The sequence below is a fragment of the Candidatus Paceibacterota bacterium genome (assembly GCA_028714635.1).
Taxonomy (GTDB): domain Bacteria; phylum Patescibacteriota; class Minisyncoccia; order Phycocordibacterales; family JAQTLZ01; genus JAQTLZ01.
The window spans coordinates 1-115,343 of record JAQTLZ010000003.1 but is presented as its reverse complement, the minus strand read 5'-3'; the positions used below and the strand labels follow the sequence as shown (position 1 = coordinate 115,343).

At 43.5% G+C, this 115,343-nt stretch carries 102 protein-coding genes, 1 tRNA gene, 1 other RNA gene, 1 pseudogene and 1 riboswitch (1 of these 106 running past the window's edge); of the genes and pseudogenes, 80 read left to right on the top strand and 25 right to left on the bottom strand.

Features of this window, described 5'->3' with window-relative positions; translation table 11 throughout:
• From PHS53_02905 to PHS53_02890, 4 genes are all read left to right on the top strand, one after another.
• On the top strand, positions 1–365 hold the 3' portion of the coding sequence (locus PHS53_02905; GenBank protein ID MDD5357074.1) for a PIG-L family deacetylase. It extends 334 nt beyond the left edge of the window; only the last 365 of its 699 coding nucleotides appear in the window; the start codon falls outside the window, past its left edge; it ends in the stop codon at positions 363–365.
• Positions 310–1,542 (top strand): N-acetyl-alpha-D-glucosaminyl L-malate synthase BshA, encoded by a 1,233-nt coding sequence (bshA, locus tag PHS53_02900; GenBank protein MDD5357073.1) that lies wholly within the window; start codon positions 310–312, stop codon positions 1,540–1,542. The genes PHS53_02905 and bshA overlap by 56 nt, the downstream gene beginning before the upstream one ends.
• A gap of 146 nt (positions 1,543–1,688) precedes the next feature.
• Entirely contained in the window at positions 1,689–2,741 is a 1,053-nt protein-coding gene (locus PHS53_02895) for a hypothetical protein (GenBank protein ID MDD5357072.1), read from the top strand.
• A gap of 1 nt (position 2,742) precedes the next feature.
• Positions 2,743–3,420 (top strand): cohesin domain-containing protein, encoded by a 678-nt coding sequence (locus PHS53_02890; GenBank protein ID MDD5357071.1) that lies wholly within the window; start codon positions 2,743–2,745, stop codon positions 3,418–3,420.
• Positions 3,421–3,496: 76 nt separating this feature from the next.
• Here the strand turns inward: PHS53_02890 and PHS53_02885 are convergent, their stop codons facing one another.
• Positions 3,497–4,189 carry a hypothetical protein gene (locus PHS53_02885; GenBank protein MDD5357070.1) on the bottom strand — a complete coding sequence of 231 codons (693 nt, stop codon included), beginning with the start codon at positions 4,187–4,189 and terminating at the stop codon, positions 3,497–3,499.
• A 167-nt stretch (positions 4,190–4,356) separates the two neighbouring features.
• On the opposite strand from PHS53_02885, the gene PHS53_02880 reads away from it, so the two are divergent.
• The 6 genes from PHS53_02880 to PHS53_02855 all read left to right on the top strand — a co-directional run bounded on the left by PHS53_02880 (position 4,357) and on the right by PHS53_02855 (position 11,234).
• On the top strand, positions 4,357–4,938 hold the full coding sequence (locus PHS53_02880) for a hypothetical protein (protein MDD5357069.1): 582 nt from the start codon (positions 4,357–4,359) through the stop codon (positions 4,936–4,938).
• Between the two features lie 63 nt (positions 4,939–5,001).
• On the top strand, positions 5,002–7,269 hold the full coding sequence (locus tag PHS53_02875; GenBank protein MDD5357068.1) for a peptidoglycan-binding protein: 2,268 nt from the start codon (positions 5,002–5,004) through the stop codon (positions 7,267–7,269).
• A 101-nt stretch (positions 7,270–7,370) separates the two neighbouring features.
• Positions 7,371–10,217, top strand: coding sequence for a 6-bladed beta-propeller (locus PHS53_02870; protein MDD5357067.1), 2,847 nt, complete (start codon positions 7,371–7,373; stop codon positions 10,215–10,217).
• Positions 10,218–10,312: 95 nt separating this feature from the next.
• Positions 10,313–10,528: a DUF1059 domain-containing protein gene (locus PHS53_02865; GenBank protein ID MDD5357066.1), complete on the top strand. Its 216-nt coding sequence runs from the start codon at positions 10,313–10,315 to the stop codon at positions 10,526–10,528.
• Between the two features lie 52 nt (positions 10,529–10,580).
• Positions 10,581–11,054: a DoxX family protein gene (locus tag PHS53_02860; GenBank protein MDD5357065.1), complete on the top strand. Its 474-nt coding sequence runs from the start codon at positions 10,581–10,583 to the stop codon at positions 11,052–11,054.
• 3 nt (positions 11,055–11,057) lie between these two features.
• Positions 11,058–11,234, top strand: a complete 177-nt coding sequence (locus PHS53_02855) for a hypothetical protein (protein ID MDD5357064.1) — start codon at positions 11,058–11,060, stop codon at positions 11,232–11,234.
• 56 nt (positions 11,235–11,290) lie between these two features.
• On the opposite strand, the gene PHS53_02850 is transcribed toward PHS53_02855, so the two are convergent.
• Positions 11,291–11,731 carry a hypothetical protein gene (locus PHS53_02850; GenBank protein ID MDD5357063.1) on the bottom strand — a complete coding sequence of 147 codons (441 nt, stop codon included), beginning with the start codon at positions 11,729–11,731 and terminating at the stop codon, positions 11,291–11,293.
• Positions 11,732–12,212: 481 nt separating this feature from the next.
• Between PHS53_02850 and PHS53_02845 the strand changes: the two genes are divergently transcribed.
• The 14 genes from PHS53_02845 to PHS53_02780 all read left to right on the top strand — a co-directional run bounded on the left by PHS53_02845 (position 12,213) and on the right by PHS53_02780 (position 23,377).
• Positions 12,213–12,461 (top strand): DUF5652 family protein, encoded by a 249-nt coding sequence (locus PHS53_02845; protein MDD5357062.1) that lies wholly within the window; start codon positions 12,213–12,215, stop codon positions 12,459–12,461.
• Between the two features lie 8 nt (positions 12,462–12,469).
• Positions 12,470–13,459, top strand: coding sequence for a hypothetical protein (locus PHS53_02840; protein MDD5357061.1), 990 nt, complete (start codon positions 12,470–12,472; stop codon positions 13,457–13,459).
• 154 nt (positions 13,460–13,613) lie between these two features.
• On the top strand, positions 13,614–13,916 hold the full coding sequence (locus PHS53_02835) for a hypothetical protein (protein MDD5357060.1): 303 nt from the start codon (positions 13,614–13,616) through the stop codon (positions 13,914–13,916).
• A 208-nt stretch (positions 13,917–14,124) separates the two neighbouring features.
• Positions 14,125–14,316 carry a DUF1059 domain-containing protein gene (locus PHS53_02830; GenBank protein ID MDD5357059.1) on the top strand — a complete coding sequence of 64 codons (192 nt, stop codon included), beginning with the start codon at positions 14,125–14,127 and terminating at the stop codon, positions 14,314–14,316.
• 116 nt (positions 14,317–14,432) lie between these two features.
• Positions 14,433–15,749, top strand: coding sequence for an FAD-binding oxidoreductase (locus tag PHS53_02825; protein ID MDD5357058.1), 1,317 nt, complete (start codon positions 14,433–14,435; stop codon positions 15,747–15,749).
• 140 nt (positions 15,750–15,889) lie between these two features.
• The gene (locus PHS53_02820; GenBank protein ID MDD5357057.1) at positions 15,890–16,174 is read left to right on the top strand and encodes a hypothetical protein; all 285 of its coding nucleotides are present in this window, start codon (positions 15,890–15,892) and stop codon (positions 16,172–16,174) included.
• Between the two features lie 23 nt (positions 16,175–16,197).
• Positions 16,198–16,857 (top strand): glycosyltransferase family 2 protein, encoded by a 660-nt coding sequence (locus PHS53_02815; protein ID MDD5357056.1) that lies wholly within the window; start codon positions 16,198–16,200, stop codon positions 16,855–16,857.
• Positions 16,854–17,618, top strand: a complete 765-nt coding sequence (locus tag PHS53_02810; protein ID MDD5357055.1) for an FAD:protein FMN transferase — start codon at positions 16,854–16,856, stop codon at positions 17,616–17,618. The genes PHS53_02815 and PHS53_02810 overlap by 4 nt, the downstream gene beginning before the upstream one ends.
• Positions 17,619–17,656: 38 nt before the next feature.
• Complete coding sequence (locus PHS53_02805; protein ID MDD5357054.1) at positions 17,657–18,532, top strand: rhodanese-like domain-containing protein; 876 nt, start codon at positions 17,657–17,659, stop codon at positions 18,530–18,532.
• 122 nt (positions 18,533–18,654) lie between these two features.
• On the top strand, positions 18,655–19,755 hold the full coding sequence (locus PHS53_02800; GenBank protein ID MDD5357053.1) for a hypothetical protein: 1,101 nt from the start codon (positions 18,655–18,657) through the stop codon (positions 19,753–19,755).
• A 27-nt stretch (positions 19,756–19,782) separates the two neighbouring features.
• Complete coding sequence (locus tag PHS53_02795) at positions 19,783–20,691, top strand: phosphotransferase (protein ID MDD5357052.1); 909 nt, start codon at positions 19,783–19,785, stop codon at positions 20,689–20,691.
• Between the two features lie 5 nt (positions 20,692–20,696).
• A complete protein-coding gene (locus tag PHS53_02790; GenBank protein MDD5357051.1) occupies positions 20,697–21,131 on the top strand; it encodes an NUDIX domain-containing protein in 435 nt (144 codons plus the stop codon).
• A 60-nt stretch (positions 21,132–21,191) separates the two neighbouring features.
• Positions 21,192–22,283 (top strand): glycosyltransferase, encoded by a 1,092-nt coding sequence (locus PHS53_02785; protein ID MDD5357050.1) that lies wholly within the window; start codon positions 21,192–21,194, stop codon positions 22,281–22,283.
• A gap of 11 nt (positions 22,284–22,294) precedes the next feature.
• The gene (locus PHS53_02780) at positions 22,295–23,377 is read left to right on the top strand and encodes a glycosyltransferase (protein ID MDD5357049.1); all 1,083 of its coding nucleotides are present in this window, start codon (positions 22,295–22,297) and stop codon (positions 23,375–23,377) included.
• Here PHS53_02780 and PHS53_02775 read toward each other — a convergent pair.
• Together PHS53_02775 and PHS53_02770 are read right to left on the bottom strand one after the other, a co-directional pair.
• Positions 23,374–25,707 (bottom strand): glycosyltransferase, encoded by a 2,334-nt coding sequence (locus PHS53_02775; GenBank protein ID MDD5357048.1) that lies wholly within the window; start codon positions 25,705–25,707, stop codon positions 23,374–23,376. The genes PHS53_02780 and PHS53_02775 overlap by 4 nt on opposite strands.
• Before the next feature lie 36 nt (positions 25,708–25,743).
• Positions 25,744–26,436, bottom strand: coding sequence for a glycosyltransferase family A protein (locus PHS53_02770; protein ID MDD5357047.1), 693 nt, complete (start codon positions 26,434–26,436; stop codon positions 25,744–25,746).
• Between the two features lie 54 nt (positions 26,437–26,490).
• Between PHS53_02770 and PHS53_02765 the strand changes: the two genes are divergently transcribed.
• Positions 26,491–26,982: a hypothetical protein gene (locus tag PHS53_02765; protein MDD5357046.1), complete on the top strand. Its 492-nt coding sequence runs from the start codon at positions 26,491–26,493 to the stop codon at positions 26,980–26,982.
• Between the two features lie 5 nt (positions 26,983–26,987).
• Here the strand turns inward: PHS53_02765 and PHS53_02760 are convergent, their stop codons facing one another.
• A complete protein-coding gene (locus PHS53_02760) occupies positions 26,988–27,374 on the bottom strand; it encodes a PqqD family protein (protein ID MDD5357045.1) in 387 nt (128 codons plus the stop codon).
• Between the two features lie 80 nt (positions 27,375–27,454).
• On the opposite strand from PHS53_02760, the gene PHS53_02755 reads away from it, so the two are divergent.
• From PHS53_02755 to PHS53_02735, 5 genes are read left to right on the top strand one after another with little or no spacing between them, the layout of a single operon-like run.
• Positions 27,455–28,636: a glycosyltransferase gene (locus PHS53_02755; GenBank protein ID MDD5357044.1), complete on the top strand. Its 1,182-nt coding sequence runs from the start codon at positions 27,455–27,457 to the stop codon at positions 28,634–28,636.
• A 13-nt stretch (positions 28,637–28,649) separates the two neighbouring features.
• A complete protein-coding gene (locus tag PHS53_02750) occupies positions 28,650–29,684 on the top strand; it encodes a hypothetical protein (protein MDD5357043.1) in 1,035 nt (344 codons plus the stop codon).
• Positions 29,685–29,692: 8 nt separating this feature from the next.
• Complete coding sequence (locus PHS53_02745; protein ID MDD5357042.1) at positions 29,693–30,847, top strand: nucleotidyltransferase family protein; 1,155 nt, start codon at positions 29,693–29,695, stop codon at positions 30,845–30,847.
• Positions 30,848–30,907: 60 nt separating this feature from the next.
• On the top strand, positions 30,908–31,699 hold the full coding sequence (locus PHS53_02740; protein MDD5357041.1) for an SDR family NAD(P)-dependent oxidoreductase: 792 nt from the start codon (positions 30,908–30,910) through the stop codon (positions 31,697–31,699).
• Positions 31,700–31,717: 18 nt separating this feature from the next.
• Complete coding sequence (locus tag PHS53_02735; GenBank protein ID MDD5357040.1) at positions 31,718–32,698, top strand: glycosyltransferase; 981 nt, start codon at positions 31,718–31,720, stop codon at positions 32,696–32,698.
• Positions 32,699–32,701: 3 nt separating this feature from the next.
• Here the strand turns inward: PHS53_02735 and PHS53_02730 are convergent, their stop codons facing one another.
• The 5 genes from PHS53_02730 to PHS53_02710 are packed head-to-tail and all read right to left on the bottom strand — an operon-like array spanning position 32,702 to position 37,521.
• Positions 32,702–33,568 carry a glycosyltransferase family 2 protein gene (locus PHS53_02730; protein MDD5357039.1) on the bottom strand — a complete coding sequence of 289 codons (867 nt, stop codon included), beginning with the start codon at positions 33,566–33,568 and terminating at the stop codon, positions 32,702–32,704.
• 22 nt (positions 33,569–33,590) lie between these two features.
• Positions 33,591–34,319 (bottom strand): ABC transporter ATP-binding protein, encoded by a 729-nt coding sequence (locus tag PHS53_02725; GenBank protein ID MDD5357038.1) that lies wholly within the window; start codon positions 34,317–34,319, stop codon positions 33,591–33,593.
• The gene (locus tag PHS53_02720; GenBank protein MDD5357037.1) at positions 34,316–35,101 is read right to left on the bottom strand and encodes an ABC transporter permease; all 786 of its coding nucleotides are present in this window, start codon (positions 35,099–35,101) and stop codon (positions 34,316–34,318) included. The genes PHS53_02725 and PHS53_02720 overlap by 4 nt, the downstream gene beginning before the upstream one ends.
• Positions 35,098–36,342, bottom strand: coding sequence for a hypothetical protein (locus tag PHS53_02715; GenBank protein ID MDD5357036.1), 1,245 nt, complete (start codon positions 36,340–36,342; stop codon positions 35,098–35,100). Before PHS53_02715 ends, PHS53_02720 begins: the two co-directional genes overlap by 4 nt.
• Before the next feature lie 12 nt (positions 36,343–36,354).
• On the bottom strand, positions 36,355–37,521 hold the full coding sequence (locus tag PHS53_02710; GenBank protein MDD5357035.1) for a glycosyltransferase family 2 protein: 1,167 nt from the start codon (positions 37,519–37,521) through the stop codon (positions 36,355–36,357).
• A 14-nt stretch (positions 37,522–37,535) separates the two neighbouring features.
• Here PHS53_02710 and PHS53_02705 point away from each other — a divergent pair, with 14 nt between their 5' ends.
• From PHS53_02705 to PHS53_02655, 11 genes are all read left to right on the top strand, one after another.
• Positions 37,536–39,320 (top strand): hypothetical protein, encoded by a 1,785-nt coding sequence (locus PHS53_02705; GenBank protein MDD5357034.1) that lies wholly within the window; start codon positions 37,536–37,538, stop codon positions 39,318–39,320.
• Between the two features lie 72 nt (positions 39,321–39,392).
• On the top strand, positions 39,393–39,989 hold the full coding sequence (locus PHS53_02700) for a hypothetical protein (GenBank protein MDD5357033.1): 597 nt from the start codon (positions 39,393–39,395) through the stop codon (positions 39,987–39,989).
• A 145-nt stretch (positions 39,990–40,134) separates the two neighbouring features.
• Positions 40,135–40,641 (top strand): dihydrofolate reductase family protein, encoded by a 507-nt coding sequence (locus tag PHS53_02695; protein MDD5357032.1) that lies wholly within the window; start codon positions 40,135–40,137, stop codon positions 40,639–40,641.
• A 10-nt stretch (positions 40,642–40,651) separates the two neighbouring features.
• Positions 40,652–41,149 (top strand): VIT1/CCC1 transporter family protein, encoded by a 498-nt coding sequence (locus PHS53_02690; GenBank protein MDD5357031.1) that lies wholly within the window; start codon positions 40,652–40,654, stop codon positions 41,147–41,149.
• A gap of 31 nt (positions 41,150–41,180) precedes the next feature.
• Positions 41,181–41,810 (top strand): LysE family transporter, encoded by a 630-nt coding sequence (locus PHS53_02685; protein MDD5357030.1) that lies wholly within the window; start codon positions 41,181–41,183, stop codon positions 41,808–41,810.
• 54 nt (positions 41,811–41,864) lie between these two features.
• Positions 41,865–42,272, top strand: coding sequence for a cytochrome b5-like heme/steroid binding domain-containing protein (locus PHS53_02680; protein MDD5357029.1), 408 nt, complete (start codon positions 41,865–41,867; stop codon positions 42,270–42,272).
• Between the two features lie 12 nt (positions 42,273–42,284).
• Positions 42,285–42,683 (top strand): DoxX family protein, encoded by a 399-nt coding sequence (locus PHS53_02675; protein ID MDD5357028.1) that lies wholly within the window; start codon positions 42,285–42,287, stop codon positions 42,681–42,683.
• 36 nt (positions 42,684–42,719) lie between these two features.
• Entirely contained in the window at positions 42,720–43,175 is a 456-nt protein-coding gene (locus tag PHS53_02670; GenBank protein MDD5357027.1) for a hypothetical protein, read from the top strand.
• Positions 43,176–43,219: 44 nt separating this feature from the next.
• Entirely contained in the window at positions 43,220–44,722 is a 1,503-nt protein-coding gene (locus tag PHS53_02665; GenBank protein MDD5357026.1) for a glycogen/starch synthase, read from the top strand.
• Between the two features lie 8 nt (positions 44,723–44,730).
• Positions 44,731–45,882: a polysaccharide deacetylase family protein gene (locus tag PHS53_02660; protein ID MDD5357025.1), complete on the top strand. Its 1,152-nt coding sequence runs from the start codon at positions 44,731–44,733 to the stop codon at positions 45,880–45,882.
• A gap of 33 nt (positions 45,883–45,915) precedes the next feature.
• Positions 45,916–47,541, top strand: coding sequence for an alpha-amylase family glycosyl hydrolase (locus PHS53_02655; GenBank protein ID MDD5357024.1), 1,626 nt, complete (start codon positions 45,916–45,918; stop codon positions 47,539–47,541).
• Between the two features lie 5 nt (positions 47,542–47,546).
• Here PHS53_02655 and PHS53_02650 read toward each other — a convergent pair whose 3' ends face one another.
• From PHS53_02650 to PHS53_02635, 4 genes are read right to left on the bottom strand one after another with little or no spacing between them, the layout of a single operon-like run.
• Positions 47,547–48,758 (bottom strand): ABC transporter permease, encoded by a 1,212-nt coding sequence (locus PHS53_02650; protein ID MDD5357023.1) that lies wholly within the window; start codon positions 48,756–48,758, stop codon positions 47,547–47,549.
• Entirely contained in the window at positions 48,755–49,471 is a 717-nt protein-coding gene (locus PHS53_02645; protein ID MDD5357022.1) for an ABC transporter ATP-binding protein, read from the bottom strand. The genes PHS53_02650 and PHS53_02645 overlap by 4 nt, the downstream gene beginning before the upstream one ends.
• 14 nt (positions 49,472–49,485) lie before the next feature.
• Positions 49,486–51,162 (bottom strand): HlyD family efflux transporter periplasmic adaptor subunit, encoded by a 1,677-nt coding sequence (locus PHS53_02640; protein MDD5357021.1) that lies wholly within the window; start codon positions 51,160–51,162, stop codon positions 49,486–49,488.
• Positions 51,163–51,174: 12 nt separating this feature from the next.
• On the bottom strand, positions 51,175–51,621 hold the full coding sequence (locus PHS53_02635; protein ID MDD5357020.1) for a MarR family winged helix-turn-helix transcriptional regulator: 447 nt from the start codon (positions 51,619–51,621) through the stop codon (positions 51,175–51,177).
• Positions 51,622–51,711: 90 nt separating this feature from the next.
• On the opposite strand from PHS53_02635, the gene PHS53_02630 reads away from it, so the two are divergent.
• The 8 genes from PHS53_02630 to PHS53_02595 all read left to right on the top strand — a co-directional run bounded on the left by PHS53_02630 (position 51,712) and on the right by PHS53_02595 (position 59,736).
• The gene (locus PHS53_02630) at positions 51,712–52,338 is read left to right on the top strand and encodes an HD domain-containing protein (GenBank protein MDD5357019.1); all 627 of its coding nucleotides are present in this window, start codon (positions 51,712–51,714) and stop codon (positions 52,336–52,338) included.
• Between the two features lie 5 nt (positions 52,339–52,343).
• Positions 52,344–52,889, top strand: a complete 546-nt coding sequence (locus PHS53_02625; protein MDD5357018.1) for a CYTH domain-containing protein — start codon at positions 52,344–52,346, stop codon at positions 52,887–52,889.
• Positions 52,890–52,902: 13 nt separating this feature from the next.
• Entirely contained in the window at positions 52,903–53,331 is a 429-nt protein-coding gene (locus PHS53_02620) for an NUDIX domain-containing protein (protein MDD5357017.1), read from the top strand.
• Positions 53,328–54,212 (top strand): hypothetical protein, encoded by an 885-nt coding sequence (locus PHS53_02615; GenBank protein ID MDD5357016.1) that lies wholly within the window; start codon positions 53,328–53,330, stop codon positions 54,210–54,212. Before PHS53_02620 ends, PHS53_02615 begins: the two co-directional genes overlap by 4 nt.
• Positions 54,213–54,360: 148 nt before the next feature.
• Positions 54,361–54,502, top strand: a riboswitch (adenosylcobalamin (AdoCbl) riboswitch).
• A gap of 52 nt (positions 54,503–54,554) precedes the next feature.
• Positions 54,555–56,456, top strand: a complete 1,902-nt coding sequence (locus PHS53_02610; GenBank protein ID MDD5357015.1) for a hypothetical protein — start codon at positions 54,555–54,557, stop codon at positions 56,454–56,456.
• An 11-nt stretch (positions 56,457–56,467) separates the two neighbouring features.
• Complete coding sequence (locus PHS53_02605) at positions 56,468–58,132, top strand: AAA family ATPase (GenBank protein MDD5357014.1); 1,665 nt, start codon at positions 56,468–56,470, stop codon at positions 58,130–58,132.
• Between the two features lies 1 nt (position 58,133).
• On the top strand, positions 58,134–58,451 hold the full coding sequence (locus PHS53_02600) for a hypothetical protein (protein ID MDD5357013.1): 318 nt from the start codon (positions 58,134–58,136) through the stop codon (positions 58,449–58,451).
• A gap of 1 nt (position 58,452) precedes the next feature.
• On the top strand, positions 58,453–59,736 hold the full coding sequence (locus PHS53_02595) for a type IV secretion system DNA-binding domain-containing protein (GenBank protein ID MDD5357012.1): 1,284 nt from the start codon (positions 58,453–58,455) through the stop codon (positions 59,734–59,736).
• Between the two features lie 73 nt (positions 59,737–59,809).
• Here PHS53_02595 and PHS53_02590 read toward each other — a convergent pair whose 3' ends face one another.
• Complete coding sequence (locus tag PHS53_02590; GenBank protein ID MDD5357011.1) at positions 59,810–61,117, bottom strand: TIM barrel protein; 1,308 nt, start codon at positions 61,115–61,117, stop codon at positions 59,810–59,812.
• Between the two features lie 348 nt (positions 61,118–61,465).
• Here PHS53_02590 and PHS53_02585 point away from each other — a divergent pair, with 348 nt between their 5' ends.
• The 11 genes from PHS53_02585 to PHS53_02535 all read left to right on the top strand — a co-directional run bounded on the left by PHS53_02585 (position 61,466) and on the right by PHS53_02535 (position 70,924).
• Positions 61,466–62,638 (top strand): glycoside hydrolase family 1 protein, encoded by a 1,173-nt coding sequence (locus PHS53_02585; protein MDD5357010.1) that lies wholly within the window; start codon positions 61,466–61,468, stop codon positions 62,636–62,638.
• Positions 62,639–62,642: 4 nt separating this feature from the next.
• The gene (locus tag PHS53_02580; protein ID MDD5357009.1) at positions 62,643–63,536 is read left to right on the top strand and encodes an EamA family transporter; all 894 of its coding nucleotides are present in this window, start codon (positions 62,643–62,645) and stop codon (positions 63,534–63,536) included.
• 138 nt (positions 63,537–63,674) lie between these two features.
• Positions 63,675–64,664, top strand: a complete 990-nt coding sequence (locus PHS53_02575) for an endo-1,4-beta-xylanase (protein MDD5357008.1) — start codon at positions 63,675–63,677, stop codon at positions 64,662–64,664.
• Position 64,665: 1 nt separating this feature from the next.
• Complete coding sequence (locus PHS53_02570) at positions 64,666–65,241, top strand: hypothetical protein (GenBank protein MDD5357007.1); 576 nt, start codon at positions 64,666–64,668, stop codon at positions 65,239–65,241.
• 7 nt (positions 65,242–65,248) lie between these two features.
• Complete coding sequence (gene gnd, locus PHS53_02565) at positions 65,249–66,190, top strand: decarboxylating 6-phosphogluconate dehydrogenase (protein ID MDD5357006.1); 942 nt, start codon at positions 65,249–65,251, stop codon at positions 66,188–66,190.
• 4 nt (positions 66,191–66,194) lie between these two features.
• Positions 66,195–67,160, top strand: a complete 966-nt coding sequence (locus PHS53_02560; protein ID MDD5357005.1) for a bifunctional phosphoglucose/phosphomannose isomerase — start codon at positions 66,195–66,197, stop codon at positions 67,158–67,160.
• A gap of 2 nt (positions 67,161–67,162) precedes the next feature.
• On the top strand, positions 67,163–67,990 hold the full coding sequence (locus tag PHS53_02555) for an ROK family protein (protein MDD5357004.1): 828 nt from the start codon (positions 67,163–67,165) through the stop codon (positions 67,988–67,990).
• On the top strand, positions 67,987–68,628 hold the full coding sequence (locus PHS53_02550; GenBank protein ID MDD5357003.1) for a histidine phosphatase family protein: 642 nt from the start codon (positions 67,987–67,989) through the stop codon (positions 68,626–68,628). The genes PHS53_02555 and PHS53_02550 overlap by 4 nt, the downstream gene beginning before the upstream one ends.
• Positions 68,625–69,191: an L-threonylcarbamoyladenylate synthase gene (locus PHS53_02545; GenBank protein MDD5357002.1), complete on the top strand. Its 567-nt coding sequence runs from the start codon at positions 68,625–68,627 to the stop codon at positions 69,189–69,191. The genes PHS53_02550 and PHS53_02545 overlap by 4 nt, the downstream gene beginning before the upstream one ends.
• Positions 69,192–69,224: 33 nt before the next feature.
• On the top strand, positions 69,225–69,914 hold the full coding sequence (pyrH, locus tag PHS53_02540; GenBank protein MDD5357001.1) for a UMP kinase: 690 nt from the start codon (positions 69,225–69,227) through the stop codon (positions 69,912–69,914).
• 53 nt (positions 69,915–69,967) lie between these two features.
• The gene (locus tag PHS53_02535) at positions 69,968–70,924 is read left to right on the top strand and encodes a CAP domain-containing protein (protein ID MDD5357000.1); all 957 of its coding nucleotides are present in this window, start codon (positions 69,968–69,970) and stop codon (positions 70,922–70,924) included.
• Positions 70,925–70,928: 4 nt separating this feature from the next.
• Here PHS53_02535 and PHS53_02530 read toward each other — a convergent pair whose 3' ends face one another.
• The 5 genes from PHS53_02530 to secG form a co-directional block, all read right to left on the bottom strand.
• Positions 70,929–72,101 (bottom strand): MFS transporter, encoded by a 1,173-nt coding sequence (locus PHS53_02530; GenBank protein ID MDD5356999.1) that lies wholly within the window; start codon positions 72,099–72,101, stop codon positions 70,929–70,931.
• 227 nt (positions 72,102–72,328) lie between these two features.
• Positions 72,329–72,871, bottom strand: a complete 543-nt coding sequence (locus PHS53_02525) for a hypothetical protein (protein MDD5356998.1) — start codon at positions 72,869–72,871, stop codon at positions 72,329–72,331.
• A gap of 37 nt (positions 72,872–72,908) precedes the next feature.
• Entirely contained in the window at positions 72,909–74,837 is a 1,929-nt protein-coding gene (locus PHS53_02520; protein MDD5356997.1) for a ribonuclease J, read from the bottom strand.
• Between the two features lie 72 nt (positions 74,838–74,909).
• Complete coding sequence (locus PHS53_02515; protein MDD5356996.1) at positions 74,910–76,664, bottom strand: peptide ABC transporter substrate-binding protein; 1,755 nt, start codon at positions 76,662–76,664, stop codon at positions 74,910–74,912.
• A gap of 91 nt (positions 76,665–76,755) precedes the next feature.
• Positions 76,756–76,989, bottom strand: coding sequence for a preprotein translocase subunit SecG (gene secG / locus PHS53_02510; GenBank protein ID MDD5356995.1), 234 nt, complete (start codon positions 76,987–76,989; stop codon positions 76,756–76,758).
• A 139-nt stretch (positions 76,990–77,128) separates the two neighbouring features.
• Here secG and PHS53_02505 point away from each other — a divergent pair, with 139 nt between their 5' ends.
• The 11 genes and pseudogenes from PHS53_02505 to PHS53_02455 all read left to right on the top strand — a co-directional run bounded on the left by PHS53_02505 (position 77,129) and on the right by PHS53_02455 (position 101,980).
• The gene (locus PHS53_02505) at positions 77,129–91,699 is read left to right on the top strand and encodes a hypothetical protein (protein MDD5356994.1); all 14,571 of its coding nucleotides are present in this window, start codon (positions 77,129–77,131) and stop codon (positions 91,697–91,699) included.
• Positions 91,700–91,738: 39 nt separating this feature from the next.
• Positions 91,739–92,560, top strand: coding sequence for a glycosyltransferase (locus PHS53_02500; GenBank protein MDD5356993.1), 822 nt, complete (start codon positions 91,739–91,741; stop codon positions 92,558–92,560).
• A 26-nt stretch (positions 92,561–92,586) separates the two neighbouring features.
• Positions 92,587–93,492: a glycosyltransferase gene (locus tag PHS53_02495; GenBank protein ID MDD5356992.1), complete on the top strand. Its 906-nt coding sequence runs from the start codon at positions 92,587–92,589 to the stop codon at positions 93,490–93,492.
• A 193-nt stretch (positions 93,493–93,685) separates the two neighbouring features.
• A pseudogene (locus PHS53_02490) lies at positions 93,686–93,952 on the top strand (RNA-binding protein).
• Between the two features lie 100 nt (positions 93,953–94,052).
• Positions 94,053–96,944: a hypothetical protein gene (locus PHS53_02485; protein MDD5356991.1), complete on the top strand. Its 2,892-nt coding sequence runs from the start codon at positions 94,053–94,055 to the stop codon at positions 96,942–96,944.
• A gap of 114 nt (positions 96,945–97,058) precedes the next feature.
• Positions 97,059–97,391 (top strand): co-chaperone GroES, encoded by a 333-nt coding sequence (locus PHS53_02480; protein ID MDD5356990.1) that lies wholly within the window; start codon positions 97,059–97,061, stop codon positions 97,389–97,391.
• A gap of 4 nt (positions 97,392–97,395) precedes the next feature.
• The gene (groL, locus tag PHS53_02475) at positions 97,396–99,102 is read left to right on the top strand and encodes a chaperonin GroEL (GenBank protein ID MDD5356989.1); all 1,707 of its coding nucleotides are present in this window, start codon (positions 97,396–97,398) and stop codon (positions 99,100–99,102) included.
• A 112-nt stretch (positions 99,103–99,214) separates the two neighbouring features.
• Entirely contained in the window at positions 99,215–99,574 is a 360-nt protein-coding gene (locus PHS53_02470; GenBank protein MDD5356988.1) for a hypothetical protein, read from the top strand.
• Between the two features lie 8 nt (positions 99,575–99,582).
• On the top strand, positions 99,583–100,728 hold the full coding sequence (locus tag PHS53_02465; GenBank protein MDD5356987.1) for a hypothetical protein: 1,146 nt from the start codon (positions 99,583–99,585) through the stop codon (positions 100,726–100,728).
• 75 nt (positions 100,729–100,803) lie between these two features.
• Positions 100,804–101,070 (top strand): hypothetical protein, encoded by a 267-nt coding sequence (locus PHS53_02460; GenBank protein MDD5356986.1) that lies wholly within the window; start codon positions 100,804–100,806, stop codon positions 101,068–101,070.
• 94 nt (positions 101,071–101,164) lie between these two features.
• Entirely contained in the window at positions 101,165–101,980 is an 816-nt protein-coding gene (locus tag PHS53_02455; protein ID MDD5356985.1) for a hypothetical protein, read from the top strand.
• 43 nt (positions 101,981–102,023) lie between these two features.
• On the opposite strand, the gene PHS53_02450 is transcribed toward PHS53_02455, so the two are convergent.
• The 3 genes from PHS53_02450 to PHS53_02440 are packed head-to-tail and all read right to left on the bottom strand — an operon-like array spanning position 102,024 to position 104,293.
• Entirely contained in the window at positions 102,024–102,905 is an 882-nt protein-coding gene (locus PHS53_02450; protein MDD5356984.1) for a glycosyltransferase family A protein, read from the bottom strand.
• On the bottom strand, positions 102,902–103,855 hold the full coding sequence (locus tag PHS53_02445; GenBank protein ID MDD5356983.1) for a hypothetical protein: 954 nt from the start codon (positions 103,853–103,855) through the stop codon (positions 102,902–102,904). The genes PHS53_02450 and PHS53_02445 overlap by 4 nt, the downstream gene beginning before the upstream one ends.
• A gap of 3 nt (positions 103,856–103,858) precedes the next feature.
• Complete coding sequence (locus PHS53_02440) at positions 103,859–104,293, bottom strand: S26 family signal peptidase (GenBank protein MDD5356982.1); 435 nt, start codon at positions 104,291–104,293, stop codon at positions 103,859–103,861.
• 106 nt (positions 104,294–104,399) lie between these two features.
• On the opposite strand from PHS53_02440, the gene PHS53_02435 reads away from it, so the two are divergent.
• The 4 genes from PHS53_02435 (at position 104,400) to PHS53_02420 (ending at position 106,585) form a co-directional block, all read left to right on the top strand.
• The gene (locus PHS53_02435; GenBank protein ID MDD5356981.1) at positions 104,400–104,954 is read left to right on the top strand and encodes a LemA family protein; all 555 of its coding nucleotides are present in this window, start codon (positions 104,400–104,402) and stop codon (positions 104,952–104,954) included.
• A gap of 8 nt (positions 104,955–104,962) precedes the next feature.
• Positions 104,963–105,868 (top strand): TPM domain-containing protein, encoded by a 906-nt coding sequence (locus PHS53_02430; GenBank protein MDD5356980.1) that lies wholly within the window; start codon positions 104,963–104,965, stop codon positions 105,866–105,868.
• Positions 105,869–106,064: 196 nt separating this feature from the next.
• A tRNA-Ser gene (locus PHS53_02425) sits at positions 106,065–106,151 on the top strand.
• A 44-nt stretch (positions 106,152–106,195) separates the two neighbouring features.
• A complete protein-coding gene (locus tag PHS53_02420; protein MDD5356979.1) occupies positions 106,196–106,585 on the top strand; it encodes a hypothetical protein in 390 nt (129 codons plus the stop codon).
• A 12-nt stretch (positions 106,586–106,597) separates the two neighbouring features.
• Here the strand turns inward: PHS53_02420 and PHS53_02415 are convergent, their stop codons facing one another.
• Positions 106,598–107,344 carry a fatty acid desaturase CarF family protein gene (locus PHS53_02415; protein ID MDD5356978.1) on the bottom strand — a complete coding sequence of 249 codons (747 nt, stop codon included), beginning with the start codon at positions 107,342–107,344 and terminating at the stop codon, positions 106,598–106,600.
• A 51-nt stretch (positions 107,345–107,395) separates the two neighbouring features.
• Between PHS53_02415 and idi the strand changes: the two genes are divergently transcribed.
• The 5 genes from idi to lepA all read left to right on the top strand — a co-directional run bounded on the left by idi (position 107,396) and on the right by lepA (position 114,307).
• Positions 107,396–107,905, top strand: a complete 510-nt coding sequence (gene idi, locus PHS53_02410; protein ID MDD5356977.1) for an isopentenyl-diphosphate Delta-isomerase — start codon at positions 107,396–107,398, stop codon at positions 107,903–107,905.
• 24 nt (positions 107,906–107,929) lie between these two features.
• An RNA gene (gene rnpB, locus PHS53_02405) (RNase P RNA component class A) lies at positions 107,930–108,269 on the top strand.
• A 109-nt stretch (positions 108,270–108,378) separates the two neighbouring features.
• Complete coding sequence (locus tag PHS53_02400; protein MDD5356976.1) at positions 108,379–110,766, top strand: tetratricopeptide repeat protein; 2,388 nt, start codon at positions 108,379–108,381, stop codon at positions 110,764–110,766.
• Positions 110,767–110,802: 36 nt separating this feature from the next.
• Positions 110,803–112,479 carry a lipid II flippase MurJ gene (locus tag PHS53_02395; GenBank protein ID MDD5356975.1) on the top strand — a complete coding sequence of 559 codons (1,677 nt, stop codon included), beginning with the start codon at positions 110,803–110,805 and terminating at the stop codon, positions 112,477–112,479.
• A gap of 40 nt (positions 112,480–112,519) precedes the next feature.
• Positions 112,520–114,307, top strand: a complete 1,788-nt coding sequence (lepA, locus tag PHS53_02390; GenBank protein MDD5356974.1) for a translation elongation factor 4 — start codon at positions 112,520–112,522, stop codon at positions 114,305–114,307.
• Between the two features lie 235 nt (positions 114,308–114,542).
• Here the strand turns inward: lepA and PHS53_02385 are convergent, their stop codons facing one another.
• A complete protein-coding gene (locus PHS53_02385) occupies positions 114,543–114,935 on the bottom strand; it encodes a hypothetical protein (GenBank protein MDD5356973.1) in 393 nt (130 codons plus the stop codon).
• Positions 114,936–115,343 lie beyond the last annotated feature (408 nt).

Genomic DNA, 115,343 nt, shown 5'->3' with positions numbered 1-115,343 from the left:
ATCATTATGCTCTTTCTCAAATGGCTCGCTCCGCTTCTCGTCTTGCTCGTTACGGCGGATTAGAGGAATTAAAAAAACTTCCTTCTCATACTATCGAGAGCCTTTATTTTTATCCATCAAGCCATGGATTCGAGAAAAAACCCGATATCATTATCGATGTTTCGGCGCAGTATGATACATGGATGAAGGCTGTCGCGCTCCATGAAAGTCAGATGAAAACAAAAAATTATATGAATATGATCGAAAGCCGTGCAAAAGCCTACGGCGCCTCGATTGATGTCAAATATGCAACAATACTTTGGGTGAACGATGCGATTCGAACCAATACTCTGTCTCAACTGGGTTCTTCCGCGAGAAATTATTAAAATGGGATTTTTTACTACTTCAAAGAAGGAGACTTCAAAGTCTCTTAAAATAGGAATCGTCTGCTATCCATCCGTCGGCGGGAGCGGGATTGTGGCGACTGGGCTTGGAAGCGAACTCGCAAAGAGGGGACACGAAGTTCATTTTTTAAGCTATGATCCGCCCTTCGCGCTCGATAGGAAATTACCGAATATCTTTTTTCATAAAGTTGATTTCAACGGCCACGAGCTTTTTAAATACCCAGATTATACGCTCCCACTTGCAGTGAGGATTGTGGATGTATGTAAAGAATTCAAGCTCGATATTTTACACGTGCATTATGCCGTGCCACATGCCACTGCGGCACTTCTGGCGAAAGATATTGCAGACGAGGAAAAGATTCCTTTTCCAAACATAATCACGACCCTTCACGGCACTGACATTACCCTTCTCGCGCTGGACAAAACAGTGATGCCAGTTATCAAGTATTCTATTGAAAGTTCGTGCGGAGTTACGGCAGTTTCAGAAAGTTTGAAAAAAGATACGATAAAAAATCTTGATACCAAAAAACACATCGAGGTTATTCATAATTTCTATACTCCAAAGAAAATAACAAAAAGCACCGAGGAAGTGAGGAAAGAGATCGGGGTGGCCAGTACAGATTTCCTAGCAATTCATCTTTCTAATCTGCGAAAAGTAAAAAGAATTCCTGATCTTTTGGCGATTCTCGGCAAAGTCAAAGAAAATAAGAAAATTAAACTCTTTATTCTTGCAGGAGCTGATTTTGCTTCCTTTCAATCTCTTGTCGAGGAATTAGGCATAGGCGACCAGATAATTATAAAACGAAATGTCCTCGACATCGAAAATTATATTAATGCCGCTGATATTGGTATCTACACGTCAGAGACTGAAAGTTTTGGAATGGGGATTCTTGAGACGATGTCGTATGGCAAGCCGGTGCTTGCAACAGATGCTGGTGGAATTGGAGAAGTTATGAAAGACAGCGAAACAGGATATTTATTTGGAGTGGGGAAGGTGGATGATTTTGCACAAAAGCTTCTGGAACTTTCCCATGATGAAACTTTGGTGAAAAAACTTGGCGAAAATGCAAAAGAACGGGCCCGATCAAGCTTTTGCTCTGAAAAAATCGTCGCGCAGTATGAAGAGTACTACAGAAAAATAATTTTCTCGTGCGGGTAGTGTTCAAAACAGCCTGGTTCCCCATTCGGAGAATTAGTTGACTTTTTATATTTGTTAGTGTATAGTAGTACTGTTAGACACGAATCTGTTTTTATGGCTCTTTAGAGCCTTTTTTTAATGCCTTTTATCAATATTTAAACGAAATTATGAAAAGTTACAAATTGATTTCAGTAGGTCTTCTTGCTATTGCTATATTTGCTTTTGCCCATACAGTATCAGCAACTACTATCTTGCCCAGAGTATTCATTACTTCAAGCACTGCCGGCACCGACCCTGTTGCTATATCCGTTTCAGGATTTTTGACAGCATCTGCTGATATTAGTACGTACAGAGTTCGCATCGTCCTCCACACAAGTGAATCAGATGTTATTATTAATCCAAACTTTCTACCGCTTTCTTCTGGGGCAAATGATTTTAGATTTCTCTCTACCACTCCGGACAAGTATATTGTTGGTTGCGTAGCAACAGCGATTCTTGAACATAGTTCGGGGGATTCATACGTAACCGATTACTCTAGCAATTCCGCTCCTTGCAGTGGGAAGCTTCATGTTGTTACTCATGTTATTAATGACAATTCCGGTACGCTTACTGCTCCTAGCTTTCAGACCAGATCAAAGGATTCTGTAACCAGTGGCAACGCAGCAGGGAAAGAGGATCCTGGACAACTTTTTCAAATTCATCCCGGAAGCTATACGATCGATGTCGTAGACACCCATGACTATACAAAAAGTTTTTCGGAAGATTGTACAGGAACTTTCATCAAAGATGAGACAAAAACTTGTACCATTACTTTAAACGATCCCGCTCCAGCTTCAACGCCAACTCCTGAAGTGACACCAAGCCCCACGCCGTCCGTGACGCCAGAACCCACCCCATCTCCAACACCGGAAGTTACTCCCACACCCACTCCTGAGGTAACACCAAGTCCAACCCCAGAAATTACCCCGACGCCGACACCTTCGCCTACTCCTGAAGCGACACCAACTCCATCTCCTACACCAGCTCGTCACACATCCGGTGGCGGTTCTTCCGGAGGATCAGGAAAAGTTTTGGGTGCTCATACCTTCAGCATCCTCGACTTCAATCTTCTTATCGTAAATTGGGGGAAGAAGGGAACAAATAATTCTGCAGACTTCAACAGCGATGGCGTCGTAGATATTTTGGATTTTAATCAATTACTCATTAACTGGGCAAAATAATATGAAAAAAATTATCTTTTCTTTTATCGTTCTTGCGGTGGCTGTTCCAGCTTTTGCTTCTGCAGCTGCTAATGTTTCTCTTACTCCTTCAACGTTCAATGTGAAAGCTGGTCAGACAGTTGCCGTACAGGTTTCAGTAAATCCTGCAGGGGAGAATGTGTATACTTCGAAGGTTGTTCTTTCTTATTCGAAAGATCTTTTGAAGGCTACGGCGTTTAATTTTGCTCCCGTATGGCTCCCGCTTTCGCAACCAGGCTACGACAGTATGGATTCAGGCTTAGTTATAAAGACTGCTGGATATCCCGGAGGAGTATCGACTAGCAAGGTTTTCGGTACAGTAACATTTACTGCGCTCAAATCAGGTACAGCTTCTATTGGAGTTATGAGCGATACACAGATCTATAACGCTCAAAACAAAAATGTATTTTCTGGCAATGGAGGCGCGCCAGTTCAGGTTACAATTTCAAATGCGACAGTTTCTGGAAATAATTCTGTTGCTGGGGGAACGAACAGCACAGTTCAGGGAGCTTCGACAACAGCAACACCTGTAGTGGTGAAAGATGTGGCTGCGGAGGGAGGAAGTGCTACGAAAAATTATACTTCGTATATTCTTGGAGCACTCGTTCTTCTTGCTCTTGGTGCAGCAGCACGGCTTATCTTCGGCAAGACGACAAAGTAAATTTAAAAATAGGATGAAGAAAAAAACACCCCGTTGAATCAGGGTGTTTTTTTCTTCATCTAAAACTGACAAGAAATTATTCCTGAAATAGCTTCACGAACCACCCAAAGACGCTGAAAGTGTCTTCGTGAGCTGTTACAAACGCATCCAGTTTTACTTGTTCATCTTGTAGTACTTGGATCTGTGCGTTCAGCTCTGCCCGAGCTTCTACGCTTGTTGTTCTGTCGAGAAGTTTCTTGAGCCGATCAATGTTATTGCTTGTTACTGCGATTTGGCTTCGGATGACGCCGAGATTTTTGTAGTCGCTTCCAAAGAGGAATGTTCGCACTGCTCCTCTTTCTTCTACCTTCGCCATTGCAGACGCTGTAGTTGTTGCAGAATCATTCTGTGCTTGAGCCACTGCCCGCACTTCCGCTCCGATACCGCCCTCTCTATCGGCGACAGCGAGAAGCGTCTTAACGAAAGTTGCTACCGTACTTCGGTGTGCTTCTGCTGTGACACTTCCTCCCGCATTGCTTGTGCTTGAGGCGTTTTCGTTGTTTTCCTTCGCTTCACTGCTTGTAGCATTGCCCCGATCTTCATTCTTTGCAGCACTGCTCGTTGCGTTACCGTGAACCTCGGTTTCTGTTGAAGCACTCACGCCACTACCCTGTGCTTCGACTCCAACATTTGTATCCACTTTAACGCCAAGTCCTTGGGCTCCCACAACCGAGAAAAGTGCTCCCGAAAGAAGGAGGGCACTTCCAATAAATACTATTTTTGTCTTCATACTTATGTAATTAAATTATTAATTAAGCTAATACTAGGCACATCTCTATTGTACCACTTGCTTCGTCTGCAAATATATGACGTTCTCTATTAGAAATTGTTACATTTTGCCCATTGCTCCTTTGGGCGTTTTGGGACTATAATTACTCCTAATAACAACACATTTTTATGTCTCTCGAACAAGGAAATTTCGATATCAAAACAGCAGATGATTTGGAAGATGAAATTGTTCCTGAAAAAATAGATGTTGCTCCAGTTTTTGACGAAAAAACTTTACGAGAGGAGAGGCGAAAAGCCTCTTACAACCCAAACGAAGATCCTAACTTTATTAGATTTGCTAACAAACGTTGGGAAAATGGCCCGTCGCGCGAAAAAGAGTTTGGCGTGCCAGAGAAAGAGAAAATCTATCCTGATCCGTTTGACGACCCTGCTTTTAAAGAAGTAGCGCGCATTGTCATAGGCGAAGGAGGAAAACAATCCGAAGAACAAGTTATCGAACAGGCTATCAGAGGTTTTATAAAAACATACCCGAAAAAAGCAAAATTCTATAGCTTCAATCCTGAAAGTGCAGAAGTGGGAAGGCTTTTAGAACTTGAATTCACGCGCAAGAAACTGGAAGGAATTTCTTACGATGGAAAGAAGATTGAACCTCTGAAACCAGTTCTGCCAATGGGATATGTTCCTCCAAATGAAAAGCCAAAAACATTCTGGGGCAAAACAAAAAGTTTTTTCGGCAGTATTTTCAGCTAATTTCCCTGGGTGATTGTTGTTCACACCCCCTTCTTTCCTTTTTTGCTGTATACTTTTAAGGACATGAAATTTGCTCAAAAGGGATTTTTATTTTTATTCCTAATCGTCTTTGTTTTTGGATCCCCGCAGTTCGCAAAAGCTATCCCAAACACTGCCCCAGTTCTCGATGCTGTGGCGAGTCCTACAATGGTTGCAATCTATCAGCCGGGGGCGCCGGGGGACATTCAAGGTACTCTCGTGTCAGATCTTGTGGATTTTCCGGATTCACCCGGGCTTGATAACGTCAACGATCTTGATGACGGAGCGCTTCTGGGGATTGCCGTCACAGCTGTTAATAGTGCTGACCTTATTTGTCACTATTCGCTTGATGACGGTACGACTTGGCATGGATTCGGTACGCCTTCCGCGACAACGACGCGCCTTCTTGCCGCCGATTCAGATAATCGTGTCTACTGCCAGAAAACTGTGTCGGACGGTACATTTCCGGATGCTCTGACATTCCGCGCATGGGACCAAACCAGCGGTACTGATGGAGGCACTGCCGACACCACCACCAACGGTGGTTCGACGGCATTCTCGTCAGTGACTGATAACGTGAGTTTTACCATTAATGCTGTAAACGGCGCCCCGAGCGCATCGAACCTTAGCGCACCCGAAACGTACACCGAGGACACTCCGCTCAATCTTACCGACATTGTTATAACTGATGACAGTTTGAGCCTCCAAGCGTATTTAACACTTTCTGACCCGGAAGCAGGAAGTTTGAGTACTTCTACGTCCGGTTTGGTCACATCAACCTATAATCCCGAGACCGGGCAATGGCACGCGAACGGCGCAAGGATTTCCCTCAATAGACTTCTTGCCGGTGTCATTTTCACTCCGGCGCCCAATTACAATAGTACTTTCACTATCGCAACGGCTGTGAATGATGGCATTTCTGCTGTCACCGGTTCAAAAACAATGAACGGTATTGCGGCCGACACCGTACCGGGAGTACCGACATCTCTTACTGTAACCGCCCTTCCTCAATCGCATGTTCATCTTTCGTGGACAGCTCCGGAGGATGATGGGGGCGATGAAATTACCGGTTATAGAATCGACCGTGAATCACCAGTTGATAGCGTGTGGGGTACAATCGTTGATGATACAGAATCGGACGCAACTACCTATAACGATCAATACGTGCTTCCGGGTGTAGAGTACAACTACCGTGTGGCGGCAATTAATAGCGTTGACGTTGGAGAGTTTGGAGATTCTGCAAGTGTCACAACTCCCGGAGCCACATCTGGTGCCTCTTGTGTTGCCGATGCTTACTGGAATTTTGATGAGGGCGAAGGTACGACAGCAATTGAAAGTGTTGAAGGATACGACGGCACGCTCGTAAATGGTCCAACCTATTCAACTGATGTGCCACCTGTTGATTTTACTGATTCTCATAGTCTTCTTTTTGATGAAGATTCGGATCAGAAAGTAATATTCTCGAGAAGCGCGACGACAACCTATTCAGTTTCGATGTGGATAAAGCCTTTAGGACAGACTAATGAGTATGGTTCGCTCATCTCTCAAAATACTGATATCGGGCTCTATTATTTAGGAGATGATATAGGAAACGTTGCATGGCCAAATAAAATTTCGAATTACAATGGTGATGGTGATCATGTAAATGACACAGCACTTTCGCTCGACACTTGGCATCATATTGCATTAGTAAATGATGACGGCCATGCCACCTTCTATCTCGATGGAGTAGCTGATGGAAGTTCGGATGGTAGTCCTGCTGTCAATTTCAATACACTCGGTAGTGATGGAGGTCATGAAGCATTCAATGGTTATATTGATGACGTCCGCATCTACGATTCTCTCCTTACGGCAAGTCAGGTAGAGTCACTTGCAGACGGGAATGAGAACTGTGATGGTTCTACTGCAACGCCGACACCAGTTGCGAGACATCACTCAAGCGGAGGTGGCTCTTTAGCTTCGCGTGTAACGAATCTTGTTGCGATGAATAAGACGCAGGAGGCGAAGGATTTGGTTGAGAAATATCAAAACAATCCGCAAAATATCATAAAGACACTTCCACCTATTATTCGTGATTTGGAATTCGGACTGTCAGGCGACGATGTAAAACAGCTTCAGATATTTTTGAATAGTCATGGGTTTCTAGTGGCAACGACTGGTCCCGGTTCATCAGGGAATGAAACTAACTTTTTCGGAGCATTAACTCGTTCCGCTCTCGCGGAATTTCAGAAAGCAAATGGGATTACTCCTACGGCAGGCTACTTTGGGCCAAAGACGAGAGCTTTTCTTGCGGGAATGAAAACAACTCTGTAAAGGAATACGGACTAGCAAGGACAGTCCTTGCTAAGATTGCTAAGAGTGAGTTTGTTTTTGTGCTTAACAGTTATTTTGATATAATAAAAGCATATTTCTAAATGTCGAAATATAAAATAATCTATTTGAGCGTAACAGCAAGTTTCCTCTTTTTGCTTGCTTTTTCCTTTTGCCTGCCGAAAGCTTGGGCAGACGAACCAACCCCGGCGTTTCTTTTTAAGATTCCCTCTGCTCCGGCCCTCGGCGCCTTAGCTTCCCCGACATACGTGGCTATTTCTACGAGCACAGGAAATATGTACGTGGTGGACAGCGCTAACGATAGGATTCAGAAGTTTGATTCGTCGGGTACTCCGTTGGCTCAATTTGGAAGCAATGGCACTGGTGATGGTCAATTTTATACTCCTCGGGGCATCGCGCTTGATCCCGGAGGAAATATTTTTGTCTCTGACAGCCTCAACCACCGCATCGAAAAATTCAACTCCTCCGGAACCTTCGTCTCGGCTTTTGGCTGGGGCGTTTCAGACGGAAGCAGCGCATTTCAGACGTGTACTTCAAGCTGTCAGGCTGGTATTTCGGGTGCTGGCAATGGAGAGTTTTATAGACCTTGGGGTATTGCAATCTCCACAACCACGGGAAATATCTATGTGGCTGATCAATTTAATCATCGCGTTCAGATATTTGATTCTGGTTTCAGCTACATCGGCCAATTTGGAAGCGGCGGTTCAGGCGATGGACAATTTTATTATCCGCGAGGCATTGCACTCGATTCTTCTGATAATGTGTATATCGTGGATCTCTATGGTGCGCGTGTAGAAAAATTCGACTCTTCTGGCAATTATCTGAGTAAGTTTGGAAGCAGTGGTTCTGGGGATGGAAATTTCGGTGCTTCTTATCCTGGAGGCATTGCTGTATCGACTGTAACGGGAGATATTTATGTTGTCGATAGCGCCAATGATCGAGTCGAAAAATTCGACTCTGCTGGAACCTTTCTCGCAACATTCGGCTGGGGCATTTCAGACGGAAGCCACGCCTTGCAGACGTGTACTTCAAGTTGTCGAGCTGGTATTTCGGGTGCTGGTAGGGGGCAGTTTGATGGTAATACGCAGTCTGATGAATCTCTTGGTATAGCTCTCGACGCTTCCGACAATGTGTATGTTGTCGATACCGTAAACGGGCGAATTGCAAAATTCGATTCCTCTGACTTATCATTCGTGAGCCAATTCGGCACCACTGAAGGTGAATTTTCTCATCCCCGGAGCTTAACGATTGCAACGACCACAGGAGATATTTATGTTGCCGATACTGACGGCAATCGCATCGAAAAATTCAACTCCTCCGGAACCTTCGTCTCGGCTTTTGGCTGGGGCGTTTCAGACGGAAGCAGTGCATTTCAGACGTGTACTTCGGGGTGTTTGAAGGGAATTGCTGGTTCCGGTGATGGACAGTTGAATGGCCCCTATGGTATCGCTCTCGATTCATCGGGGAATATCTACGTCACTGATGCAGAGAATAACCGCGTCCAAAAATTCGACTCATCTGGCAATTATGTAAGCAAATTTGGCCTTTACGGTTCACTGGGAGGAAACTTTACAGTTCCGGGCGGGATCGTTCTTGATCCAGCCGGAAATATCTATATCGCTGATCGTGACCAATATCGCGTTCAGAAATTAGATTCTTCCGGAGATTTTCTTTATGCTTTCGGCTGGGGAGTTTTGACGGGGGCTAACGCATTTGAGGTCTGCACAGTAAGCTTAAGCTGTCACGCCGGAATTCAGGGTTCGGGAGAAGGACAGCTTTCTAATTTTCCGGAAGACATCGCTCTTGATCCAGAAGGCAACATATTTATAACTGATCCAGGAAACAGCCGTGTTCAAGAATTTAGTCCCGCACCGGCTTTTATTGGCCAATTTGGGGTCTCCGGTTCCGGCAATGGTCAGTTCAACTACCCATTTGGTATTGCTGTCTCGACAACAACAGGAAATATTTATGTGGTTGATGCAAATAATAATCGCATCCAGAAGTTTGACTCTTCCGGCAATTACCTAAGCAAGTTCGGTAGCGGTGGAAGTGGTGAGGGTGCCTTCTCTTCTCCCACCGATGTTGGTCTCGATTCGTCCGAAAATATCTACGTGATGGATACTTTTAACAACCGCATCCAAAAATTTGCGCAACAGCCAGCGATAGATATTGCCCCAACTGCCCTCACCGTAGAGAAAGGAAGCTCGGCCACCTATAATGTCATGGTGGTCAATAAGGAGCCTACCGATGATGTTGTGGTCACCATATCTCCAGACAGTTACGAGACAGTTTCTTCTTCGACGCTTACTTTCACGTCAGCCAATTATCTCACTCCTCAAACAGTGACGGTAACAGCTATTCAAGATAATCTCGCCAGTGATATTCTGACCGGTACGATCACACACGCTGCTTCATCCATTGATCCCGATTTTGACACCTATTCTGTTTCCAATGTCACGGTCACTATTCCTGCATACACCCCGCCACCTCCTACGCCTACGCCCACCCCTTCACCAACTCACCACCACTCTGGTGGCGGAGGAGCTTCAGTTGCCCGAATCCAACAATTCGCTCCTGCAATTTCTCTAACGCCGCCTCCAGCCTCATCCGATTCTGCTGTTGGGCCAGCTTCTGCCCCTTCTGTTCCCGCTAGAGCTTCTTTCTTCACCCGCCCTCTCCGTGTGGGCTTCTCTGGTCCAGATGTGAAAGCTCTCCAAGTTTTTCTTAACACCCACGGCTTTCCTCTTGCTTTGACCGGTCTCGGCTCTCTAGGTCACGAGACGAACTTTTTTGGGGCAAAAACAAAAGAGGCACTCAAGAAGTTCCAAGAGGCGCACGCACCTGACATTCTTATCCCGCAAGGACTTTCCCACGGCACAGGATTCTTTGGTGCATCAACACGGAAATTCGTGAATGGTCTGGTTCAGTGAATTGGCCTTCCCCTACTCATTTCTTTCTCAAACCCTCCCTTCTTATCAAAAAGAGACGTGCTAAAATGTAGCAATAGAAGCTAATAATAAAAACCATGAAAACAATAACATGCAGAGCGATGGGAGGTGAGTGTGATGAACCCATAACAGGCTCAACTCCGGAGGAGATGATGGTAAATGGGATGAAGCACCTGGAAAAAGTTCACCCTAAAATGGCGGCAAATGTTAAAAAGATGCCGAAGGACGACCCAATGATGGTGAAGTGGAGCAGTGACTTTATGAAAACCTGGGCCGAGACTCCGGATATGTAATCTGGTCCCTCCTGTGCATAAGTTTGTAGCGTGCGAGTGGTATAATAAACTTATGACACACTTTCATAAACTCTCCCTTTTTCTTCTCCGCGTGACGATGGGATGGATGTTTTTGTACGCGGGAATTACTCATCTCCTTGACCCGAATTTTTCAGCCGGTGGATATCTTGCCGGAGCGAAGACTTTTGTCGGGTTTTATCATTGGCTCGCCACTCCGGGAATTTTACCGATTGTAAATTTTGTAAACGTGTGGGGATTGACGCTTCTCGGCGTTTCTCTCATTCTTGGAATTGGGATACGCCTCTCGGGGAAATTAGGAGCGCTTCTTATGATTCTCTATTGGCTTCCGCTTGGCATCATTCACCCGGACGCACATTCACTCATTGTTGATGACCATATCATTTATGCTACGGGACTTCTTGTGCTTGCGTATCACAACGCTGGACGAGCATTTGGCCTCCAACATTGGTTCTCCGGTCTCTCAATTTGTTCCAAGTATCCACGTCTTCGAGACTTGCTCGGATAATGTATGCTTAAAAATCTTAGAAACCTGGCGCTTCTCGGAAATGCTCTCTTTTTCCTTTGGATTCTGTGGAACGGCATCGATGAGGGTTCTCGCCAGACTGGTCGCCTCGAGCTTTTTGCACTCGGCTCGCTCCTCATTCTCCTTGTTTTGAATTTTTTCCTTCTTTGGAGACAGAAATGAAGATAAATAAAAAACGGAATCTCTCGATCCCGTTTCTTCTTCTGAAAACCCAAACCTCAAGGTCTTTTTGTCACATCTTTGACCCGATCCTTCTTGGGTCCAACCATCAAGATTTTCTTGCCCCATTGTCCTACCTCGTCCATTCCCTCTAGAATGGCGTCGAGGATGTCATGCGCAAATTCTTCCGTGATGTAGGTGTTTACCCCACATCGCACACGGATTTCAGGCCAACTGCATTTACCCGGAGGGACTTCCGGCCACCGTATCGATTTACCATCGGGGGAGTAGCGGAAGAATCTTTTTCTTTTCCCACCTGTCGGGGCTTTATTTTTCCGCACCAACAGGACGAAGCGTTTTACAAGGTCGGTGGGTGTCGGCGTGAAATCGTGCCCATGTACTTCGCGCATGATGTGGGTGGCGAGCGCAAGGACATCGCCCAACCTGCACCAGTTCCTCGTGTTGAGCGGGGCGCGCGGTATAAAATAGACTACCGGCATGACTGCAACCGGTTTTCGTTGTTTCGGCAAACGGGACATGAGTATTCTCCGCTGTAACGTTGTTGAACTGAATCGAATGGGACACCACAATGGGCCCAACCGTTTTCAATCCTATTCCGTCTGAAAAGGGAAGTCAAACTTGCATTAAACTTTTCCAAAGACTAGGATAACTTTGGTGCTCATTGCTCGCTCCGGCGGCGATGGTGTTGCTTCGAGTATACGAGGATACCATTTCCACTGTGGCTTGCATGCAAGCCACTTTCGGGTTCTCGCCCTACCAGCTAGTTGGCGGAGTAAAAGCCCACCAAGGCTAAGACGGGTAGTTGGCGCGCATTACGTTTCAAGCGCTGTCAGCCGAAGTAGCGTGTTCTTTATGCACCAATCCTCTGCCGGTTCACATCTTCGGCAGAGGATTCATTGTTTATACACAGTAGATTTTTGTAAGCTTCTCCCTGTCTGTACGGCATATTAGAATAAGAATATGTATAACTTCAACTATGGAATGGGTTTGGGAGGTTTGAATTGGATTCGTCCATTTGGACCAGCATTGATCCTTCTTGCCCTCTGGAGCATATTTTGGAAAGGACTTGCGCTTTGGCATTCGGGACGACGCGAACAGGAATGGTGGTTTGTGATACTTCTTCTCGTGAATACAGCGGGTATTCTCGATATCATTTACCTTTTCTTGGTGATTAAAATGAAAGCTTCGGAACTTTTTACTAAAAAATAGTTTGTCTTATGAAAAGCCCTCTTACAATCACGATACTTATCTTTCTCATCATTATTGGAGCAGTTTTTCTTTTCTGGCCGAAGATAAGCGGGATTCCGAATCCTACACCAAGTCCGACATCAACTGAAACCGGCGTTTTCTGCACGCAGGACGCTAAGCTTTGTCCTGACGGAAGTTATGTGGGAAGAATCGCGCCGAGTTGTGAATTTGCAAAATGTCCGGGCACTCCGGTACCTCCGCCAGTAACTGGCAACTTAACACTTGCCCTAGGACAAAAAGGAACCCTTGGGGAGCTAACCATCACTCCGAACTCAATTATTGAGGATAGCCGATGTCCGGTTGATGTCCAGTGTATCCAGGCTGGCAGAATTCGAGTCAATGTGACGATTGGAGATAGCTTGAATTCAACAACAGTAACAATGACTTTGGCTGATATCCCGACTCTTTTTGCTCTCTATAAAGTATCAATTACTTCTGTTACACCAGACAAAAATAGCAAAATACAAATCCTGCCGAGCCAGTATAGAATCGTTTTTCACGTTGATACGTTGAAGATCGCAGATCTCGGAGAGCACTGCGGAGGAAATACATCGAATCCTCCTGTGTGCGCGGAGACTCTTTACTGCGCTCCGGAACCCGGCTCACACTTACCTTTTGGTGATGTCGGCGGAGTATGTATGGAGAAAAGAGAAGGGATAGTGAGCGGTACTGTTACACTTTCTCCCGTTTGTCCTGTCGAGAGGATTCCGCCGGATCCAGCTTGTGCTCCAAAACCTTACCAAACTACAGTAGAGGTCAAAAATTCGGCTGGAACAGATACCTTGACGATTGTGCGAACCGGCACCGATGGACGTTTCAATCTTTCACTTCCGTACGGCGATTTTACACTTCAAGCGGTCGGCGGGAATCCTTATCCAAGATGCCCCGCTGTTAAGGTTTCAGTGAATGCACCAGTCAAGAGTGGGGTGGATATTTCCTGCGACACTGGAATTCGGTGAGAAAAAGTTTGGATTTAAAATGATTTTCTTCTTGAGAGAGTTGCGACTCTTTTATTTTTGTGTCGATTTTTTTGAAAAATGTCACGAAAGATAAGAACCGGCGTCTGTATAACAAAGGTCGGGATTATCCGCGAATTTAATTTATTTTAAAAATATGAAAACAAAAAAACTCCTCACTACTCTTGGCACAGCTGTTGGTTTCTCTATTGCTGGATCTCTCATCGCGGTGACGTTAGTGTTAGCAGCTCCAAATCCATCCGGTACGGGACAACCTGGGGCTGAATGTGGAGAAGAAAATGCCACAATGGCACCGAAAGGATTTAGCAGTGGCGGTTTTGCGCACGCAGAGACTGTGTATGCAGGAAGTGATGGTTCAGCATCGGCAGAACATTCTCACAGCACCCATGCGGTGTCGCAGTATGATGTTGCTTGTTATCAGCAAACACAAAATCATTAATTCTTTACCGAAGAGTTTTGTGGTCGTCTATTACGACGAGCGAGAGACGCGTGAATGAGTAATCTCATTCACGGCGTCCGAGTCGAAGTCGGAAAATAGTTCAATACTCCGCGGCGTGCCGCGGAGAAAAGAGCGAATGGAATGAGCTCCCCAAATACCTCGGGGCTTGCCCCGAGGAACTTTATCAGCCTTTAAGCTAAAAACTACCATGATGAAACTTGCGTGCAAGGATCTTGATCCCGAGACGGACTGTCATTTTGAAGCAACGGGAAATTCTACGAAAGAAGTGGCTGGAAAAATGATGAAACACATGAGAGAAGCTCATGCTGAAAAGATGAGGGAAATGGGGATGTCAGATGAAGAGGCGATGAAAATGTTTGAATCGAAAGTGCACGGATAAACAAAAATACAGATGAAAAAAGAGAAAAGCATCTGGCACTATAGTGCCAGATGCTTTTTAGTGTTGTAATTTTGTTCTTTTGTAATGAACAGCTTTCTCGTACGTTTTTTTAAAGTATGAAGAGAGAATATAAAAATGTGAGCGATGTCGTCACTTGGGATGAGGATCATACGCTCAAAGCGTATCCCACGCTTAAAGAAGACACTCAAGCTGACGTCGTAGTCATCGGCGGAGGAATTTCTGGCGTTTTATCTGCCTATCTTCTGGCAAAGGAAGGCAAAAAGGTGGTGCTTCTTGAGAAAGATCGGATAGGATTCGGCGCTACCGGAGTTACAACCGCTTTTATCACTGAATCTTTAGATACAAGACCCTCAGAGCTTGTAAAGGGTCTGGGGACGATTCCTGCAAGCATTATTCTCAATTCTCACGAGGAAGCTATTCTCCTTATCGAATCCATCATTCGTGATGAAAAGATTGATTGCGATTTTACCCGCTGTGAAAATCGCATGTATGCCACCACAGCAAAAGAAAGGAATCTGCTCAAGGAAGAATTGCGAGTGCTGAAGACTCTCGGAAGAGAAGCCTCTTTTGTTGGGAAAGAAGAGAATGAACTTGGATTTAAAAATGAAGGATACCTCTTACTGGAAGGCCAGGCAAAATTTCATCCCCTGAAATTTATCGGCGCGCTACTGGAGCGTGCGAAAAAACTTGGCGTGGAGATATATGAGAATACTGAAGCTCTCGCTATTCTGCATACCTCTCATGGAAAAGTGCATTCTGTTAAGACAGCTTCTGGAAATATCAGAGCAGATTGGGTGCTTGCTTCTACCTATGAACCATTTAAACACCCATCTTCTCTGTATTTCAAAAAAGCGCTCTATACGTCGTATGTGTTTGAACTTGAAATAGAACGCGGCGCTCTCTCGGAAGGCATATATGAAGATGTGAAAAGCCCCTATCATTATTGGAGAGTTGACGCGGGCGAGAAATTTGATCGGATGATTGTCGGGGGCGAAGATCATCGTGCTGACATTCATATAAACGAAGAGAAATGTTTCAAAGCTCTCGAGGATTTTGTGGCCACGACTTTTCCAAAACTTTCCTATAAAATAGTACGACGATGGAGCGGGCCGATCCTCGAATCTATTGATGGATTGGCATATATCGGAGAACTCCATCCGGGCGAGCGTGTTATGTACGCATTCGGATTTTCAGGTAATGGAATGACCTATGGAGCTATCACTGCGCAGATAGTTGTCGATAAAGTTTTTGGCAGGCATAATGTTTGGGCGTCATTGTATGATGTAGGAAGAAGCCCAGGATTTATCATGCTCTTCGAAAAAGGAATTGATTATTCAAAAGAATTTTTTGGTGGGGCGGTGAAGAACGCTTTTAAGTATTCTTCAAGTGTGGATATAGGGCACAAAAAATAAGGTATTATAAAGATAGGAGGAACAAAGTTTTTTATTATTAACTAATTACAGGAGGCGTCGCGTTTCAAGTCACGTTTCAATGGACGGTTACGTGACACGATTTCGACAAAATCGTACGCGACGTGATTCTGCAGAATCACATGATAATCATTAGAGAAATTTTTATTGCGAGACCTGGCAAAGCTTCAACCTTAGCAAAGATGTTTAAGGACATGAAGATGAAAGGGACTTTCAGGGTTTTGACTGATTTTGTGAGCGATTTCAACCAGGTGATTTTAGAGTCTGAATACAAAGACCTGGGAGAATTTGAAGCAAGAATGAAAAGCTATACCGCGGATGAAGAAAAACAATGGAAAGAGAAGATGAAAGGATATCACGATCTCTATTTGACCGGTCGCCGAGAGGTCTTAAGGGTCTTTGAGTAAAATTTATCAAGCCTCTAAGAATTATGAGTGATCCCGCCCCCCTGGTTTCGGTAGTTATTCCTGTCTATAATCGGGAAGATTTGCTGCCTCGCGCGCTTCTTTCACTTTTCTCGCAAACCTACACAAATTGGGAAGCTGTCGTTGTTGATGACAAAAGTAAAGATAGAACAGTAGAAGTGGCGAACAAATTTGCCGAAAAAGATTCTCGGATTCGAGTTATTCAAAATATTCACTCTGGTCCAGCAGAAACTGCTAATAAAGGGCTCCGAGATACGAAAGGAGAATTCATCACCTTTTTAGATTCAGATGATGAATATCTGCCGGAGCACCTTGCTTTTCGGGTAAAGAGGATGCAAGCAAAAGATCATCCTGATATTATCCATGGCGGATTTAAAGTGATTGGAGACGAAATGGTGGTTGATAAGCGCGACACTTCTCGGATGGTAAGTTTGTATGATGAAGTGGTCGTTGTGGGTCCGACTTTTTTTGGCAAAAGAGAGGTTTTCAAAGCGTTGAAAGGTTTCCGAAACATCCCTTATTTCCATGATTCTGAATTTTTAGACCGGGCGAAGAAAATATATAAAGTGGTCCGAATAGAGTCACCCACTTATATCTACCATCGAGAGCACACGAAATCAGTTACAAAAGAAATGCTAGATTTTTTCGAAGTAAAACAGAAATGAGACAGAAGCGGATAATTATGGGAATGCCAGTTGGCGTGGAGATACGGGATCAGGAGGTGATTCCGGGAATTTTTGACGAGGTTTTTTCTTATTTTACGTATGTTGACCAAAAATTCAGCACCTATAAAACCACAAGTGAGATAAGCGCTATTAATCGGGGTGAAATTCCAAAAGAGAAGTGGAGCGCCGATATGAAAGAAGTCATCTCCCTGTCTGAAAAAACAAGGAAGGAAACAGGGGGATATTTTGATATCGTAACACCCAAAGGATTTATCGATCCATCAGGGATGGTAAAGGGATGGGCGATATGGAAAGCATCCGAAATAATAAAAAGTAAAGATATAAAAAATTTCTATGTTGAGATCGGCGGAGATATCCAAGTAAGCGGAAGAAATGCGCAGGGCGGAGTCTGGAGTGTGGGAATAGAGAATCCTTTGTGGACAAAAGAGGAAGTAGGGATGGGAGTCGTAAAGATCATCTATCTTGACGATAAAGGAGTCGCAACATCAGGCACGTACAAAAGGGGAACGCATATTTATGACCCTGTAAAAAAAGCCAGCCCCTCGGACGGTATTTTAAGTCTTACCGTGATAGGACCAAATGTGTACGAGGCTGATCGTTTTGCAACGGCTGCGTTTGCAATGGGGACGAGAGGAATTGAGTTTTTGGAAAAACTTCCCGGGTTTGAGGCATATCAGATAGACAAAGACGGACAGGTTGTTATGACGAGTGGATTTGAGAATTATATGAAAGAGAAATAAGTGTGGTCGTTTCGCTGAAATTTTGCTAGAGTACGGGTATGAAAGAATACGTCGTTATCCTTTTCTATAAATTCGGTTCTCTCTCAAATCTGGAGATAGTAGCGAAGGTACACAGGGAAAAATGTACCGAGCTCGCACTTTCTGGGCGCATGCTTCTCGCGGAAGAAGGAGTCAACGCAACGTTTGAAGGGACTCGGGAAGCTATAGATGCTTACAAAGTGTTTCTTCGGAGTGAACCATTTTTTTCTGATATTTTGGTAAAGGAGAGCGCGGGAGATGGAAAGGCTTTTCCTAAATTGAAGATAAAAATTCGAGAGGAGGTTATCATGCTCGGTGCGGGGACATTTGACGTGAAAAATGAAACAGCGCCAGCGCTTCCTTCGGCAGAATTAGAGAAATGGTACGAGAGAGGAGAAGATTTCGTCGTGCTTGATCTGCGTAATGATTATGAAATTGCAAGTGGGAAATTTGATAAGACGATTGACCCGGGATTGTCGAATTTCCGCGATTTGCCGAAAAAACTCGAAAAGCTTGCGAATCTTAAAGATAAGAAAGTGGTGACAGTATGTACGGGAGGCATTCGGTGCGAGAAAGCGACATGCCTTTTAAAACGAGAGGGGTTCAAGGATGTGTATCAGCTAAAAGACGGCATTCATACTTATATACAAGAATATCCAGGAAAACATTTTAAAGGAACGCTTTTCGTATTTGATAACAGAATGACGACTGATGTGGTGCCAACCGAGAAGAAAATTACCATAGGAGAATGTTTTTCTTGCGGAGCCCAGACTGAAAATTATTGTTCCGATACGAGGATTCGTCCTTCGCCGAAACTTCTTTGTTGTGAAGAGTGTTTTGAGGAATGTAAAGAGTATCTGCGAAGGGGAGTGATAGATAGAGATATGGTACACTAAGCAAAGCATTTACAAATATTTTTTCATTTATTATTTCTACTGAAAAGAAAAAGAAGAATAAGGCAAGAAAAATTTTGCTCCCTATTCTTATAGTGGTATTTTGTTTCGCGGTAGGCATTTTTATGCTGTATTTGGTTGGATATACTGATTTCTTTTTTGACCAAAGCAACTATGTAGTTGCAGATTATCGGGCAAAGCCGACTGTAACGCCGATTCCAACACCCACGCCAATTGTCTTAGATTTTGTTGACTATGATAAAAGAATGGCGATACTCGCGAATAACGGTTCATATGTCGTATCTACATCATCCGCGTCGTCCACCAAAGCAACTCCTACAAGTAGCGCAACTTCTACCAAAAACAATAATGGGAGCCCCACCCCCAAAGTGGTCCCAAAATTATGGCCGGTGAAAACGGCTCCCTATCCAAAAGGCGGAGCAATTTTACCATTCAAGCGCATTGTCGCTTACTACGGAAATTTCTACGCGAAGGGAATGGGAGTCCTAGGAGAATATCCTCCGCTTGTCATGCTTCAAAAACTCAATGATGAAATAAAGAAATGGGAAATCGCAGATCCGTATACTCCCGTAATGCCCGCCATAGATTACATTGCAGTGACTGCACAAGGAAGCGCTGGAGCAGATGGGAAATATCGGGCACGAATGCCCTCAAGTCAGATGGATTATGCACTTGGACTCGCAAAGAAAATAAATGGTATCGTGATTCTTGAGATACAGGTTGGGCTTTCTACGATACAGGCAGAAGTCCCTCTTCTTGAAAAATATTTGAAGATGCCCGAGTTTCATCTGGCGATTGATCCAGAATTCGCAATGGCGCCGAGCGGGAAGAGGCCGGGGACTGTGGTGGGGACAGTAGATGCGACAGACATCAATTGGGCAGCGAATTATCTGGCAAAACTTGTCAAAGAGAATAATCTTCCGCCAAAAGTGCTTATTGTACATCGCTACACGCAGGCAATGGTCACAAATTATAAAAATATAAAACCCCTTCCTGAAGTCCAGATTCTTGTGGATATGGACGGCTGGGGCTCTCCGACCCGCAAACTCGGGACCTATCAAGCTTACGAATACTTAAATCCAGTTCAGTTTACCGGTTTTAAACTTTTCTACAAAAATGACTTGTGGGCACCGAGTCCCCGGATGATGACTCCTGCAGAAATCCTCAAATTGCAGCCACGGCCAAGCTTCATACAGTATCAGTAATTTCCGGGAATGTGATATTGTGTTCCAATGGAAAAATCTGAAATTATAGTTGAGGGGAAGACATATATCCATGTACGGACAAGACATCAAGTCCCAGTTTCTATCTATAAAGGAAACGCTACCTTTCTTCGCATTGGTCCGAAAGAATTGATTGAGAAGGAAGTGCAATTTCATAAAAAGTTAGTGCATTTTGGCTATCCTTTGGCGCAAATCGTTGGGGAAGGGCAATATGAGGACAAAAGCTATTTTATTGAAAGCTCTCTTGGTGAATTTCATTTCGGACAAATATGCGCGCAAGATTTTGCCAAAAATGGATTCGTTTCAGACTCTACCTTTCAGAGCCTCCTGGCAGTGACAAAAAAGTATGCCGAAGCGCAATTGAAAACTGCCTCGAAAGATATTTTTAACAAAGAAGAGTTTCAGAAACTTATTCAATTCGAGACAATTCTCGAAGAAGCAAAGCACCTCAAAGAGAAATCAAAAGCGTGCATGAAAAAAGTGGAGAGTCATATTAAAGAACTTCCAACCGTCATTACTCACGGCGATTTCAATCCCCACAACATTTTTGAAAAAGGCGTTATAGATTGGGAGCGCACCGCGTATGCTCCAGCTGGTTATGACTTGGTAACAAACATAACCCAGATTTTTTTCTTTCCGCGCTGGGGGAAGTATGAATATATGGGGAAATATGTTTTTTCAAAAGAGCAGGTTGATCGTTACTGGACAGAAATTGATGCACTCTACGAGTCAAAAGGACTTCCGAAACTGTCGGATTATGCGGATGATTTTATTTTCTGCCGAAGTGTCTGGTCTGTGGTGCGAATGGAAAAGTGGCCGGACATACAAAAATGGAGGTATACTTTACATGAGAAGATCATGGATGCGTATCTTAAAGGAGAAAATCTCACGGAGCTTTTACTAGAGAATTCAAATTGATTTTTATGCAAGAACGTCCAACTTTTCCCGTCGGAGTAAATGTTTTCGTTATAAAGGACGGAAAGCTTTTGCTTGGCCAGCGCAAGAATACTGCCGGCGACGGACTCTGGGGACTTCCCGGAGGACATCTTGAAACAGGAGAAAATATGATTGACTGTGCTCGGAGAGAACTCAAAGAAGAGACTTCGCTTGAAGCGGAAAAATTTATATTCGCCAATCTCGCAAATGACAATGGACCAACGAACAATCGCCATTATGTTCAAGTTGGAATGATCGCGGAAGGAATAAAGGGGGAAGTGAAACTCACCGAACCTGAGCTTTGTTACGAATGGAAATGGTTTGATCTCCACAATCTTCCCAAAGAAATCTTCTTCGGCCACAAAAATCAGATCGAACTGTTCTTAAGAGGTCTTTCTTTCGGGGATGGCATAACGGGATAATATTAATTCAATACTTCGGCTATATTTCAGCGTGTTAAAATTCTGTTATAATCACAGACTATGAAAATAGCAGTATTTCATAATTTTATGGACAATATCGGGGGAGCGGAAATGGTCACTCTTACATTAGCGAGGGGGCTTGACGCTGATGTCTACACCACAAACTTAGATGAAGAAAAAATCAGAAAAATGGGATTTGGAGATGTAATACCCAGAATAATATCCCTTGGTAAAGTGCCTAAAAACGCACCATTTCGGCACCAACTCTCGTTTTGGAAGTTCAGGCGCCTCAATCTTGGCAAAAAGTATGATTTTTATATTATCGCAGGGGATTGGGCAATGTCTGGGGCGGTTCATAACAAGCCAAATCTTTGGTATGCGCATTCTCCCTTAAATGAAATTTGGCAATTTAAGGATTATATTCGGAGTGAAATTTTGAGTTGGTGGAAGAGGCCCTTTTTCGATACCTGGGTTTGGTGGAACCGCAAGCTTACTTTGCGATATGCCAAGCATATTGGCGAATGGATTTGTAATTCAGAGAACACGAAGGCTAGGATAAAAAAGTATTATCATCATGACGCTCGGGTAATTAACCCGCCCGTCGATCTTTCCCAAAGCGAATATAAACCACATAGAAATTATTGTCTTTCAGTCAATCGCCTTTCACCGCCTAAAAGAATTGATCTTCAAATGAAGGCATTTTCTAACATGCCTGGAGAAAAGCTCATCATAGTCGGAAGTTTTGAAAAAGGAGCAAGACAGCCTGAAGCTCAGAAAAAATACATAGAAAGTATAAAACCCCAAAATGTTAAGATACTTCACTGGGTTGATCAGGGAGCGTTAAGAAAACTTTATTCTGAATGTAAATGCTTCATTACTACTGCTCTAGACGAAGACTTTGGTATGACTCCCGTTGAAGCTATGGGATTCGGTAAGCCAGTGATAGCTCCAAATGAAGGGGGATACAAAGAAACGATAGTGAATGGTAAAACGGGAATTTTGATAGACGATATCAATACAGATAAAATTGTTGAAGCGGTGAAGGAAATTAGTAAAAATCCCGAGAAATATAAGAATGCATCTATGGAAAGAGCCAGAGAATTTGATGTGGAAATCTTTATAAGAAAAATAATCTCTTTAATGAAAAATTAGTTTTAAAATCAATGCGAATTGCGATATTTCATGACCAGTATAATGAGATTGGTGGCGCCGAGCTTACCGTTTTAATGATGGCTCGGGCGCTTCAAGCTACCATTATCACTACCAACATAGACTATAAAAAAATTGGAGAACTCGGCTACGGAGATATTGCCTTTATATCAATTGGCCGTGTGCCATTGTCTAGCAAGGGTTGGAAGCAAATTGCAATGCAATACAGGTTCTGGAACTGTGATTTTTCATCACAATTTGATTTTTTTATTTTTGGTGGTTGTGCGAGCATCTATGCCGCTAAAAAACACAAAAGAAATCTGTGGTTTTGTTTTAGTCCGTATAGGGGTATTTATGATTTGAGATATTTTTATACTTCTCGCTTTCACCTTCCACTCCAGGCGGCAATAGAGTTGTTGATACTGTTTGATAAATATTTTGCAAAATATGCTAGGGTAATAATTACCTCAAGCATGAATGTGGCCAGAAGAATACATAAATATTACCATCGGGATTCTCTGGTGTATTATATACCAGTTCAAGTTAGTAATTTCTATTCTAGGCCGCACAAAAATTACTGGCTTTGCGTAACAAGGTTAACGCCTTACAAGAGAGTTGAACTGCAGTTAAAAGCATTCGCCAAACTTCCTAGAGAAAAATTGATCATCGTGGGCGGAGCTTCAGAAGCACACAGGGCGTACTTTACGGAGTTAAAGAAAAAAGCACCAACGAATGTTGCTTTCGTCGGGGCTGTATATGATCTCTCAAAAATAGCCGAGTTCTATGCATATTGCAAGGGGTTTATCATTACCGCTCGTGATGAGGATTTCGGCACGACACCCATTGAAGCTATGGCTTCCGGGAAACCGGTTATTGCTCCTAATGATGGAGGAAACAGCGAATCTATCGTTCACGGGAAGACAGGAATTTTGATAGACGACATCAATGAAGATAAGATCGTTGAAGCAGTAAAAGAGATCGGAAAAGATCCCGAGAAATACAAAGAAGCCTGCTTGGAGCAAGCGAAGAGGTTTGGTATAGGAATATTTATAGAGAAAATAAGGAAAGAGATTTATGAGCAAGTAACCAAAGCCTAATTTCTCTCCTTCTGTCTCGAATGAGGAAACATCTTTCCGGCTGCTTCCAATATTTGCTTTTGTTCTTTGGTATGAAAATTTTCGTCTCTCGTGGTCAAGAGCCGAACCGGCACCTCCTGCTTCTCCAGATCTTTGAGATGCTGTTTCATTGCCTTGAAGGAATTCGCCCATTGAAAATAGAGCTTTACCTTACGAGCTCCTCTCAATCCTTTCTTTGTCAGATCTTTTACAGGCAAGGAAACAATTTTTTTCATATAATCAGATAAGGTCTCTTTTGAAATTTCACACAGGTGTACTTCTTCAATGGTCTCTGTGTCGCCTTTATTATTGATAACAAAATCTTGTCCAACGGGCACTCGGATTTCTTTGACGGGCATGAGAAATGAGTTTGCATCATTGCAAAAATCCAGGCAAGCTCCGAATCGCGGGACAATTACAGGAACGCCGCAGGCTAGAGATTCGACAATGGGTAGCGCAAATCCTTCCGCCCGATAGGGGAAGACTCCCACATTACAGGCGCGATAGAGATCGGCCAGCTTGGATGTCGGAAGAAATTCATCGATGTAGATTATCTCGGGGCACCTCTTATCTTTCACCATGTTTAAAATCTTCTTTTTGAGAGTGATGTTTTTATAGAGCGGATCATTTGAAGCGTTATCTTTAATAACCAAAGACACATTGTCTTCAGGACTGAAGGCTTCCTTGTAGGCCTTCAGAAGAATATCGATTCCTTTTCGTTTTACTGCTCCACCGACAAAAATAAACTTAAATTTTTTCTTGGTTGCAAGTGGGTATTGAGGGCCATTCGGATGAAAGATTTTTCCATCCACTCCAAGCGGAACAATTTTCACCCGTTCCTCGATAATGCCACTTTCGATGGCTTTTTTCTGAATCCATTTCGTGTGGACCCAGAGCTGATCACACTCGGCATTTATTTTCTTGACCAACGCCGGCGGAAACTTTCCAAAGTCCCACGATCGCACAAAAATAAACTTTCCCTCTTCCGGCAGAGTTATTTTTTTGAAATCATTGGAATAATCATGATGAATGTGGTAATCAATAGGTACCGGTAGGAAATCATGGAAATTCTTTACTCCAAATATCGTATACTCTCTGTCTTTCTTTGCGCACTCATCCCAGGCACTATTGATGACAGAATATGCCGATTTTTTATTATCGTGTCCAAGGAGCGCCACGTTCTTTTTCAAGTCCGGTTTTTTCTTATTTTTTGCTAGAGTACGGAGGATCTTCTCTAACTGCATAGATGACTCGTTGCCAAGGAATTTTTTTGAAAGTGTCAGCCCTTCGCTTCTATTCAAGAGATAGCTTTTTTCTTCAAAAAGAAGCTTCTTTATTTTTTTTGCCCATTCATCTACAGTTTGAAATTTTCGCACCGCAAGAGAAGAATCTCCGGTAATTTCTTTTAAGCCCCCGGTATAACTTGCGAGTGTTGGTATACCATTTGCCATGGCTTCAACTGCTACTCTGCCGAACGGCTCAGGCCACTGTGAGGGAACAAGAACGATTTTGCTCATTTTCAAGTATCTTTTCATAGAATCAAAAGGGACTGTAAAAAGATTCCGGAGCTTTCGAGCCTTTCGAAAATTTCTTTCCCACTTTCCTTGCATGACCATTTTCCTTTTATCCTCGAGCTCACGATGCTTCAGGTGATCTATATCAGCGAGCGGTATTAAGAATTTCTCATTTGGAAAAATACGGCAAAGCTCCAGGAAAATGTCCGCGCCTTTATGCGGCCAGAGACAATTGGTTCCCATGATAAAGCTTAAGTTTTCCTTCTGGATCGGTGGCTTTTCAAGCAGAAAACTATTTGGTTCAAAGGGGCAATAGAGGACTGGGGTATGAATTTTGTATTCTTTCCAGAACCTTTTTTGCAGTGCATACGAAACACAGCACACCATATCGGCTTCTTGCATTACAAATTCTCGCCCTTCTTTCGTCGTGTTTGGCCCTCCTATTTGCCAGCTTTCCTGTTCTCGGGGCGTAACGGAACAATAAGAATAATCTTGCATATATATCAAAGAAGGCACTCCAAGCTTTTTCGCAAGTTTTACGGCGTAATGGCTTATGTGTGATGAAGCAATGATAACATCAGGATGGAAGACGCCCGTCATCGCTCTCAACTCTTCGAGATCTCTAAATGTTTCCAATTTCACTTTTCCATATCGATGTTTTATTTTTTTATCAAAATTTGTGAAGATCGAACACTCGTGATCAAATCTTTTTGATAATGTTTTAAGATATGCGATATTGGCAAGCTGTGCTCCGCCGATAATTGGATATCCGTTACTGATTATACTTAGTATTTTCATTCGGGAGTTTTTAGAAGATCCTTTTGTCTTGCCAATTCACTTACCATTTGCACGATGAAGATGTCTTTTCAGCGCCAACGCGACATGGCCGAACAAATCATCCTCACTCTTTTCCGCGGTAATACTGCCGGAACGCTTCCGATTTATGAGTGTTATATCTCTAATTACCGTGGTAGGAATGTTCTTCTCTTTTATCCTAAAAAAAAGATCAACGCTCTCCGCAAAACGCATCTTACGAAACACGCCAATAGATGTAAAGACATGACGTGTAAAAATCGCTGCGCCGACAAAAGAAAAAATTTTTGGTTTCTCTGAACTTTTGATTTCTTTTCGGTACTTTCCAGATTTTTCAAACAAGGATAATTTTGTAGTTCCAATGACCATTTGAGGAGCGTCAAGAGAGGCGATCTTAGAAACCATGCGTTCAAGCCTGTGTTTTGGCCAGAGATCGTCAGCATCTAGAAAAGCAAGTACTTCTCCTGTAGCCATCCGAATTCCTTTGTTTCGTGCCGCCGCTACTCCCCGGTTTTTTTGAAAAAAATAGGTTACATTTGGAAACGATTGAGCAATCGCGGCAGTACCGTCTGTCGAGCCGTCATCAATGACGAGTATCTCAAGATGGGCGTATGACTGGGCCAGTATACTTTCGAGAGCGCCTTTCAGAAAACGTTCACCATTGTAAACGGGGACAATAACGCTCACAAGAGGATGTTTTTCTCGATTCTTCATAAATGGTATACTAAAAGAACGATTCATGTTGGTCGGATACACGGACAAAAGAAAATGGCAAAAACATCTCTGGAAACAATGAAGTCCCATCATTCAGAAATGCCCATCAACTTTACTATTATGGGCATTTCTATGCAACCGTTCTTGAAAACAGGAGACGAGCTCGTGGTAATATCTTCTCCCGTAGAATCCATGAATCTGGGTAGCATTGTCATGTATAAGACGGGTGATACATTCTCGGCGCGTCGATTAATAAAAAGGAGGAATGATCTTGTTTGCATCACTGCCGATGCCGCCCTGAAGGAGATATGGGTTTCCAAAGAGACAATACGCGGCCGGGCGATCGAACGGAAAAGATTAGGGTTCTCTCTTCCATCAAAGAGCGCTCGTTGGGTTTGTTGTTCTTATTTCGTCCTTTTTAAGTACAAAATAAGAAATATTATTCCTACCCTTGAGCGCAGTACAATCGCGCTTCTGAAGAGGAATTTGGGAGCGTCCTATACTCCTTTTGTAGGAACAGTAAGAAAAATTATAGGAAATTTCTAATGGCTTTAGACAGCGGCCACAATCATATTGTTTAAGGCTTCGAATTTTGTCAAAAGCGGGGGGTTGTATTTTTCTGTCTTTTTGTGACGAGAAACCTTACTTTGTGACGTGGCTCCAGATGCTACGTTCCCGCTTTTTATCAAGCGCCCTTTTACGAGGCTTGCTAAAAATTTTTTTACATCCGGAGTGATTGTTTTCTCTTGTTGATCATACTGCTCTGCCAAATTTTTTACTACTATTTCGAGAGGCATTGCATTTGCGGTCAATAATTCCCAGACCAGTGTTCCTGTTTTGTTTAGACCGTAAAAATAACTGGTTTCTTTCTGAATAATAATTGCTTCTCCATCTAAAATGCGGGAAAGGGTCTTCTCTTTGTTCACGATGTATTTCATGGTAGTGTATTTCTAACAAAATTTTTCACCCCAGTCAAGAATAAGAAGTTTTCAATCCGAGCCTTACTCGATCAAAGAAAATGAAAGTAGCAATATTACACGATGATTTTACTGTGTGCGGGGGAGCCGAAAAACTGGTGGCGCTTCTTTCGAGCGGATTAAACAAAAAGGGAATAGAAACAGAAATCATTACGTTTGATTTCAGAGATCAGCTGAAAAAAATCATACCCAAAAACCTTGTCATTAAAACTTTGAACCATGAAAAGCTTCCCAATCTGCCCATTATGCGGCAAGCCGCATTCGCTGAGTTAAATGTAAGGGATGAGTACGATTTCTTCATCTTTAGCGGCCATCTTTCCCTCTATGCCGCGAAAATCCACACACCAAACCTTTTTTACTGCCACTATGTTTCGAGTATTGGTTTCAAAGAACCAAAAATTATCGATGGGATACAAAACCCCATCTTTCGACATGAAACAATGTCAAAGAATTTCGACGCTCTTGTGAAGGCATTGTTCGAAAAAGGTGGTGATCGCTATCTCAAGTATATTGTAGAGCAACGAGAAACCTTTTCCCTTCATGGACCGGAGTTGAGTTATGGAGAAAATCTGAAATATATTCAAACCATAGCGACCAACAGTGCTCATACGTCGCAAAAATTGAAAAAAGCATGCAAAAGAAGGTCGCTTGTTATATATCCCCCCGTCGAGACAAGCAATTACGGATATAAAAAACAAAAAGGTTACTGGATTTCTGTGAACAGAATTGTTCCAATGAAAAGAATCAGACTTCAGCTCGTGGCCTTCTCACAACTGCCAGATGAAAAGTTGTATATAATAGGACAGATAGAAAACGATTTCTATTACCAAGCTTTAAAAAAAATAAAGCCTCCCAATGTTCATTTTCTCGGCGTTATTGGAGGGAGGGATTTGATACAAAGATTAAGCGAATGTAGGGGCTTTATTTTTACGGCAAAGGACGAGGACTTTGGAATGTCAGTGATCGAAGCAATGGCTTCTGGCAAAGCGGTTATTGCCCCGTTTGAAGGAGGCTTGAAGGAAAGTGTTCAAGATGGCAAAGTGGGGAAACTGATACGAAACATAAACGCAAAGAAACTTGCCAAAGCGATCCAAAACATCGGAAAAGAGCTTGAGAAAAATCCGGAAAAGTACAGAAAGGCTTGCACAGAACGAGCACGGAAATTTGATGTCAGTATTTTCATAGAAAAAATCAAAACACAGATCGAGAAACACGTATCGTAGTATCAATAAAAACATGTCTTCACTTAATTTAGATTTTGAAGCTCTTGAACGAGAAGTTAAGAAGCAAAAGATGAAGCGGAGCACTTTTACTCGTTTAGGAAAGGACTGGGCAATTGAGCTTCACGCAACTCATAAGAACTATATTCAATACTTTGAAACTTCTATTATGCAAAAGATTATGCATCTGCCCCACCATAAGGCAGCCAAAAATACCATACAAATTTATATGGTTGATATTGCTAAGGATTCAGAAATTTTTTCTGATAACCATACTATTTCCTACGGCACAATGCCAATGTCCACTAATGCAAACAAAAGTCATCTCGTGCTTAAGTCGCCGTGGTTTCGCATCTTTGTGAAAAGAAGGAGGGGGGAGACCACTGTTCTTGCCTTGATCCGAGAAGGAAAAATATCTCGGGCTACCTTTGGGAAATACTTTCAGTTGCTTAGTCGTAAAATACTTTTTGCCCTTGGCATACACATCTTTCATGCCGCAGCGCTTCGGCTTGGAAACAAAACTATTCTTTTTGATGGGGAAAGCGGAGCGGGAAAATCAACAACTACGCTTAGTCTCGCGAAATCTGGCGCACAGATTATTTCAGAAGATCATACCCTTATACGAAGAGAGAAAGGGATATTTTTCGCTAGCGGCTACGAAGAGTTGTCGCGAGTGACCTCAAAAACCGAAAAACACATTTTTGGAGAGGCGCTTCCATACCCTCGAAAAAAAATTGGCAAGTACTTCAAGAAAGAATTTCCTCTTCGGAGAGCCTTTGATTGCGTTTTCTTCAAAGAATTTCGGATTGATTTTATTTTTTTTCTCCAAGAAGCGAAGCAGTTTCAGATTCGAGAGTTATCGAAAAAGGAGGCAACATTGCATCTGGTAAAAATGACAAAGCCTTTCTTTACGTTCTCAGAGCCGAATTTGTACGATGACTATATGAATTATATGTGCGCATTAACAAAACAAGTGCGATGCTTTAATCTTGAGCGCGATAATAATCTTAAGAATCTCGACACTCTCATTGATTTTTTAAGAAAAGTCTAGAAGATTATATGACGCCTTTTAAACAGATTACCCATCTTGAGCCAGAATACGAAGATTTGCTCCATGCCGGTCTTGATGGCGCGGAGGACGCCGGAAAGGCATGGAGAAGATGGCGAGAAAAAAACCCCTCCTTCGTGGGAATGAATTTTGATACTCTTCGGCTTATTCCACTAGTCTTTCAAAATTTGGAAAGGCACGGTATAGACGATCCAGATAAGGAAAAGATGCGAGGTATATATTTTGATAGATGGGTTCTGGGACATAACCTTGTCGAATCAGTGCGGCCTCTACTAAAGAGGTTGAGAGCAGAAAAAATACCAATCATACTTTTCAAAGGCCTGGCACTGGTAGAGCTCTATTACAAAGACTACGGCATTCGTTCTTTTGGAGATATTGATATCCTTATTCCTGAAAACCATACGGCCAAAGCGACACAGATTATTCTTGAGGAAGGATTTACAGCAAAAGGGAAGCTCTCTTTATACCATCCCCGATTTCACCATTCGATAGATTTTGAAAAAAAAGAAAGGAAGTACGACGTGGGCATCGATCTCCATTGGCATGTCATTCACGAGGCATGCCAGCGCGGTGCTGATGATAATTTTTGGAAACGGGCTCAAGCGATAGGTGGTTTTGGTCCAAGTGTACTTACGCTTTCCCCTGAAGATCATTTTCTGCAGACATGTGTTCATGGCGTTGGTTGGGGTTTCGACGGGGCACCCTTCACTCGCTGTCGCTGGATTGCTGACGCTGTCACTATTTTAAAAAATACTCATTTGAATTGGGATATAATTGTGGAAGAAGCGAAAAGGTTGGAAATCAGCGTAAAATTTCTCTCCGCACTCCTCTATCTTCATGAAGTTTTTTCAGTTTATATCCCCAAGGAAGTGATACATAGCCTTCAGTCTGTGCATCCTTCAAAAAATGAACGCTTATATTTTTCTCTTTCTTCTTACAATTACGGAGACTCCTTTTGGGGGATGATTCAGAGGGATAGAGCCGGATGGAGAGCCGGCACAAAAGGACTTACTTTTTTCGAAAAAGCTGCTATTTTCGGTAAATTTATGAGACCAATAATTGATAGAGACATCGGTTTGGTCGGTCACTTTTTAAAGAAATATTTCCCGCGTCTGTATTTTGCTCTGAAGACTTCAGAGAAATAATTCTGTTCTTTTATGAATACGCTTTACAATCATTGAAACAAAATGAATAATGACTGTTACATGCTCAGAGATAAAGTTGTAATCATAACGGGCTCTGCCCAAGGCATCGGCAAAGGTATAGCTCTCCAAATGGCAGAGGCAGGAGCTACATTAGTGCTTGCGGATATTAATGCAGAAAAATTGGAAAAAACAGCTCGCGAGCTTGAAAAAGTATGCAAAAATATTTTACCTTTTCAAATGGATATTCAGAATGATAAGGAAACACGCCTTCTGGTAGAAGAAACTCTCACGCGGTATGGCCGAATTGATGTTCTTGTAAACAATGTGGGAATAACTCCACCTCAGGGTGTATTTGGGACTTCCACAGAAGAAGCTCGAAAAATTTTTGATATAAATGCAATCAGCCCCTTTCTTTTGGCAAAAAATGTGGCAAAGATGATGATCGAGAAAAAAATAAGAGGCTCTATTCTCTTCACTTCTTCTGTTCATGGGAAGATCACCCGTGGCCGTCCATTTTATTCCGCCACAAAAGCTGCTGTTGATATGTTTGTAAAAGATTTTGCTTTGGAGGTGGCAGAGTTCGGTATTAGAGTTAATGCTGTCGCCCCAGGTCTCACCGAGAAAGAGGGAGAAGACAATACTGGTCTTAATCAGTATGTTCCTATCGGACGTCCAGGTACTCCGAAAGACATAGGTGACGCTATGGTCTTTCTTGTTTCAGAGAAGGCCTCTTTCATTACTGGTCAGGTTTTGAGCGTCGATGGGGGGTTCTCTCTTCCTCATACCTGGTACTGGACAGAAAAATACAATTTCAAGAAAAAAGATTCTTCGTGGAGGAACTGGTTTTTATAATATCGACAAAAGAAACCAATGAAAAAATCACTCTTTGTCACTCTCGCGGACAAAAATTACCTAGACCAAGCTAAACAGCTTTTTTCCTCCGTCTATTGGAATGCCGGCTGGCAGGGCGACTATATGCTTCTTGCCCATGAGGTACCAGAAAAAGACCTCACTTGGTTTCGAAACAAAGGTATTTTGGTAAAGCATTGCGCACCTATTAGTAGAGTTGCCCCGACCGGATCTTTATCTCTTGTTTGTTTAACAAAGTTTTACCTCTTCACTCCCGAATTCAAAAAGTGGGACACTATTGTCTATCTTGATGCTGATATCATTGTGAGATATTCATTGGAAGCACTAACTCATGTGCATGGATTTAACGCAGTTATTGATAAAATCGGCTGGCGTTCATTAAGATATCAGTTTCGTTTTACAAACTCTGAAGACGAGTCATTTAAAAAATTTAAAGAATCATTTAAACCCAATGCACCGACTTTTAATGCCGGCGTGATGGCCTTTAGTACTGATATTATTACCGAAAATTCTTTTGAGAGATTGTGCCAACTTCTTACGATATACCATAAGAATGCGATATACCACGATCAGCCAATCTTTAATCTTTATTTTTATGAACGGTGGAAGAAATTAAGTAGTGTCTATAATGTTATTGTTCCAATGTGGATAAGACTTTTAAAACCTGAGGAAATTGATGGGGCCGTAGTACATTTTATAGAATCCAAGAAACCATGGATTTTTGATAGTCCCTTTTATGATGAGTGGAAAAATAATTTAGAAAAGGCTGATGCAATTGATTTAAATGTGACGAGCACAGGCTATCGAATATTTAGTGGAGAAGACATGGAGCAGCGTTGGTTTTCTATCGGCGTGTTGAGGGTGTTTTTGATAATTTTTGAGTTTTATTATTTTCTTGACAGAAGAATAGGTCTACTCGGTATTTTTTTAAAAAAAGACTATCCTCGTTTTTATTTTACATTAATGAAAGTAAAGAAATAATCTTTAGTTATTTTTCACTATCATTTCTTTTAGTGTTCCCACTCTCCACGAAATTTCCGAAACAAATACGAAGGGAAATCGTCTCGGGTCTCTTATCATCTGGAAGATAAGCCAAAATGGAAAAAATACTTGTGCAGTGATGCTAAGACTCTTAAACATAGTCAATCTAGCAAAGTTATTTTTTTTTCGGTATTTTTTGTAGATTTTATATGACCAATACCCCCTATCGATTTGGACTTTAGACCAACCTATACCGCTACTTTTGTGATAATGATTAACCTTTATCATATCTAATAACTTTATCCTGGATCTTTCTATTAGTCTAAGATAAAACTCTAAATCCTCTAAACATTTCATTGTTTCGTCAAACATCAATTCCTTCATCAAACTTGTTTTTATGGCAAAGTTTTTAGTATCCAAATGTCGAGTATACCCGTTTTCTGAGTTTTCTTTGATAAGATTCCAATTACTATCTTGAATGTTTTTTGTCCAATAATTTTTAATGATATCTTCTTCAAATCCCATGATGACGGATTCTTCCCCACGTCTAATCAATGCTGTCATTTTTTCAATCCAATCTTTCGGTACGGTACAGTCAGCATCAGTCATGAGAATAACTTCTCCATTCGCCTCGCGAATTCCAGCGTTTCGAGCGGCTCCTCTTCCGACTTTTAGTTCGAAGACATATTTTATATTTCTATATTTCTCTATAAAATCATAAATAATTTCTTTCGTTCTGTCTTTCGAGTTATTATCAACGACAATGACCTCGTAATTGTCATAGGCTTGATTCGAAACTGATTCCAAACTCTCATGGAGAGTTTCCTCACCGTTATAGACTGGGATAAGCACCGATACTTTTTGGTTCATTATTTTTTTGTCTGGACAAAAGTTAACTCTGCTTGACGTATTTCTCGGTAACTTCTTCTGTTCTACCCTGTATTTTTATTTTTCCATCGCTTAGCCATATAACTCTGTGACATTGTTTTTTTATCATATCAAGATCATGGGTTACGAATATAACAGAGGCTCCTCTATGGACAAGTTCCTTTATTTTTTCAGAACTTTTTTTTCTGAAGCTCTCATCGCCGACTTCAAATACTTCATCTAATAAGAGAATCTCTGGGTCTGCATGTATCGCTATAGAGAAAGCTAACCTCTGAATCATCCCTGCTGAGAACTGATATATTTTAGTATCTATAAATTCCTGGAGTTCGGAAAATGCGACTATGGAATGAAAACGTTCTTTTATTTTTTTCCCACCCATTCCAAAAAGTGATCCTACGAGAAAAACATTTTCTCTCATGGTGAGCCGTTCTTTCATCCCAACCCCGAGATTTATGATTGATATTATCTTGCCGTCGACAGTAATTTCACCTAAATCAGATGAATAAATCCCGGCAATGATTCGCAGTAGGGTACTCTTCCCAGAACCATTTGTGCCGATTATTCCCAGTACTTCTCCTGAGTCAATCTCGAAAGAAATATTGTCTAATATTCGCATCTGCTTTTTGTGTTCTTTTCCTGAAAATGCCGAATGTATCCATGTTAAAGTACTTTGCTTTTTTTGAAAACCAATTTTGAAGTCCTTAGAAATATTTTTAACGCTTATTCTCATCATATCAATTCTGCCATCTTTTTGTTTAAGACGTGAAATACCCAATACCCCAGGGCGAATGTTAGGAAACTGAATCCCACTGCTCCTCCCATGATCCACCATTCGGGTATTTTATGGTATATAACAGTATCTCTCGCCAGTGTTATGAAGTAATAGACTGGGTTTGCTAAATTTAGATAGAAAAGTTTTGTCTGGTTTTGGATCGAGTAAAAAATAGGTGTTCCAAACCAAATCAATCTCACTGCGAAATTCCAAATATTATCGAGATCAACAAAGAACACAGTCAGGGAAGATAAAATAAGGGCGGAGCCAAAGGTAAAGAGCAGAAAGAAAAGCAGAATTGGCAGGTAATAAAAAATGCCCACGGGATTTCCATGAAAGAAAATTAATATAAGAAAGAAAAGTGCTATCTCGAAAATATGAGAGAAAAGATTTTTGACTACAATCGCGAGGATCAGTGATTCTCTTCTGAAATTGATTGATTTTATCAGGTGATTATGGACTTCGATTATAGACCTCGTTGCTTCGAGGGTTGTTGATTGAAAGAAGTTGAAAATAATAATACCAAGGAGAAGGTAGAGAGGATAGCGGGGGATAGTGTCTCCCAATCTGTCTGCAAAGATCAGATAGAGAAGAAGAAAGGTCAAAATCGGGTTGAGTAGGTACCACAAAATACCAAGATAACTGCCTTCATTTCTTAATTTAAATTCGGCTTTTGCGATCTGGAAACTTAATCCAAATATACCTCGAATGTTTGAGTACGTATTTTTAAACAGAGTGCTCATGTTATGAAAAACCCTCCTTTTGGTATTAAAACTCTTTGCACGAAATATGCTAAAGAAGACAATACGATCAGGATAATTAAGACGGTGTTATATTTCTTTTTCCTTTCAGCAAAGTATATTGGAGAGAAAAATGAGATCCCAAGTATATATCTCCCTATGGCATCTACTTCCTCATGAAACAAAAGATCTTTCTGTAATAACAGTATCAAGGCAACTTGTGAGACGAGTAGTACTGTGTACATCGTTATCATTCGGTCTTTATAAAAAAAATAGATTAATATAATTATTAAAATAATGATAAAAAGTACTACAGGTAAAGGACTGAAGATCTTATTGATCTGAGATAAGTAATCAAATGTTTGAGAAGAGCTTAAATGATTTACTAAGGGCTGGAGGATATATTTGTGAACATTTGCCGGAGCTTTATTAAGATAATCAAACGATGAGATGGGGTTTGTTGAAAGAGCCTCTCTGGATTTGAAAACGGGCAAGGTTCCAAGATTCAAATATAGTATGAATTCCCATATAGAAAAAGGTATAATTGCCAGCAAATAGTAGCATAGTTTCTTCCATTCTCGCGATAATACGAGATACAGTAGTATTGCTACAAAAAAAGTTAACGCCAGCTCTCTGGTCAAGAGAGACAGCGAAAGACATAGTGTCGCTAAATAATCTTTTTTTTGTTCCCAAAAATAAACTGAAAGAGCAATAAGCACCATCATTAGGGGTTCTGTCAGATCTCTGCTTACGGTTATCAATAATCCTACCGAAAAACTCCACAAGAAAACCCAATTTGGGTTTGCGGCATATTTCCGCAAGAGTAACATTAGGACGTAACTACTTACAAGGACTGCTGCTATGTTTATAGCAATAAGCATACCCGGAAGCAGGATCGGGAATCCTAGGGATAATAAGAGTGCTAGGAATGGATACAGTAATCTTTGCATAAAATTTGTACCCATCGGCATATTCTTTAAATTGCTGAGAGAGTGATCTAATGCCAAAGCATAATAATATTGGCCGTCAAAACCATTAGTCTTGTGGATCACGATACCTTCCGGCAAACTCAAGTGCGGTAGGCTCTTAGCAAGGCTATTTTGGAATGCTTGAGAAAACTCAATCGTCGCGCTTGGATTAAAATTAAATTTTCCTATGAATAGCAACAAGAAAATTACATAGAATAGAGCTATGATTATAAGATTCCTGTATTCTTTGCTGATCTCTACTCCAAAGATTCTCATTTTAAATTGATTTTATCTTTCTTTGATGCCTATGATGCTTAGCATAAAGGATGAGGAGATTGTTTGCACTCCTATAACGAGCAAGGTAAGAGCAGCAATTGAATTTTTGATTTCGTTCAAACTACCGAAATTTTGATGTATCCAGTGATAGACAATAAAACTATAGAGCGCCGTGCCGCAGAGAATGAAGGCCATCCCGGTGATACCGGCGCTCTCAATCGTAATGTATTTGAAAAGTGTTTCAAATAGTTCGCTTTTTTCACCCATATGGGTGATGGCGTATGTTTTGGCAAAAAGAGCAAAATAGATGAGTTGGTAGCCCGCTATGATCGATCCTGCTGAAAGAAACATTGGATGGAGAGAAAGGCGGATGTTTCCAAGAGAGAATGTGCCAAAATAGAGGACTAATATTGAGATAAGACCTATAGAAAAAAGAATAATGCCGGGAATGAGAAAGAGAACAAGCGGGGAGTAGAGGAAAATAAAACGTAAATGCCTCCAGCCGTCTCGGAATGAACGGAGTTTCGATTCGCCGATTCTTGGCTCGTAACTCACGGGGAGTTCGGTGATCTTAAGATTGGCTTTTGCCGCTTTGATGATCATTTCAGAAGCGAATTCCATTCCCGCGGTGTATAAAGTCATTTTCTCAAAAGCTTTTTTCGATAAAGCTCTTTCTCCGCAGTGGATGTCGCTTATCTCTATCCCAAAGAATTTTTTGGCCAAGAAAGAGAGTATCGGATTGCCGATGTACTTGTGGTGCCATGACATTGATTTTTCCGCCATCATTCCCCTGAATCTATTTCCTACCACTAATTCATATCCCTCTTTGAGTTTCTCTACGAATCGGGGTATATCTTTGAAATCGTATGTCCCGTCGGCATCAGCCATAAAGAAATAATCTCCTTGCGTATATTTAAACCCTGTTAGATATGCTCTGCCGTATCCGCGTCTCGTTTCTTTGATGAGACGGAGATTGGTGAAAGACGGCAGAAGGCCTGAAACAATTTTTGCTGTGTCATCCGTTGAATCATTATCAATCACAATGACCTCCGCCTTGAGAGCATTTTTTTCTATGACCGATTTGATCTCCTCTAGACACCCGCCTATTGATTTCTCTTCGTTGAGACAGGGGAGGATGATGCTTATTTCGACTGGGGTTTCAGAATTTTTGGTAGCCATAGTATGCTAATTGCATGTTCTATCTTATCATAGGAATTGTCTTTTTATTTTTTCCGTATCTGGCGATATTTACGTATAAATCTGCGATCGATGGGTTTTTGAAGATATTTTCCTACAGTGCTCTCTTTTACCTCGCGGTTTCAATTGGTACGCAATTCTTTCACATTTTTAAATACCCTATTATACTTGGATTTTTTGCGCTATACGCACTCGCTTGGCTTGTCATCATTTTCAAAAGAAGGGAATCACTATCTCTCCTGCCGCTTAAAAATAATTGGATATTCTTCCTAGCGCTTCTCATCATTTTTGTTCAATTGTTTATGGTGCATCGTTTTTATACTGGCACCGTAGATACATTCCAAGGTCTTAAACACGTCTCTCACAGCTCCTATGTTTACCCGTTCTTTTCTGACGAATGGGTTACCGCTTCGTTGGTGAATTATACCATCGACAATAACGCTCTGCCCCTTGCCAATCCGTTTTCTCCCGGTGCGTCATTTGTCCCCAATATTCTTTTTGCTTTTTCTTCTTTGCTTGCAGAAATATTTTTGCTCACAGGCCTCAATCCGGTTACCCAGTATTATCTTTTTGCGATCTTCTTTGGGGTTATAATCGGGGCGTCTGTGTACGCTACTCTTAAAGCTTACGAGGTCAATACTTATATTGCAGCCGCAACTATGCTTTTTGCGCTTTCCATTCTGAATAGTGGAAACGTGGCTGGACTTTGGATTCTGATTCCTCTTACTTTCGGACTTATCTTTTTGCTTTGGCAGATTATTTCACAGAGACAAGGAAAGTATATGAACGCGACGCTTTACGTTCTCCTTACTCTTGTTATGTATCCCCCCATGGTTGTTTTCTCTGTTCCGGTACTAATCGCCGGATTTGCACGTTTCCAGAAAAAAAATTCCAGCAAAACCATTTTTCCCTCCTTCGTTCCGTTTTGCGCTTTCCTTTCAGTTCTCGCATTTATCCGTTTTCTTTTATTGAGCCGTTTGCATATGACGTTTGCTCAACTATTCGATACATACGCTCTGCGTCCGGATCTGAATCCGGGTATTTCGTCCTACGCTCTGTGGAATGTTTTGCCTCTTTTTGTTGTCTTCTTGGCTGTAGCCGGTGTGTACACAGCTATGAATAAAAAATATTACGATCTTATCATTGTGTCAGGAATAGGATTGTTATATTGGTATGTGTATATGTATGTAAACAAAATTTTTTTTATCGAGCACTCTAGAGTTATTATTATCACGTCACTTATGCTTATTGTGTTGGCCGGTATCGGCCTGGAGGCGATAATTGAATGGTTGGCGAAGATGCGTATTGTCCGCATTTCTTCTGAAAAAACTTTTCTGTTTTGTGGTGTTGCAATAATTCTCGCATACGCTCTTCATATGCCGTTTTATGCATCCGATAATTCCTGGCAAAAATTTACTTTTTCATTTATAGATGAAAGAGGGAACTACAAAGAATTTGTAACAGTACCGGCAGTGAACAGATATTTGACGGAAGATGATTTGCGACTTTTTCAATCAATCCGCGGAAAAAAGTTTATTGCTCCGCCGTGGAAAGGTCTGGTGATCGGCGCAGCAACGCATAACTTCCCACTCGAGACGAAACCGTCGATGATAACAAATAGGATTTTTCCTTATTTAGACTTTATCAGTCTTAGTTGTCAGGAAAAAATTCGCGTAGCAATACGCTATGATATAAAATATGTTTATTCAGAGCCATTTTTTTGTTCTCAATTCCAAGAGATAGGCCAAAGTGGAGAAAATCTCCATCTTTATAAGATATAGGTTATCCACAGGTTTCTTTCTTTTTTCTTGGATTGAAGTACAATATGATTATTAGAATATAACTTGATAAAAATGTCTAAATCTAAAATAATTGGAGGGATATTGGTGGCTTCTTTATTTCTCTTTATCTTGCCGTTTTATATTCAGAAGGTTTTTGTAAATGATCCAGGACAAGGCATTGCCTTTGGTTCTGAAGAAGTCACTCCAACTCCAGTCCGTCACCATACATCAGGAGGACGGGCAGCGCCACAAGCTCGAGTTCTTCCCGTTCCGACTGATTGTGTCTACCCAGATAGCTACAGTCCAAGCACCGGTGCTCCTTGTCCCCCAGGACTTACTCCGGGGTTCAGCAACAACCCGAATGTTCAGGGTGGAAATGGAGGTGGCGGTGGTGGTTCCGGATCAGGTCAAGGATTAACAGCTCAACAAGTTCTCTGCAGTTCTCTTAGTTCGCTCTTCTTTCGATCAGAAGGGCCTCGCGTAACAGCATTGCAAGAACTGCTCTGGCCTTCGCTGTCTGACTTTTTTAAAGACACTGGTTTGACTCACTATACGACTAAGTTTCTTCGACTGACGATGAAAAAAGTTGAAGACTATCAGTTCGCACATGGTCGTGGCCGGATAGGAGTTGTTGGTCCTAAGATGCTCGGTGAACTTTGTTCTTCTTAAGGAACGCCTTGTAAAAATAATCTAAAAATGAAAAACAGTCTTTCAGTAGACTGTTTTTCATTTTTGGGTTCTCAGTCTATACGTCCTAATGTGCGCAGAGTAGTGGGCGATTTTTTCTTCAAAAACTCTGCTATAATTTTCTATTATGAAAGTAATTCTTTATATGGCGACAACGGCGAACGGCCTCATTGCGAAAGGTAATGATGATACGAGCTGGATATCAAAAGAGGAGTGGAATAGTTTCAACGCTTCGGTGCAAACGTCGGGTAATATTATTTTGGGACACAGGACGTATCAAATCATTACAAAGCAGCCTGGACCTGCAGAGCTCGAGGCTGTAAAAGTGATAGTGGTTTCGCATCAAGATTTCAAGACGTTAAGTCCTAATCATTTTGTTGCGCACTCTCCGAAAGAAGCTCTTGAATTATTAAGAAATTTTAAGACAGTCATCGTTGCTGGCGGCGGGGTTCTGAACGCCTCATTTCTCTCAGAAAATTTGGTAGATGAGATCTATCTTGATATCGAACCAATGATCATGGGGAAGGGAATTCCGCTTTTCAATGGTCTAGATTTCGAGAGGAAGCTAGAATTTATTGATTCAAAGAAAATTACTGATAATGAAATTCAGCTGCATTACAAAGTGGTGAAATGATATTAAAGATATGCTCATCATATTTAAAAACAAAAAAATAGAACTACGAGATGTCATTCTTGGCGGACAAGATGGATTGGTGAATGTGCTCGGTCTTTCCCTCGGACTTTTTGCTTCCGGCGCTTCTACGAGAGTGATTCTCATCGCCGGTCTTGCCGCCGGCTTTTCTGAAGCCATAGCTATGGGCGGGGTCGGGTATACTTCTTCGCTCGCTGATACTGGAAGAAGAAATACAATGAACACTCACGAGCTCATTTTCAGCTCTTTTATCATCGGATTCTCTGCACTTTTAGGTTCGCTCATTCCTCTCGTCTCGTTCTTATTCTTTTCTACTTCTGTCAGCATGGTGGTCTCAATGGGCGGAGCAGCGCTTGTCCTCTTTGGATTTGGAGCTCGAAATGCTGAAGAAATGGGGAGAGGCAAATTGCGTGGCGGCCTCGAGATTCTGATTATCGGTATTTTGAGTGCGCTTGCAGGCTTTGCTATCGGTTGGTTGCTTAAGGTTTGACCCACATCCTTCTTTTCACTAAGATAAAAGAATGTATCTAGCTCAATTTTTCACTGTTGTCATAGTTCATCTTCTTGCTGTCATGAGTCCTGGACCTGATTTTGTTGTGGTGACAAGAAATAGCATCATCTATTCAAGAAAAGTGGGGGTATATACCTCTATTGGATTGGCCATTGGGATTGCGATGCACGTTACCTACTGTCTTTTTGGTATCGGGCTTCTTATCTCACAATCGATCCTTTTGTTTAGCATTATAAAATATCTTGGTGCAGGATATCTTATTTATATTGGATATAAGTCTCTCCGAGCAAAGCCTCAAGCTGAGAAAGTGGAAGAGATTCTGAAAGTTGAAAAAGAAATGAGTCCATTGTCTGCGATTCGAATCGGATTTCTCACGAATGTATTAAATCCGAAGGTTACGCTTTTTATGCTCGCTCTTTTCACTCAAGTCATAAATCCAGGAACACCAAGATTTATCGAGAGCTTGTACGGTATTGAAATGGTAGCGATGACTTTTATGTGGTTCTCGCTTGTTTCTGTGTTTTTCTCGAATCCGCTTATCAAAGCAAGGATCTCAAAAGTGCAACATCATATCGAGCGGGTAACTGGTGCCGTACTTATCATTCTCGGTATCAAAGTTGCTCTCGCAAGCAGAAAATAGTTGCGAGGCAGATTTTCTGCTATAATGAGATATTAATACTAAGCAATTTTTCCGATGAACTCTAAAATCATTCTGGGTATTATTGTTGTTCTTTTGCTTGTTGGAGGTATTTTCTTATTTTCAAGCCAGACTGCAACTTCGCCAAGCCCTTCTCCGACTTTAACTGGTTCAACCGAGACACCTGTCCCGAGTGAAAGTCCTTCCGGTTCTCCTGTTTCAAGTGGATCTCGGGAGTACTCACTTGCTGATGTGGCAGCGCACGCTAATGCACAGAGTTGCTATACGACGATAAATGCGAAGGTGTACGATCTTACCAGTTGGATAGACCAGCACCCAGGCGGACGAGAAGCAATTCTCTCTCTTTGCGGGAAAGATGGGACAGCTGCCTTTACAGCTATGCATGGAGGACAAGCGCGTCCGGAAGCAGAGCTCGCATCTCTTTTTATTGGAGTTTTAAAATAATTAATTTTTATTATGAAGAATATGAAAAAATATGCTCCGCTTGTGCTTCGCGTCGGTATTAGTCTCGTCGTTTTGTGGTTTGGTTTTCAACAGCTCTTACATCCGCAGATGTGGGTGAGAATTCTACCTGCATGGACAGCATCACTCCCATTTACACCCCTTACTCTCATTGCTATCAATAGTTGGTTTGAAATTATCTTCGGTCTCGCGCTTCTTGTTGGATTTCAAACAAGAATTGTTGCTTTTCTTGTGGCGCTCCATATCTTCCACATTGCATACACTTTGGGCTACGGTGCCGTTGGAGTCCGGGATTTTGGATTGGGAATGGCCGCTCTCTCAATGGCAATGGGAGAACCTAATGAATTGTCGCTCGATGGTTATTTAGCAAAGAAGAGGCAAATGGTGGTCTAGGTTTTCTTTTGAACAGATTTTATCTAAAATAGAAGGATGAATATAAAACGGATAGACCTCCAGATTCTCCATTTTGTAAGAAGGATTTCAATTCCCCTCGCAAGGTTTTCTATTTTTCTGGTTTTTTTCTGGTTTGGTTTTTTGAAAGTACTCGGACTTAGTCCTGCGTCAGTCATGGTCAAGACGCTCCTTCACTCAACTATGCCTTTTATGGATCCGCCGACATTTCTTATATTTTTTGGCCTTTTTGAAATGCTTATCGGAATTCTTTTTCTTATCCCGGGGCTCGAGAGGGTAGTTATTCCGCTTCTTTTCATTCACATGATTACAACTATGCTTCCCCTCTTTATTCTGCCGAAAATGGTCTGGACGGCAGTTTTGGTGCCCACTCTCGAAGGTCAATATATCATCAAAAACATCGCTATTATTGCGGTAGCTATAGGTATTGCCGCTCATCTCCATCCGATTCGTACTCGCCTAATGCCCCTTTGAAATTGGCTTAAAATGTGGTATTGTTGTACCCATTCGCACATTTTATGCGCCAACGCCTTACAATCGCCCATATCATCTCGGAGGTTCAACCTTTTTCCAAAAGTGGTGGTTTAGCCACGATCGGAGGCTCTCTTCCTCGTGCTCACAGAGAACTTGGCCATAACGTTCTTATCATCACTCCTTACTACGAGAATATCGTCAATATCGAAGGCCAGACGCTCGAAGTTGTCGCTGAAAATGAGCATATAGAACTTTCTCCCGGAATTTGGGAGGAGGTGAGTTTCTTGAAGGGTATGCTTCCATCAAGCGATGTGCCCGTGTATTTTGTGGCAAGCAAGAAATTTTTCGGCGAAAGAAACACTCTATATGGAGCGGTAAACGATAATGCCCGCTTCTTTTTCTTTGATGTTGCCGCGCTTCATCTTCTTAAACTACTTGATCTAAAGGCGAATGTGCTTCATTGTCACGATTGGCACACCGGCCTCATTCCTTATTTTTTGCGCGGACGATATAAAAAAGACGAATTTTGGCATGATACTGCGTGCCTTTTCACTATACACAATCTTGCATTCCAGCTCGGGCATGATTGGTGGGCTATTCCTGAGGGTGAGCGCGATCCCGGCACTTCTTCCTTGCCGACGTTTGATGATATCGATAGGGTAGAGAAAATCAATTTCGCAAAGCGCGCGATTATGAACGCTGATGCGATCAATACTGTATCAGAAACATATCGAGAAGAGATCATGACCAAAGACTTCGGTCAGGAGTTGAATCGTGTTCTTAAAAATCGAGAAAAAATTGTTTTTGGAATTGTAAATGGTATTGATTACGATGATTACAATCCGCTCACTGATCCGGGTCTTGTTCAACATTATAGCGACAAATCTGCGAATAGAAAAAAAGACAATAAGCTTTATATTCAGAAAAAGTACGGTTTGGAAGTAGATGAGTCTGTACCTCTTATCTGCATGACATCTCGCATTACCAATCAGAAAGGTTTCGACCTTTTTTCTCTGGTAGTCTCTACCATTTTGCGTTTGAATGCACAGATTATCATTATGGGGGATGGAGATAAGGCGCTCAGCGACACGCTTTCAGCTGCGGAAAAAGAATTTCCGAAAAAGTTCGCATTTGTTCCTTTTGATAGCGATATGGAGACTTCTCTTTATGCGGGGTCAGATATGTTTCTTCTTCCATCGCGTTTTGAGCCGTGCGGAATCAATCAGCTCATTGCTCTTCGTTATGGATGTATTCCAATCGTCCACCATATCGGCGGATTGGCAGACACTATCACTGATTTTGATCCGTACGAGCAAACCGGAAACGGGTTTACATTCACTCGGTATGACTCCGGAAATCTCTTGATTGCAATCGTTCGTGCACTTGAGACATACAAATATAAAGATACATGGAAAGCTCTTGTTGTCTTCGGACTTCAGCAGGCGAATTCTTGGATAATTCCAGCGCAAAAATATATTGAACTCTATAAGACCACAATACGGCTCAAGAAGAAGTTTATGAGGAATGGAGGAGGGAATGGCAAATAATTTCTTGTATGAAGTATTGGGTCAACATTTTGCATATCTATCAGCCGCCGACGCAGGAGAAGGAGGTGATAGAAAAAGTTTCAAATGAGAGCTACTCGCTTATTTTGAAGCTTCTCGAAAAATATCCCAATCTTAAGATTACTTTAAATATTAACGGTTCGCTTGTTGAGCTCTTAGAGAAATACGGGAGGGCGGACATACTTCTTGGTATTCGAAAATTCGCCGATGAGGGGAGGATCGAACTTCTCGGGAGCGCGATGTATCATCCAATACTTCCGCTTTTGTCGAAAAAAGAAATAGAACGGCAGATACAACTGAATGAAGATGTTTTGAAAAAATATTTTGGAAATGCATATAAAACGGCCGGTTTTTATCTGCCCGAACTTGCCTACGGGAAAAAAGTCGCGAGCGTCTTGAAAAAGCTCGGGTTTACTTTCCTTGTTCTCGATGAAACCCACACGGAAGCCAAAGTGAATCCGGAAGTCAGATACGTCTTAAAAGGCAACGGACTGAATGTCATTTTTCGCAATACTGAATTCTCGAAAACATTTCCTCCTGAATATATTTCTCAAAATAAGGCGAAAATTCTGGGTGATTATATTGTCACGCTTCATGATGGAGAACTCTACGGACATTGGCATACAGACGATAGGGGATTTTATGAACGTATTTTCACCGACATGGAGGTGAAGACTCTTGCAGCTTCTGAATATCTTTCTCGACTCTCTAAAAGCGAAACTATTTCGGTTCGCGAGGCAAGCTGGGAATCCACCAAAGAAGAACTTGCCGAGAAAATTCCTTTTGGACTTTGGAACGACCCAAGAAATATGATTCATAAACGCCTCAATCTGTTTAGGAACTTTGTCCTTAAAACTGTCGAAGGCGCGCAGGGAGATTTAGAATATGGAAAAGCAAGAAAGTATGCCGACAAAGGAGTAGCAAGTTGTGCATGGTGGTGGGCGAGCGAAAGGAAGATCGGTCCGTTTTCTCCAGTCTCTTGGAATCCGACAGAAATTGAAAAGGGGGCGAAACAGCTTCTTCTCGCGGTGCGCGCACTTTCAAATGTTGATGAAAAGATAAAATTAAAAGCTGAGAAACTTTTTGCAAAACTACACGAGCTCATTTGGGAGAAACACTGGAAAGATCATAAAAACGGCTGAGATAGATTTCAGAATCTGCGTTATAATAAAAGTATGTTTTGGTTTCATCGTCCTAAGTGGTACGAAAACGCGGTTATTTATCAAATTTATCCGTGGAGCTTTCAAGACTCGAACGGAGACGGTATTGGCGACCTTGAAGGTATTATTTCAAAGCTCGATTATTTTCGGGGCAGCCCGCATTCCCTGGGCGTTGATGCTTTGTGGATTTCACCTGTATATCCATCGCCGATGAAGGATTTCGGCTATGATGTTACGGATTATTGCAATATAGATCCCAGATTTGGAACGCTCGGGATTTTCGACAAGCTTATAGTAGAGGCGCACAAGCGGGGGCTTAAGATTATTATGGATTTGGTGGTCAATCATACTTCCCGGGAACATCCATGGTTTCAGGAAGCGAGAATGTCAAAAACGAACCCAAAGCGTGATTGGTACGTTTGGAAAGATCCTCTGCCCGGAGGACTACCTCCGAATAACTGGCTTGCTGTTTCTGGCGGGCCAGCGTGGACACCCGATCCTTCGACTGGGCAATGTTATCTCCATCATTTTCTCCCGCACCAGCCAGATTTGAATTGGAGAAATGAAGAGGTCCGGAGAGAATTTAAAAAGATAATTGATTTTTGGCTCAAAAGGGGAGTTGACGGTTTTCGCGTAGATGCAGTCGCGCACACGATCGAAGACGAGCGTTTCCGTGATGACCCGGTGAATAAGCATTTCGCTTCGGGTGTTGATATTCCTTATGACGCCTTCCTTCATTTGTATGATGAGAATCAACCTGAAGTTGCGGGCGTTATCAATTATATTTGTGAATGTTCGAAAAAATTCAAAGATATATTTGTGGTGACAGAATCGTATCTCAATTTGGCCAAACTTATGAAGATCTACGATGGATGCCCTTATCACAATCACGCGCCTTTCAATTTTAATTTTTTCGAGATTTTCAAAGAGCCCTGGTCTGCTGAAAGTTATCGCTCATTTATAAACGCGTTCGATAAGCTTGTGGGTCCAAACAGGATTCCGACCTACGTGCTCGGTAATCATGACCATAAGAGGATTTTGACGCGCTTTGGAGAACATCGCACGCGTCTCCTTGCACTTATGCTTCTTACGCTTCGAGGAACTGCCTTCGTCTATTACGGAGAAGAAATCGGGATGAGAGATGTTGCTATTCCAAAACACAAGATGAAAGATGGTTTCGCTACGCTCATCGAGAATCCTTCGATTATTCGGGATCCGGAAAGAACACCGATGCAATGGTCGGACGATCTCTATGCGGGCTTTTCGGAAGCGGAACCGTGGCTTCCTGTTTCGGATGACTACGCGAAGGTAAACGTTAAAACAGAAAGGGCAAATCCGGAATCTATGTTTTACCTTTATAAAATGCTTCTCTATTACCGCAACGCTTCAGAATGTCTACGATATGGAGCATATATGCCGCTTGACACAAAGTCCGCCGATATCTTTTTCTATAAGAGATACACAAAAAAAGAGGAATGGTTTGTTATGCTTAATTTTTCAAATGAAACAGTAGTTGAAGAGTTGGTTCTGATAAAAAAGGATATTAACATAGTATGTTCATCCTATATGAATGCTCCTCTCGTGTCGGAGAAAAATAAAATTACACTTCGGCCGTACGAAGGAATTCTTTTTACTCTCTAGCTTCCTTATTCATACCGCAAAGCCTCTATTGGATTTAGCTTTGCCGCGCGACGGGCCGGATAATATCCGAAAATAATTCCGATTGCGGTTGAAACTCCAAAGGCCAGAAGCACGGAAGAAAGCGAAACTTGCGTTTGTACGATGCCGAAATAGGTCACGAGAGAAGCGATTGACCATCCCAGAACAATCCCAATAAATCCTCCGATGAAAGTAAGTGCGATTGCTTCAACAAGAAACTGGGTGTTAATGTCGCTTCTTTTCGCTCCGATCGCTTTGCGAAGTCCTATCTCTTTCGTCCTTTCAGTGACGGTGGTAAGCATCATGTTCATAATTCCGATTCCTCCCACTACGAGTGAAATTCCCGCTATAGAAGCTAAGAATAATGTAAAAGTATTTACTACTGTAGAAAGTGTGCCCAAGATATCCTCTTGTGAAATGATGGAAAAATCAGCTTCGTCCACCCGGTGTTTTTCGAGGAGAGCGGTGGTTATGAGGTCGCGCACCGTATTCATCTGTTCTTTATCGGTCACGCTCACATAGAGGGCGGAGAGATAATCCACTCCGCTTAAGACTTTCTGCATTGTGGAGAGGGGAATGATAACTAAATCATCTGGTCCGGAAAATCCTGCACCTCCTTTCGCTGTCAATATTCCAACAACTCGAAAGATAGTATTGTTTATGCGAATTGTTTTTCCCAACGGGTCTGCCTCGCCAAAAAGATCTTTTGCAATATTTGCTCCAAGCACGGCCTCTCTTCCGATGCTTCTTATGCTCGCGTCGCTTAAGAAATTTCCCTCCGCAACAGAGAGATTTTTTACTTCGAGATACGCCGGGAGAACTCCATTTACTGTGGTGTTCGTATTATTTCCTGTTGGAGCGCTTACTTGAAACCTTCTCGATAATTCTGGAGAAAGTGCGGCGATTCCTTCGATTGTTTTTATAATATCCACATCCTCATTTTTGAGACTTTGAGCGGAACCTCTTCCTGACGAGACGAGCCCTCGTCCCGGCTGTACGACTCCGGGCAAAATGGTGAGAAGGTTTGAACCGAGACTTTCAATTGAAGATTGTATTTGTACTTTTGCGCCCTGTCCGATAGAGACCATTGCAATCACAGAGCCGATTCCTATCACAATACCGAGCATAGTAAGGCTAGTGCGAACTTTGTTCGAAGAAAGAGCGGTGTATGTTTCTTGAAGGATGTCCAGCGTTGTCATCTTGTTTCGCTTTTGTGAATAATTCTTCGCGTATGCTTTTTGCTGTCGCTTAATACCAATCCGTCTTTGATATGAATAATCCTTTCAGCATGTTCCGCAACATCCGATTCGTGGGTGATAAGTACAATGGTGCGCCCCTCCTCTTCATTTAAACGCTGGAATGTGCCGAGCACAATCTCTCCAGTTTTTGTATCAAGGTTTCCGGTCGGTTCATCTGCGAGAATGAGTTTCGGATTGTTCACAAGCGCTCTCGCAATTGCCACGCGCTGGATTTGTCCTCCAGAGAGCTGGTTTGAAAGGTGGAGAAAATGATCTTGTTCGAGTCCCGCGGCTTTTAATGCCTTCTGTGCACGAATTATCCGTTCCTCTTTTTTTATTCCGTCATATACGAGCGGGAGCATCACATTGCGAAGCACGGTGGCTCGCGGAAGAAGATTGAAAGCTTGGAATACAAAGCCGATTTTATCTCTTCGTATGTTTGCCAGTTCATCATCGCTTAGTAAACTCACATCTTTTCCATCTAGAAAATATTTTCCAGAAGTGGGAGTGTCGAGAGCTCCGAGGATGTGCATGAGCGTAGATTTCCCCGAACCTGACGGCCCCATAATTGCGACAAATTCTCCATTAGTAATCGAGAAGCTTACTCCGCGAAGCGCTTGAAACGCCAAATTTCCTGATGAGTATGTTTTTGTGACATCTTTGATTTCAATCATGGTTACTGAAGTTTCTATCTTCCTGTTGTACCGCGATTTGCTCCGCCTCCAGTTGTTGTACGCGTTCCTCCCCCAAAGATGCTCGGTGCTTGAGAAGTTGTGGGGGATGCCGATGCGGCAATCGTTCGTACAATGATCTTATCTCCTTCTTTGAGTCCCGAAGTGATTTCTGTCTTTGTATCACCCGCAGTGCCAATCTCTATTTCTTGCTGAATCGGCAAAGCAGATGAAGTCACTCCTGATTTTGAGGAAGTATCTCCTGAAGCATCGGGGAGAATTTCTACATAATGTTTTTCACCCCTTATTTTTACAGCGCTATTTGGTATCGCCAGTACATTTCCTATCGTGCTTGTCACAATCACCGCGTTCGCGCTCATCCCAGCTTTTACCCGGTCATCTTCGGTGTTGAATGCGACTTTTACATTGTAATTCACCACTCCCTGCGTGACTGTGCCCACAAGGTCCATCTCGACGACTTCTCCAGAAATAGAAAGTCCTTCTACTGCATCGAAGGTCAGCGTTACTTTTTGTCCGACTTTGATATGAGCGATGTCTACTTCATTAAGGGAAATATCGGCGATCTTTGTTTTACTGAGAAAGATGCCAACTACACTCCCACTCGAAATCGAATCATTCTTTTCTACGTCCAGCCGGCCTACGATGCCATTAAAAGGAGCTGTAATAAAGTGATCGTAGTAGGCTTTTTCTTTTTGACGCACATTTAGTTCGCTTGATTTTACGTCTGTCTCTTTTGGCCCGTTTTTTACGTCGGCAAGGTTGAGCCTCGTTTCTTCAAGGTTTCGTTTTCCTGATGCAATAGATTCTTTGGCTGAAAGAAGGTTTGCTACGGCAGAGTTTATTGTGGCTGTGAGCGAGCTTACCGCTGCATTTGCTTCACTCGCGTCCGTATCGCTTGCTTCCGCGTATCGGCTTGTGTATGAGACTGCATCTTTCGCGTCTTTTGCAGCTTTGGCGACTATATTCGCGGTTTGGTATCCATTTATGACCTTAGCTTCTATAATTTCAGGATTCGTTTTCGCTGAAATACCAACGATATCTTTCTGAAATGCGTAAAAAGCTGTTTCTGCGGTTACGAAACTTTCGTATGCCTTCGTTCGGTATGTTCTCTCAGTTCCATCCAGACCGTAGTTTGTCTGGCGTAAATATCCATTTCCCGACAAAAGGGAATTAAGATCGTCGTGAACTTTAGACATATCGAAGGAAGATGCTGTAAGGGTTCCGAGAGCATTGTTGTAGGCGGTAGTGAGTGAACTCTCGGCATTATTGAGGGTATTTTGCGCCTTTATAATATCAAGTGGTTCGACAGTAATGAGGTCTTTATAAGCAATTTTTGCGTTTTCGAGTTCAATGCCCGCATCGAATGAGTCTATCTGAAGAATAGTGCTTCCAGCTTTTATTTCATCACCCGTTTTCGCATTGAGGGCCACTACTTCGCCAGAAACTTTTGCTTTGAGTTCAATTTGATTCGAAGCGGAAACTTGGCCTGTTCCGGTGACCGAAGAGGTAATAGTACCTTTTTCGACAGTTGCGAGGATGTATCGAGGTTCGGTCGAGGGGGCAGTGTAGTGCTTATAGATTTGGTAGGCGCCGAAAACGATAGCAAGAACTACTATTAATCCAATAATTTTATGAGCGAGAAACCACAATTTTATTTTTTTATATTTGTGCATAGTTTTATTATATTAGATTTCGACTTCTTTTTTCGCGCAGACGAACATTTTTTCAAGTAGGCGAGAAAGGGTTTTTCGTTCCTCGGGAGTGATGGTGTTGAAGGTGGTCTCGGCATGACGATCGATGTGGTGGAGTGATTTTTTTAAAAGTTTTTTTCCTTTTTCGCTCACATTTAAAAAAGGACTTCGAATATTTTCTGGATTCTTTGTCTTCACAATAAGATCTTTTGCAAGGAGATTTTGGATTTGCCGGCTGATCGAGGCTTCGGTGACGTCCCAGAAGCTGGCGATCTTTTTCTGCGAAGAGTTCGGCAGGTTGGAGAGGGCAGCGAGCATCCTAAATTGCGAGATGCCGATGCCAATTTCATTGCGCAGAATTCTGCCGCTCAAGCGTGCCATCGTAAAGGCGAATCGGAATGTGGGACGAAGCACTATTTCTATAGGTACTTTTTGTTTCATTTCTTTATCTTAGCATGTTAAGTGGAGGAGTCAAGAACTCGAAATTTCTCACTGAAGACTGTTTTTTAAATTTTTGCTACTATAATCGGCATGGAACACCTTACGAAACTTTTCCATATTTTGGAACTCACCCGCAAACAGCCGCAATATGGGTATGCCGTAAATGGCGGAGACATGCCGCTTTCGAATTTGGCAGAGCATCAATATTTGGTAGCAATGCTTGCATGGCAGATCGCCGCTTCTCTTAATGCAAAAGGTGCAAAGATCGACATAAAAAAAGTTCTTGAACTTTCGCTCGTGCATGATCTGGGCGAACTCTTTGGGGGCGATATTTCTATGCGATACAGGAAAGCAAATCCCGAAGCTTATAAGCACGCTAAGAAATTTGAAATAGAAAATCAGCGCTATCTTTCCGGTCTTTTTGGTGCACAGAAAGGATATTTTGCAGATCTTTTAAAAGAAGAACAAGCTTTTGAATCAGATGAATCGCGGATCGCAAAAATTGCTGATTATATAGAGGCTGTGCATTTTAAAATGTATGCCAATAAATTCATGAAATCTGACGTAAAGCTCATCAGCTCGACTTTTATCAAAATGATACAAGGCATGAAAGACAAGATTGCGAAGAAGTTTCTTACGAAGTTCGTTCAGAGTTGGAAAAGGGACATGCTGAAGGATATTTCTTTTGCGGACACGGTGGCTAAAATTTTCTCTTAACTTTTATGGCGCATGAAATTGAGACGAAGGTTTTGGATATCGACAGCGGGGATTTGATCGCGAAACTCACAAAACTTGGAGCAAAAAGAACCAAAGAGACTCGTCTGATTGTGGATTGGTTTGGTCCGAAGGGACTTACTCATGCAGGTGATGATCCGTGGTTTCTTCGAATTAGGCAGAATTCAGAAGGGAAACGTGAAGTGACGTGGAAAGCCAAATCAGAAATTTTGGGAACTGCTCGCAAGCACAAAGAAATTAATTTTAATATTGAGGAATCCGAAAAATTAGCCGATCTTTTTGAAGAATTTGGTCTCGAGCTTTACGGCCATCAGGAAAAAGATAGGATCTCTTTTGTTTTGAAAGACTGGGTATTTGATATCGATCAGTATCCAAAAATGCCAGCGTATCTGGAAATCGAAGGGAGCAGTGAAGAACACGTGAAAGAAGCAATCGTGCTTCTCGGTCTTTCAAAAAATAAAACGTGGGCTAAAGGAGAAAGAACGCTTATAAACGACATTTACGGGCTTGATTGGTTCCATATGAAGTTTTAATAAAACATTTTTTATGGTTGATTCAAAAGAATTAAAACCCAGAGTGGGGATGGGTGTCATTGTTTTCAAAGACGGAAAAATTCTTTTAGCTAAAAGAAAAGGGCAATTTGGCAATGGAGAATATCAATTTCCCGGGGGACATTTGGAGTATATGGAGACGTTTGAAGAGTGCGCAATGCGCGAAACGAAAGAGGAATGCGATATTGAAATAAAAAATATTCGATTTGTTTCGGTTGGTACGACGAAATTATATCCCCCTCGGCATTATGTTCATATCGGGATGTCGGCAGATTGGTCAAGCGGAGAGCCGCGGGTGATGGAGCCAGAAAAAAGCGGAGAATGGGATTGGTATCCGCTCGATAATCTGCCAGAGCCTCTTTTCTCGGGATCGAAAGTTATTTTAGAAAATTACCAGAAAAAAAGAGTTTACTTCAATTCATGAAAATCTCCATCATCGATATCGGAACCCAAAGTCTCAAACATTATATTTTTGAAGTAAAACCGGGTCCTAAAAAACTTATTCATTTTGAACGATATTCCGATGTTGGTCTCGGTGTAGCTGAAAATATTGCTCCTGAGGCATTTCAAAGAACTTCAGAGCTTCTTTCGGTTGCTTTGGTCCGAAATAAAAAAGAAGGCGTGAAAATGCTAAAAGTCCTTGGCACAGAGGCTTTGAGAAAAGCAAAAAATGCTCCCGAGTTTTGTAGAATGGTTGAGGACATTCTTTCTGTGACGCCAGAGGTTATTTCTCAAGAGAAAGAAACTCTTTATCTCTATAAAGGGTTTGTTAATGTGATTCCATCAAAAATCCAGTTTGCAGCAGTAAATATTGGCGGAGGAAGTACAGAATTAGTTTTTGGAGATAAGAAAGATCTAAAAAGCTTTAATAAATTCCCTTTTGGAGTTAAATTTTTGAAGGGAAAATTTTTACGGGGTGATGGCGCTATTGATTGGGATAGTCTCGATAAGTATTTAGAGGCGGAAATGATTATAACCGAAAAGGCAGATATTATTTTTGTCACTGGAATCTTGCATTTCGTAGAATTAATTAGTTCTCCTCTTAAGTTATCTTTTACACCAGGCGCATTTTCTGCGCACACCATGCTTTTTTCTCCGGATGGTTTTTCTGATTATGTCCAGAAATTAAGGCGAACACCAATCGATGAATTAAAAAAGATGTATCCGAAAGATCCGGCGTTTTGCGACAATATTGCCGTTGGACAATCTGTTTATCTTGCAATTGCAAAGAAAGTTGGGGCCACACAGATTTTTCCTAGTAATAATGATCTAACGGACGGAGTGATTGAAGAGATGTGTTCTTAGCTAATTCCAGGAATCTCCTTATTTTATGAGCTTTAAAAATTTTTCCCTAGCTTTTATTTTAATGTGTGCTGTGCGTAGTAATCCACTCTTGCACGTGTTTCTCTGTGACATATAATATCCTTATACGTTTCCGGTTTTGATTGTTGTTTTTGAAAAATTATTTCGTTGCGTTGGGGAAGTCCGGTGTAATTCCGGCACAGTACCGCTACGGTAACTCTCGAAAGAGGGAAGTCCGAATACCGCGCACGAAAGTATGTTTCGTCAGTCCTCGAGTAAAGGATGTGAGATTAAAGAGTACGCGCTTGCGCCTCTTCGCCACCTTCTTTCATCGAGAAGGATTTTTTGTCTTTATTTATTTTCATGCCAGAAACACTGCAAGAAATACCAGAAGATTTCATAGATAAACCTCAAGCTCCCGTACTTGAGGATATTCCTCCTGTCGAGAGAGTTCCTGCAGATTCTCGAGAGGATACCAAGTCTCCCGAAGATGTTGCGAATGAAGAAAGGCTTAAACAAGAAAATTTAGAAGCGAAAAGGGAGGCGCGAAAAGCCGAGAGAGGAGAGTGGAGAGATGGGGATATTCGGGCAGTCATCGCGAAAGAACACGGAGGGAAAAGTAAGGAATGGGGGGTGGATGATGAGGTGAACATATCCGGCGACAGTACGTATTTTAACGAAGCAGATGGGAAAATTTATGATTTAGCAACGGATGAGTGTTTGACTGATAAAACAGGGAAAGGCTCTGTTAATGAGAATGAAAATTTTCGAAAGGCGGATGAGGAGATGAGAAAGGGCTTGGCCGAAAAAGGTTCCTACACTTTCAAATTTGTTGATGAAAAAGGCACTCATATTACATTTGTCAGGCTTGAAGGACAGAATAATGAGATTAAATATTCCTATTATTTACATCCTGAAAAAGAACTTGTAATACGAGAAGAGACTGATGATGGATATGATGATTCAGAAATAGTAAGCACATCTTTTGATGGAGATAGTGATAACGATAGCGGGCCGCTCGTAATTGATGTAAATGCCGAATTGCGAGAGCAAATGGGGATGGAAAATGCTTCAGGAATTTTTTCCGACGCATCTCTTGTGAATGGGACGAATGGAGAAAACACGCAAGTGGATGCGGTGGACTCAATCTCTATCGCTCCGTTATTTGAAACTTCTCATTTGAATACGATTATAAATATCTCGCCTAGAGAAGCGCCAGAGAGGCAAGCACCGGAAGAGAAAGTGCAAGGAAAAGCAGAGATTTTTGCAGAAAAAACTGAAAACTTCGAAGCAATCGCTCGCGTGAATAGCCAAGAGCGTTTGGAGCGGGAGTCAGAGGAAGAATCCGAAGTGGTAGAAGTACATTCCGAAAAGAAAGAAGAAATTATTGAAGAGCTGTTAGCGCCAGAAGTTTTCCAAGCAGACGAGAAACGGGAGCCAGTCGTTTTCAAAGAAGAAGGAGAAGATATCCTTATTCCAAGCGATTTGAGTAAAAGAGCTGGTACGGATAGCACGGAAGCTAAGGAGACTTTAAAGGCAGGAATTTTCGAGGAAGAACAGCCGTCCGGAATTGAGTTGGTGAGCATTCCCGAGCCAGAGCCAGAAGATCCGGAAGGAGGTGGAGATACTTTTGCTGAGGATAAAATTGAACAGCAAATTGTTCCTCTCAAAGAAGTTTGGGAAGAAGAGTTTATTCTTGAAAAAATAACAACCCCAGATAAACCTCCGATAGTACCAGAAGCGGAGAAAAAAGATCTGCCAAAGGAGAAGGAAAAACAGGTTGTCATTGCAGAAAAGAAAAAGCCGATAAAAATAGAGAAACAAGAAAGAAAAGAACCGGAGGAAACACCTGAGAAAAGAGAAGTGGCGGAAAAAAATGCAGACAAGCCGGGCATTATTGAGAAGAAAATAGAAGAAGACAAAAAAGAGGATAAAATTTCTGATGAAGTCCTTATTCCTTCTCCGTATGTTCAGTTTTCTCGTCCGGAAGCGAAGAGAATCGTGGTTGAGAATGAAAGGAAAGGAGACCAGGCGCAAGAAAACATTTCCGAGACGGGTGCGAATACAATCGATATCTTTTCAGGGCAGGAGAGGGATGCTCGTTTTGGTGAATCTCGAGAAAAAGCGGGAGTTCTAAGCGGAGTGAACGGAAGACAGCCGCAATCAAATATTGACGAATTGGAAGCGGAACGAACCTATACCGAAAGTGATCCGTCGAGCGGTATCACAATGAGACGAGCCGCGTAATTTAGATTTCCATGACTGATTTTCATTTTAAAAAAATTGAATATTTTGATCTTCGAAAAGAAGTTCGCTCGGGCAAATTGCCGAACGTTATTGGCCGTACCGAGGAAATGGAACGGCTTACACGTGTCGTGACTCGAAAGATAAGCAACAATGTCCTCGTTGTTGGCTCAAATGGCATCGGGAAAACTACCCTTGTTTATGGCTGGATAAAAAAGATGGCAGGGAAGAAAGAGTTTGATTCGCTCCAATTTATCCAACTTGATGCGGAGCATTTGTATGAGCTTGAAAATGAAGCCTATGCAAAATATTTTGAGCAAGCACTGACGACCTTGCCTCCATCTGTAGTTTTTATAGATAATTTTGGAAGAGCGGTACTTGGCAACAGTTCACTCCTTAAAAATATTTTTCGCCTCTATCAGATACTTCTGAAAAAGTCGCACGTGCGAATCGTTTTGGCCCTTGAACCTAATGAATATGCATGGCTCGAGCGGGAACATCCTGCATTTGTTAAATCTTTTGAAACGATACAAGTGAAGAATCAAACTTCGCTTGAGTACGCGCAAATCCTTGAAAGAGCACTACCAAATCTGAATGGGGAACATGTTTTGGTTTCGGATACGGTGCTCAAAGAAATTGTGGGCTTTGTGGAACGATTTCCCAAACTGGGGCAATTGCCTCGGGGAGCAGTCAGTCTTCTTGATGAAAGTCTTGCCTATGCTGTGTCGCTTGGGAAGAAAGAGCTTTCGGATGACATTATTGCTTCTGTCGTTGCGGGCAAAACTGGAATTCCTAAAGCGCAATTGAAGCCCGATGAGCTTCATGTGCTCAAAAATCTTGAGTCTGTTTTGAGCGAAAGAATAATCAACCAAAAAGGAGCAATAAAGAAGATTGCGGCGACGCTCCAGAGAGCGAAATTGGGAATTCGAAATCCGAATAAACCATTGGGCTCGTTTCTTATGCTCGGCCCTTCTGGGGTGGGGAAAACCGAAACAGCAAAACTTATCGCAGAAAATATGTTCGGCCGAAGCGAAACATTTATCCGTTTTGATATGTCGGAATTCGGGCAGGATCACACTGTGCAGAGGCTTATCGGCGCTCCAGCGGGGTACATCGGGTATGAAAGTGGAGGAGCACTTACCAACGCGCTTCGGGAAGAACCTCACAGTCTCATTCTCCTCGATGAAATTGAGAAGGCACACCCGAAAGTATTCGATATTTTTCTTCAAGTTCTTGATGATGGGCGGCTCACATCTGGCCAGAATGAAACCGTCGATGCTCGCCACTCTATCATTATGGCGACTTCGAATATTGCTGTGGATGAGATTCTCAAAGAATTTGAAAAGGGAAATGATGTGGGAAGCGAAGCCTTTCTCAAAGAAAAGATTATTCCAGCGCTTGCGAAGACTTTCCGCCTTGAATTTTTGAATCGTTTCGACAGTATTCTTATTTTCAATCCGCTTTCTCTCAAAGGCCTTGTCGAAGTTGCACAGCTTGAAATCAAGAAAATTGAAGCACGACTCTCCAAACATAGAGTGCAGTTCGATATTGATCCTGCGCTTCTTGAGGCGAGAATTAAGACTATGGTTGATCCACGATTCGGCGCACGTCCTGTGAAGCGATTTATTGAGGAGACATGTGAATCGCTTCTTGCTCGTTCCTTGCTTAATAAAAAGTAATATGAGAAAAAACGAAAAATTACATTCAGTGGAATTGGGGATGAGCTCGGTGGAGGCAAAAATCGATGAGAAACTCCTCGCATTTCCTTCATTTGAAAAAATGCATACACGGCAAACAGAAATGCTTTCTTCGCTTTCCGAGTATATTTCCATTCCTCTTCAGAAATCGCTTATCGAGAAGATAAGCCGGGAAGCAAAAGAATTTGCTCTTATCATCCAAAAAGAAAAAGAGCTTCAAGAAGCAAAGAAAAATCGAAAACGAGTATTGGACGAGAATTATTTTACAGAAAAAACGCTCGACCTAACTTTTTTTGAATAATATGTCATTTATCACCATCGGAGCAAATGAATATCACGGCAGACGCACTCTCATCGGGATGAATGAGAAAGATCGTCTTCGACATATGTATATGATCGGGAAGACTGGAGTTGGAAAGTCAACCGTTTTCCAAAATATGTGTCTCCAAGATATAAAAGAGGGTCATGGGGTTTGTTTTATTGATCCCCACGGAGAATCCGTTGATTGGCTTCTTTCACATATTCCGAAAGAGAGGCTTGAAGATGTTATCCTTTTTGATCCGAGTGATACGGAATTTCCTTTTGGATTAAATCTCTTGGAAGCACGGGATGATCAAGAAAAAGATTTTTTGGTGGGGGAATGCATCCAAATATTTTATAAATTATTTGACCCGGAAAAGACTGGAATCATCGGGCCTCAATTCGAGCATTGGCTTCGAAACGCTGCTTTGACTGTAATGGCGGGGCCGGAAGGGGGAAGTCTTCTTGAAATTCCAAAGCTTTTCGTGGATAAAGAATTTGAGATGAAGAAGCGGAAAGAATTGAAAGACGGAACGGTTATTGATTTCTGGACGAAACAAATGGCGAAGACTTCGGATTTTCACAAGAGTGAAATGCTCAACTATTTCCTCTCGAAATTCGGGCATTTTATGAACAATAAACTGATGCGAAATATCATTGGTCAGCGCACCAGCAGTTTCAATTTTGACGCCTTGATGAACAGCAATAAAATTCTCTTGGTGAATCTCTCAAAAGGAAAAATCGGGGATATAAATGCACATATGCTCGGTCTCATTCTCATTTCGCGTCTTCAGGGCGCGATACAAAGACGTGCAAATGAATCTGCAAATAGGCGCGTGCCGTTCTATCTTTACGTCGATGAGTTTCAAAATTTCACGACTGAGACATTCACGAGCCTCCTGAGTGAATCTCGAAAATATGCTTTGGGAATTCACATTACCAATCAGTATTTAGCGCAACTTCCGGAGACGATAAAAAAAGCTGTGCTTGGAAATATCGGCACAATGCTTGCATTTGAAGTTGGCGCTGAGGACGCGGAGATTTTGGAGAAAGAATTTGAGCCGATGACCGTCGATGATTTTCTGGGGCTTCCTCGCTTTCATTTTTATATAAAACTTATGATTGATGGAAAGACGAGCACTGCTTTCTCTGGCATCGGCCTTCCTCCTGAATCGGAAAAATATGCTTCACGTATAAAAGATAAAATTATTACCTTGAACCGTCTTGCGTATGGAATCCCACAGATTCTTGCGGAAAAAAAGATGGAGCAGGCTCTTGAGTATTAGTTGGGATAAAAATAAAAGACCACCGGGAGTGTTTCCCAGTGGTCCTTGTTGCGATATTTGCAACAAGCGTGATTTAGTTTCTGATTGCGGCAGCCTCTGTGTATCCTGCTCGTTCCAGGATTGCCACACAGCCATCCCGTTCATCGGCCAAGAGCGACAGAAGCTCCGGTGCGGAAACCGGGATATCAGCGAACTTGTCGAATGGCCCACCGCCCCACCGCTTCAAAACCATCGGCGCTCCGTCTGCGCCTACGAGTTCGCGTCGTCCCATAGTAGAGAACGGAGTGAGATCAGTATCCGGTGCTACGTTATTGAACCGGATGAGCGGTGTTTCATCGCGGAGTGCGCGGCAGTTGTGCGCCCCGACGATCATCCCCTGTTTCGGGTTAGGGATGAACACACATTCGGCTTCGTGGTGTATGTCCACTCCACCTTCTTGTGTTGCGTGGGCTTCTGCCATCAGCCCGTTGTACTCCTGCAGGGCCGTCTCGTCACCGACGATACCGATTGTGGCAAACGTCCCCGCGGAATTGCTCCACGGCTCGAGTCCGCCATAGGGCGAAGCCGTTCCATCTCCGCGATCGACGTAGATCCCGTCCTTGTAATGATTGGTGATCGGGATCCCATCTTTCAATATGCGTCGGAAGTGATTCAACTCATCTGTCCCGACGTTCCGGAAATGCGACCGATCCGCGTTCACGCCGAACGCTTTGCGGGCCTTCGGAGTAAGCATCTTGCGGAAGTCGATGCAGTTTTGTGCAGTCAGGAGATCGTTTTCCGGATGTCCGATCTCGAACATGAGGATCACGCCGCGCTCCGCCGCGTATTCCAGGATGTCGTTCCATTTGTACGCCAGAAGCGCGAGCGACCAGGCCGCGAAATACTTCGGCCACGCCGCCCATTTCGCTTGTGCCACGGCGAACGAACGCCCACCGCAGAACGCGACGAGATGTTTGAGACCCAGTGCCGCCGTCACATCGATCGCTTTCTTGACTTCCTTGACGGCCAGCTTTTCGATTTGGCGATGCTTCAACTTCCGGAACTTCGGGCTCATGAAGTGGCCGAACTTCAGCTTTCGTGACGGATCGAGACATACGCACTGTGTGGACGTATGGCCTTCGAGGCGCAGAAGCGGAAGGCCGTGTTTCTCGTACTTGCCGAGCAGATCGGCGCAGTAGCTCTTGCTTTTGCTCGCTTGAGCCATGTCGATGAGCGGCGGGCAGGTCGGGATGCTGACGGCTTCGAATCCGCAGTCGTTCTTCGCGAACTTCAGGAAATCGTCGAGCGTCTTGAATCCTCCCTGCTTGCCTAGGGTCAAAAAGACCGACTGGCACGCAAAGTGTGAGACTCTTTGCGGTCTGACTATTCTTTCCTGCGTCATACTTCGTTCCTCCTCTACCTTTCCCTTGCCTCTGACAAAATCCACAATGGTTTCGTCATAGCAGAAAAGAGCCCTAAAGCGCCTTTCTGCTATGACGAAAATGCTAAAGAACTAGGCGCACATAATAATGAAAATTATGGCTTTGGTCAAGGTTTTTCTTCCCTGTGTCTAAACAGATTTCTGTTATAATCTTTCTATGAATCCTGTAGTAGAAAATGGCATCGCTCCCCATTTGCGAGATTTGTGATTTTAGATAGAGATACATTAAAATGATTTACAATACATACTTATCAATTATTCGCTTAACTATAGAAATGGCGAGCAAATAATGCCATTTTTCACTACGGGATGAAAAAAAATGTTTCTGCTCGAAATGCACTCGAATTCCCGAAAGGGTTTTTGTGGGGAAGTGCGACGGCTTCTTATCAGGTAGAAGGAGGAATTGAAAATGTTGATTGGGCCGAAGCTGGACGAAAGAAAAAGGTTCCTATCACTGGCAAGGCTTGTGACCACTATAATTTGTACGAAAAAGATTTTGATATTGCGAAATCACTCTCCCAAAACACGCATAGATTCTCTATAGAGTGGGCTCGTATTGAACCCGAAGAAGGAAAATTTGATGATAGAGAAATCGAGCATTATCGAAAGGTGCTTCATGTACTGAAAGCTCGGGGGCTAGAGCCGTTTGTGACGCTCTGGCATTTTACTCTGCCGATTTGGTTTCGGGACAAGGGTGGATTTGAAAATAAAAAAGCGCCTGAGATTTTCGGGCGATACTGTGCGTATGTTGCAGAGAAACTCGGAAGCGAAGCGAAATTTTGGATGACCATGAACGAGCCCATGGTCTGGCTTGGGAACGGATATCTTCGCGGAGGCTGGCCACCATTCAAAAGAGACATTCTAAAATATTGGAAAGCGCTTAAAATTTTAATGAAATCTCACCGGTTTGCATACATCGAAATGAAAAAGAAAAATCCTTCGATCCAGATCGGGATTGCAAAACAGAATATGGATTTCGGCTCTGGCGGAGGATGGTGGAATGATGTGCGGGCAAATTTCTCCCGAAAATTCTGGAATCATAAATTTCTGAAGGGTATTCGGGAGTGCCAGGATTTCATCGGCGTCAATTACTATCGACACATTGCATTTGGAAAGCTTGAAAATCTGCCCCGAACTGACATGGGCTGGACTATTTATCCAGATGGACTTCGAAATGTGCTTTTAGAGCTCAAAGAATATAAAAAACCGCTCTATATAACAGAAAACGGCATTGCAGACGCGAATGACAGTCAGAGGGGGAAATTCATCAAAGATCACCTAGTTGCGGTGCACCAAGCGATACAGGGCGGGGCAGATGTCCGGGGATTTTTCTACTGGTCGCTTCTCGACAACTACGAATGGGCGGAAGGATTTACGAAACGTTTCGGCTTGGTGAAAATAAATTATGATACAATGGAGAGGACGATTCGCCCCTCAGCCCTGTTGTATAAGAAAATATGCGAGATGAATAGTATTTCCTAAACCTATGGCTTATCTCTGGATTCTTTTAGTCGTTTGTGCGGAGCTCTTGAACGCTCTCGTCGTCCTCTTCGATAAGTATTTGGTGACGAAGAAATTTCCTCATTCAGTTGTCTACGCTTTTTTTGTCGGCGCACTCTCGTCCATCGTGCTTGTTCTTATCCCCACTGGAAAGATCTTTTTTCCAAGCACGAAAATTACTATTCTCGCTCTTCTTTCCGGCGTCACCTATATCCAGGCGATCGTGTATCTGTACAAGGCTCTTCGGCGCGTCAAAGATCCTGCGGATGTGGTGCCCGTAGTCGGCGCGGCGATAGCGATCTCGACTTTTATTTTTTCTTTTTTCATTCTGAAAGAAAGTTTGCCGAGCTCATTTCTTCTTTCTTCCTTCTTCCTCATCCTCGGGACGCTTCTCACTTCGCATTTTAGTTTCAAGCCGAAGATCTTTTTTTATATTTTCGCTTCCGGCCTCGCTCTCGGGCTTTCGTCTGTGTTTGTAAAAATAGTGCTTGCCGATACCACTTTCATCAATGGGTTTTTCTGGTCGCGTATTGGCAATGTTTTCGGAGCACTCACTCTTTTCTTCTGGCCGAACAATCTCCGGCTTATAAAAGAAGGATTCAGGCAGTCGAGTTCCGGAACGAAAGCCATGGTGGTGCTCGGCAAAGTGCTTGCTGGAGTGGCTGCTGTTCTTATTCTCTACACTATCAAGCTCTCGAGTGCATCTCTCGTGAACGCTCTTGTGGGGCTTCAATATGTCTTTCTGCTTCTTTTTGGATTTTTATTTGGGAAGAGATTTTCGGAATTCGTATACAGTCCGAAGTATTCATACGAAATATTTCATAAAGTCATATCGGTGTCTTTTATTGTTGCCGGTTTTATGCTCCTTTTTATCCACTAGGCTATGAGTCCCGTAGTAGAAAATGGCATTGGAGAAGTTGAAATCATATAGATATATATGCAAAAGTCGAACCTATCAGCTTTAATTAGAAAAGAAGCATAACTGCTCCAGAGGAGCGATGCCATTTTTCACTACGGGATGAGACGTTTATTAAAATATCTCTTTTGGATTATTTTAGCTCTCGTATTGATTTTCGTATTTCTCTCTTTTCGTGCTGTGCCAGAAAAAATTACCTACGGTGTTTCTTTTAGCACGCTTCATGCGCTTGAGCTCGGCTTAGACTGGAAAGCGGTCTACGAGGCAATGCTCCAGGATCTGCAAGTAAAAAATCTGCGGTTGTCTGCGTATTGGCAGGATATCGAACCGAAAGACGGTGTTTTTGATTATTCAAATATGGATTTCCAAATGAGCGAAGCAAAACGCGCAGGAGCGTCTGTTATTTTTTCGGTTGGTCGCAGGCTTCCTGTCTGGCCGGAGTGTCATGCGCCAGAGTGGGAATGGTCTTTGGATAAAGAAACGGGGGAGAGGAAACTCTTGGAATACATTGAAAAAACCGTTAATCGTTATAAAAATTACGGCAACATTACCTATTGGCAGGTTGAGAATGAACCCTTCTTTACTATCTACGCCAAAGAATGGTGCAAGCCGTTTGACGAATCTTTTTTGAAGAAAGAGATCGAACTGGTCAAAAAACTTGATCCCGCTCATCCTGTGCTTTTGACGGATAGCGGAGAGCTCGGGACGTGGTGGGGCGCCAAACGAGATGGTGATGTCTTTGGCTCGAGTTTATACCTCTATGCCTGGAATCAGACGTTCGGGCAATTCAGATATCCAATTACCCCGGCATACTATCGGATAAGGCAAAATATTGCGGACCTTGTTTTTGGCAAGAAGAAAAATATTTTAAGCGAACTTTCCCTCGAGCCGTGGCTTTTAACGCCGATAAAAGATGCCCCAATTGACCTTCAGCTTTCACGAATGGACATCGCCAAATTTAATTCAATTATTACTTTTGCAAAAACTACGAGCTTCGGCGAGCAATATCTCTGGGGAGTAGAATGGTGGTACTACATGAAGCAAAACGGCCATCCTGAATTTTGGGATGCTGCGAAGGTGATTTTTAAATGATATGTCTATAAAACTTTTATTTGGAATAGTGGCAAGTATCTTTTCTATTGCTTGTTTTGCGCCTTATTTTCGGGATGTGTTTTTAAAAAAGACCAATCCCCATTCTTACTCCTGGCTTGTATGGAGTATCTTACAATCTGTCGGCGTACTAGCTATTTTGAGTGATCGCGGTGGTTATGGAGTATTAGGACTCGGTATAGGAGCATTTCTGTGTACTTGCATGTTTCTCCTTTCTTTGAAATATGGAACAAAAAATATAACAAAATTTGACACAATATGTCTGGTCGGTTCTCTCATTGCAATAGGTATCTGGTTGTTCGAGAAGAACGCTCTCCATTCAGTAATCTTGATCTCGATAATAGATTTTGTTGGGTTTTTGCCTACTTATAGAAAAGGATATGAAGAACCTTTCACAGAAACAATTTCAACCTATTTTATGAGCGCGCTTGCGGTTGTTTTTGATATATTTGCTCTTTCACACTATTCAATCACAACGACTCTTTATTTGGGCACTCTTCTTTTCTCGAATGGCTTTTTTGTTCTTCTGTTAGTTACAAGAAGAAAATTACTGCTATAATACACATATGAAACTCGGATATATCGGACTTGGAAAAATGGGAATGAATATGGTTTTACGCCTGCACGAGAAGAAACAGGACGTTATTGCGTATAATCGAAGTCCAGAACCTCGTCTTGAGGGCAAAAAGGCTGGTTTACGCGTAGCCGACTCGTATGAAGCGCTTCTTGCCGAACTTCCTACTCCTCGCACTGTTTGGGTCATGGTTCCGAATAACGTTGTCGATTCTGTCATTTCCGAATTTATCGGGTTTCTCGAAAAGGGCGATACGATTATTGATGGCGGAAATTCTTTTTATAAAGATTCGATGCGAAGAGCGAAAGATCTCGCTTCGAAAGAGATTCATTTTCTTGATATTGGAACATCAGGCGGGCCAAAAGGAGCCCGCGAAGGAGCTTGCCTTATGATCGGCGGGGAGGAAGAAGTATTTAAAAAACATGAAGATTTATTCAAAGATATTGCTGCACCGGAAGCCTATGCATATTTAGGAAAAGCGGGAGCAGGGCATTTTACAAAAATGGTGCATAACGGAATCGAATACGGCATGATGCAATCGCTTGCGGAAGGTTTTGCAATTCTTGAAAAATCAGAATTTGATCTCGATCTTTTGAAGGTGACTGAAATCTATAATCATCACTCTGTCATCGAATCACGTCTTGTCGGCTGGCTTTCAGATGCGTATAGAAAATTCGGGAAAAACTTGGCTGAAGTTTCCGGCACTGTCTCTCATACCGGAGAAGGTGAGTGGACGGTAAATGCAGGGAAAGAATTAGGAATTCCTGCGAAAGTGATTGAAGACTCATTCAAATTCCGAGTTGAATCTGGAACTACACCGAGCTATATTGGTAAAATTCTTTCAGCGCTCCGAAACCAATTCGGCGGGCATTCGATAGAAAACCCCAGTAGTACAGCGAAGCTGACTACGGGGCAGGTAAAAAATAATCATTAAAAACATGGACAAAGCAATTCGAGATTTTGCAAAACAGTTTGCTTGGAAGCCAAAGATAGAGGATGAGGATAAATTACAGGTGTTTGGACAGGTAGTAGTAGGGGGAATGGGAGGTTCGCATCTTTCGGCGGATCTTTTATCTGCGCTCGATGTTGAAATTCCCATAACGATTCATAGAAATTATGGATTGCCTTTTTATACTGAAGCTCAAAGAAGCGAGACTCTCTATATTGCATCTTCCTATTCTGGAAACACAGAAGAAACAATTGATTTCGCAAAGACCGCCTTCGACAAGGGTTTGAATCTTGCGGTCATAGCTGTCGGGGGAAAGCTCATCCAATTTGCTGAGAAAAATGATATTCCGAGAATTGTTTTGCCGGACACTGGAATTCAACCAAGAAGCGCTCTTGGTTTTTCTTTGCTTGCTCTCGTCACGCTTTTGGGGAATAAAAAATTGCTCAAAGAACTCAATACTCTCGCGACAAAGCTTGATCCGAAGGCTCTCGAAACAAAAGGGAAAGAGTTAGCGAAAAAACTTTCTGGGTCAGTGCCTGTTATTTATGCCTCTGACAAGAATATGTCCGTTGCTTACAACTGGAAAATAAAACTCAACGAAACGGGTAAAATACCCTCATTTTGCAACGTTTTTCCGGAATTGAATCATAATGAGATGACAGGATTTGATCGAGCGGGAAAGACGAAATCGCTCTCTGAAAAATTCGTCTTTCTCTTTTTGTCTGATGATGCTGACCATCCGCAAAACCGCAAGCGATTTAAGGTCACAAAAAAACTGTATGAAGACCGCGGAATTGTTGTATATGAATATCCGCTTTCCGGTGCGACGAGAAGCGAGAAAGTTTTCAGTTCGCTTTTACTTGCCGATTGGACCGCATATCACACGGCAATGTTGTATGGAGTAGAAGCGGAACAGGTCCCGATGGTAGAAGAATTTAAAAAGCTCATCTCATAAATATGTATATTGTATTTGATATTGGGGGAACAAAAATGCGCATTGCTGGTTCGAAGGACGGCAAAACACTTCTCGAACCTGTTGTCGTAGATACTCCGCAGGATTTTTCTAAAATGGGAGATTTGTTTCGCGGTGCGGTAGAAAAAATCTCTCAGGGAGAAAAAATCTTAGCTGTGGCTGGCGGCATGCCTGGAACTTTCGATGAAAGGCATGAACGACTCATGGTCTGCAAGCATCTCCAAGGTTGGGTTAGCAAGCCCCTCCATGAGACTATCGCCGATATCACAAAATCTTTTGTTTTTATTGAAAATGATACCGCTATGGTTGGTCTTGGTGAAGCGACGGAGGGGGCGGGGAGAGGATTTCCTATTGTAACCTACATAACCGTATCGACTGGTGTTGGGGGGTGCCGGATTGTTGAAGGAAAGATTGACAAGGCTCATTTTAATTTTGAACCTGGCTATCAAATTATTGATTACGTGAATAATAAATCTCTTGGAGAGCTGATCGACGGCGTGGCCGTACAGGAAAAATATGGCAAGCATCCAGGCGAGATTACAGATCCTAAAGTGTGGGAGGGTGTTGAAAAAATCGCGGCTGTCGGTGTTCATAATGCACTTCTCTTCTGGTCACCAGATGTCGTTGTTATCGGAGGGAGCATGGTGGTAAAGAAAGTGGGCATATCGGTGGAGAATGTCGCGAAACATGTCGGAGAGCTCCTCAAAGCTTTTCCATCTGTACCGGCTATAAAAAAAGCGGAGCTTGCCGATTCGGGGGGTCTTATCGGATCACTTGCGTATCTTCGCCAAAAGCTTACAATTTCGAAATGAAGATATATTTTGTGCGCCATGGCGAGGATGTTGCTGATAAAGCGCGGCTGTGCCAAGGCCCCAACGATCCTCTTACAGAAACTGGCAAGAAACAAGCTCAATCTGTGGGGAAACGTCTCAAGAAAATTCCGATTGATAGGATTTTTTCGAGCACCTATGTTCGCACAAAAGAAACGGCCGAAATCATAGCGAAAGTGATTGGGAAAGAGATCGAATATTCAGACCTTATCACTGAATGGAAAGTCCCATCGGAACTTATTGGAAAATCGCTCGAAGACGAGTCTTATCAAAAAATTTGGAGCCAAGTCAAAGGAAATTTGAATGAAGACTGGCATTATTCGGATGAGGAAAGTTTTTCTGATCTGAAATCCCGCGCCCGCAAAGCGATTGATCTCTTCAAAAATACGAAAGCAGAGCATCTTCTTGTCGTGACACACGCCCGGCTTCTTCGGATGTGCGTGGCTCTCGCTCTTTTAGATGAAGAATTGACTTTGCCCACTTTCTCTAAATTCGGAGCTTTTTTCGCAACAAAAAATACTGGGATCACGGTTGTCGAGTATGATCCGGGAAAAAAGGATTTGAAAACAAAAGGCTGGAAACTTCTTGTCTGGAATGATCATGCTCATCTTGACGTATGAAGGAGGATTATATTTCTATTCTTAAAAATGACGGCGTTGGAATAATTCCGACCGATACTCTTTATGGGCTTGTCGGCTCCGCCATATCTGCGAAAGCCGTCGAGAGGATCTATGAATTGCGGCAAAGAGACAAAGATAAGCCGTGCATTATACTTATTTCCTCGATTGATGACGTGGAAAAGTTCGGCGTGGTTCTTTCAGAAAAGCTGCGAGAACAAATTCTCGGATTCTGGCCTGGAAAAGTAAGCATTATTTTCGGTGTGGCTGATGAAAAATTCGCGTATCTTCATCGCGGAGGAAAGTCACTGGCTTTTCGGTTACCTCAAGACGGAAACTTACTAAAAATTTTGAAAAAAACGGGTCCTCTGGTTGCTCCAAGCGCGAATCCGCAGGACTTTCTTCCGGCTAGGACGATCGATGAAGCAAAAAAATATTTTGGCGAAAAAGCTGATTTTTACGAAGACGGGGGAGTTCTGAACGGGAGACCTTCGGCGGTAATCCGTTTCGAAGGAGAGAAAATCATTGTCATCCGAGACGGAGAGGCTTTGAGAGGCAGAAACTAGCTTCAAAGATTTTCTTTTGCTACTATATGAGCCATGGATAAAAGCCCAATTATTATCTCTGTCGGCGGTTCGATTCTTGTCCCGCATCAGATCGATGTGGATTTTATAAAGAAATTCAAGGAACTTATTGTTCGACATACTCAAAACGGCACTCGTTTTGCTGTTATTGCTGGAGGAGGAAAAACTGCTCGAAATTATCAAGAAGCAGCGCGAGCAATTTCTCCGGAAGTAAGCGCTTCTGACGCGGACTGGGTTGGAATTGGAGCGACCAAACTGAATGCTGAACTTTTGCGTGCCATATTCGCACCCCTTTCGCATCCGCATGTTGTAGATAACCCAAGCACTCCCGTTGATTTCAAAGAAGCGGTGCTTATAGGAGCGGGATACGAACCTGGTTGCAGTACCGATGAAGATGCGGTCCTTATCGCTAAAAATATCGGAGCAAATAAGCTTGTTAATCTTTCGAATATCAACTATGTGTACGATAAAGATCCGAGAAAAAATCCCAACGCAAAAATAATCGAAGATATTTCTTGGGCGGAATTTCGAAAGATTATTCCGGAAAAGTGGGAGCCGGGAATGAGCTCTCCGTTTGACCCTATCGCCGCAAAAGAAGCTGAAAATTTTGGCTTGGAAGTTGTGGTTATGAACGGCAATAATCTCATCAATCTCGACGCATATTTGAAAGGAGAACCGTTTAAAGGCACTCGAATACACTCATAAGTTTCCCTTTCTCTTTGTATTATATTGGAATATAATATGTCCAATAAAATGTCATGTGGAAATTTATAAAATTCCTTCTCTCGATTGTTCTCCTTATTCTCATCCTTGCATATTTTCTCCGCATTCCGCTTTCCTGGGCGCGCCTTAATAAGGCAGTAGATAACGTCCGCGCGCTTGTTCCCGAAAAAGTTCTGTCATTTTTAGGCCAGACAGAAAACAAGAAAACAGAAAATCCAAGCGCTTCAAAATCCGCTTCTCCGCTTAGTATTATTCCTGCGCTCCAAAACCTCTCCGAGAAAATTTTTGCTCCTTCTCCGCTTCGGGTCGCATCAAGCAAGGAGACTGGAAATCTTACGCGAAGCGGAGTTATCTCCCTTACCAATGCTGAAAGAGCGAAAGTTTCCTTATCTTTACTCAAAGAAAACGCTCTTCTTGATGCCGATGCTCAGAAAAAAATGCAGGATATGTTTGCAAAACAATATTTTGAACACGTCTCTCCGTCCGGAGTAGGACCGGGAGATCTGGCGAAAAGTGTCGGCTACGATTACATCATTGTAGGAGAGAATCTCGCGCTTGGAAATTTTAAGGATGACGCGACGCTTATTGCCGCATGGATGGCATCTCCCGGACACAAAGAGAATATTTTGCAGCCAAAATACAAAGAAATTGGGGTAGCTGTCGGGAAAGGCCTCTATGAGGGGCAGGAAACGTGGATAGCGGTGCAGAGTTTTGGTTTGCCCTCTTCGGCTTGTCCAGAGCCTTCCATTACCCTGAAAGCGGAAATTAAATCTCTGGATGCGCAGATTGCCAGCTTGGAAAAAATGCTTAAAGCAAAAAAGGCGGAAATAGATGCTGCATCTGACGATTCAACATACAACAAAAAAGTAGTCGAATACAACGCTCTCGTTACGAAGTACGACGCTCTTATCGACACAAGACAAGCTGATGCCGCAACCTATAACGAGGGAGTCAGGACTTCGAACGCTTGCAGACAAAAAGCTGCAATATAAATTTCTAGATAGTATCTTTTATACTGTAAGCGAACTGAATTCCGAGAAGGAGCATAACGCCTACAAGAAGGTAGAGGTATTGCATTGGAAAAAGAAGCAAAAAGAGCGTCGCCACGATCGGAGTAATAACGAAAGAGAGGGGACTTGCTGTCCTGAAAAAGCCGATGACATTGGAGTTTTTTCCTTTTACGTGCTTGAAAAAATATGTTTCAGTCATAATTTCTACGAGCGATGCTCCGCATCTGGTGAAAAACAGAAGTATCGTCCACGCTACCACGTTTTGACCGATAAAAGAGAGGAAAAGGGTTGAGATAGCCATAACAATGAGCCCCACGATGAGGATGCCTTTTTCGCCGAAATGATCTGAAATTTCTCCCCCGGGAATTTGGAAAAGAATGAACGGAATAAGCATGATACTAAACATCTCTCCGATCGTTCCCCATGAAAAACCGATATATTGATGCAGATAGATCGGTGTGTATATAATCATGACTGCATAGAAAAAATGCAGGAGAAAATTCGTCACATAAATATGGAATAGATTGCCGTTTCCTTTGAAATGCGAGAGAGCGTTTCCTACGTGCATGGGAGAGTAGTCGGGGTCCTTAAATCCTTTAAATTTCGACATGATGATAGGAAGGAGAAGCAAAAGAAAGATAAATGAAAGCGTATAAACGCTCGTGTAATTATTTTCTCCGATCAGATGGCCGACCACGAACGGGGAAAGGACGAAGGCCAGATTGCACATAGTGAGGAAAATTCCCCTAATTCCGCCCGTATGTGTCTCTGTTTTGATTTCTGTCTCGAGAAAAATATCCAAATTAAAAAGGAGGATGGATGCCATGCTTCCAAAGACGAGGAATGAGATGCTTGCGCTCGCTCCATTTGTAGAGAGGGACATCCCAAGCATTCCTATCATCTCAAGCACGAGGAATGAAAGCATAAGTCTCCAATTCCCGAATCGACGGAGGAGTGTCGTGATATTGAGAAGGATGGTGATGTTAATGAGAGCACTTCCAATGAAAAGAAATGCTATCGTTTGAGTTGAAAGAAACTGTTCGAGAAAACTTGAGTTTATATATAAAACAAAAGCGTAGTGGAGAGAGAGGAGAAAAGCACAGAGGTATATATAGCTAAAATATTTCTCCTTTTTCAGGTGGGCTATTACGTGTCTCATGCGCTTTATTATACTGCCAATACTCTTCGGTCTCAAAAATGTTGTCCCCACGCTAGGTGTAAACGAGGAACATCCTTACAAAGACAGTCCGCAGGGGAGTTTGCTTGGTCCGATGTGGTGTAATTTTGCCTTTGGGGCAAAACTATACCACAGTGGAAACCGTCGAGGATAAGGAAAAAAGCCCGCTGGGGCTTTTTTCTGCTGTCTTTGTAAGGATGTTCCGAGCACTATTTATCTGTTCCAAGAGTAATTTGTGTTCCTTCTGAAGAGCCAACTATCGAGAGAGAAAGATTTCGTCCGCTTTTCTCTGCCACGATAACCGTCGCTCCGTTAGCTTCTTGAGTGCCCTTAATTGTCCATCCATTTTGAGGAAGTGCGCTTGTGTAATAGCTTTTTACCGTTGCGACAGAATCAGGAGAAAGAATTACGACAGCTTTTCCTGTTTGACCGCTTTGATTTGAAGAAGCGCTGTATTGGATAGTTCCGTTTGTATAGACAGGCACATCAGTCGGCCAATCTGTCGGCAGGGAATTAGTTCCGTACGATACGCTGCCATCTTTTGTTGTGATTGTTCCAGAAGTACCATCTCCGCTTATATTTCCGTCCGTTGCTTGTTCTATCGCCTGCTTTGCGGCATTTCTTCCCAGAAATCCAAGCACTTTGCCTCCCAAGAAGAGAACAACAAGTAAGACGAGAATAATGATAATAAGATTCTTTCTAGACTTGGGCGCACTTGCTTGTGGCACATTCCCACTTGTGTTTGTATCCATGGTTTTTAAATAAATAATAAATTTCTACTCGTTTCAATTATACTCCGAGTAGTACCGGGATAACAATTGGATGTTTTGCTGTCTTTTGAAAGAGGAATTTCCCCACTTCTTCGGTCACGTTTTGCTTTACGAAGTCAAAATTGATTGGGTTCATTCCTTTTGAAGAATCTTCCACGGTTTTTTTGATGATAATGCGGGCGAGGCGAAGGAGTTCTTGCGATTCTCGCAAGTAAACGAATCCTCGGGAAATAATATCCGGAGATTTCTTCAGTTTTCCCGTTCGAGAATCAACAGTCGCAATGATGACGAACATTCCGTCTTCCGCGAGCATCTGCCGGTCTCGTAGCACTACTTCCTGCACGTCTCCGATAGCGAAACCGTCGACAAGCACAAGTCCTGAAGGCGCTTTTTCTTTCAAACGGACAAGTTTTGTGCCTTTGTCCCGGATTTCGGCGATAGTCCCATTATCTGGAACAATAATATTTTCTTTCGGCATTCCGAGATTTTCGATCATCTCTGCGTGCAAGTGAAGCATGTAGTGATGTCCGTGAACCGGCATAAAGAATTTTGGATGAATATGCTTGAACATCCACTCGAGCTCGCCTCGGTTTCCGTGTCCTGTCGAGTGAATATAGACGTCAGAGGTTCGATAGTGGATTATTTTTGCTCCTTGTCGGGTCAAATTGTCCTTGAGTTTCTGAACTGTTCTTTCGTTTCCAGGAATAATCGAGGAAGAAAGCAGAACTGTATCACCTTTTCGAAGTTTCAAATGTCTGTGAGATTTTGTAGAAATTCTCATAAGAGCGGCAAATTCTTCTCCTTGCGCACCGGTAGAAAGCACGACAATTCTATCTGCTGGGTAGTTTTCGATCTCTTCAACAGGAATAATTGTCTCTGGTTTTACGGTGAGCATTCCTGAAGCCCTTGCTACTTCAACATTTCCTTTCATACTTCGTCCCTCAATCACCACTTTTTTGCCGAATCTCTCCGCGCACAAAATAATGTGCATGATTCGCTCGAGCTGTGACGCAAATGTACCGATAATGAGGCGTCCTTTGATCGAACGGATAATTTCTTCGAGATTTTTGTGCACAAGTCTTTCTGGAGTAGAAAATCCTGGGTTTTCGATGTTGGTCGAGTCGTTTAAGAGCATCAACACATTTTCTTTGTCGAATTTTGAATACTCTTTTTGTTCTGCTTCTGTTGGCACGCCGTCTACATGGTCAAGTTTCGGATCTCCCGGGTCGACGATGACGCCGTACGGTGTTTCGACAATGATTCCCATTGAGTCAGGAATCGTGTGGGACACAGAAAAGAAGCGGATTTTGAGCTTTCCCGCCATGATTGTCTCCTCTTTTTCAACTACGCGAATATCTACCTTGGGAATATGGGGAAATTCTTCCAGTCGCTTGCGGATCATGATTGTCGTTAAAGCGCGAGAATAGAGCGGGGGATTTCCAATTCTTTCCATAAGGTAGGGAATTCCTCCGGTGTGGTCGAGGTGTCCGTGGGTGATAATAACTGCGCGCACTTTGTCTTTCCTTTCTTCAAGATACTTTGTGTTGGGCAAAATGTAGTCAATTCCAGGCGTATTTTCGTCCTTAAATTGGAAACCCATATCAATGACGACAATATCATCGCCATATTCAATTGCGATCATGTTTTTGCCGATCTCTTCCACTCCGCCGAGAGGAATCACCCGAATCGCGTCTCCAATCGGAGGAATTTTGTCGTCAGCAACTTTACCCATATGCGGTTGGGACGGCCGCATTCTGCGTCTGTGGTCGCCGTGGCGCGCTCCTCGTGATTTGCCATGGCCTCCTTGTCGGAATCCTCCTGCTTGCGGGGTATGCCGGTTTTTTTGAGCATGCTGAACTGGCGCGGATTTTTTCATTTCCGGCGGATTTTTTGTTTCTCCCGATTTGTCATCGACAAGGGCAGAAAGATAGAGTGGTTTTCCTGTCATAAATAAAATAAATTAATAAATAGAAAAATAATAATGAATAATAAAATAAGGGGGTGCTTTGTGAAAAAAGCCTTATTTCACAAAGATTTTCCAGACTTTGTCTGTGTTGATATACCACTTCGAAACCGTGAGGAATCTCTCGCTAGGAGTGGTCACTTCTCCCATAGAAAACCCGCGCACTTTTTGTGGAATGATATAGATAAAATCAGGGGCATAGAGGAATATTGCCGGGGTGTCTTTCGCCAATTCTCCTTCAAATTGCTTGTACAGATCTATTTTTTGGTTTTCATCAGAGAGGGTTCGGAGCTGTTCCAAAATTTTGTCTGCTTTCACATTAGTATAAAGAGCAATATTGAGTCCCGGATCATTTCGTTGCGAAGAATGCCAAAATGCGAAGAGGTCGAGATCTCGCCCGACAATTTCTCCGAAAAGAAGCGCGTCATATTTTCTTGGACGGATGACCTCTTGGCTCAAGTCTCCCGGTTCATACACTTTTATATCTACATGCGCTCCGATCTTTCCCCATTCTTCTTTCAAGAGCTCCGCAGTCTTTTTTAATTCAGGAGTATTTGATGTTGCCAAAGAAAAACTGAGAACTTGCATATTTTTTTTATTTTGTTTCTCGCGTATGTGAGTGTCCGGATTTATTTTCCAACCGGCACTTTCAAGGAGCGCATTTGCCTTGTCCACATCTCCTGTGTTCGTGTTTTGAGTTGATGTGGAAATTGCGTTTTGAATGGTTCCCGGGGGTATCGGTCCATCAATTGTTTTTCCAAATCCTAAGAGGACATCATTTACGATTTTATCCTTATCTGTAGCCATATTTAAGGCCATTCGCACTTCTTTTTCAGCAAAAATCGGAGCCTCATTTTGATTGAAAAATACCCCAAAAATTCTTGGCAGGGGATTTGTTTCCACAATACCGGCGAGCGATTTTAAATCACCAACTTTTTCTGGGGAGATCGTGTTTACGCTTTCAATTTCGTTCGATTTGTATGCGGAAAGAAGATCGTCTTCGTTCTGATAAAATGTAAAAATAATTTTTGAAATATATGCTTCGCCGCCGGCGTATTTTTCGAATGCAGAAAGAGTATACGAGATCGGCGTGCCAGTTTTGTCTTTTTCTATCGAATCTATTTTGTATGGTCCGGAACCGATCGGGTTCACGGTGTCGGTATTAAAAGGAAACGCTTCATCAGTGGTATCTTTCCAAATATGTTTCGGGAGAATTCCAAGCGTCGCATTTTCAAGGAAAGGAGCGTAAGCTTGTTTTAAAGTGAGCGTGATCGTGTTGTCATTTGTTTTTTCTACTTTTACTCCGTCCCAATTCGCCCGCTTCGGACTCTTGAGCGTTGAAGATTGCGCTTTTTGGATGGTAAATACCACATCATCGGAAGTTACGGGGCTTCCATCTTGGAATGTCAGATCTTTTTTGAGCGTAAAGGTGTACACAAGCCCGTCAGGAGAAATTGAATAGCTTTCTGCCAGGTCTGGGGCCAATGTTCCGTCCGGAGTTCCCTTTAAAAGCCCTGAATATATAAGGGAAACGAGGTCTCGGTCAGTATCTCCCGTTGCAAGAAGCGGGTTTATAAAACGAGGAACTCCGACCACTCCTTCTGTCAAAGTTCCGCCATAGGTAGGTATTTCGACTGAAACTCCGTTGCTTACCTGATTTAAGAGCGCTAGACCTGAAATAATAAAAACAGCGACGAAACAATACAAAAGAACTCTTTCAAAAAGAGAAAAGTTTCTGATCGCGTTTGAAATTTTTTCTTCCCGAGGAATTTTCCATTCCTTTTCAAGAAGGTAGTGTAGAAAGCGGTTCACAGTAAAATAAAGTGTTGAGTATGGGTCAAGGTGGACAAAAAGTCCAAAATAATAATTCTTTTTTCTTTCGAAAAAAGTTTATATTTGTGTTTTATCGAATGATGAGCGCTAAAAACGCAGATGCAGCAAAGAGTACGGCAATTACAATCGTAACGCGGAAAATAATTTTCTCAAAACCTCTTCGCGTGTGCTGGACAGAACTGAAACTGTCGCCTCCGAACGCGCTTCCGAGACTCGCTTCTGATTGCTGGAGCAAAATTCCTGCAATGAGGGCAAGTGAGAGAATAATTTGTATATAAGGCAGAAAACTCTGAAGAATCATCATTCAGAAAAGCATACCAAAATTGGAAAAAGAATGCAAGTTTTCGGCACATTTCCATTTTCTGTGTTTTGGTGAAAAAACCTAGAGTTATCCACATTTTTTCTCAAAAATTGAGCTATTTCTCCTGTATAATACTCTATTAATGAAGCCCCGAGTTTTATCGAAGGTTAGTTCTTCCGTAATTGCGGTCATTTTGATTGCAAAAGCTGTCTTGGACCGGCTTCCTTTTTTCTCGGAAAACAGCACCCCTCTTCAAAAAAAATCGAGCTTTCCCTTCAGTCTCGATATTAAAAATCTTGCGATTCGGGAGTTCACGGATTCCAGAACTTCCGCGTTCAACGCGTTCCCACTTTCTGGAAAAATTTCAGAAACGCTCCAGCCTTTCTCGATACAAATTTCTTCGATACTGGAAACAATGGCGTCCTCGATTTTTTCTTGGACTGCAACTCCCGCGTACGCTTCGTATCCGATTACTCCGTATGCTCCGGGAGAAACGCTCGATCCAGGATGCGCGCCGGGGACTTCGAATTGTACCGTCGAACATATTTACATCGATCCATCAACTTTGAATTACGGAATTGGAACTTCAACTCCGTTCGCGAAATTTACTGTCGTCGGACAAATTCTTGGAGAATATTTTACGGCGACTTCGACTTCTGCAACTTCAACTTTTCCAAATCTTTCGGCGACCTATTCATCGCTCGGCACAGTCGTTTCTGGAACATGGCACGGAAGTACTTTGGGCGTGGCGTACGGAGGTACTGGTACTACCACGTATGCTGTTGGCGATATTCTCTATGCAAACACGACTAGTTCTCTCGCAAAACGAAACATCGGAACTGAAGGGTACGTCCTTTCTTCGGTTTCAGGAGTGCCTGCTTGGGTTGCGACTTCTACGCTTGGCATTACGGCGGGCGGGAGTGGGACAGTGAATTCCGGATTAACCGGACAAGCAGCTTTTTATGGCGCGACCGGCACTGCAGTGTCGGGCACCTCAACTCTTTTCTTCTCTGCTGGCAAAGTCGGCATCGGTACCACCACGGCTTCGCAAATGCTTGATGTTGTTGGCAACGCAAATGTGAGTGGAGTGTATAAAATTGCTGGAAATACTGTCCTCGATGTTTTGACTGCAACAGGCAATACCTTGCTTGGTGTGGGGGCGGGGAATACAAGTATTACGGGGAATTACAATACTGCTCTAGGATACCAAGCTCTCTCCAGCAACACTACAGGCAGCTACAACAGCGCGACTGGATACAATGCACTCTTTAATAACACCAGTGGTAGCGAGAATACTGCGAACGGATACTACGCACTCCGGAACGATACCACCGGGTATGGCAATACCGCAAGCGGATTTTATGCACTCTCCTTAAATTCAACAGGGACCCTAAATACCGCAAATGGAGACAGCGCACTCTACAATAACACCACAGGTGGCAGTAATACCGCTGACGGGTATGGTGCGCTCTTTAGCAACACCACAGGAAGTTACAACGTTGCCACTGGAAACAATGCACTCTTGAGTAACACCACAGGAATCAACAACACCGCGAACGGATACTCTGCACTCTACAGCAACACTACTGGTGTACAAAATTCCGCGAGCGGGTTTGGATCCCTCTACAGCAACACTACGGGTTCCAACAATACTGCCGACGGAGAGTCTGCACTTTTCAACAACACCACTGGCTCGCGGAATACTGCTCTTGGACGCAACGTTGGAGCTACCAATATAACTGGTAGCTCCACTACTCTCATTGGATACAATGCCGACGTAGCATCTTCTGCTCTCACTAATGCCACTGCAATCGGCGCCAATGCAATTGTCGGAGCTTCGAATTCTCTTGTGCTCGGAGGCACGGGAGGAAATGCGGTCAACGTCGGCATCGGCACAACCACTCCTGGACAAGCTTTGAGCGTTATTGGCAACGGATTGTTCTCAGGAACTTTGTCGGCCTCAAATCTCTCCGGCACTAATACCGGCGACGTTACCCTTACCAACAGCATAAATGGTCTCACTATTTCAGGTCAGGCCTTGACCCTCGGACTCGCTGGAACTTCCGCGACAGGAACACTTTCCTCAACCGACTGGAATACCTTTAACAACAAACAACCCGCCGGTTCATATCTGACTGCAAACGGCGCGGTTGTCGGCGCGACTTCGCAGGCGCAAGATTTCGGTTCAAACGGTATCAAGGCGAATTCGATTGTGCCAAGTAGCGGAAGTCTCATCACACTTTCTCCAAGCAGTGGAAAACTGTTGACCATCTCTTCAGGAACTGTAGAGACATATCTCAATGTGGGAACATCAACTGGAAATAAAGGAGTATTAAGTTTATATCCCTCATCCGCTTTGTCTGGAGTTCTGCAATTTGGCCCAACTGCAAATTCAGGCGACTATCAAACATTAATCACGAATGCTGCACAAGGCGCAGCTCATATTTACACTATTCCAGACGCGGGAGCAGATGCGAATTTTGTAATGACCGAAGGTGCGCAGACGATCAACGGCGCGAAAACATTTACTGGGACTTTGACCGCGGGAAATTTTGTCGGCACATGCGCTACCGCAAGTTCAACTCTTGCGGGACTTTTGAATGTAAATGGTACCGGCACTTCAACCATTGCCAACAATCTTTGGGTCCAAGGCGCGCTTAAAGTTGGCACTGGTTCGGTACTTATCGATTCAACTTCAATTAATTTTTCAACCTCCGGTTCAATCACGACAGGAACTGGGGCACTGACACTCACACCGGTGGCGGGGCAGAATTTGAACATTGGTCTTTGCACCACGGGAGATTTTGCGGTCAACACCGATCAGCTTTATGTGGACACTTCACTAGCGCGAGTAGGTATTGGGCTTATGAACCCGTCACAAGCTCTTGATGTTGTCGGGAACGCGAACATAAGCGGGGGGTACGGTATTGGTGGCACAATACTCTTTACCTCTCCAGGATCAGGAACAGGCAATATCGCTCTCGGTGTTTGCGCTGGCGCCGCGGGTGTTTCTGGAAATTATAATTTTATCGCAGGTCAGTGTGCCGGCTCCCGCTCCGTTACCGGCTCTGACAATCTCCTTCTCGGCACTTTCGCGGGAGCAACGACGACCGGTTCTCGAAATGTCGCTCTCGGATATTATGCCGCCGCTTCGACAACTGGATCCGAAAACTTTATTGGAGGTTGGCATGCGGGGGAATTTAACACGGGTTCTTATAATACTTTTGTTGGCGGTTGTGCTGGTCAGCACAATACTGGTTTGGGTAATGTTTTTCTTGGTGACCAAGCTGGTATGTACAATAGCGGCGACATAAACAACTTTATGGGTAACGGCGCCGGTTTTAATAATGTAGGTGACTATAACGTAGCTCTCGGAACGTATGCTGGCAGTGACAACACCGGCGACCATAACTCTTTTCTCGGTGTTTCAGCAGGTGCTCAAAACACCGGATCTTGCAACTCCATCATTGGTTTCTGCGCGGGCCTAAGTAACACCGGTTCCAACAACTTTATTGGTGGTTCTTGCGCCGGATATAACAACACGGGTTCAAGCACGATTATTCTCGGAGATCACGCTGGTTTTGGCAACTCTGGAGACAACAACTTCCTTCTCGGCACTTTCGTGGGAGCAACGACGACCGGTTCTTACAATTCTGCGATCGGATATTATGCCGCCGCATCAACGACTGGCAGTGGCAATTCCATCTTCGGTCCATACGCCGGATATTTTTCGAGTGCCGCATCTTCTACGATCATCGGCGACCACGCTGGTTACAACGCCGGACAAATTGCTGAAGGAGGATCGAATGTGATTATTGGAACTTGTGCTGGGTATTATGGAGTTGCGGGAAGCTGTAACTTTATTGGTGGAGCGTGCGCGTGGGGTGATGATGAAAGCGGAACCGCAACTGGTACGGATAACATCGTGCTTGGTTCGGCCGCCGGATATTGCGGTATCACCGGAGATAAAAACTTTATCGCCGGTTATAACGCGTGGGGAGCAGATTCGACTGGTACGAATGGCCAAAGCAACATTGTCTTGGGGGATTCTGCTGGTTATAACGGCATCACGGGAAATAATAACTTTGTTGCTGGTTACAATGCTGGTTATGCCGGGGTCTACGGAAACAATAACTCGCTTCTCGGTCCTGACGCGGGAGGGAACTGGGGATCGAGCCGTATCGGAAATTACACTACGCTCATTGGCCGCCGCGCTGGTTATGGCGGAGTCTGTGGTTCTGATAACACTCTCATTGGTAGTTGTGCCGGAGCGAACTGGCGATTTGGAACTTCTGGTAATGACAATCTCATTTTGGGAACCTGCGCTGGTTATGGTGGAATTGGGGGAAATCAAAATACCATCATCGGGGATAATGCATGGGGGAATGATACGACAGGCGCGGGAACGGGAGATGACAACGTGGTGCTTGGAACACAAGCTGGACTTTGCGGAATAGCGGGAAGTTGCAACACTGTGATTGGCGTGAACGCTGGTCTCTGCGGCGTAGCGGGAGATTTTAATTTTATCGGTGGTCCGGGTGCTTGGGGGGATGATGAATCTGGTCAGAGCGGGGATCAAAACGTTGTTCTTGGCTACTCGGCAGGTCTCTGCGGTATCGCCGGGAGTCAAAACTTTATCGCTGGTTCAAGTGCGTGGGGGAACGATGTCATCGGACTCACTGGAGGATGCAATGTTGTGCTTGGTGCCGGTGCTGGCTATTCCGGAATTGCAGGAAACCAAAATTCCATTATTGGCTACCAAGCGGGATATTGCGGCGTCAGTGGTTCCGACAATATTTTCTTAGGCACACAATCCGGTTCGTGCGGGTTTGGCGGAAGTCGCAACACCTTTATCGGCTATCAAGTCGCCTCTTCCACTCAAGGCGGAGGAACCGACAACACCATTCTCGGCTCGGAAGCTGTTGCTGGTGGCAATATCAATGGTCAAAGAAATACTATTCTCGGCTATCAAGCTGCTTTCTATGGTTTGAATGCTAATGACAACACCGTGCTTGGGACGAAAGCGGGTTTTTGCGGATTGAACACTGCTGTTCAAAACAACTTTATCGCCGGGGTAGAAGCATGGGGTGCTGATACTACTGATACGTATGGTCAATACAATACCGTTATCGGCTATCAAGCGGCGAACTCTGGTCTGGGTAGAGCAACAGGAACGGGAGGAAAACAGGGAAGTTGGTACAACACTATCATCGGCGCATGCGCCGGAGCAAATTGGGGTTCAACATATGCAGGTCAAAGTAACACCATTCTCGGTTCTTGCGCTGGTTACTCTGGTCTCGCAAGCGGAGCTGACAACAACTTCATCGGCGGGACGAGCGCGTGGGGTGGTGATACCGCAGGTCTTACTGGAAGTACGAATACTGTCATCGGGAATCACGCAGGATTTTGTGGGGTGGCGGGTTCCTCTAACACGATTTTAGGAGATTACTCATGGGGAGGTTCTTGCTCTCTTTATGCCGGTACTAATAACACTGTTATCGGGACAAATGCCGGTCTCTGCGGGATTTGTGGGAGTAATAACTTCATCGGTGGAAGCTGTGCTTGGAAAAATGATACAACTGGAGCAGGAGTCGGAACCGACAACGTGGTCTTGGGAACCTGCGCGGGGTATTGCGGAGTGGCTGGTTCAAATAATGTTATTTTTGGAACAAATGCTGGTCTTTGCGGGATTACCACAAGTTCAAATGTCGTTATTGGAACAAGTGCTGGAGCGTCCGGAGTTTTTGGAAGCTCAAACTTTATCGGAGGCGTGGGAGCGGGAGGAGTTTGGAATAGTGGAAATAATGGTACCACGAACACTATTCTCGGTGCTTACGCTGGTGCGGCTGGTGTCGGTGGCAGTGGCAACTACATAGGCGGTACCTGCGCCGCAGGTAATTGGCAGGCGGGACTCCCGGGAGGCAGCAATGTTATTCTCGGAAATTTTGCTGGCTTTAACGGTCTCTACGGAAGCAGTAACTCTGTCATTGGCGATCATGCGGGCGCGGGCGGGGTGTGCGGTTCAGACAACTTTATTGGTGGCTCGTGTGCGGCTAGAAATTGGACAGGTGGATTTTGTGGTTCTAGTAACATTATCCTTGGTGACAGCGCCGGGTTTAATGGTCTCTATAATGGAGCATGCTATAACACGCTGATCGGTTATTCGGCTGGTGCTTGCTGGCAGGGCGGTTATGGTGGTGCTAACAATACTTTTCTCGGCACCTGCGCTGGCTACAAAGGTACTTGTGCTAATAATAACTTCGTTGCCGGTACTTCCGCTGGTGCTTGTTGGGGTGGCGGATTTTGTGGCAATAACAACATAGCTCTCGGAACGTGCGCCGCTTTCTGTGGTTTTTATACAGGTGCAGATTACAACACAGCCATCGGCTTTAATGCTGGTGCTAGTTGGAACGGTGGTTCTGCTGGAAATAATAACGTTATCCTCGGCACCTGCGCCGGCTATGAAGGAATAGTTGGTTCCTGCAACTTCATCGCAGGCGTTTGTGCTGGCTATGATTGGTCGGGCGGAAGGACTGGTTACTTCAACACCATTATTGGAGCTTCGGCCGGAGCGTGCGGGGTTTCTGGAGTTGCTAATGACATTATTGGTGCCGGTGCTGGAGAGCATGGAGTCTGCGGGAATGACAATACGCTTCTCGGGTTTTTTGCCGGCTGGGACTGGGTAGGCGGGAGGATGGGAGGAAACAACACTATCATTGGTCCTTCTGCGGGAGCCTGCGGACTTTGTGGTAATGGGAATAGTATTCTCGGAAATTACGCTGCTTACTATGGTGTGTCGGGAGATTTTAACTTCATCGGCGGCGCTTGTGCCGGTTATTGCGGAATTTCAGGTTATTGCAACGTCATACTCGGCCACTGCGCCGGCTATTGCGGAATCTGTGGAGACGATAACTTTATTGCCGGCACCTGTGTTGCAGGAAATTGGCAGAGCACGTATAGCGGCGATTTCAATACTATCATTGGACATTGTGCCGGCTACTGCGGAATTTTTGCGAGCGATAATATTATCCTCGGCACTTGTGCAGGATTTTGCGGAGTTTGCGGTTCTTGCAATATCATCATCGGCTCGTGTGTCGCAGCGAATTGGCAATCAGGTAGAGAGGGAACTCAAAACATTATTCTTGGAACAGGTGCAGGAATGAACGGTATCTCCGGTTCCGGCAACTTCATGGCAGGAGTAAATGCTGGAGCGGGGGGAACTTCTGGAACGAATAACGTCTTTCTTGGTTCTGTAGCAGGCAATGGCGATACTTCGGGAAGTAGTAATGTTTTCATCGGGCTGAATGCTGGCAATGCTAATACAACTGGTGGGAATAACACATTCGTCGGAGTTTCTGCGGGCATAAGCAATGTCTGCGGTTCGAGCCTTCTTCTTTTAGGCGATGGAGCAGACGTTGCAGTCGATGGTCTTATTCATTCCGCGGCAATCGGTTATAACGCTGTCGTAGGAAAGGACAACGCTATAGTTTTGGGCGGTGCTTGTACTTTTGTTGGTATCGGCACATCTACTCCGGATCATGCCCTCGACGTAAATGGAAATATAAAAATTGAAGGCGGAAGCAACGGTCTTTATTTCCCAGACGGTACTTTCATCGGTACTGCTGTTGGTGGAGGAAGCGGTATGACAGCGGCTGGCGATCTCTCCTTTGCTGCAGATGATGATTTCAGCGGTAGCGGCAAGATTACATTTGCGACAAACGGTCTCACTCCGGTTACGATTTTGAATAACGGAAAGGTTGGTATCGGCACCACTACTCCAAGTTACGATCTTGATGTGGTAGGAGATGTGAATGTCTCAGGTGGCTATTTTGTGAATGGTGTGAATTTTGGCGGAGGATTTGTAGGAGCAAACAATAATGTTCTCCTCGGATATCACGCCGGCTACAACGGTGTGTGCGGTTCGAACAACCTCTTGGGTGGCTATGAGACCGGTGGTAATTGGAACGGTGCGAATTCCGGTTCGTGCAACACTATTTTCGGTTATCGTGCCGGCTACTGTGGTATTTGTGGGACGAGCAACTTTGTTGTGGGTGACAGTGCGTGGGGGGATCAAAGGACAACTGCAAGCACTGGAAATGGAAACATAGTACTTGGCACCTGTGCCGGTTATTGCGGAATCTTTGGCCCTAGTAACTTCATTGCCGGCGTACAAACCGGTGCTTGTTGGCAGAGCGGACGCACAGGCGCATGCAACACCATCCTCGGTTATCAAGCAGGCTTCTGCGGTATCTCGGCATCCGGCAACGTCATTCTCGGTTCATATGCTGGTCTCTGCGGAGTTTGTGGAAATGTGAATACACTTATCGGTAACCAAGCTGGGGCGAACTGGGTGAGTGGGCGAACCGGTACTGACAACATAATTCTTGGCACTTGCGCTGGCTTCTGCGGAATCTCTGGAAATAATAACTTTATCGGTGGTTGTGGCGCTGGCTATTGCGGTGTGTGTGGAAGTGGCAACACGCTTCTTGGTACGAACACCGGAGCAAATTGGACTTCAGGATTTACCGGTTCTAACAATCTTCTCCTTGGAAATCAAGCTGGTTTTCGGGGAGTTTCGGGAAGTTCAAACTCACTTATCGGTTCCTGTGCGGGCTACTGTGGAGTATCAGGAAGTAACAATTCTATCATTGGTTCTTGTGCCGGCTACTGCGGAGTTTGCGGTTCGGATAATACACTTATTGGCACGAATGCCGGAGGAAATTGGCAGAGTGGAATGGGCGGGGTCTGCAACATTATTATAGGTGTCAACGCTGGCACTTGTGGGATTAGTGGTAACTCGAACACCATCCTTGGTCTTGATGCGGGCTATTGCGGAGTGGCTGGTTCCTATAACTTCATTGGCGGTACATATGCCGGAGGAAATTGGCAGTCAGGCTTCACTAGTACCGACAACATTATTCTCGGCAGTTGTGCTGGTTATTGTGGAGTTGTTGGATATGGTAACACCATCATTGGTAAAGAAGCTGGTTCAAATTGGCAGTCTGGATTTGGAGGTTCAGATGGGGTGTTAATCGGAAGGCGTGCAGGCCTTCGTGGATTCTGTGGCAGCGACCAAGTCATTATCGGCACCGATGCGGGAGCCTGCTGGCAAAGTGGAAGAGCCAGTTCTTACAATGTTCTCCTTGGGCATTGCGCTGGGTACTGTGGGATGCAAGGAGGTAGTAACTCAATTATTGGTAACAATGCTTGGGGGAACGATATTTCAGGAACGACTGGGACCGACAACGTGGTACTCGGCACCTGCGCTGGCTATTGCGGAATCAATGGGAGCAATAACTTGATCGGCGGCACCTATGCCGGAGCAAACTGGCAGAGCGGTTTTACAGGAAGTCAGAATACCATTCTCGGCTATTGTGCTGGCTATAAAGGCCTCTGCGGCTGGAACACAACCGTTATCGGCTCCTGTGCAGGAGGGAATTGGCAGAGCGGTTTTACAGGAAGTGAGAATACTATTATTGGTATCTGCGCTGGCTATTGCGGCCTCTGCGGCTGGAACACAACCGTTATCGGCTCCTATGCCGGAGCAAACTGGCAGAGCGGTTTTACGGGAGGTCAGAATACCATTCTTGGCTATTGTGCTGGCTATAAAGGCCTCTGCGGCTGGAACACAACCGTTATCGGCTCATCTGCCGGAGCAAACTGGCAGAGCGGCATGACAGGCGGAGACAATACTATTATTGGCACCTGCGCTGGCTATTGCGGTATCGATGGATACAACAACTTCATTGCCGGCACTGAGGCTGGAGCTAATTGGACGGATGGATTTAACGGAGCTTATTCCACTATCATCGGCCACTGCGCTGGTTTCTGCGGAGTCTGCGGCAATGACAACACTCTTATCGGTACGCTTGCCGGAGGCAACTGGCAGAGTGGGCGAACGGGAATCAACAACACGCTTCTTGGTTACAGTGCCGGTTACTGCGGAATTACTGGAAATTACAATGCTCTTATGGGTGGTAACGCCAGTTATTACGGAGTTACGGGGGATGATAACTCAATCATTGGTTACTGCGCCGGTTTTTGCGGAGTCTGCGGTTCAAACAATTTCATTGGTGGTACTTCTGCCGGAGGAAATTGGGAGTCTGGAAGAGGTGGTCAATACAACACTGTTCTCGGATACTGCGCTGGCTTCTGCGGAATTGCTGGTAGCAGCAACTTCATCGCGGGCACCCAAGCTGGCTTCTGTGGAAGCTCCGGAGTCGACAATATTCTGATCGGCACCTGTGCTGGCTGGTCTGGTCCTTCAGGGAATGAAAACATTTTCCTCGGCACCTGCTCTGGGTATCTCACAACGAGTGGGAGCGGCAATAATACTTTTCTTGGATATAAAGCTGGGGCGACGAATACTACTGGCGACAATAACCTCGCCTTGGGTTCCGGAGCGGATGTCGCTTCGGGTGCATTGACCAATGCAACAGCGATTGGTCACAACGCCATCGTTTCTTCGTCGTGCAGCATCGTCTTGGGTGGAACGGGCGCAGATGCTGTCAATGTCGGTATCGGTCTCACCAATCCGAGCTATCCATTGGAAGTAAATGGCAATATTAAAATTTCCGGCACCGGAAACAAACTTATTTTCCCAGACGACTCTTTCTTTAGTACGGCGGCTGGAGGCGCGGGGGTCGGCATCACATCGGCGGGCGATCTCAATTTTGAAGCTGATAATGGCGGAGCGATAAACTTCGTCACTGCTGATGGCGTCTCAACGACGACGAAATTTTACATAGCAAATAACGGAAACATCGGCATCGGTACCACTACTCCCGGTTACGCCCTTGATGTCGCGGGCGATGTTAATGTCAGCGGAACATTTTTGGTGGACGGGGTGGATGTTAGCGGGAACTTTGTAAGTGCTAACGGAAATGTAATCCTTGGAGATGGCGCTGGCCTTGCTGGAGTTCCCGCAAGCAACAATATGATCATGGGGTACCAAGCGGCGGCTGATTGGCAGAGCGGACGAACCACAGGAGATAAAAATACTATCCTCGGCTACCAAGCGGGCTATTGTGGAAACGTCGGAAGCAACAACTTCATTGCGGGGATGTGCGCCGGCTACTGTGGCGTCTACGGAGACGAAAACGTGCTCTTGGGTGCGAACGCAGGCCTCTGTGGCGTATGCGGTTCTTACAACTTTATCGGCGGATTTCAAGCTGGCGCAGATTGGACAAGTAGTCGCACCGGAGCATGCAACACTATCATCGGCTATCAAGCTGGCTTCTGTGGAATTTGCGCGGGGCAAGATGGCAACATTCTCATTGGTTCGTACGCAGGTTTCTGTGGGGTCTGCGGTCCCGGCAACACATTCATTGGTCAAGATGCCGGATCAAATTGGTCAACTTTCTGTGGTTCGTTTAATACTGCCATCGGACATCAAGCTGGACAGAATGGAATCTGCGGAATAGAAAACCTTGCCCTCGGAAATCTTGCATGGGGAGCTTCGGCTACTGGAGGTGATGGCAATTACAACACCGCCATCGGGTACAAAGCAGCTTATGCGGGTATTTGCAACACAGGTAATACTGTCATCGGCTATCAAGCTGGACTTGGAGGACTGGGCGGTTCTTACAACACTGTTATAGGAGCAAATGCCCTTTCAAATTTTCAAAACTTTACTGCAGGACATACCGATAATACGATTCTTGGAACGAATGCCGGCAATAATGGCGTGTGTACAGATAATTCCTTCATTGCCGGTACAGAGGCTGGAGCTAATTGGACAAATGGTCTCAACAGTACCTACGCCACTCTTATCGGTTACCGAGCCGGATTCAAGGGACTGTGTGGTTCGGATAACACCCTCATCGGTTCTTATGCCGGAGGCGATTGGCAGAGTGGAAGTAATGGAACGGATAATGTGGTACTCGGAACCAGCGCTGGCTTCTGCGGTATTGAAGGGGACAAAAATGCCATTCTCGGTTTCCATGCTGCTTATGGTGGCGCGTGTGGTGATAGAAATACAGTCATCGGTTATACCGCCGGACTCATTTCTTTGCAGGGTAATGACAACTTCATTGCGGGTTCCGCCGCCGGATTTGGAGGAGTCTGCGGCGACGCGAACTTCATTGCAGGCCAGAATGCTGGAGGAAGTTGGACCAGTGGCAGAGTTAGTAACAGGGCTATTATTCTCGGATCTTTCGCTGGGCAGTATGGAATTTCGGCCGATGATAACATTCTGATTGGATCGAATGCAGGGGCTCAAGGAGTCTCCGGTGCTTGCAACACTCTTCTTGGTTCTCAAGTCGGTCTCCTTGGAGTTTCAGGACAAGAAAATACTATTATTGGTTCCCAGGCCGGCTATAATGGTGTCACGGGTTCTTCCAACGCCGTCCTCGGAGTCTGTGCCGCATACTATTCTCTCACCGGTTCGTGCAATACTATTCTCGGTACTCGCGCTGGCCTTTATGGAGTGTGTGGTACGAATAACTTTATCGGAGGTGTCTGTGCGTGGGGGCAAGATACAGGAGGAGGCACTGGTAACAACAACATTGCGCTTGGAACTTTTGCTGGTCGCTATGGGGTATCTGGAAATGCTAATGCCATTATCGGAACTTTTGCTGGAGCAGGTACTGACGGAGTAGACGGAAGCGATAACTTCATCGCAGGTGAATATGCCGGAGGAAATTGGCAAAATGGCCGCACCGGTTCGTGCAACACTATTCTCGGTTACTGCGCAGGTCTTTGCGGTCTTGCAAGTGGTGCCTGTAACAACTTCATCGGGGGTACCTGCGCGTGGGGGAATGATACGGAGGGAACGGGAGTCGGCTCTAATAACGTAGTGTTTGGAACCTGCGCGGGGTATTGCGGGATAGTAGGAAATGATAATACAGTAATCGGTAGATATACTGGAGCGTTTGGTGTTTCAGGTGTTCAAAATGTTCTTCTTGGAGATAGTGTCGGTTATTGTGGAATTCAGGGAAGCTGCAACTTCATAGGGGGAACCGCTGCATGGGGAAATGATAACGCGGGAAATGGAATTGGGCAGAATAACGTTGTTTTGGGAACACAGGCGGGATATTGTGGAGTGGTCGGCTTTTGTAATTTTATCGGAGGTGTCTGTGCGTGGGGCAATGACATCACCGGAGCGGGAGATGGGACCGACAACGTGGTGCTTGGAACTTGCGCAGGCCTCTGTGGCGTGTCCGGAAACTATAACTACATTGGTGGGTTCCAGGCAGGCGCTGATGCGGTGAGCGGAAATAGTAACATCATCCTCGGAACTTGTGCGGGAAGGACAGTGAGTGGAAATACTAACGTGATCATCGGCTACGCTGCCCTTGTGGGTAGTGGGGTAAGCAATTCAGTTGTTTTGGGTAACGGCGCGCTTGCAGATCAAGACAACTCGATTATTCTTGGAGGTATTGGAGCCAGTACTTCTTTTGTTGGTATTGGAACTTCTACTCCTCCGCAAGCTCTTACTGTCGGTGACGGCACCAATCAAGCAAATGTCCAGGTTTCAAACGGCTGGCTTTGTGTAGATGACAATGGAGATTGTTCAGCCGCTACAACTGCCGGAACTATTTATGCAAACTCTACCTCAATCACTTCCACCGACCTTGCAGAAAGGTATCCAACTGAAGATGACGAACTTTCTGCTGCAGAAATTGTTTCTCTTGACCTAGACAATCCTGTCTTTGTAAAAACGGCGAGACGATCGGAGAATGCTCCGCTCCTTGGAATTGTCTCTACTAAGCCCGGAGTTGAACTTGGAGGTTTTGGCGACAATCGTTTCCCAAATGACAGGAAAGTGCCGATCGCTCTCTCTGGTCGCGTGCCTGTGAAAGTAAACCTTGAAGGAGGCGCGATTAGTATTGGAGATAGGATTTCTCTTTCATCTGTAGCGGGCGTTGGGAAGAAGGCGTCATCAAATGAAGACTCTGTTGGTCTAGCACTCGAAGCATTTTCTGGAAGTTATGATTCTTCCGACAACACCGTTCTTGTTTTCGTCGAGAATAAGCAAGGAGCGGTTTCTTCTTCATCAATCACGGCATCTGTTGCTTCGAGCGCTCTTTCACAAGTGTCAGATTCTGTCCGAGGCTCGTTTGAATCTCTCGGTATCGTTATGACCGACATGATTTCCTACGTGAAAAATCTTGCGGTCGAGAGACTCACTGCTATCGCCGGGATCTTCCAGAGTGTAGAAACAATTGATTTGAAAGCGAAAAATGCTGTCGTTGATAATCTTACTATCAAAAATTCTGCCGATGTTTCCAAAACTGGAGTGGTCATCTACGACAGAAAGACCGGAAATCCTGTTTGTGTCTTTACCGAAAATGGAGTGTTGAGAAGCGAGGATGGTGATTGTGCGGATAATGTATCTTCAGCAACTCCAACTCCTACGGTAGATGCAACACCGATTCCTAGTTCAACACCCCTGTCGGACGACGGGGCGGGAACTGGGCAGGCAACACCCACTCCAGAAGTTTCCGGAGGCGGTGATTCATCAGGAACTCCGACACCAACACCTTCTCCAGAGGTAAGCGGAGGCGAGGAAGAGACAACTCCCACTCCGACTCCAGCAGAATCACCAGCTGAATCTCCCGAAGTGACTCCAACTCCAGATGAATCGGGAGAGGTCACCGAAACTCCCGCACCAGAAGTCTCGCCAGAAGATACTCCGCCTCCTCCGCAAGAAGAGACACCTCCTCCTTCAGACTCAACTCCACCCCCGTCTGACGCGCCTGCCACTCCATAGTTTCTTGCGCAATTTCCCGTTTTCTGAAAATATAGCGGTATGAAAGATTCGGTTCTCGTAACTCTCGCTGACTCCAGTTTCCTCGACCAGGCGAAACAGCTTTTTGGAAGTGCGCATCATAAAGGCGAGTGGAAAGGTGATTTCGCACTCATCGCTTGCGATGTGCCCCACGAAAAACTTTTGTGGTTTCGAGAAAAAGGCATTTTCATCCACGCCTGTCCCTGGCCAGTTTTGAAAAAACAAGATGGTGGAGTATTCCGTCTACCCGCGCAGTTTGGAAAATTTCACCTATTCACCAACTTTTTTAGACAGTGGAAGCAAATTGTTTTTCTTGATGCGGATATTATTGTTCGAGCTTCTCTAGAAGAGCTTTCGGCAGGGGAAGGTATTTCTGCATCATATGACATGGAAAATGCTCCGCTTGAACGGCAGTTTTTTAGTCCGACATTCGATGCTTTCAAATGGGATGCGGTAACAGAAAATATGCTCAAAGATTTGAAGAAAAACTTTGATCTTTCTACTCCTTCTTTTAATTCAGGCGTGCTGTCGTTTCCATCATCCCTCGTACTTCCTGATACATTTGCCCGCATTTCCGAACTTTTCGAGTGCTATTACTTGATAGAGCGGTATTGCGACCAACCGATTTTAAATTTATTTTTCTACAAAAATTGGGATCCTTTACCAGAAAAATTCAATAGATTTATTTCTGCAACTCGAAGTGATTCCGAGAATATCGAACATGCCAAAGATGCAAGTATCGTCCATTTTGCTGGGTTAGCGAAGAAGCCGTGGGATAAGACTAGTCCGTTTTATGACGAATGGAAAGAAAATCTTGCGGAAGCCGAATCTCTTGAGATATGATTTTAACAAAGGCACCATTAATCTCTATGAAAGACTCTGTTTTAGTAACGCTTGCTGATAGTAATTTTCTCGAACATGCGAAACAGCTTTTTGGGAGCGCTCACCGCAGAGGAAGCTGGCAGGGAGATTACTGTCTTATCGCCTACGAAGTTCCAGAAAATGCTCCAGAACTTCAGTGGTTTAATGAAAAAAATATCTTTATTCACCACGTTTCCAATTTTCTTTCTATCCGAGGTAGTATCTATAGTCATCCGTCTGTGTTGGGGAAATTTTATCTTCTCACCCCTTTCTTCCGGCAATGGCAACACATCGTCTTTTTAGATGCCGACACTATGGTGCGCTCTTCGCTCCAGGAGCTGTCCAAATTAAAAGGTTTTTGGGCAACCGAAGATATGAATGCCGCTCCGCTCTCCCATCAATTTACCCATCCGTTTTTTGAGCCGAAGAAGTGGGATGGGCAAAAACAGATTTGTTTCCAAAATCTCACTAGTAAGTTTGATCTGAGACAGAGGTCATTCAATACTGGGGTCTTCACCTTTTCGAGCGACATAATCAAAGATAACTCTTTTGATATCTGTTCGGCTTTGATCTCTGATTTTGCCATTCTTAGCAAATACGGCGAACAGCCAATTTTCAATCTTTATTTTTATAGAAACTGGGGACTGCTTCCCGAAACATATAATCATTTTGTGCCCGTATCATTATCTCCTGAAAAGACGAAAGAAATTATGGAGAAAGTGGAAAGAGAAGGGTTCTCTGCAATAGATACAATGGCAAAGGAACAAAATGACATTCCAACCTATTCTCCCAAAGATTTTTCGCAAGCAGTCCTCCATTTCGCGGGATTTGCTGTAAAGCCGTGGAAAAAGGAAAGCCCGTTTTACGACGAATGGATGGAGAATCTAAAGGAGGCGGAAAACATACATATATAGTATGTTTTCCGCTCGAGACTTGCCCAGGCACCTAAATTAGGTGCCTGGGCTTGCTTTTTTCCGCAAAAGGTGTATAATACCCATTGTAAGAGTTTTCTCATAAGTTTTGGTAGCAGATGCACTTTAAGTGTTTCGGCAAACAAGCGATAGAGAAGGTCGCCTTACAACATTTTTAGAAGAATACATTTGCTACATGGTTAAGAAACTATACGTAGGTGGGATTTCCTACTCTACAAGTCAGCAAGCATTGCAAGATGCTTTCGGACAAGCAGGTGCAGTTACTTCAGCTACTATCATCATGGACAAGATGACTGGCCGATCAAAAGGATTCGGTTTCGTCGAAATGTCTGACGATGCTGGTGCAGAAGCTGCAATCAACATGTGGAATGGCAAGGAACTTGATGGACGAACCCTCACCGTAAATGAGGCTCGACCTATGGAACCTCGCGCTCCACGTGCTCCTCGAGGAAACTACTAATTAATTTTAGTAAGTTCCCAAAAGACAAAAAATCCCGCTTCGGCGGGATTTTTTGTTGAGCTTTTGATATTATTGAGCATATATGGAAAAAGATCCAAGTTGGTCGCAATCCTCATCTGCCAGAGATCCTCAAATTCCTCAAATGTTCGAGCGTGGCTGGCCAGAACAGTTACGAGAAAAAATCGGCGCTCGAGAAGAGGTCGAAAAGGAAATTAAACATTGGCAAGAGATATGTCCACCTCAGGGTCGTTATAGAGCGGTGTATCAAGGATCCACTCGTGAAGCGGTTCTCATTGCCGAAGCGATGCGCAGACAAATACATGAATCTCATGAGACAAACTTCGTGGCTCTTCCTGAAAAGCGAGATGTTTCAATAGCGACTCAATCTGCAGAAGATGCAATTCGTTTGGCGTATCTAGAATCGGCGATTGGCGATCCAAAAAATCCTATTGGGAATAACGTCGGCTATAGTACTGGTCAAGGTGAAAGTCTTTCGGAAAATACAAGAATGATTGTTAGCACGACTGGGTCTTTGCATAAGCATCTTGCCGCCGGCAGGATGGAAGGTAATTTAGTTGGTGCGGTAGTAATCGATGCGGCTGACAGTAGAAGCAAATACACCCAAGAACTCATTGATTTTATTAAACAACGGGGTGAATATGGCATGTCTCCAACTGTGTTTATTGCGCGTTCTAAAGAAGGCACGGAAAAACTCGTTCGAGCTTTGAATTGTGGTTATGATTCAGAGACCTATTACGATGGGCGTTCCTTTGGCGTTCCGAAAGAACCAAAAGAAGTTGTTTATGAAAAATCGGAAGGAAGTCATAGTATAGAGCGTTCCGTTGAAATTGTTATTGATATTGTTTCCAATGATGACGTGGAGAAGGCACCGAAAAAAACGATAATTATTTTTGTCCCATCAGATGATGTTGCTGAATCTTTGAAGGGAAAAATCGAGAAAGAAAGTGACAAGCGTAAGCTCTATAGAGGGAAATCTGTGTCCGACTATGGATTTACAAGGAAAGATATTGTCGTTTTTTCTAATAATTTACCTCTTGATGAAAAACTGGCGAGCCAGTTTGATTTGTATTTGCCGGGGAAAGAAAACAATCGTTGGCCACGGGTTGTTATTTCTTCGCTCGGAGGAGATCTTGCTGGTATTGGCCGTAAATTTGATGTAGTTATAGATACATCCACGGGTTTTTCGGGTTACGCCATAGATTCAGCCGAAGCATTACGACGTGCCAGTTTTGCTGAGTCTGAAGGAACTTGTTATCGGCTCACAACGAAAAGGGAAGAGAAAAAAACTGAAGCGAAAAGAACGGAGATTTCTTATGTCTCTCCGTCTGCGCCACAGAAAACGAGTGAAGTATCCTCTGACCCCGGCAATTCTCAGAGAAAAAGCCATTTGGCTCCGTTTCGACCGCCAATTAAAAAATATGAGAAATACTCTTTTAAAATGCGAAAGCCGACAGCTGCTCCTAAACCCGAATCATTTGCTTCGTTTCTTGACATTGAAGGTCTTGATGAAAAAAATATTAGGCAGAGCATCAATGAACCGGATTCTCCACCTTCGGAAGAAATTCCCCCAGAAGATCAAAAGGCAAAAGAAGAACGAATCATTGCTGAAAAAATTGCAAATCAACTTCGGATTGAACCATGCGTCGCCAGGGCTGTCATGGCATTTGAAAAAAGAGGGGAACTTGGAGCTGGGCTCGCCTTCGCGGCTATTACTAGGGAAAATCGTATTCTGAATGATGACCAGCATATATACGACCTCAAAAGATTCTTTGAGGGACAGGGAATTACCCAGAGTTCGGATGTAATGTATCGGATACGTATTTTAGCAGAGTATATTTCAGACCCAAAATGTTTTGCCCCAAAAAATCGTCAATGGTACGATGAGAAACCTTTTGTTAAATATGCCGTAAATAAAGCGTCATTTGATCATATGATAGCGATGCTTCAAAGGTGGATACCTGGCTTTGGGAAAGGTCTCAGCCTGGATCAAATTGCACAACAGGCGAAAAAAATAAATTCTGATGAAATAACTGCTATCTTGCTTGAAGCGATGCCTGAACGACTTGCTTTTTCCACTCGGGGTGGCGACGGTGGTGAGGAAATGCGTTTTATTCGAGACTATTCTTCTGCTCTAATGGATAAGAGATCAGCTGTGTCCGCGCAGAATTTTATTATCGCCGCTTCTTTATCTCAGACGAAAGATAGTTTGGATAGATCCTTTATCAATGTCGCACACCCTGTTTCTCTTGATACGGTGCGGAATATAATGCCGGAAAGATTTACGTCGGTGAACAATGCACCATTTCTGGATCGCGAAAGAAATAAAGTATTTCAAGATCAAGTTCTCTTTATTCTCACTTCATGGGAATCCGATGCAATGAGAGATTATAGATGGCAAGAGATCCAAAGCGAAACTATAGAGGTTACCGGAGCAGAAGCGGAAGCTGTATTCGCGAATGAAAAAAGGAGATTAGAAAAGACACAAGAAATAAAAGATGCTGTCTCAAGAAAAATCGCTTTGCCAGTGCACACACTGCAATTAATTATCGGTAAGGTAAAAACAGGTGCAGTGCATACTTCTGCCAATGATCGCCTCGAGGCACTTCAGACTCTTTTGAAGAGAGTGCAAGATGACAGGGTAACAGATTTTACAAAACTACAAATGGATATACTTGGGCATTTGGAAAAAATACCATCTGTTGCCAAGAAGGCAGCAAAGGAAACTAGTTGGCCGGATAAATGGTATGAAGAATTGCAACAAGCCGATGAGGGAATACCGAAAGCTATTGAATCTGATGAATTTTTGAAATCAGTATTGGTTGAGGAAACGATGCGAACAAAATATGAAAAAATGGTCAGGGAATTCGTCGAGGAAGATATAAAAGCGGGGAGAGGAATAAAAATTCCCGAAGCTATGGAAAAAGCTCTTGATGTTATAACAAAACCCGAATAACTTTCTTTACTGCTTTTTGTTGACTTTGGTCTTGCGAAAACTATAATTAACCCCTGCTAGAGAAGCTGGAAAAGTTCCATTTTCTCGCTATTTTATCCAATAATTTCCACATATATGGCACAAAAAAAGGCAAAAAAGGCTACAAAGAAGGATTCGAAGGGTAAAATTCAGCCTCTCGCGGACCGAGTGCTTATTCGGGAAGAGGAGGCAAAACAGACCAAAACAACCTCTGGTATTTTCATTCCAGAATCGGTTGATGCTGATAAATCTACAAAAAAGGGCGTTGTCGTTGCTATTGGAGACGGAAAATTTGAAGATGGCAAAATTATTCCAATGAAAGTGAAAATTGGCGATACCGTTGTCTATTCATGGGGAGACAAGGTTGAAATTGACGGAGAAAAATATGTGATTGTTCGAGAATCAGAAATATCAGCAATTTTGAATTAATACTATGAGTAAAAAAATTCTATTTGATGAATCAGCGCGAAAAGCATTGAAGAGCGGAGTGGATCAGGTCGCGAATGCAGTAAAGATCACTGTCGGCCCACGAGGCAAAAATGTTGTTTTTGATAAAGGGTATGGCTCACCGACAATCACGAACGACGGCGTCTCCATTGCAAAAGAAATTACGCTCAAAGACAAATTTGAGAATATGGGAGCGGAAATCGTGAAGGAAGTAGCTTCCAAGACCAATGATGTTGCCGGAGACGGAACAACCACTTCTATTATATTGACCCAAGCAATCATTACCGAAGGAATGAAGCATACTACTATGGGGGTCAATGCCATGGGAGTGAGAATGGGAATTGAAAAGGCAAAAGACGCAGTAGTGAAAGCTCTCAAAGACATTTCTAAGCCGATCAAAACAAAAGAAGAAATCAAACAAGTTGCGACTATTTCCGCTGAATCAGAAGAGATGGGAGCTATTATTGCTGACACTATAGAGAAGGTTGGGAAGGACGGAGTTGTAACGGTGGAAGAATCACAGTCTCTCGGCATCGAATCTGAAGTAGTAAAAGGACTTCAATTCGATAAGGGCTACGTTTCCCCTTACATGATCAGCAATTCTGAAAGAATGGAAGCTGAACACAAAGATGTGCCGATTCTCATCACTGATAAAAAAATCTCGACAGTAAAAGAAATTCTGCCACTTTTGGAAAAACTTGCTCAAGCAGGAAAGAAAGAGCTTGTGATAATCGCTGAAGATGTGGACGGTGAAGCACTTACGACATTTGTGCTAAATAAATTGCGAGGCGCCTTTAATATCCTTGCTGTGAAGGCTCCTGGGTATGGAGATAAGAAAAAAGAAATGCTCGAGGATATTGCTGTTACTGTTGGCGCAAAAGTTGTTACTGAAGATACTGGAGTGAAGCTTGAAAATGCTGAACTTTCCGTACTTGGGAGAGCAGATAAAGTGATTGCTAAAAAAGATACGACCACGATTGTCGGAGGAAAAGGGAAGAAAGGAGAGATTGATGCTCGCACTGCACAGCTTAAGAAACAAAAAGCGAATTCTGATTCAAAATATGATTCGGAAAAATTTGATGAACGGATCGCAAAGCTTTCTGGCGGAGTCGCTGTTATTCGAGTGGGAGCTTCAACAGAAACGGAAATGAAATATTTGAAGTTGAAAATTGAAGATGCTGTGAACGCTACAAAAGCGGCGATTGAAGAGGGAATTGTAGCTGGAGGAGGAGTGGCTTATATTCAAACCTTGAGAAAACTTTCCGCAATGCCAGCACTTCCAACAGATGAAGAGAGAATCGGATTTAGTATTGTTCTTAACGCTCTTGAATCCCCCCTTCGGCAGATTGCAATCAATGCCGGTCATGGCGATGGTTCTGTCATTATCGACAAAGTAAAAAATCCCTTTGCTGACAGCAAGGACAGAAATAAAGATGGTTCTGTTTCTGCTCTCGCGCTCGCAAAAAAAGTAAATTTCGGATTTGATGCGCTTAAGGGAGAGTATGTAGACGATATGATCAAAGCGGGAATTGTGGATCCGGTAAAAGTGACTCGAACTGCGCTTGAAAATTCTGCATCAGCTGCTGCAATTTTACTCACAACAGAAGTTGCAATTGCCGATGAACCGGAAGAAAAAAAGGAGCACGCTGGAATGGGAGGCGGAATGCCAGATATGGGAGGAATGGGGTATTAAACGAAAGTTATAAAGTTAAAGGTTGTAAAGTTATAAAGAAGTACAACACCGTCCACAGGGACGGTGTTGTGCTATGGTATAATATTCTCATTATAAACTCATCTTTTTTCTCATGAAAAAATTTTTAAGGATCTCGTTTCTCCTCCGCCTCGGCCTCGCAGCTGCTTTTTTGGCGAACTCCATAACAGCTTTCGGCTCGCCCGATGAGTTTAAAGAGCTTGTTTCAGGTTCTTTCCTTGCGGGAATTTTGCCAGTAAGCGTTGCCTCTTTCGTTGTGTTTATCGGCGTAAGTGATCTTTTGGTAGCAATACTTCTCCTTATTGGCAAAAAGGTTTCTTGGGTTGCTTTCTACGCGAGTCTTTGGATTATTGGAGTCATGTTTGTAGGCGGTATTATGTCAACTGATGCTATCGAGCATATAGCTTTTCTCTGTCTCGCGGTAGCGGTCGCTCTCCACGGAAGAGATGAATAAAAAGAAAAATGAATCAGAAAAATTTAATAGCCAGTATCATCATTTTTGTCGCTCTTCTTTTGGGAGGGTTCGGAGGATATTATCTTTCTCATCGAGGGGCGGTAAGTCCAACTCCAGAGCCAACCGGCGGTACGGATGCTGATACTATAGAAGGAAATACGCTTCCGTCCGCAAATGATGCAAAGTATCTGACCTATGAAAATAAGCAATATGGTTTCTCGCTTCTCTATCCTGCAGTGCTTGCGAGAACTTCGGGAAGCGGCGCGCTTGTGAGTTTTACTGATTCGAACAATATAGAAATCCGCATTCTTAAAATTGCAGATTCGGACGCAGATTATGAGAATACGCTCATAGCCAGCACTTATTACGACGGCAGCGGGGCCAATCCGAAATCTTTTTCTGAATTCAAGCCCGTGACGATAGGTGAAAATACTTTCTATTTCATTAAGACCGGCCTTTTCGAAGGGGTTTTAAGTCTTCACTATTATGCGGTGCGAAAGACTGGAATTTATGATTTTTCGCTAGTCTCGCGCGGAGTTGATTGGACGAATCCGAATTTCAGCGTCGAAGAAGAACAGGGGCATCTCTATTTGAAGCAGATTTTAAGCTCGATTGTGTTTGGTGGGAGCGTGTCTGCAATAACACCTCTGCCGACAAAACCAGCGCTTCTTACAGAGTATCGAAGTGACGAATCAGGATATATCGTAGAATATCCGCAAGATTTTCGAGTCGATGAAAGCGGGAAAAGTCCGGTGACAGGCGATTTTATTCAGGGAATTATTTTCCATTTTCCCACTTCGCTTACTTCTGGCACCAATCTTTCACAGGATAGTTACATAAGCATTGAGACGAAAGGGGAAGTCGCATGCACTCCGGAAGATTTTTTGGGTGATCCTCTTTTGAAACAGCTACCCGATATCAATTCTGGCAGTATTGCGTGGAAAGGAGGAATGGTGGGTGATGCAGGAGCTGGAAACATGTATGTCCAAAATGCCTACGCGACTCTGCATAATACTGTTTGTTATGGCGTGAGACTTTTTCTCCACAGTACTAACGTAGACAACTATCCTTCGGGAACGATCCGGGCATTTGATCGAAGTTTGATTGATGCTTTGTATCAGCAGATGATCGCGTCTTTCAGATGGACCCAATGAGCTCTTACACACAGTTCGCGTGAACTTTACAATTTGGAAAAGAATAGGGTAAAATGAATTACTCAAATATTCCCTATGGAGAAAAGATATACAAAAAATGAGGATATTATTGAAAAGAATAACGAAGACAAGCTTTTGTTGTTCAATATAAACGATGGCAAGATGATGGAGTTGAACAGGGTCGCGAAGTTGCTCTGGCAGAATACCGGGAAATCATTCGGATTTCGTGAATTACAAAAAATCATAGGTGAGAATTGCTACGATATTAAAAATGTAGACGATGATTTAAAGAAATTTGTCGAAGTTGCTCTTAAAAAAGAAATTATTATCTCCAATGACTGATACCAAAGAGAAAATTAAATACGAAAAACCGGAGGTCAAAGACATTTGGGAAGAGGATATTGGCGCCATGGGCATCTATCTTCTAGAAATGTAAATGTCTGCAAAGAGGGAAATTATGATGGGGGCAAGCGGAGGTCTTGGCTACAGGATCTTCAGCTTTGCGCTCGGGTTGCGCCTCAGCCGCTTATTGAAAAGAGAGTTGGTTTTCTCTTGGCTTAATAGTCCCGAGTGCGCGGCAGATTTCGAAGATCTATTTGAGCCATATGAAAACATAAAAATTGTAAATACAAGGATAGATGAGCGCAAAGTCCCCATCTTGAATTACGGCAATGTCGTCTATCCCTCAAGGAAAATACAAAATCTTTTGTACAGAACCTTTTGGAAAAAGAAAGAGCCGGAACTTATCGGCTATATACGAAAATTAAAGCCAAGGAAAGTCTTTCTCGACAAAATAAAGACATTTTCCGAATCCAATTTTGATTCCCATACGGTTAGTATTCATTTGAGAAGGACTGATCTGCCCTCTTGGATCTCCAAAAATATGCCCAGTAATATTGAGGTGATACGAATGCTCCGGGCGTACGCATCAAAAAATCGGGGGACAAAATTTTTCTTAGCTACTGATTCAAAAAAAACAGAAAAGATGTTAGTAGCGGCGCTCGGCGGACGTGTTATAACCTATCCAAAGAATGAGTGGGTAGCTAAACATGACAGCGAAAAGGATTGGGCAAGGAACATTTATCGCTCCAGAGCATCGCTCGAGGACTCTTTAGTTGAATTATATTTATTGTCTAATACAAGAAGATTTTTAAGATTCAATGTGTACTGCGGAAATTTTAATGTTCTCGCTTCTCTTTTAAATCCAAAACAAAAGATCATTACTTTAGACTATAAACGAAAAACTGCCTGAATACTTCCCGGGGATTCATTTTGATCTCTGAACGAAATTGCTTTTATCTTCTAGACGTGTGGGTAGCCGGCTTCGATGTTGTACCTTTGTAGTGCCCCCAAAGCCTTACTCTTTCCAGAAAGAAGAAAGCTATTTTGTCTTTGATGCTTACCCGAAAATTTCTTTTTACTGAACCCATGTATATGTGTGGCACAAAAAGCAGGTCTTTTAGCAATAGATAAAAAGGTTTTCCCAATGGCTTACTGTCCTTCTCTCTGCTCACCATGGTAGTGATTCCATTTCCGTAACAGACATACATTTTATAGATGGCCCGGAGAGTGCGGGGGTGATCATGTTTTACTATAGCTAGTGGAGCCAGAGCGAAACGGTAGCCTTTTCTCACTAATCTCAAAGACATTTCTGCATCTTCGGCATGCCGCAGCGCATCATTGAACCCCCCTTCTTTTTCGAGGATAGAACGTTTGAAGATAGCATTGCACGTTATCAAAATGATGACTGTTTCGCCGAAAGTGCGATGGGAGATCGTACCCGAGTGATCAATATAGCGAGATATAAGATCATTATTTTGTCTCACGACGAAGCCCCCCACTCCCGCAGATTCTGGATTTAAAGAGAGGGCTTTGACGAGCTCTTCCAGCCAATCCTTCTCAGGAATGCAATCATCATCAATGAAAGCCACATAATCAGCAGTAGCATTTTTAATGCCGACATTCCTCGCCATTGCAGGACCTTTATTTTCTTGTCGGATATAATGAAGGCGTAAATCAGACTTCTGTGATCGGATGAAGTTCTCTGTATTGTCCCGAGATCCATCGTCAACCACGATGACCTCAAAGTCCTTATGTGTTTGTGCCTGGAGTCCAGCCAGGCACCTCTCCAAACTCGCCCGGCGGTTGTATGTTGGAAGAATAACATCTACTTTCATGTTTTTGTATTACTTCTTTTCTTTATGCAATCAAGAAGCGATTTCCTCACTTCTTGTTCGTTATGACCGGCATAAAATTCAATCGGTCTAGCTTTTTTCAAGAGTTCTGAATATTTCTCGAAAACTAATTTGGAATTCTCTGCCATATTTTTATCCCAGTTATGCCACGTGGTGATCCGCACTTCTTTTTTGTAGATTCTTATTAGTTTCAAAAGGGCCTGTTCATATGATATATCTACTGCTTTGCTGGTTTCGCTGTTCCAAATATGAAGGAAGATACATATGTCTATTCCTTGATATGTCTTAGTTTCTTCAGAGCGTGATCCCATATCGAGAAATTCTTGTTTTACTTTAAATCGTTTGGCGAAATCTTTGTCCACGGCCGTCTTAAACGTGAAGGGGATCAGTGCATCTCCGTCAATAAGTATGGAATCGTCAGTGATTAATGTAGCGCCCGCACGCAGAAGCCGCATCGCGCAGGAAGACTTGCCGTTGTTTGTATCTCCGGTAAAGATGATGTTTTTATTTTTATAATGGACGGCCGAGGCATGGATATAGGCCATTCTTTTTTCTTCGGCTGATTTGATAAAGCCCCATTTGACCATGGCCCGTACTATCTCATATATCTCTTTTTGCGGTTTTGCATAGTCGACTGTTATCTCTTCGTTGTGGTAATCAACTGAAATTAAGAATTCCTTATCCTTGAGAATAAAAAGAAGATTGCCCAGAGTATACATGAATCTTCCTTTCTCATCGGCAGATGAAAATACAGCCTTCTTTGGTAATGTAAATTTGCGCCTGCCGGGACGTAAAGTGAGGAGACAGTCAAAAGAAGACCCCGGTTCCATTAACTGATAGTATTTTATTTCGTCATGAAGCCACTTGAAAAGTTTGTCTTTCTTGTGAACAATCTTGAATACGACGGAATGAACGCGATAATAGGCTTTCATAATTTACTTTGGTGCTCCAATGAATGGTAAGGGTGGGGGTGCCAAATAGCGGGAAACAAGAGTGAGAAGTAAAAAATGATTTTTTCTCCTTACGTCGCGCAAAGTTTCGTAGATGAGATAATTGAGCAGGAATATATCTAACCCTAGTTTCAAAAACAGACTGACCCTTATGTTCCGATTTTTACCCTCGACTACTCCCAGAATTTTCTCTTTTCTGCATGGGAAATTGATGATCTTGCAGGTGTCACCTCTGGTGAAATAATAATTGCCCACTCGATGGACGAGCCGATGAGCTATCTTCATTCCCAGACGATTTTCAAACACGATAACATCTCCGATTTTGGGGACGGCAAGAGTTTGCAACCACAGTTCCTCTTGCGGTGTAATGCTCGGAAACATATCATTTCCCAAAAGTATTTTTAATTTCGTCAATGACACTTCGCTATTTTAACAGAAAATCAGGGTTTCGCGATAAAGAAACCGGTATGGCAGTTTTCTGGGGGAATGATAGAATTATTCACTATTAGAGGATAATTTTCAAACTATGAAAAAAGGATGGATTATTGCAATTGTTATCGTCGTCATTATTTTGCTCTATGGTTTTGTTTCTTATAATGGCCTTGTTACTGCAAATGAGGGAATCAATAGCCAGTGGGCGAAAGTAGAGACGCAATATCAGAGGCGCTTTGAGCTCATCCCGAATCTTGTTGAATCAGTGAAGGGAATTATGAAGCAGGAGCAGGCTGTGTTTACCGCTATTGCAGACGCTCGTACTCATTATGCAGGAGCACAGACCGTGGATGACAAAGCGAAAGCAGCTGGAGAAGTAGAATCTGCTTTGGGACGGCTTCTCGTGATTACCGAAAATTATCCGGAATTAAAATCTTCCGACACTGTCCAGACGCTTATGGCGGAGCTTGAAGGTACCGAAAATCGAATTTCTGTGGAGCGAACTCGCTACAATGATTTCGTGCAGACCTACAATCTCAAAGTAAAAACATTTCCAACTTCAATTATGGCTAAAATCTTCGGCTTCAGCGAGCATGCATATTTTCAATCCGCAACTGGTGCAGAGACTGCTCCCAAGGTTTCATTCTAACGAAATCTATGTCTAGAAGGTTTCTCGGGCTTATTTCGGTCGCTCTCTTTTCTTTGGCCTTTGTCCATACAGCCTATGCTTTTACCTCGCCCGGGAATCCGACTGGATTTGTAAATGATTTTGCAAATGTGCTCGCTCCCGCCGAGAAAACAGCTCTTGAAACGAAACTGAAAGATTTTGCTATGCAAACCGGAAATGAAGTGAGTGTTGTCATAGTGCAAAATCTTGGCGGAGACGTAATCGAAAATTATGCGGTAGAACTTTTCCAAGCGTGGGGAATTGGGAATAAAGAAAAAGATAACGGCGTACTTTTTCTTGTAGCGATTGACGATAGGGCTGTAAGAATTGAAGTCGGATATGGACTTGAAGGAGATCTTCCGGACGCTACTGCAAATAGAATTATTCAGAAAATCGCTATTCCGTACTTTAAAAACGGAGATTATGTGGGCGGAATTTCAAATTCGGCGGATGCGATTATGAGCGCTTTAGGTGGCAATACCGATGTTATACCAGAAGAATCGGACGCTCAACTGGATTCAAACTTGAATTTAAATTTGAATTTTGTTTTTGTAATCGGGTTTATCGTTGTATCTTGGCTCGGTGCTATCTTGGGCAGATCTAAATCTTGGTGGTTGGGAGGAGTGATCGGGGGTGTTGCTGGAATCATTGTTATTGCATTTTTTGGTTTTCTCTATATCGGACTCATCGCTCTTTCGGCTCTTATTCCGCTCGGGCTTTTGTTTGATTTTATCGCTTCTCGCCAATTTGAAAAAAGCAAAACTACTGGAAGGAGACCGCCATGGTGGATTGGGGGAGGACGTATGGGTGGAGGAGGTTTTGGTGGAAGTGGAGGGGGATTTGGAGGTTTCGGCGGAGGCTCTTCTGGCGGAGGTGGCGCGAGCGGAAGGTGGTAGATAAATAGTTATAAAGTTGTAAAGTAGAAGGTTATAAAGTATAAGAATAAAGAATACGGAGGGGCTCGCATGGTGTTAAACTCTCATTTTATGAGAGTTTAAAGTCGGACTGTGACGACAGGAGACGAGGTCGCGAGATTTTTCAGCAGAAAAATACTTGTGACCTAGTGCAGACTGTATAGATTGTTTTTATTGCGGAGAGATGCCGGAGCGGTCGAACGGGCTACCCTGGAAAGGTAGTATATCCGAAAGGGTATCGAGGGTTCGAATCCCTCTCTCTCCGCAATGGACGTAATTTCGAATTTTTCACTCTCCGTAAATTTAAATATGAATTATAAAGGCACTATTATTGAGGAGAGTTTGGCGAAGAAAGATGTTTTCAAAGACATTAAAATTTTGAGTACAAAAGTTGAGGATGTTGTAGAAAAGCATCAAACTCCGTGGCTGAAACAATGGACTCTTCACAAGGTCGAAATCTCTGAAGATAAGGCAGAAGAAATTACAAAAAAATTAAGCACCTCTTTCGACCAAAGCCACGCAAGCTCTTGGTACGCAGATTTTAAGAATGAAAATAATCACTATATTATTTTCCCCAATAAAGTTTTTTATATAGAGAGAAAAAGTAAGGAACAATACGACGAAGCAACTCAATACGGTATTTTACTAGGAATACCAGAGTATCAGCTTGATTCTTCTTTTCGGCACCTGAAAAGGTAAGTAAGGAGGGTTCTAATTCCCCTTCTCCATAAGCTCTTTAGCAGCTTCAACCCCAATATCATCTGCGCGGGGGATTGCTCCGGTGATACGCGTGATTATTTTTTCAGCATGCCTGAAGAATTGAAACTTGGTAAAAAACGGATTTGTCCAGCCTGTTGTTATCGCATAGCTTTGAGTGAACGGCTCGATGTGGTGAATATGGTGATCTATTTGGGGAAGGAGGATATGCGTTTTCTGCAAGAATCGAATGATTGCGGGGGGATTATCCATATGCGCCCATTTGTGGATTTGGTTGGTTAAAAAAACAAAAACCGAGATAAGAAAGACGAACATGAGTATTGAGTAGGAGATTACTCCAGTGAGCGGAATGAGAAGAACAGCAATGCAGACAGGGATGACGGTCGCTGTGCCGCTGGTGCTCGCTTGGATGAAGCTATGATGAGTGATCGATTTTTCATCTACATGATGTTCGCGGAATGGACGGATGAAAAGCGGGCCGACAAGAAATGTTTTTGAAGAACCCCAAGTATCGAAGGCCCAGTGCATTACTCCCGAAAGAAAATCCGCAACGAGGAGGCTTCCCAAAAAGATTGCGACAAAGGAGAGGAAAGAGAAATATTCTCTATGGAGAAAGAATTTTCCTACTGCTAAAAGGAAAAATATGCAGATGGAAAGGAAGGCAAGAAGACGGAGAATTTGTCTCGTCCTGTCCGTTTTCATCCGTATCTCTTCGATATTCGGTTGTTGGATTTTTGCCATTATGACAATGTTTTTTGTTATTTTCTTTCTACCATATTACAATACTTCCTCATGGAAGAACATATCATACTGGTCAATGAGAAAGACGAGCCCGTGGGAGAGGAAGAGAAGCTTTCTGCACACTTGGCAGGGAAACTCCATCGCTGTTTTTCTATTTTTGTCTTTAACTCTAAAGGCGAGATGCTTCTCCAAAAGCGAGCGAAGGGTAAATACCATTCAGGAGGGCTTTGGACAAATGCTTGTTGCGGTCATCCTCGGCCGGGCGAAGAAACGGAGAAAGCTGCACATCGCCGGCTTAAAGAGGAAATGGGCTTTGATTGTTCGCTCAAGGAAGTTTTTAGTTTTACTTACAAAGCAGACCTAGATCACGGAATTCGAGAACATGAATTTGATCACGTGTTTCTGGGGCATTTCGAGGGGGAAGTGAAAATAAATCCGGAAGAAGCAGAAGATTTCAAATGGATTATACCAGACGCGCTTCGAGCGGATGTAAAGAAAAATCCTGACGCTTATACTTACTGGTTTAGAATTTGTTTCGAGAGAACGCTTTTGCGTGTTTGAGAAAGTTATGATATAATAGCGAAGCCTTTGTATCGGATAGGTGCTGTTTAGGCAACTAAATAGAGGAAAGTCCGAACACAGAGTCCCGCGCAAGCGGGGCAAGAGTAGCGGGTAACGCCCGTCCGGAGCAATCCGCGAGGTGCGAACAGAGACGCCGAGCTTCGGAAGAAGCGAGGCGCCCCGGCCTCCGCAAGGAGGGCGGGGCGAGTTCCGATGGCAACACCGGAAGTGCAACGGCTAAATCCTTACTTCTGTGCAAGGCCGTGCCCTCGCAAGAGGGAGTGCCGCTCGAGGTATGAGGCAACTCGTATCCCAGATAAATACCTATCGATTACAGAATTCGGCTTATAGGTACAAAGCATGAAAAACCCACCTTTATCGGTGGGTTTTTCTCTGTCCCCAGTTGTTACTTTTATATTTCCTTTATATAATAGAGCCATTATCAACTATTTCGTAGCGAGTATCTTACAATTATGATGCCAAATTCACCGAAAGTTTCTGCCTTTCTGGAGAAGGCGCCGGTTTTCCTTCTTCTCGGTCTCACCTTTCTTTTGCCGGTATTTTTCTTACCAGCATCTTTCTCAACATTTCCGTTCAGTAAACATGTTCTCTTAGCAGTTTGTACCCTTCTCGCTTTCATTGCTTGGGCAGTATCTTCACTGCGTCAAGGCAAAATTTCATATACAAAAGATTTCTCTCAAGCTCTTCTGGCACTTGTCCTTCTTGTGACTCTCGTATCTTCTCTCGGATTTGTAAAACAATCGCTTTTTGGCATCGGTCCCGAAATTGACACATTCGGATCTCTCGCGATCTTCTTTATTCTCTTTTTCTTGGCGACAAATGTTTTCTCTACTAAGAAAACGATTTTCAACTTCTATATCGCCCTTTTCGCTTCGTTTCTTTTGGTCGCCCTCTTCCAAGTTCTCCATCTTTTTGGCGGAGCAAGCTTTCTTTCATTCAGTATTTTTGGCGATATAACTTCGAATCTTGTCGGTAAATGGAATGATCTCGGCGTTTTTGCTGGCGCGATAACCCTTCTTTCGGTCTTCTTCCTTGAACTTCTCCCTTCCTCGACATTTTTCAAGCGGGCAGTTGTAGTTGCTCTTGCCCTTTCTCTCGTTATAGTCTTTTTAGTTAATTTTCCTATGCTCTGGGCAGTTTTGGGAATCGCTTCCGCTCTCTTTCTTTTCATCGCCGCCTATATTGATAAACAAAGCACAAAAGGATCAGGAACTGCTTTCCCCGCACCTTCTTCCGAAGATATGCCTGCTTCATTTGGAAAAATGAAGAAAATGGTGCGCTCTTCTCTCCCCTCTGTATTAGTAATCGTGCTTGCTATTCTTTGTATTTTCTTCTCTGATTCAATAGGTAGTATGCTTTCAAATCGTTTTCGTATTCAGAATCTTGAAGTACGACCCTCTCTTCAGGCAACCTATGATCTCGGAGTATCAACTCTTAAAGAAAAACCGATATTTGGTATCGGCCCGAATCGTTTCGTGAACCAGTGGCTTATGTCGAAGCCCGATACGGTGAATACGAGCGTTTTCTGGGACACTGATTTCGTTTACGGTTTTGGATTCGTACTTTCTTCTCTTGTAACGATAGGAATTATCGGCTTTCTCGCTTGGATCGCGTTCCTTGTCTTTTTTGTGAAGAGGGGAATCAAATCTCTCCGCTCTCTTCCTGAAGATCCATTCTTCCGTTACTTCATCCTTTCCTCATTTGTTGTTTCCCTTTATTTCTGGGCGTTAAATGTATTTTACGTCCCAAGCATTACAACATTTGCTTTGAGCTTCCTTTTCAGCGGTCTTTTCCTTGGTTCTCTCTCGAGTGTCGGGCTTGTTGAAAAGAAAGATCTTTCGTTCAGTAATTCTGGCAATTCCACTCTTCTGGTAAAAGTGCTCTGCGTGCTTCTTCTTGTGCTCTCGGTATTTCTCGGTTTTGTGTACGGAAAGAAATTTGTCGCTATGGCAATGTTTCAGCGGGGCGCGTACGCGTTCAACACAACGGGAAATATTGATATCGCAGAAGGGTATATCGTCCGCGCGGCGTCCATTTCGCCAGAGGATATTTACTACCGAGCTCTCGCTGATATTGGGGTTGCCCGATTGAACAGGCTTCTTGCTGTGCAAAATACAAAAGACAAGCTTTCCGATGAAGAGTATAAAAAAGCTTTTGACTCCGCACTTCAAAATACGCTTAATGCCGCTGATAAAGCTCTCCAAGCAAACTCCGGAGATTACAAAAATTGGATTTTGCGCGGAAATATTTACTCTTCCCTCATTCCTCTCAAAATTTCCGGTGCATACGAAACTGCGCGAGCCGCATACACCCAGGCAGTAGCGCTCAATCCAAAAAGTCCCTCGATTCCGCTTCTTCTTGGGCGTCTTGAGCTCGCGAACGGAAATTATGCGAATGCTCTCGATTATGTCGGTAAATCTTTGAACTTGAAGAGGAACTTTATTGATGGCTATGTATTCCGAGGCCAGGCAGAAGTCCAAAAAGGCGATATCGCATCTGCTATTCCTGATTTTGAAAATGCGGCGGTTATTGCGCAAAATAATTCCCAAATATTTTTCCAGCTCGGCGTTCTCTATTACAATGCAAAAAAGTATGATAATGCAATAGGAGTTTTGGAGCGAGCGGTCATCATTGATCCTTCGTACGCAAACGCCAGATACTTTTTGGGCCTTAGCTATGACAAGGTAGGCAGAGTAGACGATGCTATTACTCAAATCACTGAAATCCAAAAGACGAATCCTGATAATCAGGATGTGGTGACCCTTCTCAAGAATTTGAAAGCAGAAAAATCTCCCGCACCAGCTGCGAAAACCACACCATCGCCTACGCCAAAGAAATAATTTATTACAGCTCGTCCGAACTGGCCTTAAGAAAGAATGGTAAAGAATATCTTACGATTTATTCATCGCGAAATTACGGGCCTGCATCAGGCGGCATATCTTCTGGGGATTTTCGCTTTTCTCTCTCAAGTCTTGGCGCTCTTTCGTGACCGCTTGTTTGCCTATTCTTTCGGCGCGAGCCACAGTCTCGATCTCTATTACGTCTCTTTCCGTATTCCCGACTTTATTTTCGCTTCCGTTGCCTCGGTTGTTTCTATTTCTGTCATCATCCCTTTTCTTGTTGAAAGAATGCAAAGGGGGGAAGCAGAGGGGAAAAAATTTATTGATGCTGTATTTTCGGCTTTCTTCATCTTCATTGTTTCGATAAGCGTTATCGTATATGCCCTTATTCCGTATTTTATTCACATTTTTTTCCCGAGTTTCGATGGCGCCGATACTGCGAAACTCATTACGATGACCCGCATTGTGCTTCTTTCCCCGATTTTTCTCGGTATTTCCAATTTCTTCGCAAGCATCACCCAAGTCCACAAAAGATTTTTCCTTTACGCTATAAGCCCCCTTTTCTACAACATTGGCATTATTCTCGGGGTTATTTTTCTCTATCCCATGTTCGGACTTCTTGGACTTTCTTATGGTGTGGTTTTGGGTGCATTTCTCCATATGGCAATTCAGATTCCCTTTTTGATTGAGCATAAATTATTTCCAAGACTCTCACTTCGGGTTCATTTTCAATCGATCAAAGAAGTAGCGCTTCTCTCAATTCCTCGGACGCTCACGGCCTCCTCAAACGAAATTGCTGAATTTTTCCTTATCTCCCTTGCGTCATTTATGTCTGCTGGTTCGGTTTCTATTTTTAACTTCTCATTTAATCTCCAATCTGTTCCGCTCTCGATTATCGGCGTTTCCTACTCGCTTGCCGCTTTTCCCGCTCTTACCCGTTCCTTCTCAGCGGGGAACCATAGCGAGTTTCTCGACCAGATGATAACTTCCGCCAAGCATATTATTTTTTGGTCTATTCCCGTCGCCGTTTTGTTTATTGTCCTTCGCGCGCAAATCGTCCGAGTTATTTTGGGAACTGGGCGTTTTGACTGGAACGATACTCGTCTTACCGCCGCAAGCCTTGCTCTATTTGCTTTTTCCACCATTTCGCAAAGCCTCATGCTTCTTTTTGTTCGCTCATATTATGCGCGCGGGAAGACTATTAAACCCCTCATTATCAATGTTTTGAGTGCGGGCAGTGTCGTGTTATTTGGATATTTGCTTTCTCAATTTTTCCTTCAAGAATCGCTCGCGAAGCATTTTATTGAAGTTTTGCTTCGTGTCGACGGTCTATCTGGGACATCTGTCCTTGTTTTACCGCTTGCGTTCTCAATCGGAATCACCATCAACATGATCATTCACTGGATCGATTTCCAGTTTGATTTCCCGGCATTTACAAAACCCGTTTTTCAAACTCTTTTCCAAAGCCTTTCAGCTTCGGTCATTATGGGAGCGGTTTCTTATTTTTGTCTTAATATATTCAGCAATTTTTTCTCTTTGAACACCCTTTCCGGAGTTTTTCTTCAAGGATTTCTGGCGGGAATTATCGGTCTTGTAGTTTGTGTGGCCGTCTTAAAACTTCTTGGGAGTATCGAGCTTCAAGAGGTGTGGGACACGTTCCATAGAAAATTCTGGAAGACAAAAGAGATCGTGATTGAAGAGACCTCTGTTTAAAAAGCTGGAAAATTCTCGATTTTCTGCTAGTATTCACGGAATGGATCTGAAACACATACGCAATTTCTCAATTATTGCCCACATTGACCACGGGAAATCGACGCTTGCCGACCGGCTTTTGGAAATTACGGGCACCATAGAAAAGCGCAAAATGCAGGATCAGGTGCTTGATTCGATGGAGCTTGAACGCGAGCGGGGAATTACCATTAAGATGCAGCCTGTGCGGATGGAATATTCTCTCGGTGGAGAAAAGTATATTTTAAATCTCATTGATACCCCTGGGCATATTGATTTTTCGTATGAAGTTTCTCGTGCACTCAAAGCAGTTGAAGGCTCGCTTCTTCTTGTTGATTCGACACAGGGCGTTCAAGCGCAGACCTTAACTACGCTTTCCATGGCGCGTGAATCAGGGCTTACTATTATTCCTGTCATTACAAAAGTAGATTCTCCGCTCGCAAGAATTCCGGAAGTAAAAAAGGAACTGGCGACGCTTCTCGGAGTTTCAGAAGATTCAGTGATTGAAGTTTCCGGTCGAACGGGACAGGGGACAGATAATCTACTTGCAGAAATTGTAAAGAGAATTCCACCACCAAAAGAAGAATTTGCTGGGGATAACTGCCGAGCCCTTGTTTTTGATTTTCAATACGATAATCATCGAGGAGTTATCGTCTATGTCCGAGTGATGGATGGAAGTGTTTCGAAACAATCTTCTCTTATTTTCCGTGCTGCAAACGAGCGATTTATCGCACTAGAAGTAGGAATATTCAGCCCTGAAGAGGAACCTCGAGAATCGCTTTCTGCAGGGGAAATCGGCTATATAGTGACTGGAATCAAGAAGCCGGGCATCGCCTCTGTAGGAGACACTATAGCCCTCGAAAAGAGGCCTTTACCGGCTCTGCCTGGCTATTTCACTCCGAAACCAGTTGTTTGGGCGTCTATTTACCCCGAAAGCCAGGATGATTTTGACCAGCTTCGCCAGGCGCTTTCTCGGCTTCGACTTTCCGATTCTTCGTTCTCACATGAAGAGGAATCTTCGGGTTCGCTTGGGCGCGGGTTTCGATGCGGATTTTTGGGAATGCTTCACCTGGAAATTATTACGGAGAGGCTTCGACGAGAGTTCCAACTCGAACTTGTGGTGACACTTCCCTCGATTACGTACGAAGTGACGCTCAAAAATGGAAAAACAGAAATGATTTATTCGCCCTCATTTTTTCCTGATGATGGTAATGTAATAAAAGTGCGAGAGCCTTGGGTGAATCTCCGTATCATTACTCCTTCAACATATTTAGGCCCGCTTATGCAGATTCTTTTTGAACACGAAGCTGAAGTGGGGGATACCGAGACATTCGGAGAAGGCAGAAGTTCGATCGGGGTAAAAATGCCGCTTCGCGAACTCATGCGAAACTTTTTTGATGAAGTAAAAAGCGTTTCTTCCGGCTACGCTTCGCTTTCCTATGAAATTGAAGGCTACCGAGATGCGGATGTCACTCGGCTTGATATTTTAGTTGCGGATGAACCGGTGATCGCCTTCACTCGTGTTGTCTCTCACAGGCGTGTCGAAGAAGAAGCGGAAAAATCGGTTGAAAAACTCTCCTCAATTCTTCCGAGACAGATGTTTACGTTGAAAATCCAAGGTAAAGCGATGGGGAGAATTATCGCCTCGCGCACTCTTTCAGGAATGAAAAAAGATGTTACCCAGCATATGTACGGCGGAGACATTACTCGAAAGATGAAGCTTCGCGAAAAACAGAAGAAAGGAAAAAAGAAAATGAAAGCACGCGGGAGCGTGGATATTTCACACGAGGTGTTCCTGAAGATGATGAAGTGATCACTCGGAACAGTTTTTGAGAAACCCGGAAAAACCGCCAGCGGCGGTTTTTCCTTGTGCTGGGCGCCGGCTGCTTTGTGGTATAGTTTTTGCCCGAAGCAAAAATTACACCACAAAGACCATGCCAGCCCGGCGTGCGCGGGTTTCTAAAAACTATTCCTCGCTTACGTGGCAAAAAATAAAAGTGCCGGAGAAAGTTAATTCTCCGGGCACAGGCTGGCTATGTATTTTAGCCTCAATCCCAAATGTATTCGGTCCGAACCACTTCACCGGGTTTAAAAAGTCCGCTGACGGCGCAATGTACGATGATGATCTCTGGACCATCGTTGATGGGAAGGGCGATGAATTTCAGACCTTCGCAAAGACAAAGACAAAAGTGAAAAGCAACCCCAAGACGTCCAGCATAGCCAGTTGGTTCTGAGAGGCCATAGCTCCTGTGTTTATTCGACAAGAGGTGGGACTTGAGATGGTTGGAGAAACTCAGCACCACTCCTTCAAAGGGTCTGCCTTCGGTAAGTTGTTTGTCAATCCTCTCCTGGAGATCGTCAGCATATCCCGGTCTATAATTCGGAACTTCAAGAATTATAGCCTCCACTGCGTTTGATCCAACCGTTATCCTTTGTGGCATGGTACCCCCTTCGGCCTTTTGGCTCTCAAAATTCCCCTGGTTTCTGTTCACAAAACTAACCTCTTTTTAGCAAAGAAAATGTCTTTTGTCGAACTATTTAGCGGAAGAATGGCAACGAGTAGAGTGCCACCATGCTTACGATGACGAGGAGTCCTAAAACTGACCAAATGGTCATGATTACTTTTCGGTGTTTTTTGTGCAAAAGCATACGAGATAGTATATAGTATTAAGAGCTTGTTCACAATCTAAACGGGGAATCTGACATCAAAATATCTCCCTTGCCGGCCATAATCTTATAATTTTGGCTGCAAATCGCGAATTTCTCGTCAGCGTATCTCGATATGCTTCCTTAAAATTCGACGATTTTCGCACAAAATTTTAAGATTCTTGCTCGGCATTAGATTGTTC

What these genes read in the sequence shown, in the direction of transcription:
- bshA (MDD5357073.1), top strand. Translation starts at nt 310, where the DNA reads ATGCGATTCGAACCAATACTCTGTCTCAACTGGGTTCTTCCGCGAGAA.
- PHS53_02895 (MDD5357072.1), top strand. Translation starts at nt 1,689, where the DNA reads ATGAAAAGTTACAAATTGATTTCAGTAGGTCTTCTTGCTATTGCTATA.
- PHS53_02890 (MDD5357071.1), top strand. Translation starts at nt 2,743, where the DNA reads ATGAAAAAAATTATCTTTTCTTTTATCGTTCTTGCGGTGGCTGTTCCA.
- PHS53_02885 (MDD5357070.1), bottom strand. Translation starts at nt 4,189, where the DNA reads ATGAAGACAAAAATAGTATTTATTGGAAGTGCCCTCCTTCTTTCGGGA.
- PHS53_02880 (MDD5357069.1), top strand. Translation starts at nt 4,357, where the DNA reads ATGTCTCTCGAACAAGGAAATTTCGATATCAAAACAGCAGATGATTTG.
- PHS53_02875 (MDD5357068.1), top strand. Translation starts at nt 5,002, where the DNA reads ATGAAATTTGCTCAAAAGGGATTTTTATTTTTATTCCTAATCGTCTTT.
- PHS53_02870 (MDD5357067.1), top strand. Translation starts at nt 7,371, where the DNA reads ATGTCGAAATATAAAATAATCTATTTGAGCGTAACAGCAAGTTTCCTC.
- PHS53_02865 (MDD5357066.1), top strand. Translation starts at nt 10,313, where the DNA reads ATGAAAACAATAACATGCAGAGCGATGGGAGGTGAGTGTGATGAACCC.
- PHS53_02860 (MDD5357065.1), top strand. Translation starts at nt 10,581, where the DNA reads ATGACACACTTTCATAAACTCTCCCTTTTTCTTCTCCGCGTGACGATG.
- PHS53_02855 (MDD5357064.1), top strand. Translation starts at nt 11,058, where the DNA reads ATGCTTAAAAATCTTAGAAACCTGGCGCTTCTCGGAAATGCTCTCTTT.
- PHS53_02850 (MDD5357063.1), bottom strand. Translation starts at nt 11,731, where the DNA reads ATGCCGGTAGTCTATTTTATACCGCGCGCCCCGCTCAACACGAGGAAC.
- PHS53_02845 (MDD5357062.1), top strand. Translation starts at nt 12,213, where the DNA reads ATGTATAACTTCAACTATGGAATGGGTTTGGGAGGTTTGAATTGGATT.
- PHS53_02840 (MDD5357061.1), top strand. Translation starts at nt 12,470, where the DNA reads ATGAAAAGCCCTCTTACAATCACGATACTTATCTTTCTCATCATTATT.
- PHS53_02835 (MDD5357060.1), top strand. Translation starts at nt 13,614, where the DNA reads ATGAAAACAAAAAAACTCCTCACTACTCTTGGCACAGCTGTTGGTTTC.
- PHS53_02830 (MDD5357059.1), top strand. Translation starts at nt 14,125, where the DNA reads ATGATGAAACTTGCGTGCAAGGATCTTGATCCCGAGACGGACTGTCAT.
- PHS53_02825 (MDD5357058.1), top strand. Translation starts at nt 14,433, where the DNA reads ATGAAGAGAGAATATAAAAATGTGAGCGATGTCGTCACTTGGGATGAG.
- PHS53_02820 (MDD5357057.1), top strand. Translation starts at nt 15,890, where the DNA reads ATGATAATCATTAGAGAAATTTTTATTGCGAGACCTGGCAAAGCTTCA.
- PHS53_02815 (MDD5357056.1), top strand. Translation starts at nt 16,198, where the DNA reads ATGAGTGATCCCGCCCCCCTGGTTTCGGTAGTTATTCCTGTCTATAAT.
- PHS53_02810 (MDD5357055.1), top strand. Translation starts at nt 16,854, where the DNA reads ATGAGACAGAAGCGGATAATTATGGGAATGCCAGTTGGCGTGGAGATA.
- PHS53_02805 (MDD5357054.1), top strand. Translation starts at nt 17,657, where the DNA reads ATGAAAGAATACGTCGTTATCCTTTTCTATAAATTCGGTTCTCTCTCA.
- PHS53_02800 (MDD5357053.1), top strand. Translation starts at nt 18,655, where the DNA reads ATGCTGTATTTGGTTGGATATACTGATTTCTTTTTTGACCAAAGCAAC.
- PHS53_02795 (MDD5357052.1), top strand. Translation starts at nt 19,783, where the DNA reads ATGGAAAAATCTGAAATTATAGTTGAGGGGAAGACATATATCCATGTA.
- PHS53_02790 (MDD5357051.1), top strand. Translation starts at nt 20,697, where the DNA reads ATGCAAGAACGTCCAACTTTTCCCGTCGGAGTAAATGTTTTCGTTATA.
- PHS53_02785 (MDD5357050.1), top strand. Translation starts at nt 21,192, where the DNA reads ATGAAAATAGCAGTATTTCATAATTTTATGGACAATATCGGGGGAGCG.
- PHS53_02780 (MDD5357049.1), top strand. Translation starts at nt 22,295, where the DNA reads ATGCGAATTGCGATATTTCATGACCAGTATAATGAGATTGGTGGCGCC.
- PHS53_02775 (MDD5357048.1), bottom strand. Translation starts at nt 25,707, where the DNA reads ATGAAAATACTAAGTATAATCAGTAACGGATATCCAATTATCGGCGGA.
- PHS53_02770 (MDD5357047.1), bottom strand. Translation starts at nt 26,436, where the DNA reads ATGAAGAATCGAGAAAAACATCCTCTTGTGAGCGTTATTGTCCCCGTT.
- PHS53_02765 (MDD5357046.1), top strand. Translation starts at nt 26,491, where the DNA reads ATGGCAAAAACATCTCTGGAAACAATGAAGTCCCATCATTCAGAAATG.
- PHS53_02760 (MDD5357045.1), bottom strand. Translation starts at nt 27,374, where the DNA reads ATGAAATACATCGTGAACAAAGAGAAGACCCTTTCCCGCATTTTAGAT.
- PHS53_02755 (MDD5357044.1), top strand. Translation starts at nt 27,455, where the DNA reads ATGAAAGTAGCAATATTACACGATGATTTTACTGTGTGCGGGGGAGCC.
- PHS53_02750 (MDD5357043.1), top strand. Translation starts at nt 28,650, where the DNA reads ATGTCTTCACTTAATTTAGATTTTGAAGCTCTTGAACGAGAAGTTAAG.
- PHS53_02745 (MDD5357042.1), top strand. Translation starts at nt 29,693, where the DNA reads ATGACGCCTTTTAAACAGATTACCCATCTTGAGCCAGAATACGAAGAT.
- PHS53_02740 (MDD5357041.1), top strand. Translation starts at nt 30,908, where the DNA reads ATGCTCAGAGATAAAGTTGTAATCATAACGGGCTCTGCCCAAGGCATC.
- PHS53_02735 (MDD5357040.1), top strand. Translation starts at nt 31,718, where the DNA reads ATGAAAAAATCACTCTTTGTCACTCTCGCGGACAAAAATTACCTAGAC.
- PHS53_02730 (MDD5357039.1), bottom strand. Translation starts at nt 33,568, where the DNA reads ATGAACCAAAAAGTATCGGTGCTTATCCCAGTCTATAACGGTGAGGAA.
- PHS53_02725 (MDD5357038.1), bottom strand. Translation starts at nt 34,319, where the DNA reads ATGATGAGAATAAGCGTTAAAAATATTTCTAAGGACTTCAAAATTGGT.
- PHS53_02720 (MDD5357037.1), bottom strand. Translation starts at nt 35,101, where the DNA reads ATGAGCACTCTGTTTAAAAATACGTACTCAAACATTCGAGGTATATTT.
- PHS53_02715 (MDD5357036.1), bottom strand. Translation starts at nt 36,342, where the DNA reads ATGAGAATCTTTGGAGTAGAGATCAGCAAAGAATACAGGAATCTTATA.
- PHS53_02710 (MDD5357035.1), bottom strand. Translation starts at nt 37,521, where the DNA reads ATGGCTACCAAAAATTCTGAAACCCCAGTCGAAATAAGCATCATCCTC.
- PHS53_02705 (MDD5357034.1), top strand. Translation starts at nt 37,536, where the DNA reads ATGTTCTATCTTATCATAGGAATTGTCTTTTTATTTTTTCCGTATCTG.
- PHS53_02700 (MDD5357033.1), top strand. Translation starts at nt 39,393, where the DNA reads ATGTCTAAATCTAAAATAATTGGAGGGATATTGGTGGCTTCTTTATTT.
- PHS53_02695 (MDD5357032.1), top strand. Translation starts at nt 40,135, where the DNA reads ATGAAAGTAATTCTTTATATGGCGACAACGGCGAACGGCCTCATTGCG.
- PHS53_02690 (MDD5357031.1), top strand. Translation starts at nt 40,652, where the DNA reads ATGCTCATCATATTTAAAAACAAAAAAATAGAACTACGAGATGTCATT.
- PHS53_02685 (MDD5357030.1), top strand. Translation starts at nt 41,181, where the DNA reads ATGTATCTAGCTCAATTTTTCACTGTTGTCATAGTTCATCTTCTTGCT.
- PHS53_02680 (MDD5357029.1), top strand. Translation starts at nt 41,865, where the DNA reads ATGAACTCTAAAATCATTCTGGGTATTATTGTTGTTCTTTTGCTTGTT.
- PHS53_02675 (MDD5357028.1), top strand. Translation starts at nt 42,285, where the DNA reads ATGAAGAATATGAAAAAATATGCTCCGCTTGTGCTTCGCGTCGGTATT.
- PHS53_02670 (MDD5357027.1), top strand. Translation starts at nt 42,720, where the DNA reads ATGAATATAAAACGGATAGACCTCCAGATTCTCCATTTTGTAAGAAGG.
- PHS53_02665 (MDD5357026.1), top strand. Translation starts at nt 43,220, where the DNA reads ATGCGCCAACGCCTTACAATCGCCCATATCATCTCGGAGGTTCAACCT.
- PHS53_02660 (MDD5357025.1), top strand. Translation starts at nt 44,731, where the DNA reads ATGAAGTATTGGGTCAACATTTTGCATATCTATCAGCCGCCGACGCAG.
- PHS53_02655 (MDD5357024.1), top strand. Translation starts at nt 45,916, where the DNA reads ATGTTTTGGTTTCATCGTCCTAAGTGGTACGAAAACGCGGTTATTTAT.
- PHS53_02650 (MDD5357023.1), bottom strand. Translation starts at nt 48,758, where the DNA reads ATGACAACGCTGGACATCCTTCAAGAAACATACACCGCTCTTTCTTCG.
- PHS53_02645 (MDD5357022.1), bottom strand. Translation starts at nt 49,471, where the DNA reads ATGATTGAAATCAAAGATGTCACAAAAACATACTCATCAGGAAATTTG.
- PHS53_02640 (MDD5357021.1), bottom strand. Translation starts at nt 51,162, where the DNA reads ATGCACAAATATAAAAAAATAAAATTGTGGTTTCTCGCTCATAAAATT.
- PHS53_02635 (MDD5357020.1), bottom strand. Translation starts at nt 51,621, where the DNA reads ATGAAACAAAAAGTACCTATAGAAATAGTGCTTCGTCCCACATTCCGA.
- PHS53_02630 (MDD5357019.1), top strand. Translation starts at nt 51,712, where the DNA reads ATGGAACACCTTACGAAACTTTTCCATATTTTGGAACTCACCCGCAAA.
- PHS53_02625 (MDD5357018.1), top strand. Translation starts at nt 52,344, where the DNA reads ATGGCGCATGAAATTGAGACGAAGGTTTTGGATATCGACAGCGGGGAT.
- PHS53_02620 (MDD5357017.1), top strand. Translation starts at nt 52,903, where the DNA reads ATGGTTGATTCAAAAGAATTAAAACCCAGAGTGGGGATGGGTGTCATT.
- PHS53_02615 (MDD5357016.1), top strand. Translation starts at nt 53,328, where the DNA reads ATGAAAATCTCCATCATCGATATCGGAACCCAAAGTCTCAAACATTAT.
- PHS53_02605 (MDD5357014.1), top strand. Translation starts at nt 56,468, where the DNA reads ATGACTGATTTTCATTTTAAAAAAATTGAATATTTTGATCTTCGAAAA.
- PHS53_02600 (MDD5357013.1), top strand. Translation starts at nt 58,134, where the DNA reads ATGAGAAAAAACGAAAAATTACATTCAGTGGAATTGGGGATGAGCTCG.
- PHS53_02595 (MDD5357012.1), top strand. Translation starts at nt 58,453, where the DNA reads ATGTCATTTATCACCATCGGAGCAAATGAATATCACGGCAGACGCACT.
- PHS53_02590 (MDD5357011.1), bottom strand. Translation starts at nt 61,117, where the DNA reads ATGACGCAGGAAAGAATAGTCAGACCGCAAAGAGTCTCACACTTTGCG.
- PHS53_02585 (MDD5357010.1), top strand. Translation starts at nt 61,466, where the DNA reads ATGAAAAAAAATGTTTCTGCTCGAAATGCACTCGAATTCCCGAAAGGG.
- PHS53_02580 (MDD5357009.1), top strand. Translation starts at nt 62,643, where the DNA reads ATGGCTTATCTCTGGATTCTTTTAGTCGTTTGTGCGGAGCTCTTGAAC.
- PHS53_02575 (MDD5357008.1), top strand. Translation starts at nt 63,675, where the DNA reads ATGAGACGTTTATTAAAATATCTCTTTTGGATTATTTTAGCTCTCGTA.
- PHS53_02570 (MDD5357007.1), top strand. Translation starts at nt 64,666, where the DNA reads ATGTCTATAAAACTTTTATTTGGAATAGTGGCAAGTATCTTTTCTATT.
- gnd (MDD5357006.1), top strand. Translation starts at nt 65,249, where the DNA reads ATGAAACTCGGATATATCGGACTTGGAAAAATGGGAATGAATATGGTT.
- PHS53_02560 (MDD5357005.1), top strand. Translation starts at nt 66,195, where the DNA reads ATGGACAAAGCAATTCGAGATTTTGCAAAACAGTTTGCTTGGAAGCCA.
- PHS53_02555 (MDD5357004.1), top strand. Translation starts at nt 67,163, where the DNA reads ATGTATATTGTATTTGATATTGGGGGAACAAAAATGCGCATTGCTGGT.
- PHS53_02550 (MDD5357003.1), top strand. Translation starts at nt 67,987, where the DNA reads ATGAAGATATATTTTGTGCGCCATGGCGAGGATGTTGCTGATAAAGCG.
- PHS53_02545 (MDD5357002.1), top strand. Translation starts at nt 68,625, where the DNA reads ATGAAGGAGGATTATATTTCTATTCTTAAAAATGACGGCGTTGGAATA.
- pyrH (MDD5357001.1), top strand. Translation starts at nt 69,225, where the DNA reads ATGGATAAAAGCCCAATTATTATCTCTGTCGGCGGTTCGATTCTTGTC.
- PHS53_02535 (MDD5357000.1), top strand. Translation starts at nt 69,968, where the DNA reads ATGTGGAAATTTATAAAATTCCTTCTCTCGATTGTTCTCCTTATTCTC.
- PHS53_02530 (MDD5356999.1), bottom strand. Translation starts at nt 72,101, where the DNA reads ATGAGACACGTAATAGCCCACCTGAAAAAGGAGAAATATTTTAGCTAT.
- PHS53_02525 (MDD5356998.1), bottom strand. Translation starts at nt 72,871, where the DNA reads ATGGATACAAACACAAGTGGGAATGTGCCACAAGCAAGTGCGCCCAAG.
- PHS53_02520 (MDD5356997.1), bottom strand. Translation starts at nt 74,837, where the DNA reads ATGACAGGAAAACCACTCTATCTTTCTGCCCTTGTCGATGACAAATCG.
- secG (MDD5356995.1), bottom strand. Translation starts at nt 76,989, where the DNA reads ATGATGATTCTTCAGAGTTTTCTGCCTTATATACAAATTATTCTCTCA.
- PHS53_02505 (MDD5356994.1), top strand. Translation starts at nt 77,129, where the DNA reads ATGAAGCCCCGAGTTTTATCGAAGGTTAGTTCTTCCGTAATTGCGGTC.
- PHS53_02500 (MDD5356993.1), top strand. Translation starts at nt 91,739, where the DNA reads ATGAAAGATTCGGTTCTCGTAACTCTCGCTGACTCCAGTTTCCTCGAC.
- PHS53_02495 (MDD5356992.1), top strand. Translation starts at nt 92,587, where the DNA reads ATGAAAGACTCTGTTTTAGTAACGCTTGCTGATAGTAATTTTCTCGAA.
- PHS53_02485 (MDD5356991.1), top strand. Translation starts at nt 94,053, where the DNA reads ATGGAAAAAGATCCAAGTTGGTCGCAATCCTCATCTGCCAGAGATCCT.
- PHS53_02480 (MDD5356990.1), top strand. Translation starts at nt 97,059, where the DNA reads ATGGCACAAAAAAAGGCAAAAAAGGCTACAAAGAAGGATTCGAAGGGT.
- groL (MDD5356989.1), top strand. Translation starts at nt 97,396, where the DNA reads ATGAGTAAAAAAATTCTATTTGATGAATCAGCGCGAAAAGCATTGAAG.
- PHS53_02470 (MDD5356988.1), top strand. Translation starts at nt 99,215, where the DNA reads ATGAAAAAATTTTTAAGGATCTCGTTTCTCCTCCGCCTCGGCCTCGCA.
- PHS53_02465 (MDD5356987.1), top strand. Translation starts at nt 99,583, where the DNA reads ATGAATCAGAAAAATTTAATAGCCAGTATCATCATTTTTGTCGCTCTT.
- PHS53_02460 (MDD5356986.1), top strand. Translation starts at nt 100,804, where the DNA reads ATGGAGAAAAGATATACAAAAAATGAGGATATTATTGAAAAGAATAAC.
- PHS53_02455 (MDD5356985.1), top strand. Translation starts at nt 101,165, where the DNA reads ATGTCTGCAAAGAGGGAAATTATGATGGGGGCAAGCGGAGGTCTTGGC.
- PHS53_02450 (MDD5356984.1), bottom strand. Translation starts at nt 102,905, where the DNA reads ATGAAAGTAGATGTTATTCTTCCAACATACAACCGCCGGGCGAGTTTG.
- PHS53_02445 (MDD5356983.1), bottom strand. Translation starts at nt 103,855, where the DNA reads ATGAAAGCCTATTATCGCGTTCATTCCGTCGTATTCAAGATTGTTCAC.
- PHS53_02435 (MDD5356981.1), top strand. Translation starts at nt 104,400, where the DNA reads ATGAAAAAAGGATGGATTATTGCAATTGTTATCGTCGTCATTATTTTG.
- PHS53_02430 (MDD5356980.1), top strand. Translation starts at nt 104,963, where the DNA reads ATGTCTAGAAGGTTTCTCGGGCTTATTTCGGTCGCTCTCTTTTCTTTG.
- PHS53_02420 (MDD5356979.1), top strand. Translation starts at nt 106,196, where the DNA reads ATGAATTATAAAGGCACTATTATTGAGGAGAGTTTGGCGAAGAAAGAT.
- PHS53_02415 (MDD5356978.1), bottom strand. Translation starts at nt 107,344, where the DNA reads ATGGCAAAAATCCAACAACCGAATATCGAAGAGATACGGATGAAAACG.
- idi (MDD5356977.1), top strand. Translation starts at nt 107,396, where the DNA reads ATGGAAGAACATATCATACTGGTCAATGAGAAAGACGAGCCCGTGGGA.
- PHS53_02400 (MDD5356976.1), top strand. Translation starts at nt 108,379, where the DNA reads ATGATGCCAAATTCACCGAAAGTTTCTGCCTTTCTGGAGAAGGCGCCG.
- PHS53_02395 (MDD5356975.1), top strand. Translation starts at nt 110,803, where the DNA reads ATGGTAAAGAATATCTTACGATTTATTCATCGCGAAATTACGGGCCTG.
- lepA (MDD5356974.1), top strand. Translation starts at nt 112,520, where the DNA reads ATGGATCTGAAACACATACGCAATTTCTCAATTATTGCCCACATTGAC.
- PHS53_02385 (MDD5356973.1), bottom strand. Translation starts at nt 114,935, where the DNA reads ATGCCACAAAGGATAACGGTTGGATCAAACGCAGTGGAGGCTATAATT.